The sequence below is a fragment of the Gilvibacter sp. genome (assembly GCF_965601605.1).
Classification (GTDB): Bacteria; Bacteroidota; Bacteroidia; order Flavobacteriales; family Flavobacteriaceae; genus Gilvibacter.
On the sequence record NZ_CBFCWJ010000025.1, the window covers coordinates 1 to 103,678 of the forward strand.

Consider the following 103,678-nt stretch of genomic DNA (forward strand, 5'->3'; position numbering starts at 1 on the left):
AAAACACCTTTTGGCCCATGATTGTGGCCACAACAGGAGTAGTAGTAAACATCATTTTAGATTTTGCCTTGGTCTATGGTGTGGAAGGATTTATTGAACCTATGAACATTAAAGGCGCTGCTTGGGCCAGTTTAATTGCTCAGGCGGTTATGGCCATTTTGGTCACCGTGCTGCTCAAAACCAAAACTAAGGTTTCGCTTCGCTTTAAAAAGACGCTTCACCCAGAAGTTAAACGCCTAGTCAATATGTGGCTGAATTTGGTGGTGCGCTCTTTAGCGCTGAACGCGGCTTTGATCTTGGCCGTTAGAGAGGCAACCTCTTTAGGAGATAATGAAATTGCTGGCTATACCATTGCCATTAACCTCTGGCTTTTCGCGGCCTTTTTCTTAGACGGATACGGTGCAGCTGGGAATATACTCGGAGGACGATTGCTGGGAGGACACGACTATAAAGGTCTTTGGTCACTTACCAAAAAGGTCTGCGGTTACAATTTGGTGGTCAGTGCAATTCTCATCACGGTTGGACTCATTTTCTACACGCCATTGGGCATATTATTCAACAAAGAACCCGAAGTATTGGCGGTATACAACGATATCTTTTGGTATGTTTTAGTGTCGATGCCGATTAGCGCCATGGCCTTTACCTTGGACGCCGTATTTAAAGGACTAGGAGAGATGAAATACTTGCGCAACGTATTGCTCGGCTCCACCATTTTGGGCTTTATTCCAACACTATTTATCAGTAAGTATTTTGATCTGCAGATGGATGGAATCTGGTACGCACTACTGGTTTGGATCCTTTATCGCGCCTTGGCCTTGATTGTCAAGTACAAGAATAAGTACTACGTTTTGGCCAAAAAATAAAGCCCCGATCCAAAGACCGAGGCTTATAACATTGAAGAGCTACTCTTCTATCACAACTTCCTGTGTTGTTTCCGCAAGTACATTGCCTTCCACATCAAAGGCAAGGATCTTAACCGGATAAGGAAATCCTACCGGGGCAGCTTCAAAAAGTATGTCGCCACGACCGTAGGTGGGTAAATCGCCATCTATCCCCATAAAAGACAATTCTACCTCTGTTTCTAGAGGGGTCGGCCCTTCAAAAGGTTCTTCAAAGGTCACTGTCATACGCTCAATTGGGTTCGCATCAGCGTCTCCAACGGTTAGCGCAGTAATACTCATTTCATAGGCATCGCCTCCAGCCATGCTTCGAATACTAAGACTTCCAAAAGTCACTGGGTCAGTTGGTGTCGGCCCGGTTACGTTGAATTCTGCTTCTAGAATTGCGATAACCTCTCCGCCTTCATTGAAAACGCTAAGTGGAACTTGGTAAAAATCACCAATACTCACATTCTCTATGGGTTGAGGATCAGATACGAATTCAAAATCCAATTCGCCATTTTCATCCAGTCGCACACGACCTCCACCATCTAGTTCTGGCCATTCTACATAGCTGGCTTGTTCCACGTCAGTACCTTCTAGCTTCACACGAATCACGCTATTGCCGTTAGTGCGAATTCTGTGCTTGGTGTTTTTGACTTGAATACCTTCTGGAGCTGTATTTTCAATATTGACCACAAAAAGGTCGTCATCCATGATTTGTCCAAGCTCGTTTCTAATTTCCAGAACTACTCCAATTTGGCCGTTAGGGTTGATCATAGAACTTATTGACCTTCTGTAGGAAATATCCGCTATTTCATAGTCTTCTAACTTACAGGTTCCTCTTCTTCGACGACGTTTTAGATATGTCGCACCATCTAGCGGCTCCTCTGAGGTCTCTTTGGAAAGAGTTCCGTCATCATTCACCGGAACAAAATAAAAACGCGTGGTCGCCGCATCCGTGCTGTCGGCGGCACAAACAGTCGTTTTTAGAGTGATCTTACCCAAAGGCCCCGCTTGTTTAACACGCATTGAGTTGATGTCTACGCCATCCTCATCTTGAGGAGTCAACCAAAGGTCTTGTGGAGTGCCAACTTGTTGATCTTCTATATCATAAAAGCTGATCTTTTGCTTGATTGGCCAGCCGTTTGGGCTGCCATTTTCAAAGTCTAGACCATTGAAGACAAACTTTTTGTCTTCTCCATCAAAGGCAGTCGCCTCTGCAGAATAAATGTCAATTGTTGGGATAAATTCATTGGTGCTAAATACCTCTCCATCAATGCGCTGTACAAGATCATTGATGTCTGCAACAACGGTTACAACTTTATAGCCTACGCGGGGGCGTTGCTTGAGTCTTCCATTACGAATAAAGGCATCAGCGGCTTTTCCGCGTACTGTTGTAGCGGTTTCTTCAGAAGATACTTCTTCTTGTAATAGTTCTTGCTCACATCCTACCACAAAAAAGCTGATGGCAAAAAGAAGCATTAAGTTTTTGATTAGTTTCATCGTGTGACGGTTTAATTATGGAAGCTAAGCTAGCCCTTATCAACCCTTTAAGCAGTTGCGAATTGCTGAAACGTCAATTTGAATTGCTGAATCTCATCAGCCTAAAGAAACCTACAGATTACTGATAAAGGCAAAGAATTCATCTCGCTTATCCCTGCTTATAGAAACCTGTTGATCATTGTCCATAACAATGTAGCCGCCATCACTTTTCACGTACTGTTTGATGTACTTAAGATTGATCAAATACGAACGATGCGGACGGTAGAAATTGCTTTTCTCCTGCAGGGTTGGCACAAAGTTCTTGAGCGGTTTGCTCACCACTAACTCACCGGCTTGAGTGTAGAACGTGGTATACATGCCTTCAGCCTTTAAAAGGATGATCTCATCAATAGGCACAAATTGAACCCCATCACTCACCGGCAAAGCGATCTTATTGAACTCTCCTTTAAGTAAACTGCTTCTCAAAGACTCCAACTTCTCATTGATCTGAGATTTACCCAAAAGATTCACGGCTTTGTCAACCGCTTGTCTAACCTGAGCAGGCCTTACGGGTTTGAGTAAATAATCTACAGCGGCCAATTGGAAGGCTTCAATAGCGTATTCGCTGTAAGCTGTGGTGAAAATGATCTCAAAATTGACCACATCTTTCTCTATGAATTCCAGGATCTCCAAACCGGAATGTTCGGGCATTTCAATATCCAGAAAGACAATACTGGGCTCCTGTTCTTTGATTATCTCAACACCAGACAACAAGTCTCCTGCCTCCAAAATCGCAGTAATCTTGGGGCAATTCTCTTCAACAAGAATTCGCAACAGGCGTCGCGCTTTTGGTTCGTCATCAATGATGATACACTTCATCACAGTTCTTTTTTAATGGGAATGGACAATACAACTCGTGTTCCGCACGCGAGTCCATCTTTATCAAAAAGGTCAATGGTCTCCACTCCGATCTTTTGAGATTTTTGATAATTGAGCAGTTCCAATCGAGACTGCGTTGCCTTGGTGGCAAAGCCTTTTCGCTTGTTCTGGGTTTGCTGTTGGATTTCTTTTACCCGAGCTCTTCCCACGCCATTGTCTTCAATGATACATCGCACGGTTTTCGCATCTTCCATGGCAAAGTCAACCTTGAGCTGACGGTCTTGCTTTTTGTGCAACAAACCGTGCTTAATGGCATTCTCGACATAGGGCTGGATGAGCATAGTTGGGATCTTTACAAATTCATCCGGAAGCTCCGGGTCTATTTCAATATTGTAGCTCAACGAATCCTCAAAACGAATGGCTTCCAATTCCAAATACATCGCTAAAGTATCCACTTCTTCTTGTAAACTGATAAAGCCCGCGTCGCTGTAGTTGAGATACTTGCGCATCAAATCGGCAAACTTGCCCAGATAATCTCCAGCCAACTCCTTCTCATTGAGAATGATGTATTCTTGAATAGAATTGAGCGCGTTAAAGATAAAATGCGGATTCATCTGTGCTTTCAAAGCCTTTAGCTCAGAGTCTCGATACTGTTTTTCTAGAGCCAAGCGCTTTTGCGTCTCCCCGAGTTCCAGAGCGATAAGTTCTGCCTTTTTTTGAGCCCGACTGCGCCCAATATAAAAGATCCCAGAGCTCAATAAAAGCAAAGACATGATACCCAAACCAATTAGATAGTAGCGATTGCGTTGACTCTCTATCTCTGCCTTTTCTTTGGCTGATTGGATGCGCTCAGTCTCAAACTTGGTTTCCGCCTCGGCGATAAGTTGTCGCTTCTCCATTCCAAAAATACTGTCTTTAATCTTCACAAACTCCCGATTCTCCGTCATGGCCTGTTGCTGATTGCCCAGAATAGAATAGGCCACAAAAAGATGTTGATGGATCTTCATGAGAAAAAATAGATTCTCAGATTTTTGATAGCTCTTTAAGGCAGCTTTGTAAAATGGGATTGAACTCTCATGAAGTCCCATTATGGATGCTGCGGTGGCTTTAGTGTATTCTGCGTAAGCGATATTGGCACTCTGAGATAGTGGCTCATAATAATTCATGGCTTCATCCGACAGATTCAAAACAATATTGTAAACCCCTTCGCGATCCTTGGCAGCATTGGATTTAGAAAAAAGCGTGTTTTTGAAATAGCGCGCGCGCTTGACGGCTACCAGTCCTAATCCTGTTTGCGACTTTGCAATGGAAAAGAACTTTTCTGCCTCATTCAGGTGCTGCTCGGCCTTTATGTATCGAGGATCTTCATAAAGGTTGGTGTAAATATTTGCGAATTGCATATTCGCCCATCCCATTAAAAAGGGATGACGCTCTGGGTCTAAAACCGCTAAGGCACGCTCCATTTGCTCAAGAGCCTTTTCATAGATCTTTTGTTCTCTTAAAACCTCGGTTCGAGCTATCTGCAAATGGACAAAATCTTCTGTGTTTGGATGATCTTCCAGCATTTCTAAAGCCTCCAAAAGCTTGATCATCGCGTTTTTATAATCCCCTGCTAAGGTCAATTGCTCCCCTTGATTGATCAATAGTTTGATCCGATATTCAGGGAGTGCTATTTGCTCAGTGATCTGCTCAGCTTCTTCCAAAAGTGCTGCATTGGCTTGGATGTTGCGCATATTGTTATACTGAATCATGCTGTAAATGAGCTTGAGTCGCACAGTGTCTTGCTCGGTATAACTTTCGACTTGTTCGGGGGCCTTGTCCCAATAATTTAGATCGCTAGAGATGGCCTGCAACGGAAGCCATAACAGCAAGGCAAAGAGTCTAATGTGAGGAGGAATTTTGATCGGATTGTATTTTGAAGCCTCAATATCTTTATTTCTTCAGAAATTCACCAAGTCTTTCTGCTGAAATGTCTTTCTCAGCTTCTAAAAAGAATATTTCACTGTTCTTTACTACTTTTGCCATTGCTTAGTGCATATGATATATGAGTAATATTAGAATTACAAAAAAGTTCTCTTTTGAAGCCGGTCATGCCCTCCATGGATATGACGGTAAATGCCGCAATTTGCACGGACATAGTTATCACCTGTTTGTAACGGTTATTGGACAGCCTAATACCGACGCAAGTCATCCTAAACACGGAATGGTCATTGACTTTGGCGATCTTAAAAGAATTGTCAATGATGAGATCGTTTCCGTTTTTGATCACTCCATGGTATTTAATAAAAATACGCCGCATCTTGAGTTGGCCAATGACCTCAAATCCCGAGGACACAACATCATCTTGGTAGACTATCAGCCTACCACAGAAATGATGATTGTTGATTTCGCAGCGAAAATATCCAATCGTCTCCCAGAAGGCATCAAACTACACTCTTTAAAACTTCAAGAGACTGCGACCAGCTTCGCGGAATGGTTTGCTTCTGAGAACTAGAGGCGCATTTACTATCTTTAACCCATGCAAATTCCTGCAGGAAAGAAAATCTACTTCGCCAGTGACAATCATTTAGGTGCTCCAACACCTGATCAAAGTCTGCCACGGGAGAAGAAATTTGTCCGTTGGTTGGACGAGGTAAAACAAGACGCTGCTGCCATCTTTCTGCTTGGCGATCTCTTTGATTTCTGGTTCGAATATAAAACTGTTGTTCCAAAAGGCTTTGTACGCGTTCTGGGCAAGTTGGCAGAAATTCGCGACAGCGGTATTCCAATCTACTTCTTTGTGGGCAATCACGACCTTTGGATGAAATCCTATTTTGAGGACGAACTAAGCATTCCAACCTACAGAGACATTCAGGAATTTGAATTCAATGGCAAGCAATTTCTCCTAGGCCATGGAGACGGAAAAGGCCCTGGTGACAAGGGCTACAAACGCATGAAGAAAGTATTCACCAATCCGTTTTTCAACTGGTTGTTTAGATGGCTGCATCCCGACATTGGCATGCGGATTGCTCAGTATTTATCTGTGAAAAACAAACTTATTTCTGGAGATGAAGACAAAAAGTTTCTGGGAGAAGACGGAGAATGGCTGGTGCAATACTGCAAGCGCAAACTGGAAACCAAACATTACGATTACCTGATTTTTGGTCACAGGCACCTACCTATGGAAATTCAGGTAGGCGATCAATCAAAGTATATCAATCTGGGAGACTGGATCAGTCACTACACTTATGGTGAATTTGATGGCGACTCTTTTTCCTTAAAGACTTTTGAGGCTGGTTCTTAGTTGGCCAACAATGCGTAAGCGGTGATCGGATCCATACGCCCATCGGCATAAAATCCATTTTTGGTTTCATAGGCTTCTACAGCACTCGATGTTGCAACTCTAAAAATGCCATCGTGCTCCATCTCATAGCCCATTTTGATCAAAATACCCTGCAGCTCATATACCAATGGACCCTGTTCACCCATACCAAAATCAAAGTCATTCGGGCTTTGACTCAACCAATCTAAAAGCATCTGATTTTTAGTTTTTTGATCTTCAGTGGACTTGGGCTCGTTCTGACCAAGTGACTTTATCTGCATATTTGTGAGACCTTGTTCTTTAAGGGAAGCAGATTCTTCCAGCTTAGCTTCCAAGGCTTTTACCGAGGCCATAAGCTCCTGATATTTGACTAAAGCCTCTTTAGTCGCCGCATTATCTTTTTTGGAGCTCTTACATCGATACCGTGAAAGCTCCACATTTGTGCCGCATAACCGTTTAGTCGAGCCACAGCATGATGATAATCCTCCACCACGTTAGGATCAAAGTAATTGAGATCGATGGGTTTATTGGCTTGATATTCAGACCCGGGCGGGTTGAACCTCTTGTATTTACTGTAAGCATTGTAGCCCATAATTCCCACTATAATGAGCAACAAAAAAATGATGATCTGTTTCATCCCACTAAAAATTGCGTTAGTTGCAACGATACCGAGTATCGCATCCAAGAATAAAAGTACACAATTCTAGCAGACCGCCTTATAAATTGGAACTTTTAAGGTCCTTTGCGCGAAGCTGTAGGCTCACTTTACCGTTCCAATGATTCTCATCTATTGCATAAACCAAGTCAAAGGACTGTTTGTCTTGAATCAAATCGAGTCTTTTTCCTAAGCCAAATCCAATACCGTCAAAGCTATTTTGACCATCAGTAGCCTTGAACTTTAAATGAGACTGATCTGAGCCGACCTGTTTGGCCCAACCCGAATCTTTTAAATCACGGCTAACAAAAACTGGAGTTCTGTTCCCGGGACCAAAAGGAGCAAACTGTTTGATCAAACGGTAAAACTTTGGGGTGATGTCTTCTAGCTTCAACTCCAAGTCAACACTGAGTTGAGGGGTCTTTAAAGATTCGTCCAACGTTTGGGCAACCACCTTTTCAAAGGCCTCTTTAAATACAGGATATTGGGCCTCCTCTAAAGTAAAACCAGCAGCGTATTTATGTCCTCCAAATTGAATCATGTGTTCTTTGCAAGCGTCCAAAGCTTGGTACACATCAAAGCCGCTTACGGAGCGGGCAGAACCCGCAAGCTGTTCCCCAGATTTGGTAATGACCAAGGTGGGGCGGTAGTAGTTTTCTATAAGTCGAGAAGCTACGATCCCGATCACCCCTTTGTGCCAATGCGGCTCATAGACCACTGTAGTGGCGCGATCTTCTTCTTTTTGATCCAGAATCTTGGCCAGGGCTTCTGCTGTGATCTGTTCATCCGTGGAGCGTCTTGAAGTATTGAAAGCTTCGATCTCTTGGGCAAATTCCAAGCAGGAATCCACGGATTCTGCCATAAGCAAGGCTACTGCATAGTCTCCATGCTTCATTCTTCCCGCTGCATTGATCCTTGGGGCAACCACAAAAACCAGATCACTAATGTCAAAAGTGGTTTTATCCCGCTGTGCCAAAAGCGCCTTTATTCCAGCCCGAGGGGCTTGATTGACTACTTGCAAACCGTGCGCAGCCAGCACCCGATTCTCTCCTGTCATGGGTACAATATCTGCGGCGATGGCTGTGGCAACTAAATCCAAATAGGGCAAAAGGGAGTCAATCCCTAAATTACGTTGAGCCGCTAATGCTTGTATCAACTTAAAACCTACCCCGCATCCGCAGAGTTCCTTATACGGATAATCACAATCCGATCGCTTGGGATCCAATACTGCAACGGCATCAGGAAGTTGATCGCCAGGTAAGTGGTGATCGCAAATGATAAAATCCACACCCTTTTCTTTGGCATAGGCTACTTGATCAATAGCTTTTACTCCACAATCTAGCGCAATGATAAGTCCAACTCCATTATCACTGGCAAAATCAATGCCTTGCAAGGACACGCCATAACCTTCTGCATAACGGTCTGGAATATAGGTGGAAACTCTGTCGTAATAGCTCAGCAAAAAGGAAGCCATTAAAGCTACGCTACAGGTGCCGTCAACATCGTAATCGCCATAAACCATGATCAATTCCTCATTGGCAATTGCGGCTTCAATACGAGCTACCGCCTTGTTCATATCCCGCATGGACATAGGATCGTGCAAGGCGTCTAAAGAGGGTCTGTAAAAATCCTTAGCAGCATCAAAAGTAGTGATCCCGCGCTGGACCAAAAGTGTCGCGACAACCTCAGGAATACCTAAGGCATCCTTAAGTTGCTCAACGCTTTGTTGTGGAGGTATTTCTTTAAGATTCCATTGCATGGGATACGATTGATTAAGGAAGATCTGACTACAGGAGTAAAGGTAGCCAAATTGCGGTTTTTTATGTAAGGTTTCCCGCTTTTCAACGCCTTAAATTCGTAAATTCACAACATAAAAAATTGAACCCATGCCTTTAGTGACTCCACTTTCTCCGGACCACGATCCGGAAACTGCCGAACTGGCCAAATTTTTCAACGAGACCCTTGGCTTTTGCCCAAATAGTGTGCTGACCATGCAGCGCAGACCTGCCATTAGCAAAGCGTTTATCAACCTCAACAAAGCGGTTATGGCCAATGAAGGGCGAGTGACTTCTGCCCTGAAGAGAATGATCGCTTGGGTAAGCAGCAACAGTACGGGATGTCGTTATTGCCAAGCGCATGCCATTCGCGCTGCAGAACGATACGGAGCAGAACAAGAGCAATTGGACAATATTTGGGAATACCGAACCCACCCTGCTTTTAGTGAAGCAGAACGCGCTGCCCTTGACTTTTCACTTGCGGCTTCCTTGGTTCCTAATCAAGTAGACGAAGAGATCAAAGAGCGTCTTTACCAGCATTGGGATGAAGGCGAGATCGTAGAAATGTTAGGAGTGATCTCTTTGTTTGGATACTTGAACCGTTGGAACGACTCTATGGGAACTTCTATTGAGGAGGGCGCCGTAGAAAGCGGTAATCAGTATTTAGGAAAACACGGTTGGAATAAAGGCAAGCACCTTTAAGAAGCTCCGGCTACTACCAATACAAATTCACCTTTAGGCGCTTTGGTTTCAAAGTGCCTTTTTATTTCGCTTAAACTGCCGCGGACGATCTCTTCATGGAGTTTGGTCAATTCACGCGCAGCGGCGGCTTTTCGGTCTCCACCAAACAGCTCCTCAAACTGAGTAAGAGTCTTCAATAGTTTGTGCGGAGATTCATAAAATACCATGGTTCTGGATTCTTCTTTGAGACTTTCCAAACGCGTGGTACGTCCTTTTTTAACGGGTAAAAATCCCTCGAAAACAAAACGTTCGCAAGGCAGTCCACTAGCAGCTAATGCTGGAATCAAAGCAGTTGCACCAGGAAGGCATTCCACCTGTAAACCCGCAGCCAAGGCTTCTCGAACCAACAAAAACCCAGGATCACTAATTCCCGGAGTTCCCGCATCTGAGATCATAGCTACAGTCTGCCCAGCCTGCATTTGAGCAACAATAGCAGCCGTAGCCTTGTGCTCATTGTGCATATGATAGGAGCGCATAGGCGTGGCAATCTCATAATGCTTGAGCAATTTCCCGCTGGTACGCGTATCTTCCGCCAAGATCAAGCCAGCCTCTTGAAGCACTTCTAAAGCGCGCAAGGTGATGTCTTTTAGATTACCAATAGGTGTGGGAACTAAATAAAGCGAAGCGTTCATCGATAGTATTTACCAAAAAAGTACGAAGTCAGTAAAGCAATAGCTGCCAACAGTACAAAGGTAACCGAATCTCCCAAACGTTCGTGGGCAAAGAAGGCAAGGATCAGATCAAAGAAAAGACCAGCATAAGCCCATTCAGTAACCCAAGGTATCTTACGCCATAAGATCATGATCACTGCCAGTATCTTGGCAACGGCCAAAGGAATAACCAAATAGTCTGGGTAATTGAAGCGTCTAAAGAAGCCTTCAACCATTTCTGTATTGGAAAAATACATGCCTGCAGAATAGCACATGATCAAACAAATGGCCACTGTGCTGGACCAATAAATGAGTTTTCCGGGATTCATCGGCTTAGAATCGGCGCTCAATGATACCCATAAAACGCTCTGCAACCTCTTGTTTATCCAACCAGTAATTGTATTCTGGTTTTACTTGTAATTGGATAAAGTCTTGAGCTTGCTCAAAAGAATCGCAAGTGTCCAATTGAGACATAACCCGTGCGTAATCCTCTGGTTTATTATCAAAAAGATGTTTTATAAAAGCAATGCGGTCATTGAGTCCTATTTGAGCCCCTGCAGCTGACGCATCATTTAAAGAACGCGGCTTGTCAACAGCGTTGTTATTGGTCTCTGCAACTTCTTGCGCTGGAGGCTCTGGAGTCTCTATCGCGGTAGGTGGAGCCTCTTGTTTGCGCTCAAACACAGGCGTGTGCTTATAATCTGCAGCAAGGTCTTCCAAATCATTTTTAATGTATTTGGGCTTAGGTAGAATATCTTCTAAAAGCGCATCGACTTTTTGTGATTCCTCTGGCATTTGAGCCACGATGTCTTTGATCTTTTCAATGAGTGGCTCTACGAGTTCATCATCGTGAGCTGGTTTTTCAACTGGTTTAGGTTCTGTGAACCAATTTTGCTCTCTGTAACTCTTGGAATCCAAAGATTCACTATCAGGAACTGGAGTTGTCAATGGATCTACTCCAACTTGAGCCTCCAAATGACTCAAAATGATGAGTTTTTCATACAGTCTTTGGGCTTTGCCCTTGAGGTCAGCGGCACTAAGCACCTTGGGTCCGTCTAGTATTTCCTGTGCCAACTCGCGCAATTCGGCATGGATAGTCTTGTTCATTTTTCTCACTTTACTGAAGTTTTGGAATTGAATAAATCACACGATCGCTCTTGTTAGTCTGATTACGATCTAAAAATGTAATGTTCAACCCATAACTTATCAAATTAGCTCCTTTTTATTTGGACGTTTTGTTACCTTTACGCCACCCGTTAATCCTAACGGAAATATGTCTTTTTTCGTGTAGTAAATTACAAAATGTTTCTCGAAAACACCGTAAATCAACAAGAACAGTTTGGATGGATAGAAGTCATCTGTGGCTCTATGTTCTCTGGTAAAACAGAGGAACTGATCCGCAGACTCAAGCGCGCTCAATTTGCAAAACAGCGCGTGGAGATCTTCAAACCAGCCGTTGATCGTCGATATGATGAGGAAATGGTAGTTTCTCACGACAGCAATGAAATTCTCTCAACTCCGGTTCCTGCTGCGGCGAATATTCCAATCCTTGCAGACAATTGTGATGTGGTTGGAATTGATGAGGCACAGTTTTTTGATGATGAGATCGTCAAGGTCTGTAATGACTTGGCCAATCGAGGTATTCGCGTGATCGTGGCTGGATTGGATATGGATTACAAAGGCAACCCATTTGGACCCATGCCTGCACTGATGGCCACTGCAGAATACGTCACCAAAGTACATGCTGTGTGTACCCGTACGGGAAATCTGGCGCAGTATTCTTATCGTAAATCCGCCAATGATAATTTGGTTCTTCTGGGAGAAACTGACGAATACGAACCCTTGAGTCGTGCCGCCTTTTACAAGGCAAACCTGCGTGAAAAGCTCTCCAAGATGGAAGTTAAAGATCCCGAGCAAATCTCGCCTAAACAGAAAAAAGCATGAGTTCAGTTTCAGAAACCGTATTGGAACTGGACCTGGGTGCCCTGCATCATAATTACCAATTCTTAAGATCAAAACTCAAACCCGATTGCAAAATGCTCGCGGTGGTCAAAGCCAACGGCTATGGCGGAGACGCTACTACAGTGGCCCTGGAATTGCAAGAACTGGGCGTTGATTATTTGGCCGTAGCTTATGTGAATGAAGGATTGTTCCTAAGAGACGCTGGAGTGACTTTGCCCATTCTGGTTTTGCATCCGCAACCGGTCAATTTTGAGTTAATGGTCGCAAAGTGCTTGGAGCCTAGTATTTATTCGGAGCGACTATTGGAAGCCTTTAGCACGTTTGCCAGCGAGCAGAAATTAGTGGCCTATCCTGTTCACCTTAAAGTAAATACCGGACTTAACAGGCTCGGATTTGCTCCGCAGCAAGCAATAACTGCCGCAGAACTCGTTAATAAGAGCGAGTCTTTATCCTTACGATCTGCTTTTACTCATTTAGCCGCCAGTGAAGATGCCGCAGAACGCGACTTCACTTTGAGTCAACTTGCCGCCTTTGACGAAGTTCTTCCAAAATTACGGGCACTAGGAGATCAAAAGTTCTTCGCGCATGCCACCAATACTTCTGGGATTCTCAATTATCCGCAGGCGCATTATGATCTGGTTCGCACGGGAATAGGCCTTTACGGATATGCGAATGCTCCAGAATTAGATCGAGAACTCAAGGCTGTTATGCGACTAAAAACGGTAATCAGCCAAATCCATAGCTTGCAGCCTGGAGATAGTATTGGCTACAACCGTGGTTATGTAGTTACATCGCCTATGAAAATGGCAACACTTCCCATTGGACATGCTGATGGCTTGCCAAGAGCTCTTGGAAAAGGTGTTGGGGTAGTAATCATCAACGGCAAACAAGCGCCTATTGTCGGCAATGTTTGTATGGATATGATCATGGTGGATGTGAGCCAAATTGATTGCCAAGAAGGTGATGAAGTAGAGGTATTTGGTTCGACTCAATCCGCAGAAGATTTGGCTAAAAAAGCCAACACGATTTCCTATGAATTATTGACTGCTGTTGGTGGTCGAATAAAACGTGTCGTTCTTCGATAAGTGTGTTAAAAACTTAGCTGCAGCTTTTAACATTCCGCCTTAGTTTTTAGTACTTTGTAGTCAATTAACTAATACATCAATATTCCATGTTAAAAGAATTTAGAGATTTTATCATGACGGGTAACGTCATTGATCTAGCAGTAGCGGTAATCCTGGCTGGTGCTATTGGTCTTGTAGTTAGCGGTTTTGTTGGCGACATCATGATGCCAATAGTAGGACACTTTGCCGGCGGTTTGGACTTCGCTGATATGAAAGTTGTTCTCGATGAAGCTGTTGTTGCTGCAGACGGAACTGTTACTAAACCAGAGAATGCCATTTTGTACGGAAAATGGGTTAACGCGATCATCAACTTGATCACCGTAGGTTTTGTACTCTTTATGATTGTTAAGGCGTACAACAAAACCAAGAAGAAAGAAGAGCCGGCTCCAGAAGCTCCGGCAGGACCAACGCAAGAAGATTTACTTGCAGAGATCAGAGACCTACTTAAAAAATAATCTCTTTTAAGATTAGATAGCTTTAAGCCGCCTTCCCCCAAGGCGGCTTTTTTATGCTTCTTTTTTGATTTCATTTTATCGGCTTGCTGTACTTTTGCATTTTAAATTTTAAATCATGTATAAAGTAGCAGTTGTTGGTGCCACCGGAATGGTTGGCCAAGTCATGCTCCGCGTATTAGAAGAACGCAATTTTCCTATTGAAGAACTCATCCCAGTTGCCTCAGCGCGATCGGTTGGAAAACCTGTAGCCTATAAGGGCAAAGAGTTTAAGGTGGTGAGTATGGAAACTGCACTTGAAATGAAACCGCAGTTGGCACTTTTCTCCGCTGGAGGAGACACTTCCAAAGCATGGGCGCCAAAATTCGCTGAAGCTGGTTGTACCGTAGTAGACAATTCCTCTGCATGGCGCATGGAACAGGATATCAATCTGGTGGTTCCAGAGATCAATGCCTTTAACCTGACTGCATCAGACAAAATCATTGCCAACCCAAATTGTTCTACCATTCAACTAGTAATGGTGCTTAAACCTTTGCACGACAAGTACAAAATCAAACGTATTGTGATCTCTACCTATCAGTCTGTTTCTGGTACGGGTAGCAAAGCCGTGCAGCAAATGAACAACGAGGTAAGTGGTGTTAAAGGGGAAATGGCCTATCCCTATCCAATTTACCGCAATGCGCTGCCGCATTGTGACGTATTTGAATCCAACGGATATACCAAGGAAGAATTTAAACTAGTCCGCGAGACTCAAAAGATCCTAGACGACAGAAGTATTGCCTTAACGGCTACAGCGGTGCGTATTCCAACTGAAGGAGGCCACTCTGAATCTGTGAACATTGAATTTGAAAACGATTTTGAGCTCAATGAGGTTCGCAATTTGCTTGCAGGAACTCAAGGCGTGGTGGTACAGGACAATCCCGACACCAATACGTATCCTATGCCCATCTACGCGCATCACAAAGACGATGTATTTGTAGGGCGTATTAGACGAGACTTGAGTCAACCAAACAGTTTGAACCTTTGGATCGTTAGCGATAACCTGAGAAAAGGTGCTGCGACTAATGCAGTTCAGATTGCTCAGCATTTGGATCGGGAAAATCTTTTGTAAGCTGTTTGGGGAGGCTTCGTCTAAGACCTCATAATCAACCCAAAACAGTTAAAATGAAATATTTAAATCTTATTATACGCGTTGGACTAGGACTGATGTTGTTGCTCTTTGGATTCAACAAATTCTTCTGGTTTCTTCAAGACTTTGACTTTTCTGGTTACCCACAAGCTGAATATCTATTTACCGCTTTACGTTACTCTGACGCCACAGATGTTGGCAAAGGTTACTTAATGGGGCTTGTTGGCCTTACTGAGGTAGTCGTTGGATTGCTGTTGGTCATTAGAAAATGGGTGCCACTAGCCTTAGTAATGCTAGTTCCTATTTCAATCAATATTGTCTTGTTCCACGCCTTTTTGAATTTACCAAATATTGGCCCTGCCATCTTGGTGGCATTGCTTAACGGATATTTGATGTACAAACATTGGGACGCATACAAACCCATGTTCTCTTAATAGCCATATCAGAAATGATAGATTAACAACCATCCTCGCGGATGGTTGTTTTTTTTGCAATACTTTTGTTAAATGCTTGGGAAGTAGGGTTTTTTGTCCCTTTCTTGTTTAATAGATACACTAATGTGCCAACTATGATCAACCTTCTTCAAAGGATAGGAGTACTCTGCCTTGCCTTTTTGGCTTTGGTAGCATGTAATTCTGATGATAACGGCTACACGCCCTTGACCTACGTTGCAGTAGATGATACGGCCGTTGTTGCACAAAATGCAACCATTTCTATAAATGTATTTGCCAACGATGAAAATGTACCTCAAACAGGTTCCCTAAGTGTTTCTGCGGCAACTTCTGGCAGTTTAAATGTCCTGGATCCTAACAACACTCCCGACGATCCAAGCGATGATCTTATTGAGTACACTGCGGACGGATTTACCGTTGGAGAGGTGACTTTCACTTACAATATTTGTGAGGGTGGAACCGACAATTGCGTTGGGGCAACCTTGAGAATCAATATTACGCCTGTTAGTCCTGTGAATTTTAATCTGGAGCAATTTCCATACGAGAATCTGTCAGACTACAATTTCTTTGATGGCGCTATGGCAGATCAACTTCCGGTTTATGGAGTACTTCCGTACAAACCCATCAGCACCTTATTTACAGATTACGCCCTTAAAAAGCGTTTCATTTGGATGCCTGATGGAGCACAAGCCAATTTTACAGAGTCTTACGAACTCTTGGACATGCCTGTTGGAACGATTTTGATTAAGACGTTCTACTACGATAATGTGATGCCTGCTGGAAATACAAGAATCATTGAAACGCGTCTAATCTACCGTAAAGCTTCAGGCTGGGAGTTCGCAGAATACATCTGGAACGACGAGCAAACAGAGGCCAGCTTGAATCTCGACGGAGATTTCACAGAGGTCACTTGGCTGCAAGAAGGCGTGGAACGCACTATTAATTATCGTATCCCATCGGAAGCGGAATGCTTCACCTGCCACAAAACACAATTGGACCCGATCCCTATCGGACTCAAACCACAACACATCAACAGTGATTACGCCTACAGTGACGGTGTGAGTAATCAGCTGCAAAAAATGGTAGCCATGGGCTATCTGGCAGATAACCTTCCTGCCGATATTCAAACAGTAATTGACTGGAGAGACACCTCGCAGCCCATCAGCCTGCGAATGCGCTCTTATGTAGATGTAAATTGTGCGCATTGCCACTCAGACGATCGTCATTGTGACTATCGTCCGGTGCGCTTTGCCTTTAATGAAACTGCGGACAACGTGAATTTGGGCGTTTGTGTGGATCCGGAAACTCCGATACCTCCCAACACTCAGATCGTAGTCCCTGGCGATATTGACACTTCTGTCTTGTACTTTAGAGTGAACTCAGAAGCAGAAGAATACCGCATGCCTCTATTGGGCAGAACTATACGCGATGACCAAGCGGTTGCCATGGTGGAAGCCTGGATCAATTCACTAACTGGAACTTGCGACTAAACGACGTTAAACACTTAACTAAAAAATGACATGAAAAAAATTATGCTAAGCATCCTTGCCTTGACCACGGTGGGTGCTGTTTTTGCTCAGGATTCTGCCGGTAGTGTGGATCCGGTTAGCTTCAGTTTTTCTTCTGTATCTACCTCTGGTTCTAACCGAGCTGTTGTGGATATGAACGGAGATTTTCTGGACGATATCGTATCGATCAGCTCTACCAATGTGAACATCTTAGAACAACAACCCGACGGAACTTTTGTAACCCGTAATATTTCTACAACTTCTGCAAACTATACGCCTTCTTGGAGTTTAGCTGCCGCCGATTACAACCGCGATGGTTACACCGACCTGCTTTACGGAGGGGGAAGTGGAGTTACATTCATGCGCTCTGATGGAACAGGAAGCGGTTTCGTTGAAGTCTCTGGGCCTGAATTCGTATTCTCTCAGCGTTCCAACTTCGTAGACATCGACAATGATGGAAACATGGATGCTTTTGTATGTCACGATGTTGCTCCTAACGTATACTACATCAACGACGGAACTGGAGCTTTGACCTTTAACCAAGGTGGTTTGGGGGATTACCCTTCTGGGGGTAACTACGGATCGGTTTGGATCGATTATGACAACGACGGTCTTTTAGACATGTTTATCGCTAAGTGTGGTGGAGAAGTTGCTCGTAGAACCAACCAAATGCACAGAAATAACGGAGATGGCACTTTTACAGAAAACGGAGTTTCCATTGGCTTAGCAGACCCTATGCAAACATGGTCTTCTGCTTGGGGAGATTTTGACAATGACGGAGATATGGACGTCTTTGTTGGAGCAAGTTCTGGAGCGCACAAGTTGATGCGTAATAACGGTCCTGGATCAGGATATACTTTTACGGACGTAACGACTGCATCCGGAGTATTGGCTGTAACCGCTACTGGAATTGAGAACGCTACACACGATTTCAACAACGACGGTTTCTTGGATATCGCCTCTAACGGAAACATCCTTTACGGTAACGGAGATCTAACCTTTACTACGATTTCCTTTGGAGCGATCAGTGGAAGCAACGGAGCTTTTGGAGATTTGAACAACGACGGTTTTGTAGACGCTTTCAACTCAGGCTTCATCCGTTACAATGATGGGAACGCCAACCACTGGTTGACCATCAACACGGTGGGTGACCCGAGTAACGTTAATGGTATTGGAGCTCGTATTGAGTTGACTACGGATGCTGGAACGCAGATCCGCGACGTGCGTAACGGAGAAGGATTCCGTTTCTTGAGTACGCTCAATACACACTTCGGATTGGGAACTGCGACAAACATCAACACTTTAGTTGTTAAATGGCCATCCGGCACTGTTGACACTTTTGAAGACGTTGCTGTAGATCAGGTATTGACTATTTATGAAGGTCAACCGTTGAGCGTTGAGGAGCAAACAAACGAAGTTGCTTTAACTGTTTTCCCTAATCCTGCTACAGAGTTGTTGCAATTGGATTACAGAACGCCGCTTAACGATGCTCAGTACAACATCTACAATTTAAACGGAGCTTTAGTACAGTCTGGAACCGTTGGTAACAAAACCATCAATGTTGCAGCGCTAGCTACTGGTGCATATGTTTTAAAGATTGAAACTAACGGAGCTGTGATCAACAAACAGTTCTTGAAAAAATAAGAGGATCTCACTTCTCTAAACGAGCCCTGTGGTCACCAGATCACAGGGTTTTTTATTTTTACTATCTTTAGTAATGCGCTCAGGTGCAGCTCACTAACTAACCACATCCCTATGAATTCCACCTTTTCTAAAATTTTAAAGTGGCTTTTAGGCCTTGCCCTATTGGTCTTTGGAGCCAACAAATTCTTTGAGTTTTTAACCCCACCAGAATTCCCACCTCGCGCCGCAGAATTTATGACCTCACTAGATGCCACAGGCTACGTGCTCTATATTGTTGGGGCCTTAGAGATTCTGGTTGGCTTGATGCTTTTATTGAATAAATGGGTTCCTTTTGCGCTGATCTTGCTAGCGCCAATTTCCTTAAACATTGTATTGTTTCACATCTTTTTGGACTTGCCAGACATTGGTATCGCCTTAGTTGTAGCTGGACTCAATGTGGTCCTGATTTATAAATACTGGAAAGCTTATACCCCGCTATTCAATTAGCATAAGCTCTTAAGTTGCTGTTAAACTGATTATTGCAGCAACGCAGCAACGCTACTTTTTCTTACCTTTAGCTGCCTTAAAATTCAGCTGAGATTAGGCTGCATATTGGGCCCGTAAAACTAAATTTAGATGAAGAGATTATTTGGAGCAGCCTTATTGGCTGTAGTGGCAATGAGTTGCCAAGAAAATACCCCAGAACCCGTACCCACTGTGGAATATCATCAGACCAAAAAAGTAGACACCGTAGACACCTACTTCGGTGTTAATGTAGCCGATCCCTACCGTTGGCTAGAAGACGACAGAAGTGAAGAAACTGAAGCTTGGGTAGATGCCCAAAATGAGGTGACCAATGGATTTTTAGATACCATTCCGTTTCGTGAAGAACTCAAAGCGCGTTTGGAATCTATCTGGAATTACGAAAAAGTTACTGCGCCATTCAAAGAAGGAGACTACACCTACTTTAGAAAGAACGATGGTTTACAAAACCAGTATGTGGTTTACCGCTATAAAACTGGTGATGACCCGAGTACTGCAGAGGTTTTCTTAGATCCAAATACCTTTAAAGAGGACGGTACTATCTCCCTTTCTGGCCTTAGTTTTTCTGAGGATGGAGGCCTGGCCGCTTATAGTATTTCTGAAGGAGGAAGCGACTGGCGTAAGATCCTGATCATGGATGTTGCTTCAAAAGCAATCATTGAAGATACCTTACGCGACGTGAAATTTAGTGGAATCTCTTGGTATAAGAATGAAGGTTTCTATTACTCGAGTTATGACAAACCAGAAGGTAGCGAGCTTTCTGCAAAGACCGATCAGCATAAACTGTATTACCACAAACTCGGAACCGATCAAGCAGACGACCCTGTTGTCTTTGGTGGCACAGAAGCTGAAAAGCACCGCTATGTTGGTGGAGGCGTCTCTGAAGACAATAAATGGTTAGCCATTTCTGCTTCAGTATCAACCTCCGGAAACAAAATGTTCTTAAAAGACCTAGAGAACCCAGATCGCCCATTGATCACCGTAATTGACAATGTAGATAGCGATACATATATGTTGGATAACGATGGAGACACCCTTTATTTGGTAACCAACCTAAACGCTCCTAATCAGCGTATCGTTAAAACCTCTGCGACAGATCCTAATCCAGCAAATTGGGTAGATGTGATCCCAGAAACAGAGAACGTATTGAGCCCTTCTACGGGAGCTGGATACATCTTTGCTGAATACTCAGTTGATGCAATCTCAAAGGTGATGCAGTACAACTATAATGGTTCTTTGGTACGTGAGGTTGAGTTACCGGGAATCGGCTCTGCCGGCGGATTCTTTTCCAAAAAAGAAGAGAATGAGATCTACTTCAGTTTTACCAATTACTACACCCCAGGTAGCATTTATACCTACCAAGCAGATAGCGGAGAGGTTTCACTATATCGCAAATCAGCCATAGACTTCAACCCAGACAATTACGAGAGCACTCAAGTTTTCTATACTTCTAAGGACGGGACAAAAGTTCCTATGATCATTACTCATAAGAAAGGTTTGGAGCTCAATGGTAAAAACCCAACTATTCTATATGGTTACGGTGGATTCAACATCTCTTTGAATCCTGGTTTCAGTATTGCAAATGCCGTTTGGATGGAACAAGGCGGAGTTTATGCCGTGCCTAACCTACGCGGTGGTGGTGAATACGGAAAAGCGTGGCACGATGCCGGTACGCAAATGCAAAAGCAAAATGTATTTGACGACTTTATTGCGGCGGGAGAATACTTGATTGAAAACAAATACACCTCTTCGGAATACCTCGCGATCCGCGGTGGATCTAACGGAGGTCTTTTAGTTGGAGCCGTAATGACTCAGCGTCCAGACTTGATGAAGGTAGCCTTACCTGCAGTTGGAGTTTTGGATATGCTGCGCTATCACACTTTTACTGCTGGAGCTGGATGGGCCTATGATTACGGAACCTCTGAAGATTCTAAAGAGATGTTCGACTATCTTTTAGGATACAGCCCGGTACACAATGTGGAACAAGGGGTGAGCTACCCAGCCACTTTGGTGACCACTGCAGATCATGACGATCGTGTAGTACCTGCACACAGTTTTAAGTTTGCTGCAGAGCTACAAGCTAAAAATGGTGGGGCCAACCCAACTTTGATCCGCATTGAAAAAGATGCTGGACACGGCGCTGGAACTCCGGTTAGCAAAACCATTGAACTCTATGCAGACCTCTTTGGATTTACCCTCTACAATATGGGTTACCGCGTACTGCCAGAAGATGTCAGTTCAAAAGTGAAAGGATAAAAAATAAACGCCCTTGCCAACAAGCAAGGGCTTTTTTCTATGCTCGAAGTCTCCATTGAACAATTCAGCTATGACCAACAGGAACATCTGTTGGGTCCTCTTAAATTCCATTTGGAAGCTGGGGAACATTTAGCCATTTTAGGAGAAAGTGGCAGCGGTAAATCTACTCTGCTGCATTTGATCTACGGTCTAATGGATCTAGAATCTGGCCATATTAAATGGAAGGGAAATCCTGTTCTAGGGCCCAAAGATCAACTGGTTCCCGGCGCTCCATTCATGAAGCTGGTAGCTCAAGAGGCCAATGTGATGCCCTATACCACTGTTAGAGAGAATATTCAAGAGCACTTTTCCAGACGCAATCCGGAGCAAGAAGCAGCAAGAACCGAGCAGCTACTCGAGCTTTTAGATCTGGTGCCTTTTGCCAAACAGAAGGTGAAATCACTTAGTGGCGGTCAAAAGCAACGCGTGGCCATAGCTAAAGCCTTGGCCTTGGTTCCTGAAATCCTGCTTTTGGATGAGCCCTTTGCACATATTGATGAGTTTAGACGCTCTCGCCTAAGACGGCTTTTATACAATTATTTGAAGCAAGAAGGAATCACCTGCATCACCGCCACACACGACGCCAATGAGGCCTTGAGCTTTGCAGATAAGGTTCTGATTTTAGAGGCAGGAAGTGTTTCTTTTTACGGAGCTCCACAAGAATTGTATAAAAATGTATCCAGCGCCTATCAAGCGGGATTCTTTGGAGAAATCAACGCACTAAAAGACGGACGCTATCTGTTCCCGCATCAACTTGTGTCAGTTTCTGAATCCGCCGATTTCTCTGCCACAGTTCGCGCCAGTTATTTCAAAGGAAGTCACTATCTTATTCATGCTAAAAACGGGACTCAAGAGTATTTCTTCAATTCTTCCGACGCTTTAGAACCGGGTACACAAGTCCAACTAAAAATTCAAGATTAATGCGCTTTTTAAACCCTATTCCACCAGTTAAAGTGGTCTTCTCTATTGCTGTGGTTCTCCTAGGAGCCTATTTGCTCACTCAAGGCACCATGTTTGGTCTGATCTTAATGGGAGTTGCAGCGCGTTTGTCCTTGAGAGAGGGAGCGGAGGTAAACGTCTTTGAAAAGAAATACCGCCACTTGTATTCGGTTTGGGGAGTGACTATTGGCAGTTGGAAACCTTTGCCAGAGATTGAATATGTTTCTGTCTTTAAGACGGTAAAAAACTACCGCGCTCGTGTTTGGGTTGCCGAGGCCGCTATGGGAAAGACCGTGTACCGCATCAACCTATTTTATCAAAGAAACAAACACATTACTGTATACGAAGGGGATACTAAAGAGGACGCCATGGATAAGGCCGATGGCATTGCTGCATCATTGAACATTGAAGTCTATGACGCTACGCGTGATAACGATTAATAAATTGCTTTGATCTCTTGGCTCTTGCCGTTCCAAGAAAATGAATCACCGGCCGCTTTTCCTAACAACAGTTGTCCAATAGGACTCTGGGGCGCGATTGCCCAGTAAGTTTGATCTTTTAAGACTAATGCTCCCGCAGGAATCGACAAGAAATACCATTGCTGATCTGTTTCAACTAAGCTGCCTAAATGGACTCTTCCCGTCACGGAATCCGTTACAATTTTTGAAAGCACCAAGCGCTGCTGATCCAAGACCTTGAACTGCTGCCCCAACTTCTCAGTCTGCAGTTGTAAATGGGCGCGCTCCGTGTTGTGTTTGTCTCCAGCACTGCTCTTTACGGCTCCAGACATAGATTCATCCACGGCTGCTTGAGCTTGCTTCAGGCCTTGCAAACGTTTGTCTAATGAAGCATGACAAAGCTGTAATAAGTCTTCTTTATTTGGCGCCAATGTCTTTGGGTGTTTCTGATTCAAATTCCAAGGGTCCAAAGTTAATCATCTGCTTGCTGATCCAACGCTTTCTCTTTGAAATATACCCCGATGGATTCACCGGGCGGTAGCTTCTTGGATTGGGTAAAATCGCTGCTAGGGCGGTGGCTTGATCCTTGGAGAGATCTGCAGCCTCTTTGTCAAACCAATGCTGAGCTGCAGCATGGGCACCGTATACATTCGGGCCAAATTCAATGCTGTTCAAATAGACTTCCAAAATCCGCTCTTTGCTCCAATAGGTCTCGATTAGAAAAGTAAAATACGCTTCAAATCCTTTCCGAACCCAGGAACGCTGCGGCCATAAAAAGACATTCTTTGCCGTTTGTTGACTGATGGTGCTCGCCCCGCGTAAGGCCTTGCCTTCTTTATTGCTAGCCTGGGCTTTTTTAATGGCTGCAACATCAAATCCATTGTGGTTTAAAAACTGTTGATCCTCCGCACAAATCACTGCTTTTTGTAATTCAGGACTGATCTGCTCCAAGGCGATCCACTCGTGTTGGACTGGCGCAGGCTCCTCCTGTTGAAAATATCGAATGGCCATTAGTGGAGTTGCGGGAACAGGCAAGTAACGATACGCCAAAACCCAGAGGTTGGACAAAACCAGAAACCAAAAGAAGCTCTTGAATAAAAAACGAATGAATTTGCGCATTAATCGATAAGATTGGCCAACGCTTGGCCGGTATCCGCACCAATAGCAACCCCCATTCCTCCAAGACGAATTCCGCAGAAAACACGGTTAGAAAGCTGCTTGACAATGGGCGCTTTTTTACTACCCACTCCCATAATACCGCTCCAGCGCTGTTCAATTTTAACGTCTTTCCCGGGTAAAATCGTATGGCGTAACAGTAAATCTAAAGCATTTTGTATGCGCTCTGTGGTCTCCATGGCGGTGGTGGTCTCTCCTTCCACATCCAAATTGCGTCCGCCGCCAAAGAGAATTCTGTTGTCAATATTGCGGAAGTAATAATAACCGCGATCTAAATGAAAGGTGCCGTTAAAATGCAGCTCTGGAATAGGTTCTGTGATCAATACTTGAGCCCGAGCTGGTTTGAGATCTTCTTGTAAAAGACTTCCTGCCAAACCATTGGTGGCTATCAAACAGCGACCAACAGTGATCTCAGTCGCATCATTGAGTTGTAGTTTCACACCAGAAACATCGTCAGATATAGCACTGACTGCCGCACCATTGATGATCTGAATATTATGAGCCTCTGCCTTTTGGATCAAAGCCTGCATCATGGCTCCGGTGTCTATCTTTCCTTCAAACTGATTGAAGATGAGCTTGGATTGAAGCTGATTGAATCCGAAGCTATTATCCACAGCGCTAAAGACAGGAGCCTTAAAAATTGGATCGAGTAAAGTGTTCATGCTTGCTACAGCGGCCAAACTTGCTTCATACAGCTCCGCATCTTCTTGGGTAAAGAGCTCATAACCGCCACAAGGATCATAGGCCAAGGCGGTGTTGCCTAATAGCGATTTTAAGCTTTCCAGCCCGTTCACGCGCTTTTTAACCAACTCTAACACTTCTTGCTCGCTGTGCGAAGAAAGATCGTCTAAGAGCTCAGAAACGCTTCCGAAACAGGCAAAGCCCGCATTCTTGGTGCTGGCTCCAGAAGGCAGCATTCCCCGCTCCAAAACGGTGATCTTTGCCTCACTGTATCTCTGGCGCAAAGCTAAAGCGGCAGAAAGGCCTACGATACCGCTACCAATTATGGCAAAATCAATATCCTTAAACCAGGTTTTATGTTCCCAATAGGAAAGCGTCATTTCTTAGCCTTTTAGCAATGATGATAAATATGAGCATAAACAGCGGAATGGAGAGCGCAAAATAAATACCCAAAGTCTTGAGGCCGATCATTACCACAATAACTGAGGTCACTACAAAAGCAATATGTTTAAAATAGCCCTCTCGCATGGACTAAAAATAAAAAAATCCGAAGCCAAAAGACTCCGGATTTCTCAATATCTCTAAAAGAAGATTTACTCTTCTTCTGGTTCGCGCATTTCAAAGTCGTTCATGAATGCCGTGGTATAGTTTCCTTCTACGTAGGCGTCTTCTTCCATGAGTTGACGGTGGAACGGAATGGTCGTTTTGATTCCCTCAATCACAAACTCATCCAAAGCGCGCTTCATTTTGGCGATCGCCTCCTCACGCGTTTGCGCAGTAACGATCAATTTAGCGATCATGGAATCGTAGTTTGGTGGAATCATGTATCCAGCATATACGTGAGTATCTAAACGAACTCCGTGTCCTCCTGGTGCATGCAAAACGGTGATGCGACCTGGTGAAGGTCTAAAGTCATTATAAGGATCCTCTGCATTGATACGACACTCAATAGAGTGCAATTGCGGATAGTAGTTCTTTCCAGATATCTTTACACCAGCAGCTACTTTAATCTGCTCGCGGATCAAATCGTGATCAACAACCTCTTCGGTAATCGGGTGTTCCACCTGAATACGCGTGTTCATTTCCATGAAGTAGAAGTTGCGGTGCTTATCTACTAAGAATTCTACCGTTCCTGCTCCTTCGTAGTTGATGTATTCTGCTGCTTTTACTGCGGCTTTACCCATGGCATCACGCAACTCATCAGTCATGAATGGAGAAGGAGTTTCTTCCGTTAATTTTTGGTGACGACGCTGTACAGAACAGTCACGCTCACTGAGGTGACAGGCTTTTCCTGTAGAATCTCCAACTACTTGGATCTCGATATGGCGCGGCTCTTCAATGAGTTTTTCCATGTACATATCGTCGTTTCCAAAGGCAGCCTTACTCTCTTGGCGAGCAGACTCCCAAGCAGCTTGAAGGTCTTCTTCTTTCCATACGGCGCGCATTCCTTTTCCTCCTCCACCGGCACTAGCTTTAAGCATAACAGGGTATCCTGTTTCTACTGCGAGCTTTTTGCAGGTTTCAAAGTCTGGAATTACACCGTCTGAACCAGGAACACAAGGTACTCCAGCAGCTTTCATTGTAGCTTTTGCAGAAGCTTTGTCTCCCATACGGTCAATCATTTCTGCGGAGGCACCGATGAATTTGATCTCGTGCTCTTCACAGATCTTGGAGAACTTGGCATTCTCAGATAAGAACCCGTATCCCGGGTGAATCGCATCAGCATTGGTGATCTCTGCTGCAGCGATGATGTTCGATATTTTTAGATAGGATTCTGAACTCGCTGGCGGTCCAATACATACAGCCTCGTCAGCAAAACGCACGTGAAGGCTATCGGCATCGGCAGTAGAATATACAGCTACCGTCTTAATCCCCATCTCTTTACAGGTTCGGATAACGCGCAAGGCGATCTCTCCCCGATTGGCAATCAGTATTTTTTTAAACATAACACTGTGATTTTTTGCATCAGTCCGGAAGGACTAACGCACTATATAATCCGATTTGACTATGATGGGTCGATTAAGAATAGTGGCTGATCAAATTCAACTGGAGAAGAATCCTCAACTAGGATCTTCACAATTTTACCAGACACTTCTGATTCGATCTCGTTAAACAACTTCATGGCTTCGATAACACAAAGCACATCGCCGTTTCCTATACTGTCTCCTACCTCAACAAACATTGGTTTGTCTGGCGCCGGACGGCGGTAGAAAGTTCCAATAATAGGGGATTTGATCGTAACGTATTTTGAATCGTCACTAGCAGGTGCAGCTTCTGCAGCAGGTGCGGCGGCTTCAGCAGCCGGAGCCGGTGCAGCAGCAACAGGTGCAGCGGCAACAGGAGCGGCAGCAGGGATCTGCTGAATGTAAGTGGCCTCAGGACCTTTGCTCTCCATCCCAGTGCGGATGGTGATCTTAAACTCGTCCGTCTCCAATTTTACCTCGTTTGCGCCAGACTTGGCTACAAACTTGATCAGATTCTGAATATCCTTAATTTCCATCGGATTTTGTTTTTTTAGTTTATTAGGTTGTGGTTTTTATGAATCGTATGCCCAGGTCAAATAAATAGATCCCCAGGTAAATCCGCCTCCAAAAGAAGCAAAGATCAATTTGTCTCCTTTTTTAAGCTGTTTTTCGTAATCGTATAAACATAGCGGAAGGGTTGCCGAAGTGGTGTTCCCGTAACGCTCAATGTTCATCATCACCTTGTTGTCATCCAACCCCATACGGCGGGCCGTTGCATCAATGATGCGTTTGTTGGCTTGATGAGGAACCAGCCAGGCAACATCATCACCGGTCAGTTCATTGCGTTCTAAGATCTTCGCAGCTCCGTCTGCCATATTGGATACAGCAAATTTGAACACGGTTTTTCCGTCTTGGAACACATAGTGCTTTTTGGCGTCTACGGTTTCGTGAGATGCCGGCAGGATTGATCCCCCTGCATCGATCTTCAAATGCTCACGGCCAATCCCGTCGCTTCTGAGGACCTCATCTTGCAATCCGTAGCCTTCTTCATTAGGCTCAAAAAGCACAGCGCCACCTCCATCACCAAAGATGATACAAGTGGCACGATCTTCATAATCAATAATTGAAGACATCTTGTCCGCTCCAATGAGCAGTACTTTTTTATAGCGACCCGATTCAATGTAGCGGGCTGCTGTGGACATTCCGTATAGGAAACTCGAGCAAGCCGCAACTAAATCATATGAAAAAGCGTTTACGGCTCCTATCTGAGAGGCTACGTAAACGCCTGTTGCTGCTACCGGCATATCCGGAGTCGCTGTGGCCATAATGACCATGTCAATATCTTTTGGGTCGGTGCCGCTTTTCTCAAGGACATCTTGTGCGGCTTTGATAGCCAAATAAGAAGTTCCTTTGTTGCTGTCCTTTAATAGGCGGCGTTCTTTGATTCCGGTACGGGTGGTAATCCATTCGTCGTTCGTATCAACCATAGTTTCCAGAATCTGGTTGGTCAGTACGTAATCTGGCAGGTAGCCCCCGACAGCGGTAATAGCTGCTGTGATCTTACTCATTTTACAGAATTCAGTACACAAAAAAAGGCATTATTGCCTTAAAAGGAAGTGAAAATAACGAATTTTAGACAAAAACAAGCCAAAATTGGCTCATTTATGACATTTTTGGCTACTTGTAATAAAAAACTCTCGCGAATCAAAAATTTTGACCGCGAGAGTAATATTTTACAAAACAGGTACTACTATGCTTCTGCAGACTCGGTATCGTCAATAAGAACCTGTCCACGGTAGTATAGCTTTCCTTCGTGCCAGTGCGCTCTGTGATATAAGTGCGTCTCTCCTGTAGTAGGATCAGTGGCCAATTGAGGTGCAGTAGCTTTATAGTGCGTTCTGCGCTTATCTCTTCTGGTTTTAGAGATTTTTCTCTTAGGATGTGCCATTACTTATTTATTTATCCGTTAATAATTTCTTTAAATCGTCCCAACGCGGATCAGTTTGATCATCGTCAGTTTGTTCTGCCTGATTATTCAGGCTGAGTTCTTCTAACTTCTCTAGAGCTTCTGATTTTAAGGTGCCGTCTGCAACTCCGGGATGAACCCTTTTTGCTGGAACAGCTAGCACAAGACTCTCATATATATATTGTGCTATTTCAACCTCGTAACTGCCGTGAGGCAAAATCAAAAGATCTTCTTCTTCATCATTGTACTCTTGTCCAAACTTAACTACCAAATCAAAATTACCAGAAATTGGCTGATCATAAGGCTCATTGGTCAAGTCACAATTGATGTTGACAGTTCCTTCAAACTGAAAATGCAAGTCCAAAAGGGTGCTTTTCTTTTCCAGTTCTAGGTCAACTTTTACGTCGGCCTGATGGAACTCATCATACTCAAAGTGCTCAAAGAACGCGTTGTCTATCTGATAGTCAAACTGATGGGCGCCTATTTTGAGGCCCACAAACGGGATAGTATATGCTTTCAATTCCTTCACAATCAACTCGTTTACGATCCCGTCTCTATCAAAGACGGCTGCAAAGATAATAATTTATTTAGAAGTTATTAGAACTTTTCACATCAGCGCGAAAAATTCGAATCACTTCTACTGGAGTATTGCTGGCCTATCTTTTCTTCGCTAAAACCTTACGGGCTCTTTTCTGCAAAGGATTAGCGCTCAACTCTAAATATTCTTGTCGGGTCTTATAGATCTGAATAGCACTGAACACAGCTTCTTTAAATGAACTGTAATCGGCCTCGCCTTTTCCGGCCTTGTCATAGGCTGTACCGTGGTCTGGAGAGGTGCGTATTTTATGAAGCCCCGCCGTATAGTTCACTCCCTGTCCAAAGGAAAGGGTTTTGAAGGGCACTAAGCCTTGGTCGTGATAGGCGGCAATGATGGCGTCAAAGTGCAAATGATTTTTGGTCCCAAAGAAGCTGTCTGCCGCATACGGGCCGTATACCAAGGTACCCTCTTCATTGAGTTTGGCCAAAGTTGGTCGAACCACCTCATCGTCCTCTTTACCAATAACTCCGTTATCCCCAGTATGTGGGTTGATCCCCAAGACGGCCACTTTTGGTGTAATGATACCAAAGTCTTGTTTTAATGTCTGAGTCACCGTTTTGATTTTGGTCTCAATGAGCTCCGGAGTAATGGCTGCGGAAACGTCTTTGACCGGTAAGTGGTCTGTCAAAAGGCCAACACGCAAAGATTCACTGATCATGAACATCATGCTATTGCCTTCCAGTTCCTGGTTGAGATAATCTGTATGACCAGGAAACTTAAAGTCTTCTGCTTGAATATTGTGTTTGTGAATAGGCGCAGTGACCAAAACATCAATTTTGTCTTCCTTAAGAGCGCGGACTGCAGACTTGAAACTCTTTATAGCATAAGCACCAGCTTCTGGGTGTTCTTCTCCAAACTGAACGTTCACGCCTTCTTTCCAAACATTAAAGACGTTGATCTTCTTGTGAGCGATCTGATCCAACTTGTGAATGCCGTGCAGATTCATCTGCAAACCAAAATGCTTTTTGTAAAAGGACATCAGCTTTACTGAAGCAAAGATCACGGGAGTGCAGAACTCCAACATGCGGGAATCCAAAAAGGTTTTAAGAATGATCTCCCCACCAATTCCGTTGAGATCTCCTATGGAAATTCCTACTGTGATCTGTTCTTTTTTACTCAAAGCTTTTGGGTCTTAAACCGCCTTTAGTTCTGCAACAGCAGCTGGGCGATTATTCGTATTTTTGTACTACAAAGTTAACAACAATATTAAGATGTTTACAGGGATCATTGAAGAAGTAGCAGAAGTAGTAAAAATTGAGCGCGATGGTGGAAATATTCACATCAGCATGCAAGCGCAAATGACGCCGGAGTTGCAGATCGATCAAAGTGTGGCGCATAACGGTGTTTGCCTGACCGTAGTTGCCATTAATGGTAACCAATATACGGTTACGGCTATTGATGAAACCCTTCAAAAATCCAATCTTGGAGAACTGGCTGTGGGCAGTGGTGTAAACTTAGAACGTGCCATGAAAATGGGGGCGCGTTTGGATGGGCACATTGTTCAAGGGCATGTAGATCAAACAGCGACCTGTATCGCAACAGAAACTTTGGACGGCTCTTGGACCTATAGATTTAGACATGATCTGATCCCAGGAAACCTGACGATAGAAAAAGGGTCAATTACTGTAAATGGTGTGAGTCTTACGGTGGTAGACAGCACGGATACCGAATTTAGTGTGGCAATCATTCCCTACACGCATAAACATACAAATTTCCACGCGCTAAAAGCAGGCGATACGGTCAATCTAGAATTTGATGTTGTGGGAAAATACGTTCAGAAATTGCTAGGACAATCTAGCTAAGACGTTTTCTTCGGTAAGCAATAAAGACACCTAGCGCGACGCCAAAAATAAGCAATACAAAACTTGATGCATCTATGGGAAGCCCCGGTGGCGGGGGGCCCGTAGGCGGTGGTGGACTCTGGGCAGCTATTGTTTGGGGCAACAGCAAACACAGTCCTAAGACTGTTATTTTTACGATTTGGGGTCGCATAATCGGGTTCTAATGTACTAATTTTTTTAAAATCGCAAAGGAAAAGCTTCTTTCCAAGCGAATTAGTAACAGTTATTTTACAATCTAGTGGACCCAGAAGGGCTCGAACCTTCGACCCCCTGATTATGAGTCAGGTGCTCTAACCAGCTGAGCTATGGGTCCTGAATTAGTGTGCAAATGTAAAATTAGTTAATTGATCCGCAAACTATTTAATTCAATTTCTCTCCTGACACAACTCTACCAGAACACCATTACTGGATTTTGGATGTAAAAACGCAATGATTTTATTGTCAGCCCCTTGCTTAGGGGTTTCATTCAAAACGCGGAAGCCTTCTTTTTTGAGCCGATCGATCTCGGCTTCTATATCATCTACAGCAAAAGCAATATGATGGATCCCTTCTCCCCTTTTCTCAATAAACTTCGCAATTGGGCTTTCAGGATTGGTCGCGGCCAAAAGTTCGATTTTAGACTCTCCACACTGAAAAAATGAGGTATCTACCCCTTCTGATTCTACCGATTCGACTTTATAATGGGGTTTGCCCAAAAGTGCGGCATACACTTTGTTTGCAGATTCCAGATCCTTCACAGCAATTCCTATGTGTTCAATTTTTGTCATTAACCTTAATTTCAATTGTGCTAGAATAATGTATTCAATAAGTAAATATGCTACTTTTGTCCTATGAACGAAAGCAATCGGCAGAAAAAAATAGCAGGAATCCTGCAAAGCGATATCGCAAACTTGATCCAAAAGATGTTACGTGAGGCTGGGCAGGCCCAAGTTGTCGTGTCTGTCACTAAAGTGAATGTGACTGTTGATCTGTCTATTGCCAAAGTTTACCTGAGCATTTTTCCGGCCCAACACGCTAAGGGGATGATGGAAGAGATCAAAACGGTGACTCCAAACATCAAACATCAGTTGGCACAACTTACCCGAGACCAATTGCGAAAAATGCCCGATCTGATCTTTTATCTGGACGATTCACTAGAGTATATTGAATCTATAGACAAAGCCCTTGAAGGGGAACACGACCCTGTTAAAAATCCGGACCTGCTGGGGAGAAGAAAAAAATCCTGAGTTGAATACGCCCTTCTACATTGCAAGGCGTTACCTCTGGAGCAAAAGCAACAACAACGCCATTAACAAGATCACGCGGATTGCCGCTGTGGGAGTTATTGTTGCAACTGCAGCTCTTTACATTGTGCTTTCTGGCTTTGCTGGTTTGCGCGATTTTTCATTGAGTTTTACCAACGTATTTGATGCTGATCTAAAGGTTTATCCGCAGACGGGTAAAACGATCCGAACTGATGGCAACTTGAGACAAGCCATCTTACAGACCGATGGCGTCCTGGCCTTAACGCAAATAGTGGAAGAGCGCGTTTATCTGAACTTTAAAGGCAAGAATCATATCGCTACTATAAAAGGTGTGGATGATCGCTTTGAAGCTGTTGTGCCGGTAGACAGCATGCTTTTTATCAATGATTGGTTCCGCAGCGGTGAGAATGAAGCGGTTATTGGGCTTACAACTTCAGTAAAATTATCTCTAGGAACTTATGACTACAGTGAACTTTTGGAGATCTATGCGCCTAAACCTGGAACGGGTCAAATTCTAGATCCACAGCAAGCCTTTAGAAAAGAACGCGTAGTGGTCACCGGAGTCTACAATGTGAATGAAGACGTTGATGACACCTATATATTTGCGGACATCAATTTAGCCCGAAGGCTATTGGATTATGACGAAAACACAGTTTCTGGCTTTGAGATCAAACTAGATCCTGGTGCCGATCCAGAAGCAGTCAAAACAGCCTTAACACAGCACTTTGGAAATCCTGTAGATATCAAAACTCGCCTCCAACAAAACGATGCGCTTTACAAAATGCTCAACACAGAGAATGTCGCGGTATATTTAATCTTCACCTTGGTTTTAATTATCGCTTTATTCAATGTTATCGGCGCTATCATCATGATGATTCTGGACAAGAAAGGAAACTTAAAGACCCTGCAAAATCTTGGATTGCTAGGGTCTGAGATTAGAAAAATCTTTTATTATCAAGGCATACTGCTTACTGCTGTAAGTGGTGTTATTGGGCTTGCGCTAGGCTTTATTATTGTCTGGTGCCAGTTGCAATTTGGTTGGGTCGCCATAACAGCAACTCTTGCTTATCCTGTAAAGCCCACTGTATTAAACGCCATAGTAGTTTTAGCCACAATGTTAGTGCTAGGCGTTATTGCTGCCAATATTGCCTCCAGAAACGTCAATGAAAAGATGTTGTCTAAAATCTAGGCAAACTGAAAATCCGCAAAGCGTTCCAAAACCTCATCAAAAGTGGCGAAGACATCAGCAGAATGATCGCTGGTCACCATTTTGGTTCGGTACTCTTTAAAATGAGGAATCCCTTTAAAGTAATTGGTGTAATGACGGCGGGTTTCAAAAACTCCCAGCTTTTCACCCTTCCAGTCAATAGACATTTGTAAATGACGTTTTGCAGCTTCCACTCGCTCTTGCAGTGTTGGTGGAGCAAGGTGTTCTCCGGTTTCAAAGTAATGCTTGACTTCTCTAAAGAACCAAGGATATCCAATACTGGCACGTCCAATCATTGCTCCGTCTAATCCGTAGTCGTCACGCATCTCCACGGCGCGTTCGGGAGAGTTCACATCTCCATTTCCAAAAACAGGAATGTGCATGCGCGGATTGTTCTTTACCTCAGCGATAGGGCGCCAATCGGCATTACCCTTATACATCTGGGCTCGAGTTCTGCCGTGAATCGAAATGGCCTTACAGCCAACATCTTGGAGTCGTTCTGCAACCTCAACGATCTTAATGCTGTCGTGGTCCCAACCCAAGCGCGTCTTTACCGTTACAGGCAAGTGCGTGCGTTCTACCATGGCCTTAGTGAGTTTCACCATAAGGTCAATGTCTTTTAAGATCCCGGCTCCGGCTCCTTTTGAAACCACTTTCTTTACCGGACACCCAAAGTTGATGTCAATAATATCTGGTTTGGAAGCAGTAACGATATCTACGGATTGCAACATGGAGTCCATATTGGCTCCAAAGATCTGAATCCCTACAGGGCGTTCCTTTTCGTAAATATCCAATTTGATGACGCTTTTGGCGGCATCGCGGATGAGTCCTTCTGAAGAAATAAACTCAGTGTACACTACATCTGCGCCTTGTTCCTTGCACAGGGCGCGGAACGGCGGATCACTTACATCTTCCATCGGTGCGAGCAATAAAGGGAACTCGCCTACATCTATGTCTCCTATCTTGGCCATTGGCTGCAAAATTACGTAAAATCAGATTCTTACAAAATGCTACTAAAAGCCGCGCTTTTGCACTATCTTTGCGCAAAATCGCCCCAAAGGCAAGTATATGAAGCACTTTCGCAACTTTTGCATCATCGCGCATATCGACCACGGAAAATCTACCTTGGCCGACAGACTTTTGGAATATACGGGTTCGGTAACTGAACGTGAGAGTCAAAACCAACTCTTAGACAATATGGATCTCGAACGTGAACGCGGGATAACTATTAAAAGTCACGCGATTCAAATGGAGTACGTTTATGAAGGAGAGACTTATGTCCTGAACTTGATTGATACTCCGGGTCACGTTGATTTTAGCTATGAGGTTTCAAGATCTATTGCAGCCTGTGAAGGAGCACTATTGGTTGTTGACGCTGCTCAGAGCATTCAGGCGCAGACCATCTCTAACCTCTATTTGGCTTTGGAGAATGACTTGGAGATCATTCCAGTACTTAACAAAGTGGATCTTCCGAGTGCGAATCCAGAAGAAGTGACTGATGATATTGTTGATCTTTTGGGTTGCGATGCTGAAGAAGTAATTCCTGCCAGTGCCAAGACGGGTATTGGTATTGAAGATATTTTAAACGCCATTATTGAGCGCATTCCTGCTCCTCAAGGTGATCCTGCAGCACCGCTGCAAGCGCTGATCTTTGATTCTGTTTACAATCCTTTCCGCGGAGTAGAGACCTACTTTCGAGTGATTGACGGCGAGATCCGCAAAGGGCAACAGATCAAATTCATGGCAACGGGCAAGACCTATTTTGCCGATGAAGTTGGAACCCTCAAGCTCAAACAAGCTCCGAAGCAAAAAGTAGGCGCGGGAGATGTAGGTTACCTCATCACAGGGATCAAAGATGCTCGTGATGTAAAAGTGGGTGATACTATTACTGACGCTAAGCAGCCTACAACCAAAATGATTGAAGGTTTTGAAGATGTAAAACCGATGGTATTCGCCGGAATCTATCCTGTAGATACTGAAGATTATGAAGAACTGAGAAACTCCATGGAAAAACTGCAGCTCAATGATGCTTCTTTGGTTTTCCAGCCGGAGAGTTCTGCAGCGCTTGGTTTTGGATTCCGTTGTGGATTCTTGGGGATGCTTCACTTGGAGATCATTCAAGAGCGATTGGAGCGCGAATTCAATATGACCGTAATCACTACGGTACCTAACGTATCCTATCACGCCTACACCAACAAAGAACCGGATGAGGTCATTTTAGTGAATAACCCTTCTGATCTTCCTGAGCCGTCCACAATGAACCGTGTGGAAGAGCCATTCATTAAGGCGAGTATCATTACCAAGTCGGATTTTGTTGGGCCGGTAATGAGCTTGTGTATCGAAAAGCGCGGACAGATCACGAATCAAAATTACTTGACGCCAGAACGTGTAGAACTTTCTTTTGATATGCCTTTGGCGGAAATTGTATTTGATTTCTACGATCGACTCAAAACGGTATCTAAAGGATACGCCTCCTTTGACTACGCACCTATTGGAATGCGTACTTCTAATTTGGTAAAAGTAGACGTGCTACTCAACGGGAACACCGTAGATGCCCTTTCTGCACTCTTGCACAAGGACAATGCTTATGACATTGGGAAAAAGATGTGTGAGAAGCTTAAGGAGCTTATTCCACGACAGCAGTTTGACATTCCAATTCAGGCGGCTATTGGAGCTAAGATCATTGCACGTGAGACTGTAAAAGCACTGAGAAAAGACGTTACTGCCAAATGTTATGGTGGTGATATTTCCCGTAAGAGAAAGCTACTGGAAAAGCAGAAAAAAGGGAAGAAGCGTATGCGTCAGGTAGGTAATGTGGAAATCCCACAGGAAGCTTTTATGGCCGTTCTAAAACTCAACGACTAATTACAGCTCGTACCTTGTTCCGTTAGATTGGAAAGGTATACGTCATAGTCGGTATCGGTATCTTCACCGTTAACCGAGGCATCGCCATTGGCTTCTCGGCAGAGTGTAAAGGTTTGTGTCAACTCATTGCTGCAGCTTACACAAGAAACATCATCGTCTTTACAAGAAGTAAAACAAGCAAGAATAACAAGGCTCAGAACGACAACTCTTTTCATAAGGGATGGCTTTGTGAATGGGAACGTTAGAATTCCTGGTTTATTTTTTAAAACAGTCCTTCGGATTTAGCTAGGCACATTTTTCAGAACACTTTCTACATCAATGGTCTTGCCCAGGTAAGCCAACTGAGAGCCTTCTACGACTTCCATTTGTGAAGGATTGGTAATAAAACTGAGTTCGCCACTAGGCGCTTTCAAGAACAGGGCCACCATGTCTTTGTGGTCAAGAATATAGTCCAACATACGCTGAAAGACCACCTCGGAATCAATATCGATCTCTTGAATGGAAGGGTACTCATTCGCTACTCGAGTTAGGTCTGCATAGTCATGAGTGGTAGAGAGTACTTCATCCGGAGCGCTTCCGTTCTGTAAGCCCTTTTTGCGTTCCTCATCACTCATAAGGCGGAAGGATCCGTTCTCTCCTAAAGAGGCTCTGTATTTGGTCAAGGCGTATTTATTAATCTCATCATTACCGGTCATGGCAATAAGGAAACCAACGTCATTGAATTCAATATTGTCAGTCAGATCTCCTTCATAAATATTCGCATTCATGGAATCCAATCCGAGTTCACGCGCTAGACTGATATTACTCGCATTGGTGTCGATCAAAACCACATCGCGCTTGTTCTTTTTGAGATAGCTCCCTATAACTCGTGAGGGTTTAGAAGCACCCACAATGATTATAGCTTCTGATGAGGTCAAAAACACCCCAACTAAACGGGCAAAAAGTCTGGCTGTTGCGGCATTGAGTAAAACCGTGGCCAACACTACTGCAAAGACCAAGGGCGTAATGTATTCTGCGCCTCGCACGCCTTGCTCCACCAATTTGGTTCCAAAAAGTGAGGCAATACCTGCGGCCACAATACCGCGCGGACCCACCCATGAGATAAAGAGTTTTTCGTTGGTTTTTAAACTGCTGCCAATGGTAGATAGGAAGACTCCGATCGGTCTGAGTACAAAAACAATTACCGCCAAAAGCGCTGCGGTCTCCCAGGTGTAAATCAGCAATAAGTCCTCCAAAGAGATGTTAGCGGCCAATAAAATGAACAGTATAGAGATCAAAAGTACACTTAAAGACTCTTTAAAGTAAAGCAACTCCTTAAGGTTGGGAAGGTCGCTATTTCCTAAAAACATCCCCATCACAACCACAGCCAAAAGGCCTGACTCATGAGCAAAAATATCGCTTTCAACAAAGATCAAAAGCACTACAGAAAGTGCCACAACATTCAGTAGATAGTGTGGAATGAACTTCTTTTTTATGGCGTAATAAAGTGCGTATCCGCCAGAAATACCAAAGGCAAATCCTATCAGTACAATTTTACCAAACTCCACCAAAGCTTGTTTGGTGTAGCCCGCATCTCCTCCAACGCTAATAAACTCAAAGACCAATACGGCAACCAAAGCACCTATTGGATCGATCAAAATACCTTCCCATTTCAAAACGGCAGAGACATCCTTTTTAAGCGGAATATTTCTGAGAATAGGCGTGATTACCGTCGGACCGGTAACGATGATCAAAGAAGAAAATAAAAAGCTGATGCGCCAGTCAAGGCCAAAAATATAATGGGCGGCTAATCCGGCTCCCGCGAAGGTCACCACAGAGCCCAAACTGATCAACTTCCCGATCACAGGACCAATTTTAGAAACCTCTCCGCGCTTCAAGGTCAAACCGCCTTCAAAGAGAATGATACCAATCGCTAAGGATACAAAATTGAATAAATGCTGGTTGGGAAAAAGCCCTTTGTCTCCGTTAAAAATAGGTTGGATCCACTGGGCTCCATCCTCAGAGATTAAGGTAGAAATTGGACCCACGAACAAACCGATCAAAATCAGCGGTAAAATGGCAGGAATCTTAAATTTCCAGGCCACCCATTGGGCCAAAATTCCTAAAACAATTATCCCTGCTAATTCAATCATGTGCTGCGGTTTGGTTGTCTAAAAATAACAAGAATTGGCGGCAATGAACCAAATAGTGCTAAAATTGTTAAAATACTGCGTTAACAATCCCAAAAATCTGAGGCTTAATCGGGGAAGAGTCTTTGTCTTTTAGTAATTTGCGTAACTTTTGTTAAAGAGAATGACCCTCTACCCTATTGAATCCGGAAATTTCAAGTTAGACGGAGGAGCCATGTTTGGTGTGGTTCCCAAATCACTTTGGACACGAACCAATCCGGCAGATGCTAACAATATGATCGATATGGCAGCACGCTGCCTGCTCATAGAAGATGGCGATCGATTGATCTTGATCGATACGGGAATGGGTAATAAGCAATCCGAAAAATTCTTCGGCTACTATTACCTTTGGGGAGATTACAATTTAGAAGGTTCTTTGGCAAAGCACGGATTTCATCCGGATGATATCACCGACGTCTTTATGACCCATTTGCATTTTGATCACTGCGGAGGTTCTGTAGTTTGGAACGCAGACAAAAGTGGATACCGTCCCGCGTTTAAAAACGCTAAATACTGGACCAACAAATCTCACTGGGATTGGGCCGTAAATCCGAATGCGCGTGAAAAGGCCTCTTTTTTGAAAGAGAACATCATGCCGCTAGAAGAAAGCGGACAATTGCATTTTGTGGATCCACAAGGTTTGCCTTATGCGGAGTCAAGCGAATTGGGCTTTGGAATACTTTTTGCCGATGGACACACGGAAAAACAAATGATCCCGCACATCAAATACAAAGGGAAGACCTTAGTTTTTATGGCAGATCTGCTCCCAACAGCTGGACATGTTCCGCTTCCCTATGTGATGGGATATGATACGCGCCCATTGTTGACCTTGGATGAAAAAGCTGCTTTTTTGGATCGGGCAGCGAACGAGGATTTGTACTTGTTTTTAGAACACGATCCGCATCATGAAATTATTACGGTCAAGCACACCGAGAAAGGCGTGCGATTTGACCAAGCACATACATTTAACAACTTATTTAATTAATGATACCTATGAATATGAAGAAGATGATCATTCCTGCGTTAGGTTTATCGCTGTTTATGGTTTCCTGTGGAGGTCCTGCTCCATTGGTTTCAACTCCTATCGGAAATATTGATTCAGTACCCTTAAAGGTTGCGCCACTTACAGAGGCTCAAACCAAAAGCTGGGGGGCTGCGGACTTAGTAATGGACACCATTCCAGGAATGAGTGTGGACAAAGCCTATGCAGAACTGCTCAACAAAAAGAAAGGGGAAACTGTGATCGTTGCAGTAATTGATAGCGGTACCGACATTGAGCATGAAGATCTAGACGATGTGATCTGGGTGAACAAAGGAGAGGTTCCAAATAACGGGAAAGACGACGACAACAACGGTTATATTGACGATATCCATGGTTGGAATTTCTTAGGCGATGTAGTGGCTGAGAACATGGAGTATGTTCGTTATATGCGCAAACTAGGGCCTAAATTTGACGGTAAATCAGAGTCGGCGATTAGCGCTGCAGACCGTGAAGATTATGCTATGTATCAAAAGGCGAAAGCTGAATACGAAAAAGAAGTTGCTGACGTACAGGGAACTTTAAACCAATACAATGCTATCCTGGCCCAAGTTAAGCCAGCTCACGAAGCCATGGCTAAGAAACTCGGGAAGGAAGACTATACTGCAAAAGATTTGCAAGGAATTGCTAATCCTGATGCTACTACACAGCAGCAAATCGGGATGTTGACTCAGATGCTTACATACGGAGATACAGTGCCGGATGTTTTGGATCAGCTTCAAGAAGGGATCGATTACTTCGGTGGGCGTATGGACTCACACTTCAACATGACAGCAGACTTTAGAGGAGTTCTAGGAGACAATCCTGACGACTGGAACGACAAGACTTACGGAAACAACGACGTTGACGGACCAACTGCTGACAAAGAAGACGTTTCTCACGGAACTCACGTGGCCGGTATCATTGCTGCAGAACGCAACAATGGTATTGGAATGAATGGTGTAGCCAACAACGTTGAGATCATGGTATTGCGCGCAGTGCCAGACGGTGACGAGTATGATAAAGACATCGCTTTAGCAATTCGTTACGCAGCAGATAACGGTGCAAAAGTGATCAATACAAGTTTTGGAAAATACTATTCTCCACACCCAGAATGGGTTTGGGACGCTATCAAATACGCGGCTAGCAAAGACGTACTCATTGTAAACGCAGCAGGTAATGAAGCCTTGGACTTGGACGGTATTCAAGTATATCCAAACGATCAAGAATTAGACGGTGCTGAAATTGCAGATAACTTTATTACCATTGGTGCAATGCACCACGATTACGGTAGTGAAATGATAGCAAACTTCTCCAACTACGGAAATACTTCTGTTGACGTGTTTGCTCCTGGAACTAAGATTTGGTCTACTATGCCAAACAACACCTATGAATACCAGCAAGGTACTTCTATGGCGGCTCCAGCGGCTGCGGGTGTAGCAGCAGTTATTCGTTCCTACTATCCTAATTTAACTGCAGCTCAAGTAAAAGACATCTTGATGAAGAGTGGATTGGATTCTTCTCAGAATGTTGTTTTAGGTGGAGATCCAGCTAACGCACAGGCCTTTGGTCAGATTTCTGTTTCTGGAAAAATGGTCAATATGTACAACGCCATCTTGATGGCCGATAAAATGTCACGATAATGAGAACTTACATTTTACTGCTTGTAGGTTGCTTGACCTTGAGCAGCTTTGCACAGAACAACACTTCCTACTGGCAACAAAAAGCCGACTATACTATGGACATCGACTTTGATGTTGAAAGCCATCAGTATAAAGGAAAACAAACCATAGAATACACCAATAATTCACCAGATACTTTGAATCGTGTATTCTATCATTTGTATTTCAACGCTTTTCAGCCTGGCAGTGAAATGGACGTTCGTTCTAGAACCATCGCTGATGCAGATCCGCGGGTAAAAGACAGAATCTCCAAATTGAGTCCGAACGAAATCGGATTTATTAAACCGATGAAACTCACTCAAAACGGTGTAGATCTCAACTACAATATTGAAGGTACCGTTTTGGAGGTTGATTTGGCGCAGCCGATCTTACCTGGAGCCAGCACAACATTCTATATGGAATGGGACGCTCAAGTTCCTGTACAGATCCGTAGAAGCGGACGTTACAACGCAGAAGGCGTAGCTTACTCCATGACCCAATGGTTTCCGAAGTTAGCAGAATACGACTTCCAAGGTTGGCATGCACACCCTTATATTGGACGTGAGTTCCACGGTGTTTGGGGAGATTGGAAAGTTACCCTGAGTATTGATAAGGATTTTGTTGTTGGAGGAACTGGATATTTGGTGGGTGAGCCTACAACCAAGCGTGGAAAGACGACCTATGTTTTTGATGCGCCTATGGTTCACGATTTTACTTGGGCAGCTGATCCTGACTTTGTTCACGACGTTTATGAAGGTGCCAATGGAGTGACGCTCAACTTCTACTACAAAAAGACGATGAGCGAAACAAACCTGAAGAACTGGAAAGAGTTACAGCCTAAAACAGCTGCACTATTGGAGTTCTTCAACAAGCACATCGGTGATTATCCGTACAAGCAATACTCTGTGATCCAAGGTGGTGATGGAGGTATGGAATACGCCATGTGTACCTTGATCACTGGAGAGCGTAAATTCGGTTCTCTTGTGGGAGTGACGGCTCACGAAATGGCACACAGCTGGTTCCAATTTCTATTGGCGACTAATGAGTCGATCCACGAGTGGATGGATGAAGGTTTCACCTCGTATATTTCAAATGCCGCCATGAATGAGATCATGGGAGAGAACTCAGACAACCCTCACAGAGGAAGTTATCGCAGTTATATCTATCTGGCAAACAGCGGGAAAGAACAGCCTTTAACCACCCATGCGGATCGTTACGACATCAACATGGCTTATGGTATTGCTGCTTATAGCAAAGGGGCGGTGTTTATGGCTCAATTGGGTTATGTGATTGGACAAGAGAACTTGGCCAAGACCATCAAGCGATACTACGATGAATTTGCCTTCAAACACCCAACGCCGAATGATTTTATTCGAGTAGCGGAGAAGGTTTCTGGGCTAGAATTGGATTGGTACTTGCAAGATTTTGGGCAAACCACCAACACTATCGACTACGGAATTGAGAACGTAGTGGCCTCAGAGGGCGGTACGCAAGTTAGCTTGAAGCGCAATGGACTCATGCCTATGCCTCTTGACCTTATGGTTACATATGCTGACGGATCCAAAGAGTCGTTTTATATTCCTTTACGCATGATGCGTGGCGGAAAAGACAATCCTTATGACGGTGTTAAGCGTACCGTACTGGATGATTGGGCTTGGGCCTATCCAACCTATGATTTTGAGATCCCATCCAACGGAAAAACCATTCAGAGCATTCAAATTGACCCATCCAATTTAATGGCAGATGCCAAGCCAGATGACAATATGAAAAAGATGTAATTCTATGCATCATACATGATCAAAAGTCCTGCATTTGCAGGACTTTTTTATTTTTAGCAGGAGTTTTAGAAATAATTGGGAATTGCCAATGCCTTAATTGGTTACATTTAACCTATGTTAAAGTTTCCAGCTTCCCAGCGACTTAAGAGCAGCAAACAGATCGAAGCCCTATTTGCTCAAGGCAAAACGGCTAAGGCCTTTCCTTTGCTGATGCGTTTTATGCCTGCTGATGTGCCTGCACACAAAGCCGCTTTTGCCGTCTCGAAGCGAAATTTTAAAAAAGCTGTAGACCGCAACCGTGTCAAACGCCTGATGCGAGAAGCGTATCGATTGGAGAAAAATACAGTCGATTCAACTTCTGCACGGTATTTGATGCTATTCATTTACACGGGTAAAAATCTTCCAACTTTAATTGAATTACGCCTGTCAATGGCAAAACTTTTAAAACAATTGGAATGATGAAAACCTTATTTATCGCCCTTTTTGGGACTTTTTTAGCTTGTTCTGACTCAGGATCAAGCACTTTGGGAATTGTAGATTCAGACGGTTGGGTCGCAAATGTAGACGGCAACTCCTATCTAAACACAGAACCCACTGCGGAATACAGCGAAACGGATAACAAAGACGCTAAGATCATTAAGACCGCGGAGATTGAATTTCAAACCCGCGATATGGATTGCACTTATGCTCGCATTCGTAAAGCAATTGCTGCTCAGGGTGGAAATTTACAAGACGACAATACCGGAAAATCGTACAATCAAGTTTATAGAAACCTCGTGATTCGTGTTCCGTCTGCGAATTTTGGACCTCTAGTAGATTCTATTGGTCAAGGGGTTGATTACTTTGACACCAAACGAATTTCGCGTCGTGACGTCGGCGAAGAATTCGTGGATCTGGAAGCTAGACTCAAGGCCAAACGCACACTGGAGGATCGTTATTTGGAACTTCTCGGAAAGGCGAAAAATGTCAAAGAAATGCTGGAAATAGAAAGAGAACTAGCAAGTATTCGAGAAGAAATTGAAGCCAAACAAGGCCGTTTGAATTACCTCCAGAGCCAAGTAAGCATGAGTACTATCTCTTTACGATTCTACAAAGAGACTGTAGAAACCCAAGTTCAAGCTTCTTTTGGCAGTAAAATTGCCAATGCCTTTAAAGGTGGGTGGAGTGGACTGTTAACCTTCTTTATTGGAGTGCTCTATCTCTGGCCTTTTGTACTGCTTATAGGGGTGGTATTCTTTTTTGTTCGACGGTATTTAAAACGATCAGCTAGATCGGCAAACTCATAAAATTAAAGCTATGCTCAAGCGCGTAAAACGTATAGGAATTCCCGTAGTATTAGGACTGATCTTGTTCGGGACTACGGCTTTTAAAAACGATTTTTTTGAAATCGCTAAACAGGTAGAGATCTTCACCACCTTGTTCAAGGAACTCAATATGAATTATGTGGACGAGACCACTCCTGCAGAACTGATGGACAAGGCCATTACCGGCATGTTGGACGATCTGGACCCTTATACGGTTTACTGGAATGAGCAAGAAGTAGAGGACGCCAGAATTAATAATTCCGGAGAATATACGGGAATCGGCGCCTCGGCAAGAACATTGAAAGGGAAGATACTAGTGATGGAACCCTTTAAAGGATATCCTGCTGACAAAGCAGGCTTAAAAGCAGGCGATGAGATCATCAAGATTGACAACATCGCCTTAAGCGACTTTACTGATGATGCCGGAGACCTTTTAAAAGGGGCTCCTGGCACCACGGTGAGCCTCACGTATATGCGACAAGGCAAAGAGTATACAACCCAGCTTACTCGTGAAGCGGTGGGCATTAAAGCCGTTCCTTTTTCAAAGCTGATCAACGGCGATACGGGTTATATTGTTTTGAGTAAGTTCAATGCAAAGACAACTATTGAAACCCGAAAAGCTTTGGAAGACCTCAAAGAAGAGGGTGCAACCAAGATCATTTTGGATTTACGCGGTAATCCTGGTGGGCTACTTAATGAGGCGATCAACGTAGTGAATCTATTTGTCAACAAAGGCGAAGTAATTACTACTACTAAATCGGTTATTAAAAAATACAACCGCAGTTATATGACCCAACAAGATCCTGTGGATACAGAAATTCCTCTGGTGGTATTGGTTAACGGACGCTCTGCTTCTGCAAGCGAGATCGTTTCTGGAGCCATTCAAGATTTGGATCGCGGGGTGGTTATTGGTGCGCGAAGTTTTGGTAAAGGGCTTGTTCAAAGGCCCAAGAACTTGACTTACGGAACCCAACTCAAGATTACCATCTCTAGATATTACACCCCAAGCGGACGTTGTATTCAAGCCTTGGATTATTGGAATCGTGATGAAAACGGAGATCCTGTGCGCGCCGAACCTAGTGAATACAATGCCTTTAAAACGCGCGGTGGAAGAACCGTATATGACGGCGGTGGAATCTTACCAGATATTGAATTGGAGTCTTCTAAATACAGTCCAATTACTACGGCACTGTTAAGAGATAATGCCATTTTCAACTACGCCACGGAATACTATTACAAGAAAAATTTAGACTCTTGGGAGAACTTCTCTTTCTCTGATTCTGACTTTGACGCTTTTGTGAAATACCTGAACAAAAACGGTTTTGAGTACGAAACAGAAACCGAGAAAGCCTTTGATGCGGCCTTTAATAAGGCTAAAAGTGACGAGCTCCAAGATCAGATCAAAAAGGCCTACACTACTTTGCGCTCCGAGATTGATGCTGTAAAGCAGAATGAACTTCGCGACAAGAAAGTAGAAATCAAGTCGCTTTTGGAGCAAGAGATCTTAAAGCGTTATTTCTACAGAGAAGGACTTTATGAGTACCAAGTGGTAAACAATCCGGAGATCCTGGAAGCATTAGCGGTCTTGAATGATCCCCAGCGCTATGCAAAAATCTTGAAATAGACTAAAGGACTTTTGTAAAACAGAAGCTTTCCTCAAGGCCTTTGTAGGGCCCGTAGTTTTCTTCCATGCGTATAAATCCTGTGGATTCATAAAGGGCAATAGCAGCATGCTGACGTATGCCAGTTTCTAGTACCAACTGTTGAAATCCTTCTAGTTTGGCCCAAATTTCAAGCTCTTGAAGCACCGCTTTTGCAATCCCTTTTCCTCGAGCTTCAGGCGTTGTATACATGCGTTTGATTTCCGCCGTGGTTTTATTTAAAGCTTTAAAACCGCCGCAGGCGGTCGCGCGATTTTCTGTAAATACGAGAAACAAATGTTGAATATCATCAAGGCCGTTGTACTGATTGTAAAAGGCGTGATCTTCTCCGTCAGTAACTTTTAGCTCAGCATCTAATTGACGGACCAAAGCCAAAAGATCGGAATCTGTATTGGAGACTCTTTGGAAACGCATGGCTTAACTTTTAATCATAGCAATATGGGGGATTCCATCTTCTAAATAGGAATCGCCTGTTGTTTGAAAACCATGACTGTTGTAAAAATCTATGAGATAGGTCTGGGCAGATAGTTTAATGACGCTGGTATTGTAAGTATCTGTTATAGCCTCAATGGACGCTTGCATGATCTGATGTCCATAACCGTCCTTGCGGTGTTTTTCCTCGACCACTACCCTACCAATAGCAGCTTCTGGAAAATAATCTCCTGGTTTAAAACAGCGCGTATAGGCCACAATCTTATCATTACGTGTTCCGATTATGTGCAGCGCTTTTTGATCTTTGCCGTCTAAATCTTGGTATACACAATCTTGCTCCACCACAAACACCTCGCAGCGTAATTGTAAAAGCTCGTAGAGTTCGCGAATATTGAGCTGCTCAAAGGTCTTTACTTCTATTTTTAGATCAGTCTTGGACAATGACATCTTTAGCGTCGTTTTTATTGAATTCCGGTTGGATATTTACGTGATTGATTCCAAATTCTTTATGAAGATACGCTTCTATTTGCAGTAAAAGGGCGTCAAATTCAGAGATCTTTATATCGTCTTGTAAATCCAAATGCGCTTCTAAATGTGTTTCGTGTTCATTGGCCTGCCATACATGGACATGGTGCATGGCCTTTACATTCGGATATTGATTAACTGTTTCAATGATCTTATCAATATGGATCCCCTCCGGAGTAAATAACATAAGCACCTTAAGCGATTGTTTGAACAGCTCGTATCCCATATATATCAAATACAGAGCAATGGCTAAAGTTAAGAGGCTATCCACCCACCACAGTTGGTAGTATTTCATTAATAATCCACCAATCAAAACAGCTACCGATGCAGACATATCGGTCAATAAATGCAGATAAGCCGAACGCATATTCATATTGGTTTCAGCTTCCTTGCGCAGCAATAAAACACTCAATCCATTAGCCACAATTGCAATGGCAGAAAGCCAGATCACCAAATTGCTTTCAATTTCCTGAGGGCTGATAAACCGTTCAATAGATTCAATGATCAAGATCACCGCCACGATGAGCAGTGTACTGGAATTGATAAAAGCCGCAATAATCTCTGCCCGTTTATACCCAAAGGTCTTTGAGGTAGAAGCAGATCGTTTAGAAAGTCGTTCCGCAATATAACTGATCAGTAAAGAAAGGACATCACTAAAGTTGTGAAGTGCATCAGAAAGTAAGGCAAGACTACCCGAAATAACACCTCCAATAACCTGGGAGGCTGTAATGATCACATTGAGCAGGATGGACACCACAAGTTTGGTGCCCTTAGTATCGTTTTGATGATGGTTCCCGCCCATGATATTTGATTTACATACAGGCGATCTTATTTACGCGATTGGCGTGACGTCCACCTTCAAATTCAGTAGCCAAAAACACATCCACCATAGCAATGGCTTGTGGTAATGAGGTGAAACGCGCAGGGATGCTCAAAACGTTCGCATCGTTGTGCTGTCTGGCTAGCTCAGTGATCTCTTTAGTCCAACAAAGCGCAGCGCGCACTTGTTGATGTTTATTAGCCGTCATGGCAGCTCCATTTCCGCTCCCACAAATAATGATCCCTAAATCTACACTACCGTTTTCAACATCAGTGGCCACAGGGTGGATAAAGTCAGGATAATCAACACTAGAACTATCATCTGTTCCATGGTTGTTTACTTGATGTCCCTGCCCTTCTAAATGTGCAACTATGGCAGCTTTGTATTCCGTTCCGGCGTGATCATTTCCAATGGCGATTTTCATAATTGCGAAGTATTTAAAAGTTAGATAGTTGTCAATTTAGCTAATAGGCTGAGGTTCAAGGGATGTTGAAAAAGCAGTCTTATGTAAATTAAATGTTTATAAAATGTTACCGCTTACCGATAAAAAAATTTGGAAGTCTGACCTGAAATGTCCCTTATAAAAATCAAATCGGAAACCAATTTTTCTTATTCCATCTTTTAATGAACTTATTACAAAAATACAGCAACTTTCTAACAGCTGTTCACAGATCTACTTATTAAAAATTCACTTTTTATTGGAGTTATTCACAGTTGTGAATTAGAATCTCCAAATCTTTTAAAATCAAGCAGTCAGATTTCTAATATCTTGTTGAGAACTCGTAGATAAACTCATTAATTAGCAGAATCAAAATAAGTGTACAAGAAGTTTTACCAGTTTTCAACACCCTATAATAAGCACCACTAAAATCAATTTAAAAAAAAGAAAAAAAGAGAATAATATAAATAGTGTTAAAAACTGTTTTAGACAATCTTTAAGCTTCCTGAGGATTTTAGATCTTCGATGATTTGAATGGCAGTGTCTTTGTCTTCTGGGTGGACTTTGAGACGAATGCCGCCTATGGCGTTAGAATGAAAGGGAAGAACGGAGATCATGGTTTCATTCTGAAAAACGTAGCGAATACTCTGCTGCTGAAGCAGGTGCTCTAGAACGGTATATTCTGAGGGATAGGTGAATATGGCTATGGTTTCAAAACGTTCCATTGATCTAATTTACCAAATCTTTTAAGCTTAAAAAATGCATTCTCGCTTTATTGGTCTACTTTTGTCGCTTAAAGTTTCCAATGGGAAAGAAAAAAAGAAAGAAAAAGGGAGTTACTAAGATTCAGCACCTTAGCCGAAGCATACTCAGTATCCTAAAAAAAGATCCTTCCAGGAGTTTTAACTACAAACAGATCGCTGCCAAATTGCAAGTCACAGATCCTAGTGGACGCAACCAGATCATTAAAAAGCTCCGACAATTACAGACCAAAGGTCAAGTTGAAGAAATTGATAGAGGTAAGTTCAAAATTGTAGCGAAGTCCTTTTATCACGAAGGTATCATTGACGTGACCAGTAGAGGACAAGGTTATGTCATTGTAGAAGGCATGCAAGAAGATGTCTTTATAAAACAAGGCAATCTCAATAGAGCCCTAAATGGTGATACCGTTGAAGTCTATATTTTCAAGCGCAGAAAAGGTGGTAAGCGAGAAGGAGAAATCACAAGAGTGATTCAGCGCAAACGCACTGAGTTTGTGGGAACCATTCAGATTCAAAAGAATTTTGCCTTTGTAGATACTTCTGCTTCTAAACTATCCGTAGATATTTTTGTTCCTAAAGGAAAGATCGGGAAGGCACAAGATGGAGATAAAGTGTTGGTTAAATTAGAGGACTGGCCAGAGTCTGCAGACTCTCCATTTGGAAGTATTATTAAAACCTTTGGTCCTGAAGGTGAGCACAATACAGAGATCCATGCTATTTTAGCGCAATACGGTTTACCATATGAATTTCCGCCTGAGGTTCAAGCTTTTGCAGATGGTTTAGATACCTCGATCACGCAAAAAGAGATTGATAAAAGACGGGATATGCGTAAGGTTCTAACCTTTACCATTGACCCAAAAGACGCTAAAGATTTTGATGATGCGCTATCATTTCAAGTCTTAGAAAACGGCAATTTTGAGATTGGAATTCATATTGCAGACGTATCGCATTATTTGCAAGAAGGCACCATTTTAGATGAAGAGGCTTTTGAACGAGCTACTTCTGTTTACCTGGTGGATCGGGTAGTACCTATGTTGCCTGAAGTACTTTCAAACAACGCGTGTTCCTTGCGTCCAAATGAAGAGAAATACACCTTCTCTGCAGTTTTTGAGATTGATAAAAATGCTCAGATCCAATCCCAATGGTTTGGGCGTACAGTTACTTATTCTGATGCGCGTTATGCTTATGAAGAAGCTCAAGTGGTCATAGAAGCGAAGCAGCAAGCGCCGTTTTCTGAGGTAGAAATTCCAGAAGATATTTCGATTCGTGATGGAGCTTATAAGGTACCAGCTCCTTTAGTTGAAGCTATTTCAACACTTGATTTTCTCGCTAAGATCATGCGTAAAAAACGTATGCAGGCTGGAGCCATTTCTTTTGATAAAGTAGAAACTAAATTCCACTTAGATAAAGACAACAATCCAGAAGGGATCTTCTTTAAAACTTCCAAAGATGCTAATAAACTCATTGAAGAGTTTATGCTTTTAGCCAATAGACGAGTGGCTGAATTTATCGGGAAACAAGATCCTCCAAAGACCTTTGTGTATCGTATCCACGATGAACCAGACGATGAAAAGCTGGCTCAACTTGGAAACATTGCTTATCAGTTTGGACATCGTTTTTCTGTAAAAGACAGAAAATCAACTACTGCAGCTTTGAATCAACTTTTAAAAGATGTTCAAGGCGCTAAAGAGCAAAATCTGGTAGATACTTTAGCCATCCGATCCATGAGTAAGGCTATTTACAGTACTGATAATATTGGTCATTACGGATTGGCTTTTGATTATTACTCGCACTTTACTTCACCGATTCGTCGTTATCCGGATGTGATGGTGCACCGTTTGTTGCAGCATTATTTAGACGGAGGAAAAAGTGCAGATAAAGATCAATTTGAACGGGATTGTGGTCACTGCAGCGATATGGAGTATACAGCCTCAAGTGCAGAACGCGACAGTATCAAGTATATGCAGGTCAAATACATGAGTCAGTATAAAGACGAAGTATTCTTAGGGGTGATTTCTGGGGTGACCGAATGGGGAATCTATGTGGAGATCATGAGTAACCGCTGTGAAGGAATGGTTTCTTTGCGTGATTTAAAAGAAGATCATTTTGATTTTGACCGAGATCAAATGGCTGTTGTAGGTGCATCTACTAAAATGATGTATCAACTTGGAGATGAAGTATTTATTACTTTAAAGCATGCCGATTTGGTTAAAAAACAGCTGGATTATAATATGATCGGGCATCGAGAAGAACACGATTATCCCAATGCACTGTAACATTTAAGGCCCTGCCCTATCCTTAGTGTAGAAATCTAAAGAAAAATGAAGCAGATAATTACACTTATAGCCCTGGTATTTACCAGCCAGATCTTTGCTCAAGAGATCAATAAGGAAGTCGGAGATTTTAATACCATTAAAGTTTTTGATCTAATAGAAGTCAATATGATCCCTGCGGATGAGAATCGCGTGGTGGTTAAAGGACGTGATATTGACTATGTCAAGATCATCAATGACAACGGAAAATTGAAGATCCGTATGGAAATTGACAGACGTTTTGATGGTAATGACACTTTTGTAGAGGTGTATTTTAAAAGCATTGAAACTATTGACGCCAATGAAGGATCGTATATCACAGTGAATGAAACTTTAATTCAGGATGATCTGGAGTTACGTGCTCAAGAAGGAGGAACCATTAAGGTTGGTTTGGATGTAAAGCGTTTAAAAGCACGCGCTGTTACCGGTGGTATTTTAGAGACCTCAGGTAAGACGGAGTGGCAAGAAGTAACTTTGAATACCGGAGGAATTTATGAAGGCCAAGAACTCATTACTTCTTACACCAAAGTAACCATAGCTGCTGGAGGTGAAGCTGAGATTCACGCTAAAGACAAGGCAGAATTAAAAGTAACCGCTGGTGGAGACATCTATGTCTACGGAGAACCAGCTGAATTGAAAAAGAGAACATTTGCTGGAGGCCGCATTGAGCGCATGTATTAGCAACAAAACAAATTCAAAATTGAAGCTCATAATTCCTTGCGATTATGAGCTTTTTTTATGTCATAATTCTAAGGAATAAGGTTTCTAAACATTTGACTTTTTACCCCTGTAAATATTCGTACTTTTATGGAGTATGACAGAGGGCTTATTATATGCGGCAGTTTATGGTTTTGTTCTGGCTTTTGCGCTAGGCCCTGTTTTTTTTACACTGATAGAAACCGCTATATCTAAAGGTTTTAAAGCTGCACTATTCTTCAATATTGGGGCTTTCACTGCAGACATTCTCTTTATTGTCTTTGTTTATTTCAGCACAGAAAAGATCTTAGAAAAGCTTCAAAATGATCCCAACCTGATCATTTTTGGAGGAGCTATACTGGTGATCTACGGGATAATCTCCTACATCCGGATCTCAAAATCATTTATTAAAATTGTTCGGGAACACTATTCAGTCAGCGTTAAAAAGAACTTGCCCGGACTGTTTTTAAAAGGATTCCTTTTGAACTTTGTGAACTTCGGAGTTCTTGCCGGATGGATAGGAACTATGATCATGGCCAATGCCTTAACCGCTTCCAAACAAGGAGTGATCTTATTTTTAGCAACGGTATTGATTGTTTTTTTCTCTACGGATCTTGTCAAGATCACCCTGGCAAAAAAGTTGCGTTCTAAACTCACACCGCGCTTTATATTTAGAACTAAACGCTGGGTGAGTATTTTAATCATTGGTTTTGGGATGATGCTACTTTATCAAGGATTTTTCCCGAATCAGTCTATAAAACAAGGCATACAAGATTTCCAGACGGAACAATCAGAAACTACAGAATAAAAAAACCCGCTAAATCTAGCGGGTTTTCTTTTGTTGAGGCATCGAGCGGATTCGAACCGCTGTACAAGCTTTTGCAGAGCTGTGCCTAGCCACTCGGCCACGATGCCATTGTGGAGGGCAAATGTAAAAAAATTCGTTGTAAATCGGGAAGTTTCCCGTGATTTTAGCGTTGGTCTTCCAAACAAACTTCAACAGAGGCCACATCACCACCAATTGGTGGATTAATCTTAGCCACGCAAACTTTGGTTTTGCTCACCATAGGAAGTTCTTTTAAGATGCGGGTGTTGATCTTTTTAGCAACAACTTCAAGGAGTTTACTCGGTACAGCCATCTCCTCTTTGATGATTGCGTTAAGGTGTACATAATCTACAGTATCGTTGAGATCATCGGTTGCGGCAGCCTTTTGCAGATCGGCTTCCACTTCCAATTGCACCAAATAATCAGAACCAATTATGGTTTCTTCTTTCAAACAGCCGTGTGAGGCGTATACTCTAACGTTGTGTAAGCGAATGATTCCCACTTAAAATTCTTTTAGGCAAAGATAGATTATTCTTGGGTTTTGGTATCTTTGTCAGTCATTAATAACAAAGGCTGTGAGCGACGATAAATCCTTGAATTTCATAGAGCGAATCATTGAAGACGATCTTTCAAAATCGTATTCCAATGAGCAACTTCGTTTTAGATTCCCACCAGAACCCAACGGTTATTTGCACTTGGGGCACGCTTCTGCCATTTGTTTAAATTTTGGTTTGGGCGAGCGTTATAATGCGCCAGTAAACTTGCGCTTTGACGACACCAATCCCGCTAAGGAAGAGCAAGAGTTTGTAGACGCCATTAAGCGTGATATTGAGTGGTTGGGATATACTTGGGATACCGAGTGCTATGCCTCTGATTACTTCCAAGAACTTTATGATTGGACGGTAGAACTGATCAAAGCAGGCAAGGCCTATGTAGATTCTCAAAGTTCAGAAGCCATTGCAGAACAGAAAGGAACCCCTAACGAACCTGGTGTGGCTAGTCCTTACCGTGATCGTTCTGTAGAAGAGAATTTGGAACTCTTTGCTAAGATGAAAGCAGGAGAGATGCCAGAAGGACAGCACGTAGTGCGTGCCAAAATAGACATGAGTTCTCCAAATATGCTTATGCGTGACCCCGTGATGTATCGCGTTTTACACAAGCACCACCACAGAACAGGCACCGATTGGAGTATCTTCCCAATGTATGATTGGGCGCATGGAGAGAGTGACTACGTAGAGCAAATTTCGCACTCTTTGTGTACACTAGAATTCCTACCACACCGAGAATTGTATGATTGGTTTTTAGATCAGATCCACGACCCGGCAAAACTGCGACCAAAACAGCGTGAATTTGCGCGTAGAAACATATCTCATACCGTAGTTAGCAAGCGTAAACTGGCCCAATTGGTGGCAGAAGGTGTAGTCTCGGGTTGGGATGATCCACGTATGCCAACGGTTTCTGGAATGCGTCGTAGAGGTTATACTCCGGATTCCATAAAGAATTTTGCAGACAGTGTGGGGATTGCCAAGCGCGAGAACTTGGTTGATGTATCTCACTTAGAATACTGTGTTCGTGAGGACTTGAACAAAGTGGCTAACCGTGTGATGGCTGTTTTGAATCCTGTGAAGTTGGTAATTACCAATTATCCGGAAGGAAAAGAAGAGTGGCTAGAAACTGAGAACAACCCTGAAGATCCGAATGCGGGTAACAGAGAAATTCCTTTTTCAGGCACGCTTTATATTGAACAAGAAGATTTTAAAGAAGAGGCTGGACGCAAATTCTTTAGGCTGACCTTAGGCGGAGAAGTCCGTTTAAAGAGCGCTTATATCATCAAGGCAGAATCTGTAGAGAAAGACGCTGAGGGTAATATCACGCAGATCAATTGTAGTTATGATCCAGACAGTTTGAGCGGTAGCGGAACCGAGGCGAGTTTGCGCAAAGTAAAGGGAACCTTGCATTGGGTTTCTGCAGGCCATGCCATAGAAGCAGAAGTGCGTGAATACGATCGTTTGTTCTTGGACGAGTCTCCAGACACCCACAAAGACAAGAGCTTTATGGAATTTGTCAATCCAGATTCTCTAAAGATCCGTAAGGCGATGTTAGAGCCTTCTCTGGCAGATGCCAAAGTTTTGGAACACTTCCAGTTTCAGCGTTTGGGTTATTTCAATGTGGATCCAGACAGCACACCTGGCAACTTGATCTTTAACAAAACTGTAGGCTTGCGTGACACTTGGGCAAAACAAAAACCCCAAGCTCCGCAGCAAAACAAACCTAAACAACAGGCTCCAGAGCGCGCTGCAATAGACGTAATTAAACAACTTGGTAAAAAGTATACCAATCTACCAGAGGAGAAGCGAAACGCCACCAGAGGCCGTATAATTGAGTTGGCAGATAAAGTGAGCTATGAAGAACTAGAACCTTTGTTCGCTACAGCTGCAAAGAAGGCTGGAACGCGTATTGCGGCAATGTTAGTTTTGGGTGTACTGCTTAAAAATGGACAGGAGAAAACGCCTGAAGCAACAGAATTTATTAGCAAGGCTTTAGAAGACCGCAACGACCTGCTGGTCCAAGAAGCACAAGACTTGTCATAAAAAAAGCCCCGTAATTCGGGGCTTTTCTTTTTTAGTTATCTATCATGGTGCGTTCATCCGGAGGGATGTTCAACGATGTTTTGAGATCGGGCAGGATCATTCCAATCAACGCTTGATTGTTTACCTGAGCTCCTTCAATGAAATACCATTGGTTGAGGTCTGCATTGTAAACTCCAAACATATGAGAAATGGATTGTGTGGATTGCTCCGGACTCATTTTTACCACTACCTTGTTTTTGATCACGCAGCGATACTGGTCTTGTTCATAGGCAAAACCTGTCATTTCAATAACCTCGCTACTGGTAATGCTAACCCCTTGACTTTCCATGCTTTTCATGGTTTCTGCCATCATACCTAAGGCGCTTTCACGTCCGCCCATCAGCTCTAAAACTTCCGGCATGGTGTAATCAAAAAGGGTCTCATAATCAGAATTCTCTGTAGCTTCACAGGCAATTTTAGCTTGTGCTAGAGCCAAGGCCTTGAGTTCATCTTCTGTCTGAGCTGTGGCAGTTAAACCAAAACTCACTAACAGAATTACTAGGACAGAACGAATCATATTTATTCAGATTTGTTTTTCCCTAAACCACGTGCGGCGTTTTGCTTCTTCATCTCTTCACCGATTTGGTTACTCGCAGTGAAAGAGGCGATCATATTGTTGAGCATATCGCTTCCCGCTTGCGGAGAGTTAGGCAAAAGGATCAAGTTGGTATTGGTTTCTTCACCAATGGATTGTAGGGTGTCGTAATGCTGAGTCACTACAATAAGTGCAGAGGCTTCCTGAGAGTTGATCCCCACATTGTTTAAAACATCTACAGACTCTTCCAAACCACGTGCAATCTCACGACGCTGGTCTGCAATACCTTGACCCTGTAAACGCTTGCTTTCTGCTTCTGCACGCGCTTTAGCCACAATCTTGATACGGTCCGCTTCTGCTTCGTATTCCGCAGCTACTTTTTCACGCTCTGCAGCGTTGATTCGGTTCATGGCAGCTTTTACCTGTACGTCTGGATCAATATCGGTCACTAGGGTTTTGATGATGTCGTACCCATAATTTACCATCGCTTCGTTAAGCTCGCGTTTAACTGCGATCGCAATATCGTCTTTACGCTCAAAAACGTAATCGAGTTTCATTTTTGGCACCTCAGCACGTACTACGTCAAATACAAAACTGGTAATCTGATCGTGTGGATTGTCTAGTTTATAGAAGGCTTCATAAACCTTGTCTTTGATCACTTGGTACTGAACAGAGATTTTTAGACGCACAAATACGTCGTCTTTGGTTTTGGTCTCTACAATGACATCCAACTGTTGAATTTTCAGGTTGATTCTGCCCGCAATTCGATCCACTAATGGAATCTTAAGTTGTATTCCAGAGTTTCTAATACCCGTAAAACGACCAAAGCGCTCCACAACAGCAGCAGTTTGTTGTTTCACAATAAAAAAAGCAGACACTAGGATCAATAAACTGAACAAGAGTGCTGGACCAATAAGAATATACTCCATGGGTTGATTTTTAAGTTATTAAATGACTAAGAGAAGATAAGAAAAATGCAATACATTTGCAGCTTTCAGCTATACTATGAGGCACATATTCCCCCTATTTGTTACAATCCTACTATTAAATTTTTCAGCATCGGCACAAGGCTATGACAGAAACTACAATAAAATTGGTGTTTCTGGAGGTTACTTGTTCTCTGATATAGACACCGACGATCTACCATTGAGCAGCTCTAACGGTTTCACTTTAGGCCTTGAAACTCGCGGCTCTTACAGCCGTACTATGGATTTCATCTACGCGGTTACTTTTTACAACCAACAAGTTGATTTGCAAACCGTTGGTATTAATGGAGACGAACTTGTGAGCATGAGTCAGCAGTCGGTACAACTCCAGTTTTTGGCCAGTTACAATATTTTTAGACATCACTTAAGTGTTGAGGCCGGTCCGGCTATTGCTGTACAAGGAAAATTCAAACCGGGTGAAGACAGTCAAGAAAACAATTTGGTGGCGGGTTATACCCTAACGCGCGTGGAGGATCTTAGAAACTTATCGACTATAGACTTTCGATTGGTGGGCGGATTGACCTTTGGGATTGAACCTTTTAGAATCAGTTTGCTTTATATGCGCGGACTCACCAACACACTAAATGCGTTAAACGGCACCAACCCAGAATTGGACGATCTAAAAGGAAACAACAACCTTGTAGCCTTGAGAGGAATTATCTATTTCTAAGACATATGCGCAATCGCATTTTCAATGCGACGCACAGACTCTACCTTTCCAAGGATTTCCATAATATCAAAAACATCGGGTCCTTGTAGGGATCCAACCAGGCTTAATCGCAGTGGCATCATGACTTTCCCAAAGCCCAATTCCAGGCTTTGAATCCATGTTTTAATTGCTTTTGAAGCATTCTCAGCAGTAAAATCATCAACCCCGTTAAGTAGCTCTACAACTTTGTTCATCAGCTCAGGAGAGTCTTCTTTAAAGGCTTTTTTGGCGGCTTTAGCATCATAAGAATCCGGAGCCACAAAAAAGTAGTGCCCTAAGTCCCACAGATCTTCAGTAAAGGTGATGCGTTCTTTTAATGCGCCTACTATGGCTGGCATATTCAAACGGCTGCTGATGTTTTTGGCTGCCAAAAGATGTCCAAATTCGGCTGCGAGCTCAGCATCACTTCTTTGTTGGATATAATGCGTTTGAAACCATTTTGTTTTCTCCGGATCGAATTTAGCTCCTGCCTTATTCACTCTCGAGAGATCAAAAGCTTCTACTAATTCTTCAAGAGAAAAGATCTCTTGTTCCGTTCCAGGATTCCATCCTAAGAAAGCCAACATGTTCACTACAGCCTCAGGCAAATATCCGTCTTCGCGATATCCGGCAGAAGAGTCTCCTTCTTCTGGATTCCATTGCAGCGGGAATACCGGGAAGCCCATTTTATCGCCATCGCGCTTGGAGAGTTTTCCTTTGCCAACTGGCTTCATGATGAGCGGTAAGTGTGCAAATTCCGGCGCGTCCCAACCCATAGATCGGTACAACAAATAGTGCAGCGCCAAGGAAGGCAACCACTCTTCTCCGCGAATCACATGGGTGATCTCCATCAGATGGTCGTCAACAATATTCGCTAGGTGATAGGTTGGCATACCGTCACTTTTAAAGAGCACTTTGTCGTCAAGGGTAGAGGTGTGCACTTTTACTTCTCCGCGGATGATGTCTTGCAAAGTGAGGGTTTCGTCAGCAGGGGTTTTAAAGCGGATCACATAAGGTATTCCTGAATCTAATCGTGCTTTTAAATCTTCATCAGACATATTTAAGCTATTGTCCAATCCATCTCGATTGGCCCAGCCGTATGAAAAGGTTTCTTTATTAGCTTCAGCTTTTGAACGAAGTTCGCTTAGTGCCTCTGGAGTATCAAAAGCGTAATACGCGTGTCCTGCCTGGATCAATTGATCTGCGTACTGTTTGTAGCTGGCTTTGCGTTCGCTCTGTCTGTATGGTCCAAAACCACCGTCTTTTCCTGGCCCTTCATCAAAAGGAATGTTGAGCCAGTTTAAAGCTTCTATGATGTAATCTTCGGCCCCAGGAACATAGCGGGTTTGGTCTGTATCTTCTATTCGAAGCACAAAAGTACCGCCTTGTTTTTTGGCAAAAAGGTAGTTGAATAGTGCTGTGCGAACCCCTCCAATATGAAGTGGCCCAGTTGGGCTTGGTGCAAAACGTACGCGTACGGAACGACTCATAACTCTCAATTTAAGTGGCAAATTTAAGCTTAATTGAGAGAAACTCTAAAGGTCTGGGAACTAAAAATAGTGGTTTAAGCAGCAGCTTGCAGCGCCACCATTTCCTTAGGCACGCGCTTATTCATAATGGCAAACCAAAGCGGAGGTACCATAGCCAAAACCATGGAAGTAGGGTAGCCGTAGGGTAGTTGAGGACTTACTTCGTGATACTCCAAAACCTGATATTTTTTACTCGCTTTATAGTGGTGATCGCTGTGACGGGTGAGTTCATAAAGGATCACTCGGCCCAAGACGTGGTTAGAATTCCAGGAATGAATCTCAGATACACGCTCATAACGACCGCTTTTGGTCTTGGCGCGACGCAAACCGTAGTGCTCAATATAGTTGATGCTTTCCAAAAGCAGTATGCCAACAAGCGCTATGGCAGCGGCAAGCAAGAGTCCCATCGGTCCAAAAAACATAAAGCACAAACCAAAATAAGCCAGCTGCAAAACCAAATACCAGAACATATCATTTTTGAGGCTAAAGAAGCTCAAGTTGTCTGCCTTAAGCAGGCGTCTTTGAATTTGCCAAGCATTGCTGTATTGCCTGGTCGTTGAGGTAAACCAAAAAGAGTACACCGTTTGGTTATACGCCGCAGAAGCTGGGTCCTTCTCTGTAGCAGCATGTAAATGATGACCAAAATTGTGTTCGATATAAAAGTGCATATACTGCGCAGGCAAGAGGAGTATTTTGCTTAAAGTTCGTTCCCAAGCTGTTTTTCTGTGTCCCAACTCATGAGCCACATTGATACCGTTGGCACCCAAAACGATCCCAACAGAGAAGGTATAACCCACAATAGCAGCAGTGCTGTAGTTTGCCCAAGACAGGCTCCAAAGGAAATATCCAATGATTCCGTAAACGATGGGAAGATTCAAATAAAGCAATACATCGAAGAATCGATTTTTGAGCTTGGAATCTAGCTCTTCATTGTCAAGGTTCTCTGTATTTACAGGCAATAGCAGCTCCATAATTGGAATCAGCACAAAGGCAAAAATTGGCGTGAAATATGCCCAACTTTCTCCCATCCAAAAGGAGAAAATAGCAACTGCGGGTATTGAAAATGCGGAGAGGTATTTAAGATCTTGTAACATAAGTTGAGGGTTTGTATGGCTTTCTGCGGAATGGGTACGGTCTTTGCTGCTTCCTTAAACGACTGTTAAATCAGACAGAACTGGGAAATAAAGTTGTAATTTAGAAGTTTACAAGCGCGTAAAGGCCCTATATGAGCACTTTTGGAATCATCCAGCAAAAGCTGGAACAATTTATTAAAAAATACTACACCAATGCCTTGATCAAGGGTAGTTTGTTGTTTTTGGCAACAGGTTTACTCTATTTATTGATCACGCTTTTGGTGGAGCATTTCTTGTGGTTGGATTCTACTGGTCGCGCTATTTTATTCTGGACTTTTGTTGCTGTTGAGGTACTGCTCTTTGTTCGATTCATTGCCTTGCCGCTGACCAAATTGTTTCAATTGCAAAAGGGAATTACCCATGAAGAGGCCTCGCGGCTAATTGGAAACCACTTTCCCGAGGTCAGTGATAAGCTGCTCAATGTCATTCAGCTGAATCAGAATCAGAGAGAATCTGAGTTACTCGCCGCAAGCATTGACCAGAAAGCCGCGGAACTGGAACCCATCCCTTTTAAACGCGCCATAAATTATGCAGGGAACTTACCGTATCTAAAGTATGTGGCCATTCCTGTTTTGCTCTTTGTGGTTATTAGCATTTTGGGTGGGAAAGAGCTGTTCACAGACTCTTACAAAAGGGTTGTGAATTACGACACGGCCTATGAACCACCTGCTCCTTTTGCCTTCTTTTTAGAGAACGAGTCTTTAGATGCTATCCAACACCAATCGTTTACGCTGCGCGTAGCGACTTCCGGAGATATCATTCCAGAATCGGCCTATTTGACTTATGAAGGCCAACGGTTTTTAATGAAACCTGTTGGACCCGGTTTGTTTCAATATGACTTTAAACGACCGAATACAAACCTGGATTTTCGCCTTACAGCCAATGGTGTAACCTCTATTCCGTATACCTTAAATGTGATTGAAGTGCCGAGTTTGGTAGCTATGGAAATGCAGTTGGATTATCCGGGGTATACAGGAAAGACCGATGAGGTTTTGACCAATTCGGGGAATGCGACTGTTCCTGAGGGCACGCAGATTACTTGGAAGTTACAGACTGTTCAAACACAACAAGCGTTGCTAAAAACAAAAGACAGCGTCTACAGTTTTTCCGATGACGCCGGTGCATTTGTAAAGGATCTGAGGCTTTTCAATGACCTGGATTATGCCATTACAACTTCCAATGAGAACTTAAAGGAATATGAGAATTTGAACTTTGCCATTAATGTGGTTAAGGACGAATATCCCAACATTCAACTCAACAGTCAGCGGGACAGTATAGATGATCAGATCACCTATTTCTTAGGTCGAATTTCTGATGATTACGGCTTGCGTAAATTAGATCTGGTTTACTATCCAAGCGGAGAAGAAGCCAAGGCTGTTCGGGAGGATCTACCCATCAACGGAGGCACTTTTGATCAATTTGTCGCTACTTTTCCAGGTCAATTGAACCTTGAAAAGGGCGTGGCCTATGAATATTATTTTGAGGTCTTTGACAACGATGGTTTGCGCGGAGGAAAGAGCAGTAAAAGTGGAATTTACTCCTACAGAGAGTTGACCGATTCAGAAACCGAGGACAAACAACTCGAACAGCAAGAAGAGACCATTGACAATTTGGACGAGACGCTCCAAGAGATGAAAGAGCGAGAAGCCTTGCTTAAAGAGCTTTCAAAGACTCAGAAAGAAAAGGCCAATCTGAATTGGAATGATAAGAAGAAGCTCGAGAATTACTTTAAACGACAAGAGCAACAAGATGCCTTAATGAAGAAGTTTTCCAAGCAGTTGGAGAACAATTTGGACAAATTCCAACAAGATGAGGAGGATCCGTTTAAGGAGCAATTACAAGAGCGTTTGAAGGAGAATGAGGAGCTCCTCAAAGAGAATGAAGAGCTACTCAAGGAGCTTCAAGAAGTTCAGGATAAGATCAACAAGGAAGAGTTGTCTCAAAAGTTGGATCGACTCGCCAAGAATAATAAGAATCAGGAGAAGAATTTAGAGCAACTTTTGGAACTGACTAAGCGCTATTATGTATCGCAAAAAGCGCAGAAAATTGCTAATGATCTTCAAGAGCTTGGAAAGAAGCAGGAGGAGTTGAGCAATGCTCCAGCAAATGAAAATACTACAGAAGCTCAAGAAGAACTCAATGAAGCTTTTGAAGAGCTTAAGAAAGAGTTGGACGAACTCAGAAAAGATAATGAAGACCTAAAGGAGCCTATGTCCATTCCTCAGGACAAAACCGGAGAGAATCAAGTCACAGAAGATCAACAAGACGCTACAGATGATCTAAAAAATAACGATCAACAACAGGCCAGTCCTAAGCAACAAAAGGCAGGTGAAAAGATGCAGGAAATGGGTCAGCAAATGCAACAAGCAATGGCTGGAGCCTCCATGGAGGGCATGGAAGAAGACATTGATATGCTGCGTCAGATCTTAGACAATCTTGTAGTATTCTCCTTTGAACAAGAAGCCTTGATGGAAGACTTTAAGCGCATTGATTACAACAGTGCAGTCTTCTCCACAAAACTAAAAGCTCAAAATAATCTCAAACAGCACTTTGAGCATATTGACGATTCCATTTTTGCCTTAGCACTGCGTCAGCCTATGATAGGCAATAGTATCAATGAGCTCATAACAGATGTATCATTCAATATAGAGAAGTCCTTAGAGCGCTTGGCTGAAAACCGAGTAATGATGGGTGTAAGCAGCCAACAATACACAGTGACGGGCGCGAACGATCTCGCTGTTCTGTTGAGTGGTGTTTTGAGCAGTATGCAGAATCAAATGATGATGGGCGCTGGTGCTGGTAGTGGTAGTCAAGGCCGTGGATTCCAATTACCAGACATAATTCAAAGTCAAGAGAGTTTGAATGAACAAATGAAGAAGGGTACAAAACAAGGCCAGCAAGGAGAAGGCCAAGGTCAGGGTCAAGGCGAAGGAGAAGGTGAAGGTGAAGGTCAGGGCCAAGGTGAGGGTGAAGGAGAAGGCGAAGGCGAGGGCCAAGGAAACAGTAACGGCAATCGAGAAAGTAACGGCGGTTCAGATGAAGATATGAACGGAGAGTTGTTCCGCATCTATCAAGAACAGCAAATGTTGAGGAAGCAGCTTGAAGACAAGATGGGAGAAGAAGGTCTAAAAGGAGCAGGAGGTGATATTCTCAAAAAGATGGAGGAGATAGAAGAGGAGCTTTTGGAGAAAGGTTTTAATGAGCGAACTTTGCAAAAAATGACGGAGCTGAAGTATGAAATGCTCAAGTTGGATGAAGCTACTTTTGAACAAGGGAAGGAACAAAGAAGAGAAGCTACAACCAATCAAAAAGATTATACCAATCCGCTTTTGCCATCGAGTTTGGAGGTTAAGAAATATTTCAACACGACAGAGATTTTGAATCGTCAAGCCTTACCGATGAAACAGGATTATAAGAAACGCGTACAAGATTATTTTAAAGGACAGGATGGATAACATCAACTTTGAAAACAGGACAGACCGTTCCATTTTGGAGTGGGAACGCGTTCAGAAATGGCTTAGTGATTTATGTGCCAATCACGGTTTCAATGCAGGAGATATTTCTTATTTGTTTTGTGATGACGATCACTTGTTGAAGGTCAATAAGCAATACTTAGATCACGATACGCTTACTGATATTATCACCTTCGATTATACTTTTGGAAAGACCGTATCGGCAGATATTTTGATATCACTAGAGCGAGTAGCGGATAATGCGGCTGACTTTAAAGTGACTTATGATCAGGAGTTGGCACGAGTTATGGCTCACGGCGTCTTACATTGCATGGGTTTCAAGGATAAAGACGATGCGGATCAGGTTTTGATGCGTGAAGCAGAAGAAAAAGCGATTCAACTGTTTGAAAATCAGTAAAATAAGGCTGATTTGGCCACTTTTTTCATATATTATTTAGTACTATCTTTGCAGGGTTGAATTTTAATGTTCCACGTGGAACAATAAGAGCTTATGTTTGCTGAATCTTATGATGTTATTGTAGTTGGAGCTGGGCACGCCGGATCAGAGGCTGCTGCCGCTGCTGCCAATATGGGTTCAAAGACACTGTTGATCACAATGAATCTGCAGAACATTGCCCAAATGAGTTGTAATCCCGCTATGGGTGGAATTGCAAAGGGCCAGATTGTTCGAGAGATTGATGCCCTTGGAGGCTACAGTGGAATAGTGAGTGACAAGACGGCCATACAGTTTAAGATGCTCAACAAATCAAAAGGGCCTGCTATGTGGAGTCCGAGAGTGCAGAGTGATCGTATGCTTTTTGCTGCGGAGTGGAGAGCGCTTTTGGAGCAAACACCCAACCTGGACTTCTATCAAGAAATGGTCTCGGGCTTGATTATAGAAGGTGATAGAATTGCTGGGGTAAAAACAAGCTTAGGAATTGAAGTGCGCGCCAAGGCGGTAGTGCTCACCAATGGAACTTTTCTTAATGGGTTAATCCATATTGGAGAGAAACAATTTGGAGGAGGTCGAGCAGGAGAAAGAGCGGCAACTGGTATTACCAAAGAGCTCGTTGATTTAGGTTTCGATGCGGGTAGAATGAAAACCGGAACACCACCCCGAGTGGATGGAAGATCTCTGGATTTTTCAAAAATGTCGGAACAACCTGGAGATATCAACCCGGCAAAATTCTCCTATTTACCAGAGATAAAACCTTTGACCGAGCAACGCTCTTGCCACATGACGTACACTAGTAATTTGGTGCATGATTTGTTGCGAGAAGGCTTTGATCGCTCACCCATGTTTAATGGGAGAATAAAAAGTATAGGCCCTAGATATTGTCCTTCAATTGAAGACAAAATTCATCGCTTTGCAGATAAGGATCGCCATCAACTTTTTGTGGAACCAGAAGGATGGCATACGGTTGAATATTATGTAAACGGCTTCTCTACATCCTTACCAGAAGAGGTCCAATTTAAAGCGCTTAGATCTGTAGCTGGTTTTGAGAACGTGAAGTTTTTTAGACCGGGTTATGCTATAGAGTATGATTACTTTCCGCCGACACAATTGAAACACACTTTAGAAACAAAACTGGTTTCTGGATTGTTCTTTGCGGGTCAGATCAACGGAACTACAGGATATGAAGAGGCAGGCTCTCAAGGTCTAATGGCGGGAATAAATGCACACCTTAAAGTGCATGAAAAAGATCCTTTCATTCTAAAACGCAGTGAGGCTTATATCGGTGTTTTGATTGATGATCTTATTACCAAAGGAACGGAAGAGCCTTATCGAATGTTCACTTCTCGAGCAGAGTATCGCACCCTGCTTAGACAAGACAATGCAGACTTTAGATTAACCCCAAGATCGTATAAAATTGGTTTAGCGTCTAAAGAGCGTTTGCAAAATATGGAGCAGAAACAAGAGGCTTCAGACAACTTTATTCACTTCTTTAAATCTACTAGTGTGAGCCCGGAATTGGCCAATCCAATTCTAGAATCTAAGGACAGTGCAGTAGTAAAACAGAGCGATAAAATGGTTCGGATGTTCTCCCGTCCTGGTATTACCATGGAGGACATGAAAAAGATCCCAGCGGTCTTTGATTATATCCATGACCATAAGCTCACCGAGGAGGTGTTGGAGCAAACGGAGATTCAGGTAAAATATGCGGGCTATATTGAGAAAGAAAAGAACAACGCAGACAAACTGAACAGACTTGAAGGGATTTCAATTCCAGAGAATTTTGATTACTCTAAACTGAAATCACTTTCCTTTGAGGCGAAAGAAAAACTTTCTAGCATACGTCCTGCGACCATTTCTCAGGCGTCTCGAATCAGCGGAGTTTCCCCCAATGATATCTCGGTGCTTTTAGTGTATATGGGCCGATAATATTTTAAATGTTCCACGTGGAACATCTCCTAATGAACAACAACAGATCTCAACTTAAATCGCGTTTAAAAGTCAAAGACAATTTTCTGAGTGGGGAAGAATTTCACCTGCTTTTCGATTCGGATCTCAACATGATGTACACCGATCCAATTCCAAAGGATCTTGCCAAATATTACGACAGCCAGGAATATATTTCTCATACCGATTCTAAGAAAGGATTGACCGCCACCTTATATCAATGGGTCAAATCTTGGGCGCTCCGTTCCAAGATCAATTTGGTCGAATCACATGTAGTAGGAGAGCGGGTACTTTTAGATATCGGAGCGGGCACAGGAGACTTTTTGTTGCAAGCCCAAAAACGCAATTGGAAAGTTTCAGGAATTGAAACGAGTGATCAAGCTCGTGAGTTAGCTGCCGGCAAAAATTTGGATTTAATGGCAGAGCGTCCTGGCGGATTAATCCCAAGACCGTCTGCAGTAACCTTATGGCATGTGCTAGAACATTTACCAGATCCCAAAGAGTATTTAAAATGGATCCATACTCAATTAAAGGATGAAGGGATTTTAATTATTGCTGTTCCTAATTTTGAAAGCTGGGATGCCAAACATTACGGAGCAGATTGGGCAGCTTTGGATGTGCCGAGACACCTCTGGCATTTTTCAAGATCTAGCATTGAGAAGTTGACTCAAGATGATTTTGTTTTGGAAGCTGTCAGACCTATGGTTTTTGATTCCTTCTATGTCAGTTTGCTTTCAGAAAAATACAAACACGGAAAGTCCAATTTGTTCCGTGCATTTTTCAATGGATTTCGTTCCAATATGAGCGCTTGGGGCACGGGAGCATATTCTTCCTTGATTTATGTCCTTCGGAAGCGCTAATTCTTGCATAGAACGGCCTGTATAATTCTTTACGGCCTAAAACAACAGAATGCCTTAGGGATTTTTAAAACGCGCTTAAATCGCCTTATTTGAAGCCTGTTTCAATAGATGACGTTTATGAATATTCAAAAAATCAATAATTTTTACTTATGAAGCCTTTTTGTGGATCAAACGGGTGAGTGAAATGGCTAAATCAGAGAAAATGATTTTTGGATTTCCATTGCGTTCCACATGATATAAAGCAGAAGAAATATTGGCAATTATTTCTTGAATGTTTCCTTCGTGAATGAAGGGAGCGAATTTCGTCAGATCAAAATCTGGACTCTCGGGAGTGTAGTATACGATCTCTGAAGCTCCATAATTGATCAATAGGGCATCTCTAAAAAACTCTGTGCAGAATGCCAGAAATTGTTTTTGAGTTTCCCGACCGCTTCCGGCTACTTCTTCACTCCAAGCCAAAAGATCATTAATAGCCATTTTATTGCCTTTGGCTTTAAAGGCAGTTCTAACCCAATAGAGGAACCAACGCTCAAAAAGAACATTATCTCCGTCATGCAGGTGCAGGTGAACTGCTTTATTGAAATCTCCTTCTGCGCGTTTGGCCAAACCTTGAGCTGTGGCCACATCCATGTCAAACTTTTGCTGCAAACCAGAAGCAATGGCTTCTTGGGCCAAAAGCGGGAAATTGAGTTTTTGACAACGTGAACGAATAGTTCCTATAATTTGCTCTTCGTTTTCTGCGATCAAGATCAAAACAGAATCAGCAGGCGGCTCTTCCACTAATTTCAAGATCTTATTGGCGCATTCGGTGTTCATTTTATCAGCCATCCAAACAATCATCACCTTGTAGCCTCCTTGATGTGATTTTAGCGAAAGCTTTTTGACCATATCCTGGGCCTCATCCACGCCAATGCGTCCCTGCTTGTTTTCAATACCGATGTGTTGATACCATTCAAACAAACTGCCATAAGGTTTTTCTGCCACAAAACTTCTCCAAGAATCTAGGAACAGATCAGAGACAGGGTGTCTTTTTACCTCCGTGGTGGTGGCTACTGGAAATACAAAATGTAAGTCGGGATGTTGCAATTGTCGAACACGCTGGACGACTGCCGATTGATTGTCTAAATTATTGATAGACAACAATTTAGCTGCGTATTCGATAGCAATTGGCAAGACTCCAACTCCGCTGGGACCCACAAAAAGCTGCGCATGAGGCACTCTTCCTTCATCCGCAGAGACCTGCAGATGCGTAACCAGGTGTTTGTGACCCAAAACAGTATTGAAAAGCATGGGCTAAAGATAAACGTTTTGGCAGGATATAAACACCCTAAAATCTGCTATCTTTACAGCCCTAGAATTGTACCGGAGAAGACCGGTCAATGAGCACGCAAAACAGATTATTAACCTTAAGAACAGCCACTTTTGAAAACTCTTGCCGATATTAATTTTGAAGACAAAAAGGCGGTGATCCGCGTGGATTTCAACGTACCGCTAAATGACGAATTTCAGGTTACAGATACCACGAGAATAGAAGCTGCTAAACCCACGATCATTCATATTCTAGAAGCAGGAGGAAGCTGTATTCTCATGTCGCACTTAGGTCGACCAAGCGGCCCTCAAGATGAATTTTCCTTGCGTCACATTGTAGATACGGCAAGTGACATCTTAGGAGTAAGTGTCAAATTTGTGAGCGACTGTGTTGGCGCTGAGGCAGAAGCTGCAGCGGAAAATCTAAAACCAGGAGAGATCCTACTGCTTGAAAACTTAAGGTTCCATCCAGAAGAGAAATCCGGAGATGCGGACTTTGCAAAAGCTCTGGCGGGATTGGGAGATGTTTATGTGAACGATGCATTTGGAACTGCTCACCGAGCACATGCATCAACAGCGGTAATTGCTCAGTTTTTCCCAGAGTTTAAGTGCTTCGGAAACTTATTGGCCAAAGAAATTGAAAGCGTTGACAAGGTGCTTAACAACAGCGAAAAACCTGTTACTGCCATTTTGGGAGGAGCAAAAGTGTCTTCTAAGATCACCATTATTGAAAACATTTTAGATAAGGTTGACCACTTGATCATCGGTGGTGGTATGACCTTTACTTTTATAAAAGCCCAGGGCGGATCTATTGGAGAATCCTTAGTGGAGGATGACAAAATGGAGCTGGCTTTAGAAATTTTAAAGCAGGCCGATGCTAAAGGCGTGGCTGTTCATTTACCATCAGATGTTTTGGCCGCAGATGGCTTTGCCAATGATGCCCAAACCCAAATATGTCCAATCAATGCTATTCCAGATCAGTGGATGGGACTAGATGCTGGCCCAGCAACACGTGAGTCTTTTGCAAAAGTTATTGCCGAGTCTAAAACCATCTTGTGGAATGGTCCCGTAGGTGTCTTTGAAATGGAAAGCTTTGCCAACGGAACAATTTCCCTAGGAAATGCCATTGTTGATGCCACAGAGAATGGAGCATTTTCTCTAGTTGGAGGGGGAGATTCTGTAGCCGCAGCCAAGCAATTTGGTCTTGCAAAAGGCATGAGCTATGTTTCTACCGGAGGCGGCGCCATGTTGGAGATGTTGGAAGGCAAAACACTTCCTGGGGTCGCATCAATTTTAGATTAACTATTATTTAAGTCTTTTAAGCAACCTTTTTAATATCTTGAGACTAGTTAGTATTAACAAAACTTGAGATATTATGAAGAAAACACTACTCTTCTTAGCTGCGTTGGCAGCTGTAAACCTTTCAACAGCACAAGTTGAATTAATCAGTAACGGTAGCTTTGAAGATGGGGCTTTGGGTCCTTGGACCGTAGCTGCAGTTGGATCCACAGATGGAGGCCCAACCAGTTGTACTGAGAATTGGCGCGTACAGTCCAATTCCTTTGATGTTTGCGGATTTGTTGACGATATAGATCCTACAGACGGTTCTTTTGCGGCCTATACTTCCTTTGATGGAAACACAGAAAACACGGAGTGGATTCTAGAGCAAATGATCTCGATTCCTGCAACCATTGTTGCAGCCGATTTCTCCTTTGATTTTGCGGCTAATTTTGACTTCACCTTAGGGGCAGATATCACTATCCCGCGTCAGTTGCGAATTGATTTGTACCGTATGGACGGTACTCCGTTCTCCAATTTTTGGATCGATGACTTTATTGATCCTACAGGATTAAGTGTCAGCTATTCAGAAACTGTTGACGTGAGCGGATTGCTCTCTGGAATTGAAGGACAAAACGCATTCATTCGTATCACAGCGTCGATTCCAGAAGCGGCTACTGGACCTTCTAAGGCGATGCTAGACAATGTTTCTTTTATTGTTGATGACGGCCTGAGTGTAGACGAGTTTAGCTTGGGAACTACCCTAAGTGTAAGTCCAAACCCATCCAACGGGGCCTTTACCTTAACCAACAACGGTCGCGATCTAATCCAGGGAGTATCACTATACGATATTACCGGAAAGCGCCTTAAGGATTGGAGCTTTAACCAGGGAGGAAAAACGCACACCTTGAACGCTGATCTTCCTAGTGGAGTTTATCTGCTGAAGGTCTTCTCAGAGTCCAGCGCAGCCACCAAGAAATTGATCATTCAATAATTCACAAACCCGCCAATCGGCGGGTTTTGTACTTTAATAGGGCAAAGAAACGTTAAACAATTGTGTTTGCCAGTGCGAATACTTAATTTGCAAAACCTTATGAGAGCCCTTTCTGTTTGCTTTTTATTGCTATTCTTCGGTCAGAGTACCCTGCTTTTTGGCCAAGAGAATGACGACCCCAGAACCGACCTTCCTAGAGATACCATTCAGGTGGTTGATACCTTAATGACTACCGTAAATCAAGGAGATTTTAGTTCCGTGGAGCTTTCCACAACAACTAAAGATTCTGTGGTCTTTGCATTGAAGGACGACCCAATGGCGAGCAGAATGGACAGTCTTTGGCTGAGTGAACTCTCCAATAATGACCTCTATCAAGAGCTTTACACTACGGTTACCGATCTGGATTACAAACCTGTTGAATATGAGGAGCTTCCCACGGAAGTCTTAAAAGAACGTCTAGAAGCTATTGATGCCAAAACGCCATTCAATGTGGAATATAATCCGCAGTTGGAAAGTGTGATTAAATACTATTTAAAAAATCGACGCCGATCTATGGGAAGGCTAATGGCCCGTGCCAATTACTACTTCCCCATGTTTGAAGAGGCTTTGAATCGACATGAGATCCCGCTAGAATTAAAGTATCTGGCCATTGTGGAATCGGCCTTGGATCCAACTGCAAAATCACGTGTTGGAGCAACCGGGTTATGGCAATTCATGTTCACTACAGGAAAGATCTATGATTTGGATGTGAGTTCTTATGTGGACGAGCGCTCAGATCCGCTTATGGCCACTGAGGCTGCTTGTAAATATTTAAAGACGCTTTATAATTCCTTTGAAGATTGGGATTTGGCATTAGCTGCGTATAATTCCGGTCCTGGAAATGTTTCTAAGGCCATTAGACGCTCTGGAGGCTATACCAACTACTGGAATATTCGTGGGAATCTGCCGCGTGAGACCGCTGGTTATTTGCCGTCTTTTCTAGCTACGATGTATCTCTTTGAATATGCAGAAGAGCACGGTTTTAAACCCACAGAAGAGAGCACTTCTTACATTGCCACAGATACGGTAAAGGTAAAGCAGCTCATCACTTTGGAGCAGGTCTCCAGATATACCAATGTTCCCGTGGAACAATTACAGTTTTTAAATCCGAGTTACTTTTTAGGAATCATTCCGGTGGTTAAGGATGAAGATTATGTGCTGCGTTTGCCGATCCAAGCCATTGGTCCCTTTGTAGCCAATGAGGATGCTATTTACGGACTTGCTACGGAGGAGATTGCGCAACGCGAAAAGCCCTTGCCTGAGTTTGTTGCTCAAGATGCAAAGATCCGATACCGCGTACGCAGCGGAGATTATTTAGGAAAAATAGCCAATAAATACGGGGTCAGAGTATCCCAAATAAGGCGCTGGAATAACCTGAGAAGTGACAATTTGAGGGTAGGTCAACGCCTGACCATTTATCCCAGGAACCCAGGCAGAGCGCGGACCAGCTCCGCAGCTACCACAACCACCAACAGTCAAGGAGCAAAGGTCTATACGGTGAAGCAAGGAGACTCGCTTTGGAGCATCGCTCAAAAATTTCCTGGAGTTAGTGTGGAGAATATTAAATCTTGGAACGATATTAGTGGTACTGCTTTGAAACCCGGAATGAAACTCAAGGTCTCAAAGGGGTAAAAAAAATCAAACAATGAGAATACGATACTTTTTAGCATTGCTAGGCGTGCTTGTTTTAGCCGCTTGTACTAATTCCGAAAAAGAACCGGCCCGTATCTACGCCGAATCCAACGGAAACATCAACAACTTGCAAATTGTAATGAGCAATGATCTTTGGGAAGGTCGTGTGGGAGAGGCTGTGAGGTCTGTATTTGCTGCACCCGTGGACGGTTTACCACAAGATGAGCCAATGTATAACATGAATCAGATTCCGCCATCAGCATTCTCTGGTTTTGCCAAGTACAACCGCACCTTTGTTCAGTTCTCACAATCAGACAGTACTTATGTGCGCTATGCGAATAATCCTTATGCAAAGCCACAATTAGGGGTATTTGTAGGTGCTCCAGATAAGGAAGGACTCATCAATACGCTCAATGAAAAATCTGAAGATATTTTAGCAGCCATTAAGGCTACAGAAATTGCAGAAAAGCAACGTCGTATCAACAAATCCTTGATGAGTACGGCCCCACTTCAAGAGAAGATGGGCGTAAATATGATGATTCCTACGGCCTATCGTGTGGCTAAAGAGGAGGACAACTTCCTGTGGATCCGTAAAGACATTCGTACTGGGAGTTTGAACATTATTGTTTATGAGGTAGGATTAGACGCTATAGATCCGAATGGAGAGGTGATCAACAATATCATCAAACTGCGCGACTCTATTGGTGGAGATAATGTCACTGTTGATGAAGGCGGACGTTTTATTACAGAAGAGGCTTACGCTCCCTTTATTTTTGAATCGGAGATCGATGGCAAATTTGCCTATGAAACCAAAGGTACCTGGGAAGTCCGCGACAAATGGATGGCTGGGCCGTTTGTGAACTATGCCATTAGAGATGAGGCCAACAATCGCTACTTAATCGTGGAAGGCTTTACATTTGCACCGTCCATAGATAAACGGGATTATCAATTTGAACTGGAGGCGATCTTAAAGTCACTCAAGTTTGAGAACAAGTCATAAAAAAAGCCGCTCTAAGAAGCGGCTTTTTTAATATATCTAACTCGGGATTATTCTTCGATCTTTTTGTTGGAATCGTCCTCTTTAGAGGCGTCTTTAAACTCTTTGATTCCGCTTCCTAATCCACGCATAAGTTCTGGGATCTTGCGGCCACCAAAAAGAAGCAGTACAACTACTGCGATCAAAACAATTTGAGGCCAACCGATTGCCAAAGGAATGATAAGTGCGTTCATAGTCATTGAATTATTAAACAAATGTAACAAGAATTCGTTAGAAAAAGCGTTTTTATACCAACTTTAGCACCGAGTAGCACCGTTTAATTATCTTTGCCTCTAAGGTCTTGTTTCATGAACAACAAAGAATCCAAAAGACAGCGAATATCCCGCAAGTTGTTGCACAAATACCGATTGGTTGTGCTCAACGACGACACCTTTGAAGAACGCTTTTCTTTCAAACTGAATCGCTTGAACGTCTTTGTATTCTCAGCCTTTTTTGCCTTGTTTCTCATAGGCATTACGACACTGATCATTGCCTTTACTCCTTTGAGGGAATACATTCCTGGTTACTCATCCACGGCTTTAAAGAACAAGGCCACAGATCTGGCCTATACTACAGACTCCTTGCAACAGGTTGTGGCCATGAATGAGCAGTATATCGCTTCTATTAGACGCGTTTTAAGTGGAGATGTGAGTACGGTGAATTTCAATCGAGACTCTATTTTGGAGGCTGCAAAAGTGGATATTTCTGAAGTAGACCTCAATCCATCCAAGGCAGATTCGCTTTTGCGCGATCAAGTGGAACAGGAGGATAAGTACAATATTTTTGAGTCAGACAATCAAAAGAACTTCGTTTTGTTCCCGCCGGTAAACGGCACTTTGACAGATGCCTATGATCCCAATAACAAACACTTCGCTGTAGACATAGTTGCGGCTAAGGACGCTCCGGTCAAAGCCGTGGCAGATGGAACGGTGATCTTTGCTAGTTGGACTACGGATACGGGTTATGTGATGATCATTGATCACGGAAACAACCTTATATCAGCCTATAAACACAACTCATCTTTGAGTAAGGAACAAGGAGATCTGGTCTCTTCTGGAGAAGTGATCGCCATTGTGGGCAATACTGGAGAGCTCTCTACAGGGCCTCACTTGCATTTTGAACTCTGGAGCGATGGTTACCCTATTGATCCTTCTCAATTCATTGATTTTGACTAAGGCCTTATGTCGTTAAAATCCTTTGCAGCGAAAATATTGGCCAAACGCGTAAAACGCGGGATAGAGCGCTGGGCGAATGCACCTAAACAAACGCAATTAGCAGTACTACAAAACCTAGTTCAAACGGCAAAAGACACTCGCTTTGGAAAGGATCATAATTTTGTGGCTATTCAAACCCCCGAAGAATTTGCGGCTCGGGTTCCAATCCGGGATTACGAAGCGCTGCGCCCTTATGTGGATGAGGTTGTAGCTGGAAAACCCGATATCCTTTGGCCAGGCAAGCCCCTTTATTTTGCCAAGACTTCTGGAACCACCTCCGGAGCTAAATACATTCCGCTTACCAAGCAGTCCATGCCAGAACACATCAAGGCAGCGCGCAATGCCATTCTCAGTTATATCGCAGAGACGGGGAATGCAGATTTTGTAGATGGAAAAATGATCTTTTTGCAGGGCAGCCCTGAGATGGATGAGAAGAACGGCATTAAAACCGGACGCCTCTCTGGGATCGTTGCCCATTATGTGCCGAGCTACTTGCAAAAGAACAGAATGCCGAGTTGGCAAACCAATTGCATAGAAGATTGGGAAACCAAGGTTGATGCCATCGTAGAAGAGACCATTAGGGAGGATATGCGCGTTATTAGCGGGATTCCTTCTTGGGTTCAGATGTATTTTGAACGTTTGATTGAGCAGGGAGCTAAACCGGTTGGAGAGCTCTTTCCTAATTTTAATTTATTTATTTACGGCGGAGTCAATTTTGCGCCTTACAAAGCGCGTTTTGAGCAGCTCATAGGAAGGTCTGTCCCAAGTATTGAGCTTTTTCCTGCTTCTGAAGGATTCTTTGCTTTTCAAGACAGTCAAAGCGAGAAAGGAATGCTGCTTTTGCTCGATGCAGGTATTTATTACGAGTTTGTCAAAGCCGAGGAATTTTTTGAGGACAATCCCAAGCGCCTTCCGGTTTGGGAAGTGGAACTTGGGGTGAATTACGTCATGCTCATTTCAACCACAGCCGGGATGTGGGGATACAATTTGGGAGATACCGTTCAGTTTACCAGTTTGGCTCCTTATCGCGTGATTGTTTCGGGCCGAATAAAGCACTTTATTTCTGCCTTTGGTGAGCACGTCATCGGTAAAGAAGTGGAGCAGGCCATGAAGAGTGCTATTGATAAGTTTGGATTGCAGATTAACGAATTCACGGTAGCTCCGCAGATCACTCCAGAATCTGGATTGCCTTATCACGAGTGGTTAGTAGAGACAGAATCCTTGCCGGATGACCTATCAGAGATCGCGGCTTGGATCGACCGAGAAATGCAAGCCCAAAACACTTATTACCTGGATCTGATTAAAGGATCAATTCTAAGAACCCTAGTTATAAGCCCATTAAAACCAGGCAGTTTTAAGGCCCATATGAAGAGCAAAGGCAAGCTGGGTGGGCAAAACAAGATTCCTAGACTGTCCAACGATCGTAAAATAGCGGACGCCCTTTTGAGCCTGCAAGGCTAATTTCTGTATCTTTGAGACCAAAATCGGTATGGCAGTTAATTCAACGCTAGAACGAACCAGAGCCCAAGAAAGTACCGCGGCCATTGAGCGCATGTACATCACAATGCGTCATTTATTCAACCGCGGCTTCTACAAACCCATGGGAGTTTCTGGGGAAACACTTCGAGATTCATTATTAACCCTTCAACCTGAGATCTACGGCTCAATAGCTGACGAGAAGATAGAGCTCAATGGTCTGCTGTATGTCATGGACCGCCTTCCTTATGGAATAGAGGAATGCAGTTATATCAATTTGACCAGTAATGAAGGTTATGCCAACTCGCACTTTAAACCGATTGTTCCTGCCAAGCGCCGTAGAAACTGTTACCGCATAGACAAAGAGCAAATGAATATTGAGGTCACACGTGGCCGCTCTGAGATCTATGATATCCTTACGCACTTGACCTTTCTCTATATTGAATCACACAAGATCATGGAGCGCGTTTTGATCGATGATGAAGGAGAATACATCCGCGATTGGAAGAAGGTAGAAGAGGCCGTGGCTAAGAATTCCAAGCTCAGTCAGGTAGACAAGGAGATCGCTATTACGCACATTGCGAACATTCTTGGACGCACTTTTGAAGAGGTGAGCAGCGTTTATTCCAGCTTTAGCTGTAAAGAAAACCCGAACAGATTCATCAGTATTATCTACCATTTGGGCAAATTGGCCTTGGATGAACACCTCAATAACACCAAGCGTTTAATCACCTTCTCTCCAGTATTGCGTGAACGCCTCGGTCACCACATCCACGGAGAGCGTTGGGCAGATAACATCAAAAAAGAACTCTTCAATAAAGATTGGTTGGACCGCCCAATCCACATCATCAGTGCTAATATGCATTCGGTGATGAATACCCTGTACGCCAAACGTGCGCTACCTGCAGAATTCACTAAAAAATCTCCGCTTGAAGTATACCAAACCTTAAGCAAGGAAGAGAATAAAACACTTAGAGCTAAGGTCTTTAAGCAAGCGCAAAAGGAGGGGATGATCTACTTAAAGGACAGTAGCGGGACCAATATTGACGTTCAGATCTTTGACACCGAAGCGCATCCGGACTATAAGAAAACCGACTCAGACGCAACCTCAGCGGCAAATGAGCATCCAATTATCGTGGTTATGGATTACGCCTTTGGCGAGCAGGCCTACGAAACCATGGATGAATTGCTCAAACCTTATCAATGTGATAAGGGCAAAAAGCACTTTTTGAACGTGGAGTCCGTTTCCATTATGGGGAAGGCTGGAATCCTAGAAGGGGATAAGGGAGATATTATGATCCCGAATGCTCATATTTTTGAAGGAACAGCCGACAATTATCCTTTTAAGAACAGGCTGAAAAAGGCTATGTTTGCCGATGATGATGTGAACGTTTGCACAGGAGCCATGATCACAGTTTTGGGAACCTCCTTGCAGAATAAAGATATTTTGCAGTTCTTTCACGAATCAACCTGGAATGTGATCGGTCTAGAAATGGAAGGAGCGCATTACCAAAAGGCCATTCAATCGGCTTCGAGAATTCGGGGAAGTATTGCCAAAAAGGTTCGTGTGAATTATGCGTATTACGCGTCTGATAACCCCTTAAAAACGGGTAGCACACTGGCCTCAGGAGGGTTAGGAACAACCGGAGTAAAACCCACATATCTGATCACAGAAAAGATATTGGAACAAATATTAAGCTAACTAACAATGAGTGATTCTAAGAATAAACCTGCAGAAGAATTAGATCTATTTTTCTTTTTTAGCGAGATCAAAAAAGTATTCAGGTCTTGGGTGAGAGCTTTTTTCAAAGGCTTTGATTTTGCCCGCAAACGCTGGTTGATCATTTTGATTTTGATCCTTGTAGGGGTTGGAGCGGGTTATTTTTTAGAGCAGAATAGTTTCTCTGGAAATAAAGCCAAGATCTTGTTGAAAGTCAATTTTGACATGGGGAACTATTTATACAACACCGTAGATGTTGTTGATAAGAAGCTCAAAGCTGGTGATACTGAATTTTATCAGACCCTTGGATTGAATCCAAACAATCCTACAATCAAAGGCGTTGAACTCGTGCCGGTAATAAACGTTCACGACATCACGGATGATTTTGAGGACACCAACAGAAACCTCGATGCACTACTGCGTTATGTGGAGTTCAATATGGAAGAGGAAGAGCTGTATCAAACCTTTACCACCAATTACAACTATCATTATTTAACGGTTTCTCTCACGGGTCAAGGCACCAATGATGACCTTGAGCGATTGATGAATTATATCAACGCCAATCCAATCTTAAAAGAGTTTCGTGATACTTCTGTGAAGACAATCAATGAAAAACTGGTAGCTAACAAGCAAACCATTGAGCAAATTGAGCTTTTTATGCAAAAGTATTTGGAACAGGAATCCGATCAGCGCGCTTTGGGAACTCAGTTTTATGTAGAGCGTGAAACACGCCCAGATCTGCTGTTAGAGACTAAGAATGAATTGCTAACGGAGAATCAAGAGCTGAACGATGCGCTCGTGTTTTATAAGCAACCTATTTTGGCTTTAGGCGGTATGCAGGTTTATCCAAAAGAGCCAAGTCTATTGGATAAGAAGATGATCCTGCTTCCTATAATGCTGGTTTTTATCTTCTTATTTCTAGCTTACCTGCGTTATATGTATTATTACCTAAGACGCATTGCAGATGCCCCAGAAGAATAGATCCATACTGGTTACCGGCGGAGCTGGTTTTATCGGCTCCAACTATATAAAAATGCTCTTAGAAGAGACCGATCACCAGGTGGTCAATCTTGACAAGCTCACTTATGCCGGAGATCTCAGAAACCTTGAGTTCGCTCAGGGAAATCCAAACTATCACTTTGTAGAAGGGGATATTTGTGATTCCGAATTGATCCATCGATTGTTTGAAGAGCACCGGTTTGATTCCGTCGTTCATTTTGCTGCGGAATCTCATGTAGATAATTCCATCACCAATCCCGATGCCTTTGTGCAAACCAATGTAGTGGGAACGCACCGATTGCTTCACGCGGCCTATACACACTGGATGGAAGGTCCAAATCAGCTAAAAGAAAACTCTGCCAACGCGCGATTTTTACATGTTTCTACCGATGAGGTTTACGGAACTTTAGGAGATAAAGGCCTTTTTACAGAAGAAACACCCTATGCTCCCAACAGTCCGTATAGCGCTTCCAAAGCAGCTTCTGATATGTTGGTGCGCAGCTATTTTCACACTTATGGCTTCCCTGCGGTAACCACTAATTGTTCCAACAATTACGGACCCCATCAGCATAGTGAAAAGCTCATACCTACTATAATTAGATCTGCCATTTCTGGCAAGAACATTCCTATTTACGGGGACGGACAAAACATTAGAGATTGGCTCTATGTAGCCGATCATTGCCGCGGCGTGCACAAAGCATTGCTTACCGGAAAGCTCGGCGAAACTTACAATATTGGCGGAAAGAACGAGCGTAATAACCTCTACATTGCCAACTTCATCTGTGAGTTATTGGATCAAAAAGCACCACGAGAAGACGGGCAATCTTATAAAGAACAGATCAGTTTTGTAACTGACAGACCGGGTCATGATTTTAGATATGCCATAGACGCTTCCAAAATATCCACGGAGTTGGGTTGGGAAGCGCAAGAGCATTTTGAATCGGGCATGGATAAAACTTTGAACTGGTATTTAAGTAATAAAAACCGCCTAGAAGCATGAAAGGAATCATATTAGCCGGAGGCTCAGGAACAAGATTACATCCGCTTACCATTGCCGTGAGCAAACAGCTCATGCCGGTTTATGATAAGCCCATGATTTACTATCCGCTAAGCACTTTGATGTATGCTGGGATTCGTGAGATTTTGATCATTTCCACTCCAAAAGACCTTCCGCTTTTCAAAACTCTTTTGGGAGATGGAAGCCAGTTGGGATGCTCGTTCAGCTATGCGACCCAAGCAGAACCCAAAGGTTTGGCAGAGGCTTTTATCATAGGCGAGGAGTTTATTGGCGACGATAAAGTGGCTTTGATCTTAGGAGACAACATCTTTTACGGAAGCGGTCTTAAAGAACTTCTCCAAGCAAATAACGACCCAGACGGAGGTATTATTTATGCCTATCATGTGAACGATCCGCAACGTTATGGCGTTGTTGATTTTGATGCCGACGGCAAAGCCGTGAGCATTGAAGAGAAGCCAGAACATCCTAAGTCCAACTATGCCGTTCCTGGAATTTACTTCTACGACAATCGTGTGGTTGAAATTGCCAAAAACATTCAGCCGAGTGCGCGGGGTGAATTGGAAATCACCGATGTAAACAACGTGTATTTGCAACAAGGCGATCTGCAAGTTGCCGTTTTAGACAAAGGAACCGCTTGGTTAGATACGGGAACCTTTGAATCCCTTATGCAAGCCAGTCAGTTTGTTGAAGTCATTGAACAGCGACAAGGATTAAAGATCGGCGCTATAGAGGAAGCGGCATATGCCATGGGTTATATCGATAAGTCTCAACTCCAAAAGCTCGCAGCACCTTTGGTTAAAAGCGGCTACGGCAGCTATCTCATGCAATTGGATTAAATGAAAGTTACTCCGACACCCATACAAGATTGTTTTTTGATCACTCCGGATGTGTTCCAGGATGAGCGCGGCTACTTCTGTGAAACCTTCCACAAAGAAAAGTTTGAAGCCTTAACGGGGATTGCTACGGACTTTGTTCAGGACAATCAATCCCGATCTAAAAAAGGCGTGGTTCGCGGGCTGCACTTTCAAAAGGCTCCGCATCAGCAGGCCAAACTGGTTCGTGTGATCAGTGGTCAAGTTTTGGACGTGGTTGTTGATCTGCGCAAAGACTCTCCCAGCTTTGGACAGCATTATTCTGTTGTACTCGATGAGGAAAATAAAAATCAACTCTATATCCCACGCGGATGTGCCCACGGTTTTGCTACGCTTTCCGAGCATTCCGTCTTTGCGTATAAATGTGATGCGTTTTACAATCGGGAATCTGATTCGGGAATTCGCTTGGACGACGCAACCTTCGGGATCGATTGGCGTCTACCCAAAGATCAAATGATTGTTTCTGAGAAAGATCAGAACTTGCCATTGTTTGATCCAACTAACTTCTAACCATCATGGGCAACAAGCGCATACTTATTACCGGAGCCTCTGGTCAACTCGGCCAATGCTTAAAAGCGACCGTTCCGGAGTCTCTTGCCGATGATGTACTTTGGGCAGCTCGTAAGGAGTTAGATTTGACCGACACCAATGCAGTTGAAACGCTGTTTGAAACTCATCAATTTGACTATTGCATCAATACAGCAGCCTACACGGCTGTAGATCAAGCAGAATCTGATCGCGATGCCGCCTTTGCGCTTAACGCGGAAGCCGTGGGCCACTTGGCAGTGTGCTGTGAAAAGCACAATACGGTTTTGATCCACCCTTCCACAGATTACGTTTTTGGCGGAATGGCCAATGAACCTTATTCTGAGCAGTATCCCACAGCACCAATTAATGTTTATGGAGCCTCAAAAGAAGCCGGTGAAGTGGCCATAAGAGAAGCATTGGAAGCTCATTTCATTGTGCGCACCTCTTGGCTGTACAGCCCTTATGGGCATAACTTTTACAGATCCATTCGGAAGAAATTAGAAGAAGGAGCGGAATTGACCATCACTACGGATCAAACAGGTACGCCAACCAACGGATTGGATCTGGCTGAATTTTTCTGGATGCTCATCTCGGAAAAGACTTCCGATTACGGCACCTATCATTATAGCAATGAAGGTCAAGCGACTTGGTATGACTTTGCTATGGCGATTGCCTCTGGATTGTCAAAAAAGCGGGAGAATCAAGTTGCCTCAACGGAGCATTATGCTACATTTGCAGCACGTCCTGCCTACAGCGTTTTGAGTAAAGAAAAAATCAAGGAGGTATTTGGCGTGAATCCCCCGAATTGGAAAACCAGTTTGCATCAACTAATCAACCATGACTAAAAGCCGTCATTTAATTGTTTTTGGTACTCGTCCGGAGGCTATAAAAATGGCTCCCTTGGTACACCACGCCTTGCAGCAATCCAATTGGGAGGTTAAGGTTTGTGTCACCGGGCAGCATAGAGAAATGCTGGATCAGGTTTTGGAGTTTTTCAAGATCCAACCGGATTATGACCTCGCGCTTATGCGTCCGAATCAAAACCTTTACACTTTAACGGCAGATATCATTACGAACCTCAAGCCGGTTTTGGAGGAATTCAATCCAGACTATGTATACGTCCATGGAGATACGACTACCTCAACGGCTACTGGAATTGCAGCTTTTTACAGCGGCGCTAAAGTCTGCCATGTAGAAGCTGGACTCAGAACCTTCAACAGACAGTATCCGTTCCCAGAGGAGTTCAACAGAACCTTAACGGGAAAGATCGCGGATTATCATTTTGCGCCTACCCCAACATCCGCAGCCAATTTAAAGCGAGAAAACACTGCCGAAGAAAATATTTGCATCACCGGAAATACGGTGATCGATGCACTGTTCAAAGGTTTAGAGATCGTGGAACAGCCTGATTATTCCAATACGGAGATTGCTAGTTTAGAGCAAATCGTAGACCCGAACAAACGCTTAATTCTCATTACGGGACACCGCCGTGAAAACCATGGAGACGGCTTAGAAGCTATTTGTCGTGCACTGAGTACCATCGCGCAAACCTATCCCGACGCGGAACTCGTCTATCCGGTACATTTGAATCCGAATGTAAAAGGGCCCGTGAATGAATACTTGCAAGGTATTTCTAATATCCACTTGGTAGATCCTTTGGCATATCCGGCTTTTATTTGGCTGATGAAGCGCGCCTATTTGATCATCACCGATAGCGGTGGAATTCAAGAAGAGGCTCCGAGTTTAGGAAAGCCAGTTTTGGTAACGCGTACAACTACCGAGCGACCAGAAGCCGTTGAGGCCGGGACTGTTTTATTAGTGGGTACCGATGTTGACTTGATCGTCAATGAAACCAAGCGTTTGATGGACGATCCGGCACAATATGAAAAGCTGAGCCAGTTGCACAACCCCTATGGTGATGGCAAAGCTTGTGAAAGAATTGTTAGTTTTATGAACCAATTGTAAAGATGGCACATAAACCAAAAGTAGTAATGATGGGACTGGGCTACATTGGCCTGCCCACTGCAGCACTGATCGCCAGTCGTGGACTGGAAGTGATTGGTGTGGATATACATCAGCACGTGGTAGATACCATTAACCGCGGGCAGATACACATTGTAGAACCCGATCTGGACGGTTTGGTACATCACGTAGTGCATAAAGGGCATTTACGCGCAACAACGCAACCTGAAGAAGCCGACGTGTATTTAATTGCCGTTCCTACGCCATTTAAAGGCGATCACGTGCCCGATCTCAGTTTTGTGACCGCCGCTACTGAAAAGATCATTCCAACGCTTAAAAAGGGCGCTCTGGTGATTTTAGAGTCTACTTCACCGGTTGGAACTACAGAAAAAATGCGCGCCTTGATTCACGAGCAACGTCCGGAACTCAATGGCGATGTCTACATGGCCTATTGTCCCGAGCGTGTTTTGCCGGGAAACGTGTTGCACGAACTCAAGCATAACGACCGCGCTATTGGCGGGATTGACGAACAATCCACCCAAAAAGCTATTGCTTTTTACAAACACTTTGTGGTTGGAGACCTGCACCCAACCAATGCCAAGACGGCTGAGATGGTCAAATTGGTAGAAAATGCATCCCGTGATAACCAGATCGCCTTTGCCAATGAGCTTTCCATGATCTGCGATAAGGCAGGGATTGATGTTTGGGAGATGATCGCCTTGGCCAATAAACACCCTAGGGTAAATATTTTACGCCCGGGAACAGGAGTAGGAGGCCATTGTATTGCGGTTGATCCGTGGTTTATCGTCTCTGAATTCCCAGAGGAGAGTAAGATCATTCGCAAATCCCGTGAGGTGAATAATTTCAAGACTGAATGGGTGATTGAAAAAATAAAGAACAAAGCCCTCGCCTTTAAAATTGAGCATAAGCGCGAGCCAGTCATTGCCTGTATGGGCTTGGCTTTTAAGCCAGATATAGACGATTTACGGGAATCTCCGGCACTTTACGTCACCGAGACCTTGATTGAAGAAGGACATCAAGTTTTGCAAGTAGAACCCAACTTGCAAAATGGCCACGGACGTGAGCTCACTGAGCCTACAGATGCTGTAAAGAAAGCCGATATCATAGTGTTTCTTGTGGGGCACAAAGGCTTCCGATCTTTGCAGATTGGAGATAAAAAACAGAAATTAGACTTTGTAGGTATGCTCTAAAAACCAAAAGCACCCGTGTTATTCAATTCATTAGACTTCGCAATTTTCTTTCCAGTATTCTTTGTGCTATACTGGATAGTCGCTAAAAAATTAACGCTTAGAAATGTTTTGATACTCGGAGCCAGTTATCTCTTTTACGGCTGGTGGGATTGGCGCTTTTTGTTCTTGATCATCTTTAGTTCTTTCGTGGACTTCTTTGTGGGTAAAGCTCTTGGTGAAACCGAGAAAAAATCCAAACGGAAAACACTGCTCTTAGTAAGTCTGATCTCCAACTTGGGGCTTTTGGTTTACTTCAAATACGCGAATTTCTTCATTGATTCCTTTGTTCAAAGCTTTCGCTTTTTTGGAGGGGAAATTGAAGCGACTACTTTAGATATTATTTTGCCCGTAGGGATCAGTTTCTACACTTTTCAGACCCTGAGTTATACCATAGATATCTACTACGGGAAGATCAAGCCCACCAAGAATATGCTGGCTTTTTTCTCCTTTGTTGCCTTCTTTCCACAGTTGGTGGCAGGGCCTATTGAACGCGCAAAACACCTTTTGCCGCAGTTCTTTGTAACGCACAAATTCAACTACAAATTTGCGCGTACGGGTTTACTGCTGATGGCTTTTGGGTTGTTTAAAAAAATGGTCATCGCAGATCGTTTAGGCATTTTGGTGAATCAAGTTTACAATGATCCCGAGAGCTATGGTGGAGGCGCATTGGTTGTGGCCACCATTGCCTTTGCGTTTCAGATCTACTGTGATTTTTCTGGCTATAGCGATATTGCAATTGGAGCTGCAAGAACACTTGGTTTTGACCTGATGAAAAACTTTGACGCTCCTTATTTTTCTAAGTCCATTACGGAATTCTGGAGGCGTTGGCACATATCTTTATCGACTTGGTTTAGAGATTATGTATACATCCCGCTTGGAGGAAGCAGAAAGAAAGAACTGCGCGTTTACACCAACTTGTTTATCGTGTTTTTGGTCAGTGGACTTTGGCACGGCGCCGCCATTACTTTTGTGATCTGGGGAGCCATTCACGGTTTGTTCATTGTGGTTGAAAAAGCAATGAGCAATCACGGTCTAAAAGTTTCAAGAAAAGGCCTTTTAGGAACGCTTGTGTTCATTCCTTTGACGTTTGTTATAGCTTCATTCGCTTGGATCTTTTTTAGAGCTAATAGCACGGCGGATGCTCTTTACGTAGCTGGAGGGATTTTTGACTGGTCTGAGCAGACCGATTATTTTGCCTTGGGATTGATACAACCTGAGTTCTACGCGGGACTCATCGCAATTTTATTGCTGCTTGTTTTTGATGCGCTCCACCGCAGATTCAACGCGGTGAAAATCTTGGACAAGATTCCATTTTTCATCAGACCAATACTTTATGTGGTCATCATATTTACGATCTTGATCTTCGGTATTTACGGAGAAGACGGTGTTTCTGAGTTTATTTATTTCCAGTTCTAATGAAGCGCAAAACCGGCATAGGTTTAGCATTTTTCTGCCTCCTAATATTTAGTGGGTGGAGTTATTTGGACCTGGTTTTTGCCAGTGATCATCAGTTTAAGAATACAGCCAACGGATTTTATGAACTGGCAGAGCAAACCAATATTGATGTGCTCTTTTTGGGCAGCTCTCACATCTATACCGCTGTGAATCCGCATATAATAAACAAACACGCGAACACCATTAGTTACAATCTCGGAACCGATGGTATGCGCTTGGAGTTTTCAAATTTGATCCTAAAAGAAGCCTTGAAATACACCGAGCCAAAGTTGGTGGTTATTGAGGTTTTTAGAGGATCTTTGGAACCTGTAATCACGGATGAATCCAAAGGGTTTCAACTCCGCGCACTAGACTTTGCAAGTAATTGGAGTGCGACCAAGTGGCAGCTCACAAAAAACAATTACAACTTCAATGAAATTGCTGGTGTTTATTCACCCTTAGTTCGAAATCACAAAAACTGGCATACAGAATCGTATTTTGATTTAGAAAATGAACAGGATTTTAGCCAGCAGACGGCCTTGTTTTATGACGGTTATTACGGTGCGCGAAAGACTATTTCTGATGGGGACTCAAAGGAATTTGCAGATTTTAGAGTTAAAGAGCGCTCGGTAGATTTATCTCAAAGATTTTTATCAAAAACACATAAGGAAGCTTTGCTGGAGCTGGTAGCACTATCCGAGCGTTATGGTTTTAGTTTGATGATGCAGACTTCCCCAGATCTCAAGGCAGCGAGTGTAAACAATGCATTATACCAGGAACTCGCAGATTTCTGTGAGCAACATGATATTCCCTATTTTGATATGAACAGCGCTGAGGTTTATGCGGCTCTGGATCTAAAGGTAACAGACTTTAAAGATGCATCGCATTTGAACATCCGCGGCAGTGAAAAGACCTCGGCTATGGTGGCTAAATTCATCAAAGAGAATTTTGAGATTTTGGACCGATCTGGAGAAAAGATTTACTTAGACAAAGCCAAAGAATTCTCCGCCAACTTTAGAGGCGACGAGGTATTTGTCTTGGAACAACCTTTTGAAATAAAGGAAGCTCTTACAATTGATTCCCTTGTTATCAAAAGAGCGAAACATGTCTTGAACTTTAAGATCACCTTTAAGGATTCTAGCACTAATTCGGAACGATATAAACTGGGCATTCATTTGTACCCAAAAGAAGGAAAAGAGAACCAATTGCATGAAGAAAGTAAAGCAAAGGGGCGCAATTTTGATATTGGAACTGGCCTTTTAGAGGATACAGGTGCCGCGCTAGAGGTGATGGTTTTTTCTACTATTGATGATTTAGACCGCATTCGTGTTTTCCTCTACGATAGGTCTGGTTACAAAGGCGTGGTGGGTCAGCCTTTAATTTTAAGAGACGTTTTTTGAGTTTTAAACGCTACATACAGGGTTTTGTTTTTCTAGCTGCGTTTGGTGTGTTCTGGGGCTATTTTAATGATGTTTTTAAACAACCGCATCATTTTATCAATACCAATAACGGGTTTAATAATTTGATCTCAGAAGGGGATCCAGACATACTTTTATTTGGCAGTTCTCATGTTTATACGGTTTACAATCCTTTAATCATCAATCAAAAAATCGGTGCGGTAAGCTATAATTTAGGCTCAGCCTCATTGAAACTTTCTGTCAGTAATCTGCTGCTTAAGGAGGTTCTAAGCAAAACCCAGCCCAAGCTAGTAATTCTGGAGTATTGTGATAGCGATATAAAACGTCTTAAGGACAACTCAGAAAAAATTGCTGGTCTGCAACTGCGCGTATTGGATGAATTACCCACATTTTCATGGCCTCGAGGTAACTATTTGTTCAATCATTATAAGGCAGAAGCTTTTTTGGGTGCAATCTCACCAATGTATCGAAATCACGGTCTTTGGCATGAACTAGACTATCTAGATCTTAACAGAAGACGCTATATTGAAGAGGACCGCTTTTATTTTGCGGAAGGTTTTCTAGGGGTGAAGGCAAACGTCACTGAAGAAAAGTACTTAAAGAAATATGCAGATTTTCCCAATAAACAACCAGAGGTGAAATCCACTGAGACCATACTTAAAACAGACAATAAACAGCTGATAATTGACTTTGTAGAAGAAGCCCGTTCGCATGATGTGCAGGTTTTAATCGTTTCTTCGCCTGAACTTAGAGCACCTTATCGGGATTATAAAATTTATCAGGAGTTGGAAGCATTTACAGATAGTTTAGGAGTGGATTATTTGAACCTGAATGATTTTAACAAACAGATGGGCTTGACCATTGACGATTACTATGATGAACAGCATGTTAATATTGGTGGTAGCATTAAGGTCTCCAATTTTTTAGGGGAGTATTTGAACACCAATTTTAATTTTGATGATCGGCGTTCTGATTTGGTCTGGCAACAGCGCGACACCATGTTTAACTATTTCAATTGGGACTACATGGATAAACGAGATCGTCTGTTTAAAACTAAACTCAATGAAACCTTTCTTGAAAACGTGGCTTTAGACTCTGTTCAACTCAAACAGCTAGGGTCTAAAGTTGATTTTTTTATGAAGTTTAATACTGAAATCACAGATCCCCAAGAGCTTCAGAAATACAATATGCTTGTTCGCATTTATCCGGTGGCGGGGCAAGAGGATCTTGTTGCTGAAAGGTTTATAGAGCGGGGTTGGAAATTTGACAAAACAGATGTTAAATTGGAGACTACTACCGATACGATAAGTTTTTCACTGCCAACTAAAATAAGAGGAATAGAAAAGATTGAAATGCTGCTCTATAACAAAGAAAAATATCAGGGAACCGTTGGAAAGCGAATTTTCATTCACGATATAAAATTTGAGTATTAGAACAGCTTTATGCTCATGGTAAAGAAGACCATTTCCATATTGATTTTTTTGACTGCCCTTATTGTGGCATTCAAATTCTTGGATGCTTCGTTTGCCACGAAAAACTACTTCAATAATACTATTGCAGACTTTAACGAACAGATTAATGCTCAACCCCAAGATGTATTAATTTTTGGAAGCTCCCATGCTTTTACCGCCTTCAATCCGGCCGTAATTGATAAACTGAGCAAGACGCATTCTTTTAACCTAGGGTCTGACGGACTAACCTTGCCGTTTACTAAGATGGTAATGCAAAAGGCCTTGAAACAAATGAACCCTTCTTTGGTGATCATTGAGGTATATCCGTCTGCATTAAAGGGACCAATGAACGATCAAAGCCGGGGATATCAACTTCGCGTCTTAGACAAGACATCAAATCTCTCTTTAGAAAAGTTCACCAAAGTGTTGAAATATTATGATTCCAATGAGATTCCTGGAGTGTATTCCACTATGATTAGAAACCATGCAAAGTGGCATGAAATGGATCTTACCGATCTTGAGAATTTAGAAACCATAGAGACGCGCAGCACCTATTACTACAAAGGCTACAGAGGTAGGACCTTGGTAATAGATACTGTTGCAAAACCTTTTTTCAATGACTTTAGAAGTCGCGAAGATTATCTAAAATCAGAGGCGCAAATAGTAGATGAAAAAGCCAATAATGAGCTTATAGATTTAATTCGCTTGGCGAAGTCCAAAGCTCAATATGTATTATTAATCTCAGCTCCGGATCTCAGAGCGAAGTATCATTGGGACAAGAGTTTTTCAGACGCACTTGAGGCAATTGCAGAGCACCATGAGATTAACTATTTGGATTTGAACACCAAGTATGATGAAATGGATCTGAGGGTTGCAGATTTCCGGGATCAGTCGCATTTAAACGTCAAAGGAGCATTCAAAGCTAGTAAGTTCTTGTCAAACTATATCAATGAGAATTATTCATTGAACCCGATAGAATTTGAAGCACATGAAGAGGCGATATACACCAGTTTTTTGGATGATTATATTGAACTCCGAGAGCGATTTTTTAAGACTGCAGTGGATGGAGAATTAACTCAAAATATTGTGCCGGTCTCTTTGGAGGCCATTAAAAAAGGGAAAACAATACATTTTACTTTAGCATTTGATCAAGAGAAAATTGCGCAATCTAAGGCCTTGGATTATAAATTATTGGTTAAATTAATTCCTGTAGAAGCAGAAGAATCTTTGGTTGACCCTAGCTTTTCTAAGCGCGGGTGGAACTATGATAAAGCAGACATTGCGATAACCGAATTAAAAGAACTCAATTTTAGTATCTCGACTAACATTGAAAACTTTGAGCGGATAGAGTTATCGTTGTACAACAAAGAAAAGTATCAAGGAGTAGTCGGAAAACGAATTAAGATCAATGAAATTACATTTGAATAAAATACCAGGTGCATTGGCTGTATTACTGCTGTTAATGATCTGCTCAGCTTGTCAACAAGAAGAAAAATTAATTGCGAGTTATTCGGATAATTTTGACACCAATGACCCTATGTGGAATACCAAACAGATTAGTGACTCGGCACGATTTGTTGTGGTTGATGATCCTAAAGATCCGAACAATAAATGTCTCAAGTTTGGCTTGTTGCCAGAAGATTTCAATGCAGGGAAACGCCGCAATGAACTTGTTTTAAGAGCGGAAGATACCATTGGCTATACGGTGAGTTACTCGTTTAGATTTATGCTGCCCAAAGAATTTTTTAAAGACCGGGCTCAAGACGATTGGATCATGCTCCAGCAATGGCATGATGAGCCGCCAAGAGGCAAAACATGGGCAGAATATGCCGCCAAATCCAAACCTCCCGTCTCTTTGTTCTTAACCGTTGGTCCAGACCAGAAGTGTGTTATGCAGTATACCTACGGACTCAAGGATAAGTATAAGAATGAGAAGAAGTTCATTAAACTCAATCAGGACTTGTTGCCGGACACCTGGTATACGTTCTCCAATGAGATCTACTGGAGTATGGATAGTACGGGCTATTCTATTCCAAAGTTGAACGACAAATACTTAGCACATTACAACAATGCCAAGGCCGATCCGAAGCTAAAAGGACGCAATATGTATAACGACGTCCCGAATTATTATAAAATGGGGCTTTATGGTAATCAACTGACCAACGATACCATTCACGTCTATTATGACGAGTTCAATTACGTTATAGAAAACCGCTAAAGCTTAATATAATTCCAGATTCCGCAGGCCTTCACCAAATTTTCTGAAACCGAACCAAAGTCGTTCAAACAGATGCGCGGCAATTTATAATCGTCGGATTGTGTAGTTACCTGCCCATGCTCAACGGTTACAGCATAGTCGTAATTAGCTGCTTTTACATAGTCGATTTCCCGTTGTGAGTAGTCTCCGTTAGGATAGGCAAATCCACTGATGGTTTTGTCCAAAAGCGTTTCGAGATGTTTCTTAGAATCCGCAATCTCAGCGGCCGACTCCTCGTCCGGTAATTGGGTCAAGATCGGGTGGAAGCAGGTGTGGGATTCAAAACTGATGAGTCCGGTTTGCTCCATGTCTTGCATTTCTGCTAAGGTCAAAGCTTGTCGCTCCGGATAGTTTTTCTGTTTATCATAGCCTACAGCCGCCAATTTTTCAAGCATCTCTGCATTTGGAAGACTCTTGATGGCTTCCATTTGGGGCTTGGGCAAAGGGTAATTGCTCCAAAAATGCCGTTGGGTGTTGACAATATCACTGCAGGCATAAATGGTTGTTGGGGCTTGAAGCTCCACTATACTATCAACGAGGTCAAAATTTTGCTTGTGGCCGTCGTCAAAGGTAATTACCGCTGCATATTTGGGTAGCTTATGCAATTTTCCGCCCTTCTTAGCGCGAATTACCTCTTCCATGCCTACAAAGTTGTAACGAACATTTAACGCGTGTAAAAAGGCGTTAAAATCGCTTGGCGCAGGGTCGTGAAAAATAAAAATGGTCACGGAGTTGCGCTGTTTGAGATAACGCCGCAAGCGTACGATTCCACTCAGCAGTAAAAACTGAACAATGATATTTTTACCAATACGCTTCAAAGTCAATGTATTTTTTGAGTTCAGCTTTGTCAGCTTCGAGTTGTTTCAAGTAATGCACATCCAAATCATTCGCTGTATTTACGGCAGCCGATTTGGTGTTCGAATCTTTTATAAAACGGACAATTTTTAAACGGAGCGCTGGAGGAACCAAAGCCTTTACAACAGCTCTAAAACCTTTGTTTTTCTCTTTGTCAAAAAGAACCTTGTTCACACTTTTAAATCGGGCATTGGCCGTTGGATTAGCCACGAATGTTTCAATAGGATGTCCTTGCTCTATGTTTAAGAATGAAAACAACTCCTCAAGCACAGCATCAGGTTCTTTGGCCAAACGCTCAAAGACGATCAATTTGATATTCTCCTTAGGGAAAATACTGTAGAGTTTTGCCACCTTTTCAGCATACAAGCTGCGGTCCATATATTCAGCATCTTTGGACAGCGCCTCGTTGATATCCGCGGAGTCCTCCTTAGCCAATTGTGACAAGAATTTGTAAGCCGACTGAATCCGCGATACCGGTTCACGCAACAGCAGAATCATTTTAGCCTCTGGATTGTATTCGGCAATGCGTTTTAAGGCGTCAGGATTTTCTATATAGTCTACACATCCGCTTATTCGAATAGGTTCATTAGAACAATTAAAACGCTGTTCCAAAATCGCTGGCCCTTGCTGGAACAACTCCGCTTCAATGAAAAAAGGATAATCCTTGAGAAAGATCTCACCACATACCTGCGGATGCTGGATCAACCATTCGTAGATAGAAGTGGTTCCGGCTTTTTGAACCCCGATAACAAAAGCATTTACCTTCATTTTTTAAACAAACTCAGCGGATTGAAAACTAAGACTATCTTGAAGTATTTCCAAACCAGATAGGCTCCGGCGAAATTCCAAAAGGCCATTCCTGCAATACTACTAATTGCCGCTCCGTAATATCCTAAAGGTTTGATCAGAATAAAATTCAAGGCCAGATTGATCAAAAATGCCACAAAAACCAAGTTTTGAAACACCTTTTGTTTTCCTGTCATTTGGAATACTACCCCTACAGGTCCGCAAAAGGAGTTAGAGAATTGACCGATACAGAGAATCATTAATAATGTAGTTCCCGCTATGAACTCCTCGCCAAATAGGCCTAGAATGAATTCCCTCAATATCACTAATCCGGCCACAATGATCACTGATGATATAAAGTTGATCTTAATGGTCATTTGGATCAATTTGTCAAAAACCGCCATGTTTTTTTCTTTGTAACTCAAGGCAATTTTGGGCGCGAGAATACTGTTCAAGGCATGCAGGGTAAAACTCACTAAAGCCGCCAAGGTAAAAGCCACGTTGTAAATACCAACCTCTTCAGAAGTTCTGTAAACCCCCAAAAAGATGGTGTCGGTCCAACTCAGCAATAAAATTGTAGCTAAAGAAAACATTAACGGATAGGATTCTATTAGATAAGTCTTGGTTTTTATTTCTGATGCAGCAGCAACTCCGTTAAAGGATTGGAACAGGCTAAAAAAGGAATATACCATTAATACTCCAAGGCCAGCTGTATGAGCAATAATGGGCATGTAAGGATCCTTAAACCCAAGCAGGTAATAGCAGATTAGTAAACCCAAAAAGGCAAAAATGAAACGACCGCCACTAGTCAAAAAACTGAACTGCTTGATTTTTTTAAGTCCTCTAAGCGCTCCTGCGTTGAGGTGAATAAGAGTCCAAAGCGGTAGGGCTATGAATCCGTAGATCACGTACTTAGGCTCTTCAATATTTAACCAATCCGCTACGGTGTCTTTGAGTAATATTCCCAACAAGCAAAGTGATATTGAAACTATTGCAGACAAGGATACCACCTTCAGATAGATGTGTTTGGCCACTTCAATCCGATGTGAAGCAAAGGTCTTGACCAAGTTGATATCAAAACCAAAACGCGGAAGCAAGGATCCAATAATAAAGACAGAAAAGCTTAGCGCAACAAAGCCATTCACCACGGCACCGTAGGTGTTAGAGATAAAAAGTGTAAACCCGTATCCTGCTAATAGTCCAATAGCACGAATTAAGAAAAAGGAGCTGCCTTTACGCACCAATTCAATGATATCGCCGTCTTTAGAGAAACCCTGTAAAAGCTTTGAGAACACTCCTGACCTGTTTAGTTAGTTGGATGGTTTTTTACCGCGATGGTTGCGCGGAAATTTGTCAAAAGTACTCAAATTTGTCGCAGCAATGATTTGCCTGGCTATTTTAGAAATCCTGAGGCAAATGACTACATTTGGGCAGACAAAGCTAAAATGTTGTGTGCGGAAAACAACCTTTCGCTAAAAACTGCATCTAGTAAGCAATTAAGCAGCTACTCGAGACAAATTTGAACCAGTTGATCACCTTTTACAATCGCTTTTTGAACGATACTGTATTGCAGTGGTTGCTCTTGGGCTCTATGGCCTCTCTGCCGTTGAACTTATTTGTCAATAATTTATTATTCACCATTTTCTTCATCGCCTTTGTATTGAAGATCTTATTGAACGATCCCAAAGGTCTCTTGCGCACTTTAAGGCAACATTGGGTCCCAATACTGCTGCTAATGAGTCCGTTGCTCGTTGCGTCCGTAGGATGTATCTATACTTCAGATTTACAGGGAGGATTGAAAGATCTTGGCCGTTTAGTACCGCTAGCATTGATCATTCCAGCAGTTTTTCATAGTCCAGAATTTTATAAGAACTCGACCAGAAAATTGGGGTATGCGCTCGCTTTAGGGTCGCTTATGGCAGCTTTGCTTTGCTGGGGATTGTCTATCGGTCCAGTATTAGCTGATGGTAATGGACTCGCAGATCTATTCAGCCAAAAATACGCCTACCACGAACTCTCCGGGCGTATTGATATACACACCCCTTATTTGGGCATGTTCACAGCTATTTCCATTTTCTTTTTGCTCAGAGAATCTTTTAAGATCAACACTTTAAGAAAACGATTTGTTTATAGCCTATGGATGGCTGTATTGTTGATTTTCTTATTCAACTTGCTCGCTCGAACAGCTATTTTAACCTTGGTAATTGGAAGCTTCTTTTTCCTGCTACACCAAAGAAAATATCTATTGATAGTCTTAGGTGTTTTGATTCTGAGTGGCGCCGGAACACTTGCCTATTGGCAAGATCACAATTTCCTAAGGGATCGGCTCTTTAATAGTTTGAACGTATTTGAACAGACCACGATATTTAGCAAAAAAGACGATCGATTCACACGCTGGGAAGCTTCTGTATCGGTATTCAAACAATTCCCCATATTGGGACCAGGAACTGCTGCGGAAGACAGCTATCGCAAGGCCGCCTATTACGAGAATTTAGACAGCAAAGCCTACAATGATAACTACAATGCGCACAACCAGTTTTTGGAGTACTTAAGCACCTATGGTCTGTTGGGTGGAATCTGTTTTGTTTTATTGCTGATATTCCTCCTTAGAGCAGCTTTGGGAGATCCCTTTAGGGTCTATCTCGTCTTTGCTTTTATCCTTGCTGGTCTCACTGAATCCATATTGGAGCGGTCATGGGGGGTATCCTTATATTTACTCATTATCATGATTGTGTGTTCCCATAAATTCCTTGCTCATGAGAGGCCTTAGCATAATATTGTTGGCCTTAGTTGTAGGCTGCACCGGAATTCGCAAACAACGCCAAGTCGTGGCGGTTGAGGCTCCATTGTATGCTTTTGATTTAACTTCCGAAGTTGTCGGTTCACAACAATCAGTGAGCTTCAATACTGATGGAGCAAGCTTTGGGTTGGAAAATACGCCATCATATCTAGTTCTGGATTCGCTTCCGACTGTTCAAGAGGATTTCAACCTGTCTTTTTGGTTGCGCTCCACCTCAGAAAAAGGTGATTACACCCAAACCTATCTCCGAGCGTACAATTCAGAGGATAGGCAAGTAAATATAAATCTGGGTATTGGTGGTTTCCGATTAACTGGAAACTTGAATTCAAATACTTTCAGCGCAAAGAATTTTGCTCAAGGTAATGCAGCATCCCGCCAGTACTATGATTTGCCACGTTTAGAAGTGGGTAAGTTCTATTTTGTTTCCGTGAATAAGACAGGGGGTACAGTTGAGATCTATGTTAATGCCGAACGCTACCAAGATTTTGATTTCGATTCCGATACGAAACTTCAATTCGATCGGATTTTGCTCGGAGTCCTAAATACCTCCGGAGATTATGTAAATCAATTTACTGGAAACATCAGGAATTTGCAGGTGTTTGCAAAGACCTTGTCGCCTGATGAGATCTATTCTTTGAGTGTTAAGACCTATCCAGAAATAAAGGCTTTTAACGATGCTTTTGAATTGAGTAAATTTAACCTCGACAATTGAGCAAGAAAATAGACATATACACCAAACTTTTTGGGCTGATTTTAACCCTAATGGCCCTTAAATTCTTGTTTTCATACTTGAACGTAGAATTGGGGTGGTGGTTGCGAAACTTATTCCCTAACTATCTAAAATTCAACCCACTGGGGCTGCCTAAAAACACCTCAGAGATGATTGAATTTGCTCTTTTGCCAGCCATGGTTTCCTATCTGGCTTTGAGCTACCGTTCTTTAGGGGTTCTGCGCCTTCCCTTGCTTTTGATCGGGGTGATGTTGGGACTCAACCTCATCACTATGTTCACCACAGAACAAGACTTTTTAGGATCCATTAAGTATACACTAAAGATCGCAGCGCCTATCTTCTTTTTCTGTGTTTTAGTGGTGCATTATAAACGAACGGGAAATAGCATGGAAGGCTTACTCAAAAAGGCCCTAGTGTTTTTTAGCGTGCTGATTGTCATTGCTTTATTGATCTTTAATGAGAGTTTTAATCGCGGTGCCTACCGATTGCCGGTTTATTTTTCTGGTTTGCACACCCACAGTTATGTCTTGACTATTTGCTTTGTGGTAGCCTCTTATTTTTTACGTAAAAATATCTTTGTTCTTATAGGGTTCTTCGGATTGAGTTTTGCTTTCCTGGCCTTAGGTTATGGCGTTAGAACCATTATGGTTTTTTACCTGCTGTATATTGCCGTTGCTCTTTATTTAAGGGACGATTTTATCAAGAACGCCTATGTTAGGCTGGTGGTCTTGGCACCGGTATTGGCCTTAGTGGTCATACCGAGTCTTCAAGGTTTCGATTTTGACCGATTCTCATCAGGTCGCCTCACGATGTACACCAAGAAGTTCGAAATTTTAAAAGATTACACCTTTACGGAATACCTCTTTGGACGGGGCCGGGGAGCGGATTACGTGAGAACTACAGAATGGTGGTATGACACCAAAGGATCACACAATGATTATCTGACCTTTTTTGTAGAAAATGGAGCGATCTATCTGCTGGTATTTATTCTGCTGATTCTCTCGTTTTTGTTTTTAGTAAGACGCAGTCACATCATATTCGTGGTGCTCATTGTGGGCTATCTACTGACCTCAGCCATCAGCAATGGCTTTGCGGTACGAGCTTTGGCTAGCTATTGGCTCTTCACCTTTTTAGCGTTCATTTATGTTCAACACCTAAAAGGCAAGTTCTCCTTTGGCTAAAAAGATCGCTTTTATAGGACCTCTACCGCCGCCAGTTGGTGGTGTAGCCTTGGCCAATATACGAGCACAAGAGATCGTGCAGCGTCTGGCACCAAAGCATGAAATCATTACTTTGGACAACTCCAAGAAAAGCATCAACGCAGATCTCTACAAACGCAAAGGTCTGAGCGAGATGGGCCACTTTATTAAGAACATTGGGAAGTTTCTCGGATTCATTTTTAAGAATCGAATCGCCGTTGCTAATGTTTTTGTAGTGCCTAATATTTCCTTTGTACGTGAAGCGGTTTATATCTTACTGCTCAAATTAAAACCCGGGCAGTTGGTGGTGCATTTGCATGCCAAGACCAGTGGAGATTTGTTTTTAAGCGGTTTTAAACTCAAGCTTTTTACTAAGATCGTGGGCTTGGGAGATGTTGTTTTTGTACTGTCAGAGAAACATCACCGTCAGTTTTATGCAAAGTATATAAAGCCAGAAAAACTGGTGGTTCTCGAAAATTTTGTCACCTACAGTGATTTTGACAATCAGATCAGTCAAAAAGAGCACAAGTTCCTTTACGTAGGGCGACTGTCTGAAAAAAAGGGCTTTAAAACTCTTGTAGAGGCAGTAGCTTTAGCAAAAGACGAGCTCAGTGGCTTGACCATTGAGGTACTTGGCGCCTTTGAGAATGCGGCATTTGAACAAGAGATGAATCAAATGATTCAGGATCATCAACTGTCACAATTTCGATTTCACGGCCCCCAGATGGGACAGGAGAAATTTGAGCAATTTAAGCGTTGTTCGGTGTTTGTGTTCCCTTCGTATTTTGAAAACTCTCCTATCGTACTAAAAGAAGCGATCGCAGCTAAAATGGCTATCTTGTCTTCAGACATCCAAGAGAATCAGAATTTATTGGAAGACTTTGACAATAAGGTCTTATTTAAGGCTCAAGACGCTGAAGACCTGTCGAAAAAACTCATCCATTGCTTCAAGGATAAGGCGAGTATTAATGCCATGATGCAGGCTTCAGAAAAAATCAAAAACTACGACGTAACTGAGGCAGAAAGAATTATCGCCAACAGCTTGAACCTGGATTCCTAAGCCAGACGATTTCGTTTATGGAAAAGACCAACAACAAAACAAATACAGCTGCTACAGTGCTAAAGCGCTGGGCGCCAGTTGTTGTAATGTTGAGTTTTTTGGCGGTGGAATTCTATTCCAAATTCTTGCGGTATTCCGCTGCATCAAGTGACCTACAAAAAGGCTTTAAAGGCATTGTTTTGATTGCCATGCTACTCGGTTTATTGCTGAATTTTAAATCCAACAAACGCCTTATTTTGTTGCTCTGCGCACTATTTGGAATCTTTTTAGCGGGTCAGTTCACTTTGGACCCCGCTTTCTCTTATGCCAATTGGTTAACTCTTGGCCGTTTTGTGTTGCCTTTAGTGTTCTTCGGATTTTTTGCCAGTTACCCGACAGATAAGGACGGCTTGCATAGCTTTTTCAAACTCTTTGAGTGGTTCTTTGTGCTGAATTTGCTGTTTGTTTTAGTCGGAATGGCTGCTGATTGGTATGTAGTTCATACCTATATGGGAGACCGTTTTGGATACAATGGTTTTTTAGTGACTTCTTCAACAGCTTCTTATGCCTTTTTTGCCGCCCTTGGATACTATTATTTTCATTATGGAATAGCGGCGCTGAGGCAATGGCGTTTTTGGATAGTTGTGGTGGGAAGCGCCTTAGCCGGTACAAAAAGTCTATACCTTGGAATGGTTCTTTTTGGGCTTTTGATATTATTTGATCATTACAAGAAGTATTGGAAATTCCTATTGCCAGTCGGTTTACTTTGCTTGATTGGAGCCCTGTATATTTTACTCTATCAGGTTCCAGAGTTTGCTCAGATCAGAGAACAAGAAGGCTTTTGGTCTGCCTTACTTTCCTATCGCGATCAGTTATTGGTCACTCAAACCTTGCCTTATGTCACGGACAATTGGCAGTGGAGCAACTACCTTTTTGGAGGTGTTTCGGATTTCTCCCTGCGTTCGCAACTCGATTTAATCGACCTTTTCTTTTTCTGGGGAATCTTTGGCGGGCTGATCTATCTTTTTACGTATTTGAAGACTTATTTTGATTTCAAGCTCACTTGGCCCCAGTTGGCCTATTTTTTAATCCTCGGGCTTATGGTTCTATTTGCGGGGAACTTTTTTATCTACACCAGTGTGCCGCTGTTTTTGTTGTCGATCAAATTAGCCATCAAACAAGCTCAAGGGTAAAAATTCCATAATTGGCTTATTTAAAATTCTTTACTAACTTGAAGGGACTAATCCTTCAAGAGTGCAAGTATGGCCAAACGAATCACACTAGTTGACCTTAACAACTTCTCCTATTACCCAACTATTTCTATGGGTTTGGTGGCTCGATACATTCGTGACGCTGGTTTTGATCTGGAGTTTATAAGTCCTTTGAGCAACGGCATTAAATATCGCGAAAGGGAAAAAGTTGAAACTAAGTTTGACTACTATAAAACCCGTTTGATTTTTAGTCAGCGCAAGTCAGTTCGATGGGCGATTGAACTTGCTCAGAAGTTGCCTTATATCAGAGAGCGATTTATGAACAAAAGCCGCTTGTCCAACTTTGTCATTGAGCGTTTGGATCCAAACACAGACTTGCTGCTAATCTCAACGTATACAGAGAACTTCAGCATTTGTGAAAAGGTGGTTAAAGAAGCTACAAGGCAAGGGATTCCAGTGATTGTCGGGGGCCCTGCCTTTAATTTACAGTCTCATGTAGATCAGTTTTTAAGCATAGATGGCGTGGAGTTTGTCGTCGGTAGTGAGATAGATGATTATCTGGGCAAACTACTTCATGATTATTTTCAAGGAGAGGACATCTACAAATATCCCGGGGTGTATTCCCGAGAAAAATCCGCAGTAAGCAACGCATATATCTTCAAACATCTGGAACAATTACCAGTTCCCGATTACCATGATTTTCCTTGGGACAAATACCCAAACAGAATCATACCCTATATGACCGGTCGCGGTTGCAGTTGGGGCAAATGCAACTTTTGCAGCGATGTGGTTTTGGTCAACGGGCGTTCCTATCGCTCGCAATCTTCACAGAAGGTTTTGGCAGATCTCAAGGCTCTTAGTGAGCAGGTCAACACCAATATCTTTGCCTTTACAGATCTAAAAATGAACTCCAATGTAGAGGTTTGGAATAGTGTGATTGATGGACTTCCTCAAATTGTAGATGATCCGATCTGGTTCTGTTCTGTTCACGTTGATAACAGGAAGCGCAATGGCTTGGACGGAGCTACTTTAATGAAGGCCAAAAAGGCCGGTTTGACTCGAATTTCCTTTGGTTTGGAAACGGCCTCACAGCGGCTGTTAGACGATATGCAAAAAGGAACCACTGTAGCGCGACTGGATCAGTTTGTCAATGATGTGCACGCAGCGGGGATCAGTCTAAGGGCAACCATGTTTATCGGTTATCGAGACGAGAAGGCCTCAGACTTAAAGCAAACCCTAGAATTTCTGGAGAAGAATGCACACTGCTTTGAGCGGATCAAATTGTGTCGCTTCCAAATGTATGATCAGACGCCAATTATTGATGAACTTACGGCTGAGGAGCGCAAGCAAGTCTATGCTCGACAGATCAATCATCTATACCGTTCGCGCGCTTATTTGAAATACAAGAAAGGGATCATCAAGGTCGTGCACCAGATCAATTCCAAGAAGCTTAATGAAGATGCTCGAGCCTTTGATGGCGTGATGTAAATAAACGCTTCAAAACCCTAGTTTGAGTAGGGTTTTACCTGCAGTTTTTAGAAGGCATAGAACTCCTCGAAATTTATGCCTGCCAGCTGGTGCTGATTTCGTATTTTTGCCGGCGAGCCCTCAATTGAACTGCATGACTGCCAGAAAAATCCACATGCTAAATACCCAGATTCACAATCTGGACATGGAGCAGACCCTTGCCCTAGTGGATCAGGCCATTGCAGATCGCAAGCAAATACATCACGTTGCCGTTAACGCCGGAAAGATCGTCAAGATGCAGTCCGACCCTGAGCTGCGTGAGAGTGTTAATAATTCCGATTTGATCAACGCAGATGGCCAGGCCGTGATCTGGGCGTCTAAATTCCTAAAGCAGCCTTTAAAAGAGCGCGTAGCAGGGATTGATCTTATGGGGAAACTTGTGGAGCTCGCCCATCAGAAGAACTACAAGATCTATCTCTTTGGAGCTAAAGAGGAGGTGGTGAGTAAAGTGGTGTCTATTTACAAAGAGAAATACGGCGAGGATCTGGTTGCCGGATACCGAAACGGCTATTTCTCTAAGCAAGACGAGCCGCAAATTGCCGCGGATATCGCTGCCAGTGGAGCGCAGATTTTGTTTGTAGCTATTACATCTCCCATCAAGGAGAACTTCCTGTATCAGAACCGTGAAGCCCTAGCTGCGGTGAATATGATCATGGGCGTTGGTGGTAGTTTTGACGTAGTTGCTGGAGTGACCAAACGCGCACCGTTGTGGATGCAGAATTCTGGCCTGGAATGGTTCTACAGATTCTTGCAAGAACCCGGCCGTATGTGGAAACGTTATTTGGTGGGCAATTTTAAGTTTATTGTATTAGTTTTGACCGAGAAATTCAGGGGAAAACCCGAAAAAAAATAAAAGAGCAAATGAAGATAGCTGTAATTGGAACAGGATACGTTGGATTGGTGACCGGAACCTGCTTGGCAGAGACTGGCAACGACGTTTTTTGCGTGGATATCGATGTGGATAAAGTAAATCGTATGCGCAACGGAGAAGTTCCTATCTACGAACCGCATTTGGATGTAATTTTTGACAGAAATATTAAAGCCGGACGTCTGCGTTTCACTACTGAACTCAGTGAAGGTCTAGACCACGCAGATATAGTGTTCTTGGCATTGCCAACACCAGAAGATGAAGATGGTTCTGCAGACCTTTCTTATGTGCTCCGCGTGGCAGAAGACATTGGAAAGCAACTAAAAACCTATAAGATCATTGTAGATAAGAGTACAGTACCTGTGGGAACGGCTGATTTAGTAGAACAGACCATCTCTGCCCAAACAGATGTTCCATTTGCCGTGGTTTCTAACCCGGAATTCTTACGCGAAGGTTTCGCTGTAGATGATTTCATGAAGCCAGAACGTATCGTTATTGGTGCTACCGATGAAAAAGCGATCAAAGAGATGCAACGCTTGTACGCGCCATTTGTTCGATCCGGCAATCCGATCATTGTAATGGATGAAAAATCCGCAGAGCTTACTAAATACGCTGCAAACTCATTCTTAGCTACTAAGATCACCTTTATGAACGAGGTAGCAAATTACTGCGAGCTTGTAGGTGCTGATGTAGATAAGGTGCGTGCCGGAATGGGATCTGACTCTCGTATCGGAAACCGCTTTTTATTCCCTGGAATCGGGTACGGAGGATCTTGCTTTCCTAAGGACGTAAAGGCCCTACATAAGGCTGGGAAGGATGCTGGATACAACTTTGAGATCTTGGATGCCGTAATTGGAGTGAACGACGCTCAAAAGGTGTCTATGGTGCCTAAGATTAAAAGATACTTCAAAGATCAAGTTGCTGGAAAGCATTTTGCTTTTTGGGGATTGGCTTTCAAACCAGAAACGGACGATATCCGAGAAGCACCGTCACTTTATATGATCGATGCGCTTTTGGAATTGGGAGCAACCATTACCGCCTTTGACCCAGAGGCTATGCCAAATGTGAAGGCTAAGGTGGGAGATAAGATCAAATTTGCAAACTCTATGTACGAGGCTACTGAGAATGCGGATGCTTTGATCATCAACACCGAATGGAGCATTTTTAGAACTCCAAACCTCAATACACTTAAAGATAATCTGAATCACCCTGTAATCTTTGACGGGCGTAATTTGTATGACGTGAATGAAATGGCTATTGAAGGATTTCACTATATTTCGGTGGGCCGAAAAGAAATCAGTTAATGACCAAACGCGTATTAATCACTGGTGCCGCCGGATTTTTAGGTTCTCACCTGTGTGATCGCTTTATAGCAGAAGGCTTTAGAGTGGTTGCCATGGATAACTTAATCACGGGCGATCTCAAAAACATCGAGCACCTTTTTGGAAAGGAGCGCTTTGAGTTTTACCACCACGATGTGACCACTTTTGTACATGTGGCGGGCCGCTTGGATTATATACTGCACTTTGCCTCTCCGGCCAGTCCAATCGACTATTTAAAGATCCCTATCCAGACCTTAAAAGTAGGTTCTTTGGGCACGCACAATTTGCTCGGATTGGCTAAGGAGAAAAAGGCTCGAATCCTCATTGCTTCTACCAGTGAGGTTTATGGCGATCCTTTGGTGCATCCGCAGAGTGAAGATTACTACGGAAATGTAAATACCATTGGGCCAAGAGGGGTTTATGACGAGGCCAAACGCTTTCAGGAGTCC

The 103,678-nt window shown here is 43.0% G+C and carries 100 protein-coding genes and 2 tRNA genes; 62 read left to right on the forward strand and 40 right to left on the reverse strand.

Features of this window, described 5'->3' with window-relative positions; all coding sequences use genetic code 11:
- Positions 1-863 (forward strand): MATE family efflux transporter (locus ACSLP7_RS06515; RefSeq protein WP_435578557.1); only part of this gene is annotated, 863 nt, incomplete at its 5' end.
- Positions 864-902: 39 nt separating this feature from the next.
- On the opposite strand, the gene ACSLP7_RS06520 is transcribed toward ACSLP7_RS06515, so the two are convergent.
- The 3 genes from ACSLP7_RS06520 to ACSLP7_RS06530 all read right to left on the reverse strand — a co-directional run bounded on the left by ACSLP7_RS06520 (position 903) and on the right by ACSLP7_RS06530 (position 5,113).
- A complete protein-coding gene (locus tag ACSLP7_RS06520) occupies positions 903-2,384 on the reverse strand; it encodes a hypothetical protein (protein WP_435578558.1) in 1,482 nt (493 codons plus the stop codon).
- 111 nt (positions 2,385-2,495) lie between these two features.
- Complete coding sequence (locus tag ACSLP7_RS06525; protein WP_435578559.1) at positions 2,496-3,242, reverse strand: LytR/AlgR family response regulator transcription factor; 747 nt, start codon at positions 3,240-3,242, stop codon at positions 2,496-2,498.
- Positions 3,242-5,113, reverse strand: coding sequence for a histidine kinase (locus ACSLP7_RS06530; protein WP_435578560.1), 1,872 nt, complete (start codon positions 5,111-5,113; stop codon positions 3,242-3,244). The genes ACSLP7_RS06525 and ACSLP7_RS06530 overlap by 1 nt, the downstream gene beginning before the upstream one ends.
- A 173-nt stretch (positions 5,114-5,286) precedes the next feature.
- On the opposite strand from ACSLP7_RS06530, the gene ACSLP7_RS06535 reads away from it, so the two are divergent.
- Both ACSLP7_RS06535 and ACSLP7_RS06540 read left to right on the forward strand, forming a co-directional pair.
- Entirely contained in the window at positions 5,287-5,736 is a 450-nt protein-coding gene (locus tag ACSLP7_RS06535) for a 6-pyruvoyl trahydropterin synthase family protein (RefSeq protein ID WP_291182627.1), read from the forward strand.
- A 24-nt stretch (positions 5,737-5,760) separates the two neighbouring features.
- Complete coding sequence (locus ACSLP7_RS06540) at positions 5,761-6,525, forward strand: UDP-2,3-diacylglucosamine diphosphatase (RefSeq protein ID WP_435578561.1); 765 nt, start codon at positions 5,761-5,763, stop codon at positions 6,523-6,525.
- On the opposite strand, the gene ACSLP7_RS06545 is transcribed toward ACSLP7_RS06540, so the two are convergent.
- From ACSLP7_RS06545 to recJ, 3 genes are all read right to left on the reverse strand, one after another.
- A complete protein-coding gene (locus tag ACSLP7_RS06545) occupies positions 6,522-6,896 on the reverse strand; it encodes a peptidoglycan-binding domain-containing protein (protein WP_435578562.1) in 375 nt (124 codons plus the stop codon). The two genes, ACSLP7_RS06540 and ACSLP7_RS06545, sit on opposite strands and share 4 nt — an antisense overlap.
- A 17-nt stretch (positions 6,897-6,913) precedes the next feature.
- A complete protein-coding gene (locus ACSLP7_RS06550; protein ID WP_435578563.1) occupies positions 6,914-7,180 on the reverse strand; it encodes a hypothetical protein in 267 nt (88 codons plus the stop codon).
- 79 nt (positions 7,181-7,259) lie between these two features.
- A complete protein-coding gene (recJ, locus tag ACSLP7_RS06555) occupies positions 7,260-8,957 on the reverse strand; it encodes a single-stranded-DNA-specific exonuclease RecJ (RefSeq protein ID WP_435578564.1) in 1,698 nt (565 codons plus the stop codon).
- Between the two features lie 127 nt (positions 8,958-9,084).
- Here recJ and ACSLP7_RS06560 point away from each other — a divergent pair, with 127 nt between their 5' ends.
- The gene (locus ACSLP7_RS06560) at positions 9,085-9,675 is read left to right on the forward strand and encodes a carboxymuconolactone decarboxylase family protein (RefSeq protein WP_435578565.1); all 591 of its coding nucleotides are present in this window, start codon (positions 9,085-9,087) and stop codon (positions 9,673-9,675) included.
- Here the strand turns inward: ACSLP7_RS06560 and rsmI are convergent.
- From rsmI to ACSLP7_RS06575, 3 genes are read right to left on the reverse strand one after another with little or no spacing between them, the layout of a single operon-like run.
- The gene (gene rsmI / locus ACSLP7_RS06565) at positions 9,672-10,346 is read right to left on the reverse strand and encodes a 16S rRNA (cytidine(1402)-2'-O)-methyltransferase (protein ID WP_435578566.1); all 675 of its coding nucleotides are present in this window, start codon (positions 10,344-10,346) and stop codon (positions 9,672-9,674) included. The two genes, ACSLP7_RS06560 and rsmI, sit on opposite strands and share 4 nt — an antisense overlap.
- The gene (locus ACSLP7_RS06570; RefSeq protein WP_291182615.1) at positions 10,343-10,693 is read right to left on the reverse strand and encodes a DoxX family protein; all 351 of its coding nucleotides are present in this window, start codon (positions 10,691-10,693) and stop codon (positions 10,343-10,345) included. The genes rsmI and ACSLP7_RS06570 overlap by 4 nt, the downstream gene beginning before the upstream one ends.
- A gap of 4 nt (positions 10,694-10,697) precedes the next feature.
- Positions 10,698-11,471, reverse strand: a complete 774-nt coding sequence (locus ACSLP7_RS06575; protein WP_435578567.1) for a hypothetical protein — start codon at positions 11,469-11,471, stop codon at positions 10,698-10,700.
- Between the two features lie 195 nt (positions 11,472-11,666).
- Here ACSLP7_RS06575 and ACSLP7_RS06580 point away from each other — a divergent pair, with 195 nt between their 5' ends.
- The 11 genes from ACSLP7_RS06580 (at position 11,667) to ACSLP7_RS06630 (ending at position 22,831) form a co-directional block, all read left to right on the forward strand.
- Positions 11,667-12,308, forward strand: coding sequence for a thymidine kinase (locus ACSLP7_RS06580; RefSeq protein ID WP_272830948.1), 642 nt, complete (start codon positions 11,667-11,669; stop codon positions 12,306-12,308).
- Positions 12,305-13,411, forward strand: coding sequence for an alanine racemase (gene alr / locus ACSLP7_RS06585; RefSeq protein WP_435578568.1), 1,107 nt, complete (start codon positions 12,305-12,307; stop codon positions 13,409-13,411). Before ACSLP7_RS06580 ends, alr begins: the two co-directional genes overlap by 4 nt.
- Positions 13,412-13,497: 86 nt before the next feature.
- On the forward strand, positions 13,498-13,905 hold the full coding sequence (gene mscL, locus ACSLP7_RS06590) for a large conductance mechanosensitive channel protein MscL (RefSeq protein ID WP_435578569.1): 408 nt from the start codon (positions 13,498-13,500) through the stop codon (positions 13,903-13,905).
- A gap of 115 nt (positions 13,906-14,020) precedes the next feature.
- Entirely contained in the window at positions 14,021-15,013 is a 993-nt protein-coding gene (locus tag ACSLP7_RS06595; RefSeq protein WP_435578570.1) for an aspartate-semialdehyde dehydrogenase, read from the forward strand.
- Positions 15,014-15,066: 53 nt separating this feature from the next.
- Positions 15,067-15,465: a DoxX family membrane protein gene (locus tag ACSLP7_RS06600; RefSeq protein ID WP_435578571.1), complete on the forward strand. Its 399-nt coding sequence runs from the start codon at positions 15,067-15,069 to the stop codon at positions 15,463-15,465.
- Positions 15,466-15,599: 134 nt separating this feature from the next.
- Entirely contained in the window at positions 15,600-16,973 is a 1,374-nt protein-coding gene (locus ACSLP7_RS06605; RefSeq protein ID WP_435578572.1) for an Ig-like domain-containing protein, read from the forward strand.
- A gap of 30 nt (positions 16,974-17,003) precedes the next feature.
- Positions 17,004-18,635 carry an FG-GAP-like repeat-containing protein gene (locus ACSLP7_RS06610; RefSeq protein WP_435578573.1) on the forward strand — a complete coding sequence of 544 codons (1,632 nt, stop codon included), beginning with the start codon at positions 17,004-17,006 and terminating at the stop codon, positions 18,633-18,635.
- A gap of 111 nt (positions 18,636-18,746) precedes the next feature.
- The gene (locus tag ACSLP7_RS06615; RefSeq protein ID WP_435578574.1) at positions 18,747-19,121 is read left to right on the forward strand and encodes a DoxX family membrane protein; all 375 of its coding nucleotides are present in this window, start codon (positions 18,747-18,749) and stop codon (positions 19,119-19,121) included.
- 129 nt (positions 19,122-19,250) lie between these two features.
- The gene (locus ACSLP7_RS06620) at positions 19,251-21,413 is read left to right on the forward strand and encodes a prolyl oligopeptidase family serine peptidase (RefSeq protein WP_435578575.1); all 2,163 of its coding nucleotides are present in this window, start codon (positions 19,251-19,253) and stop codon (positions 21,411-21,413) included.
- A gap of 39 nt (positions 21,414-21,452) precedes the next feature.
- Positions 21,453-22,373: an ABC transporter ATP-binding protein gene (locus ACSLP7_RS06625; protein WP_435578576.1), complete on the forward strand. Its 921-nt coding sequence runs from the start codon at positions 21,453-21,455 to the stop codon at positions 22,371-22,373.
- Complete coding sequence (locus ACSLP7_RS06630) at positions 22,373-22,831, forward strand: hypothetical protein (RefSeq protein ID WP_435578577.1); 459 nt, start codon at positions 22,373-22,375, stop codon at positions 22,829-22,831. The genes ACSLP7_RS06625 and ACSLP7_RS06630 overlap by 1 nt, the downstream gene beginning before the upstream one ends.
- Here the strand turns inward: ACSLP7_RS06630 and ACSLP7_RS06635 are convergent.
- From ACSLP7_RS06635 to pdxA, 10 genes are all read right to left on the reverse strand, one after another.
- Positions 22,828-23,280, reverse strand: coding sequence for a 3-oxoacyl-ACP synthase (locus ACSLP7_RS06635; protein WP_435578578.1), 453 nt, complete (start codon positions 23,278-23,280; stop codon positions 22,828-22,830). The genes ACSLP7_RS06630 and ACSLP7_RS06635 overlap by 4 nt on opposite strands.
- Complete coding sequence (gene mtgA / locus ACSLP7_RS06640) at positions 23,267-23,968, reverse strand: monofunctional biosynthetic peptidoglycan transglycosylase (RefSeq protein WP_435578579.1); 702 nt, start codon at positions 23,966-23,968, stop codon at positions 23,267-23,269. The genes ACSLP7_RS06635 and mtgA overlap by 14 nt, the downstream gene beginning before the upstream one ends.
- Positions 23,968-25,086, reverse strand: coding sequence for an NAD(P)/FAD-dependent oxidoreductase (locus tag ACSLP7_RS06645; protein WP_435578580.1), 1,119 nt, complete (start codon positions 25,084-25,086; stop codon positions 23,968-23,970). Before ACSLP7_RS06645 ends, mtgA begins: the two co-directional genes overlap by 1 nt.
- Complete coding sequence (locus tag ACSLP7_RS06650) at positions 25,061-25,234, reverse strand: hypothetical protein (protein ID WP_435578581.1); 174 nt, start codon at positions 25,232-25,234, stop codon at positions 25,061-25,063. Before ACSLP7_RS06650 ends, ACSLP7_RS06645 begins: the two co-directional genes overlap by 26 nt.
- 65 nt (positions 25,235-25,299) lie before the next feature.
- Positions 25,300-26,652: an acetyl-CoA carboxylase biotin carboxylase subunit gene (gene accC, locus ACSLP7_RS06655; RefSeq protein ID WP_272830925.1), complete on the reverse strand. Its 1,353-nt coding sequence runs from the start codon at positions 26,650-26,652 to the stop codon at positions 25,300-25,302.
- Between the two features lie 59 nt (positions 26,653-26,711).
- Complete coding sequence (gene accB / locus ACSLP7_RS06660; protein ID WP_272830923.1) at positions 26,712-27,206, reverse strand: acetyl-CoA carboxylase biotin carboxyl carrier protein; 495 nt, start codon at positions 27,204-27,206, stop codon at positions 26,712-26,714.
- 36 nt (positions 27,207-27,242) lie between these two features.
- Positions 27,243-28,238, reverse strand: a complete 996-nt coding sequence (locus tag ACSLP7_RS06665) for a beta-ketoacyl-ACP synthase III (protein WP_272830920.1) — start codon at positions 28,236-28,238, stop codon at positions 27,243-27,245.
- A 182-nt stretch (positions 28,239-28,420) separates the two neighbouring features.
- Positions 28,421-28,618: a 50S ribosomal protein L32 gene (gene rpmF / locus ACSLP7_RS06670; protein ID WP_272830918.1), complete on the reverse strand. Its 198-nt coding sequence runs from the start codon at positions 28,616-28,618 to the stop codon at positions 28,421-28,423.
- 7 nt (positions 28,619-28,625) lie between these two features.
- Complete coding sequence (locus tag ACSLP7_RS06675; protein ID WP_435578582.1) at positions 28,626-29,165, reverse strand: YceD family protein; 540 nt, start codon at positions 29,163-29,165, stop codon at positions 28,626-28,628.
- Positions 29,166-29,292: 127 nt separating this feature from the next.
- Positions 29,293-30,354: a 4-hydroxythreonine-4-phosphate dehydrogenase PdxA gene (gene pdxA / locus ACSLP7_RS06680; RefSeq protein WP_435578583.1), complete on the reverse strand. Its 1,062-nt coding sequence runs from the start codon at positions 30,352-30,354 to the stop codon at positions 29,293-29,295.
- 91 nt (positions 30,355-30,445) lie between these two features.
- Here pdxA and ACSLP7_RS06685 point away from each other — a divergent pair, with 91 nt between their 5' ends.
- Positions 30,446-31,036 (forward strand): riboflavin synthase, encoded by a 591-nt coding sequence (locus ACSLP7_RS06685; RefSeq protein ID WP_435578642.1) that lies wholly within the window; start codon positions 30,446-30,448, stop codon positions 31,034-31,036.
- 278 nt (positions 31,037-31,314) lie between these two features.
- Here the strand turns inward: ACSLP7_RS06685 and ACSLP7_RS06690 are convergent.
- Both ACSLP7_RS06690 and mce read right to left on the reverse strand, forming a co-directional pair.
- A tRNA-Ile gene (locus ACSLP7_RS06690) sits at positions 31,315-31,388 on the reverse strand.
- Positions 31,389-31,440: 52 nt separating this feature from the next.
- Positions 31,441-31,842, reverse strand: a complete 402-nt coding sequence (mce, locus tag ACSLP7_RS06695) for a methylmalonyl-CoA epimerase (protein WP_435578584.1) — start codon at positions 31,840-31,842, stop codon at positions 31,441-31,443.
- Between the two features lie 63 nt (positions 31,843-31,905).
- Here mce and rbfA point away from each other — a divergent pair, with 63 nt between their 5' ends.
- Complete coding sequence (rbfA, locus tag ACSLP7_RS06700) at positions 31,906-32,301, forward strand: 30S ribosome-binding factor RbfA (protein ID WP_435578585.1); 396 nt, start codon at positions 31,906-31,908, stop codon at positions 32,299-32,301.
- Between the two features lies 1 nt (position 32,302).
- Complete coding sequence (locus ACSLP7_RS06705; protein WP_435578586.1) at positions 32,303-33,508, forward strand: ABC transporter permease; 1,206 nt, start codon at positions 32,303-32,305, stop codon at positions 33,506-33,508.
- On the opposite strand, the gene dusB is transcribed toward ACSLP7_RS06705, so the two are convergent.
- Positions 33,505-34,497 carry a tRNA dihydrouridine synthase DusB gene (gene dusB, locus ACSLP7_RS06710; protein ID WP_291182564.1) on the reverse strand — a complete coding sequence of 331 codons (993 nt, stop codon included), beginning with the start codon at positions 34,495-34,497 and terminating at the stop codon, positions 33,505-33,507. The genes ACSLP7_RS06705 and dusB overlap by 4 nt on opposite strands.
- A 97-nt stretch (positions 34,498-34,594) precedes the next feature.
- Between dusB and lepA the strand changes: the two genes are divergently transcribed.
- Positions 34,595-36,391, forward strand: a complete 1,797-nt coding sequence (gene lepA / locus ACSLP7_RS06715; RefSeq protein ID WP_272830902.1) for a translation elongation factor 4 — start codon at positions 34,595-34,597, stop codon at positions 36,389-36,391.
- On the opposite strand, the gene ACSLP7_RS06720 is transcribed toward lepA, so the two are convergent.
- Together ACSLP7_RS06720 and ACSLP7_RS06725 are read right to left on the reverse strand one after the other, a co-directional pair.
- Entirely contained in the window at positions 36,388-36,606 is a 219-nt protein-coding gene (locus tag ACSLP7_RS06720; protein WP_291182560.1) for a hypothetical protein, read from the reverse strand. The two genes, lepA and ACSLP7_RS06720, sit on opposite strands and share 4 nt — an antisense overlap.
- A 66-nt stretch (positions 36,607-36,672) precedes the next feature.
- Positions 36,673-38,523: a cation:proton antiporter gene (locus ACSLP7_RS06725; RefSeq protein WP_435578587.1), complete on the reverse strand. Its 1,851-nt coding sequence runs from the start codon at positions 38,521-38,523 to the stop codon at positions 36,673-36,675.
- A gap of 160 nt (positions 38,524-38,683) precedes the next feature.
- On the opposite strand from ACSLP7_RS06725, the gene ACSLP7_RS06730 reads away from it, so the two are divergent.
- From ACSLP7_RS06730 to ACSLP7_RS06755, 6 genes are all read left to right on the forward strand, one after another.
- Positions 38,684-39,544 carry an MBL fold metallo-hydrolase gene (locus tag ACSLP7_RS06730; RefSeq protein ID WP_435578588.1) on the forward strand — a complete coding sequence of 287 codons (861 nt, stop codon included), beginning with the start codon at positions 38,684-38,686 and terminating at the stop codon, positions 39,542-39,544.
- Between the two features lie 8 nt (positions 39,545-39,552).
- A complete protein-coding gene (locus tag ACSLP7_RS06735) occupies positions 39,553-41,220 on the forward strand; it encodes a S8 family peptidase (protein WP_435578589.1) in 1,668 nt (555 codons plus the stop codon).
- Positions 41,220-43,016, forward strand: a complete 1,797-nt coding sequence (locus ACSLP7_RS06740; RefSeq protein WP_435578590.1) for a M1 family metallopeptidase — start codon at positions 41,220-41,222, stop codon at positions 43,014-43,016. Before ACSLP7_RS06735 ends, ACSLP7_RS06740 begins: the two co-directional genes overlap by 1 nt.
- Before the next feature lie 114 nt (positions 43,017-43,130).
- On the forward strand, positions 43,131-43,475 hold the full coding sequence (gene rnpA / locus ACSLP7_RS06745; protein ID WP_435578591.1) for a ribonuclease P protein component: 345 nt from the start codon (positions 43,131-43,133) through the stop codon (positions 43,473-43,475).
- Positions 43,472-44,302, forward strand: coding sequence for a DUF4349 domain-containing protein (locus ACSLP7_RS06750; protein WP_435578592.1), 831 nt, complete (start codon positions 43,472-43,474; stop codon positions 44,300-44,302). Before rnpA ends, ACSLP7_RS06750 begins: the two co-directional genes overlap by 4 nt.
- Before the next feature lie 10 nt (positions 44,303-44,312).
- Complete coding sequence (locus ACSLP7_RS06755) at positions 44,313-45,944, forward strand: S41 family peptidase (protein ID WP_435578593.1); 1,632 nt, start codon at positions 44,313-44,315, stop codon at positions 45,942-45,944.
- A gap of 1 nt (position 45,945) precedes the next feature.
- On the opposite strand, the gene ACSLP7_RS06760 is transcribed toward ACSLP7_RS06755, so the two are convergent.
- The 5 genes from ACSLP7_RS06760 to ACSLP7_RS06780 form a co-directional block, all read right to left on the reverse strand.
- On the reverse strand, positions 45,946-46,395 hold the full coding sequence (locus ACSLP7_RS06760) for a GNAT family N-acetyltransferase (RefSeq protein ID WP_435578594.1): 450 nt from the start codon (positions 46,393-46,395) through the stop codon (positions 45,946-45,948).
- Between the two features lie 3 nt (positions 46,396-46,398).
- The gene (locus ACSLP7_RS06765) at positions 46,399-46,860 is read right to left on the reverse strand and encodes a GNAT family N-acetyltransferase (RefSeq protein WP_435578595.1); all 462 of its coding nucleotides are present in this window, start codon (positions 46,858-46,860) and stop codon (positions 46,399-46,401) included.
- On the reverse strand, positions 46,841-47,740 hold the full coding sequence (locus ACSLP7_RS06770) for a cation diffusion facilitator family transporter (protein ID WP_435578596.1): 900 nt from the start codon (positions 47,738-47,740) through the stop codon (positions 46,841-46,843). Before ACSLP7_RS06770 ends, ACSLP7_RS06765 begins: the two co-directional genes overlap by 20 nt.
- 10 nt (positions 47,741-47,750) lie before the next feature.
- On the reverse strand, positions 47,751-48,182 hold the full coding sequence (gene rpiB, locus ACSLP7_RS06775) for a ribose 5-phosphate isomerase B (protein WP_291182537.1): 432 nt from the start codon (positions 48,180-48,182) through the stop codon (positions 47,751-47,753).
- 500 nt (positions 48,183-48,682) lie between these two features.
- Complete coding sequence (locus ACSLP7_RS06780) at positions 48,683-48,922, reverse strand: DUF2007 domain-containing protein (RefSeq protein ID WP_291182535.1); 240 nt, start codon at positions 48,920-48,922, stop codon at positions 48,683-48,685.
- A gap of 80 nt (positions 48,923-49,002) precedes the next feature.
- Between ACSLP7_RS06780 and rnr the strand changes: the two genes are divergently transcribed.
- From rnr to ACSLP7_RS06795, 3 genes are all read left to right on the forward strand, one after another.
- Complete coding sequence (rnr, locus tag ACSLP7_RS06785; protein ID WP_435578597.1) at positions 49,003-51,234, forward strand: ribonuclease R; 2,232 nt, start codon at positions 49,003-49,005, stop codon at positions 51,232-51,234.
- Positions 51,235-51,279: 45 nt separating this feature from the next.
- On the forward strand, positions 51,280-51,951 hold the full coding sequence (locus ACSLP7_RS06790; RefSeq protein WP_435578598.1) for a head GIN domain-containing protein: 672 nt from the start codon (positions 51,280-51,282) through the stop codon (positions 51,949-51,951).
- Positions 51,952-52,084: 133 nt separating this feature from the next.
- Complete coding sequence (locus ACSLP7_RS06795; protein WP_291182529.1) at positions 52,085-52,774, forward strand: LysE family translocator; 690 nt, start codon at positions 52,085-52,087, stop codon at positions 52,772-52,774.
- 36 nt (positions 52,775-52,810) lie between these two features.
- Here ACSLP7_RS06795 and ACSLP7_RS06800 read toward each other — a convergent pair.
- Together ACSLP7_RS06800 and folB are read right to left on the reverse strand one after the other, a co-directional pair.
- Positions 52,811-52,881 (reverse strand) — tRNA-Cys (locus ACSLP7_RS06800).
- A gap of 56 nt (positions 52,882-52,937) precedes the next feature.
- On the reverse strand, positions 52,938-53,294 hold the full coding sequence (gene folB, locus ACSLP7_RS06805; protein WP_435578599.1) for a dihydroneopterin aldolase: 357 nt from the start codon (positions 53,292-53,294) through the stop codon (positions 52,938-52,940).
- Positions 53,295-53,367: 73 nt separating this feature from the next.
- Between folB and ACSLP7_RS06810 the strand changes: the two genes are divergently transcribed.
- Complete coding sequence (locus tag ACSLP7_RS06810) at positions 53,368-55,383, forward strand: glutamine--tRNA ligase/YqeY domain fusion protein (protein WP_435578600.1); 2,016 nt, start codon at positions 53,368-53,370, stop codon at positions 55,381-55,383.
- A 31-nt stretch (positions 55,384-55,414) separates the two neighbouring features.
- Here ACSLP7_RS06810 and ACSLP7_RS06815 read toward each other — a convergent pair whose 3' ends face one another.
- Both ACSLP7_RS06815 and ACSLP7_RS06820 read right to left on the reverse strand, forming a co-directional pair.
- Complete coding sequence (locus ACSLP7_RS06815; RefSeq protein ID WP_435578601.1) at positions 55,415-55,939, reverse strand: hypothetical protein; 525 nt, start codon at positions 55,937-55,939, stop codon at positions 55,415-55,417.
- A 2-nt stretch (positions 55,940-55,941) separates the two neighbouring features.
- Entirely contained in the window at positions 55,942-56,886 is a 945-nt protein-coding gene (locus tag ACSLP7_RS06820) for an SPFH domain-containing protein (RefSeq protein ID WP_435578602.1), read from the reverse strand.
- A gap of 76 nt (positions 56,887-56,962) precedes the next feature.
- Between ACSLP7_RS06820 and ACSLP7_RS06825 the strand changes: the two genes are divergently transcribed.
- Positions 56,963-57,613 (forward strand): hypothetical protein, encoded by a 651-nt coding sequence (locus tag ACSLP7_RS06825; protein WP_435578603.1) that lies wholly within the window; start codon positions 56,963-56,965, stop codon positions 57,611-57,613.
- Here ACSLP7_RS06825 and gltX read toward each other — a convergent pair.
- Together gltX and ACSLP7_RS06835 are read right to left on the reverse strand one after the other, a co-directional pair.
- Positions 57,610-59,121, reverse strand: coding sequence for a glutamate--tRNA ligase (gene gltX / locus ACSLP7_RS06830; protein ID WP_435578604.1), 1,512 nt, complete (start codon positions 59,119-59,121; stop codon positions 57,610-57,612). The genes ACSLP7_RS06825 and gltX overlap by 4 nt on opposite strands.
- A 74-nt stretch (positions 59,122-59,195) precedes the next feature.
- The gene (locus ACSLP7_RS06835; protein WP_435578605.1) at positions 59,196-60,254 is read right to left on the reverse strand and encodes an alkane 1-monooxygenase; all 1,059 of its coding nucleotides are present in this window, start codon (positions 60,252-60,254) and stop codon (positions 59,196-59,198) included.
- Positions 60,255-60,385: 131 nt separating this feature from the next.
- On the opposite strand from ACSLP7_RS06835, the gene ACSLP7_RS06840 reads away from it, so the two are divergent.
- The 4 genes from ACSLP7_RS06840 to ACSLP7_RS06855 all read left to right on the forward strand — a co-directional run bounded on the left by ACSLP7_RS06840 (position 60,386) and on the right by ACSLP7_RS06855 (position 67,006).
- Positions 60,386-63,748: a DUF4175 family protein gene (locus ACSLP7_RS06840; RefSeq protein WP_435578606.1), complete on the forward strand. Its 3,363-nt coding sequence runs from the start codon at positions 60,386-60,388 to the stop codon at positions 63,746-63,748.
- The gene (gene ybeY, locus ACSLP7_RS06845) at positions 63,741-64,163 is read left to right on the forward strand and encodes an rRNA maturation RNase YbeY (RefSeq protein WP_435578607.1); all 423 of its coding nucleotides are present in this window, start codon (positions 63,741-63,743) and stop codon (positions 64,161-64,163) included. Before ACSLP7_RS06840 ends, ybeY begins: the two co-directional genes overlap by 8 nt.
- A 93-nt stretch (positions 64,164-64,256) precedes the next feature.
- On the forward strand, positions 64,257-66,128 hold the full coding sequence (mnmG, locus tag ACSLP7_RS06850) for a tRNA uridine-5-carboxymethylaminomethyl(34) synthesis enzyme MnmG (RefSeq protein ID WP_435578608.1): 1,872 nt from the start codon (positions 64,257-64,259) through the stop codon (positions 66,126-66,128).
- Positions 66,129-66,145: 17 nt separating this feature from the next.
- The gene (locus ACSLP7_RS06855) at positions 66,146-67,006 is read left to right on the forward strand and encodes a class I SAM-dependent methyltransferase (protein ID WP_435578609.1); all 861 of its coding nucleotides are present in this window, start codon (positions 66,146-66,148) and stop codon (positions 67,004-67,006) included.
- A 147-nt stretch (positions 67,007-67,153) separates the two neighbouring features.
- Here the strand turns inward: ACSLP7_RS06855 and ACSLP7_RS06860 are convergent, their stop codons facing one another.
- Complete coding sequence (locus ACSLP7_RS06860) at positions 67,154-68,296, reverse strand: ATP-binding protein (RefSeq protein ID WP_435578610.1); 1,143 nt, start codon at positions 68,294-68,296, stop codon at positions 67,154-67,156.
- 132 nt (positions 68,297-68,428) lie between these two features.
- Between ACSLP7_RS06860 and ACSLP7_RS06865 the strand changes: the two genes are divergently transcribed.
- The 4 genes from ACSLP7_RS06865 (at position 68,429) to ACSLP7_RS06880 (ending at position 73,257) form a co-directional block, all read left to right on the forward strand.
- Positions 68,429-69,616: a phosphoglycerate kinase gene (locus tag ACSLP7_RS06865; RefSeq protein ID WP_435578611.1), complete on the forward strand. Its 1,188-nt coding sequence runs from the start codon at positions 68,429-68,431 to the stop codon at positions 69,614-69,616.
- Between the two features lie 73 nt (positions 69,617-69,689).
- Positions 69,690-70,586 (forward strand): T9SS type A sorting domain-containing protein, encoded by an 897-nt coding sequence (locus ACSLP7_RS06870; protein WP_435578612.1) that lies wholly within the window; start codon positions 69,690-69,692, stop codon positions 70,584-70,586.
- Between the two features lie 99 nt (positions 70,587-70,685).
- Positions 70,686-72,257, forward strand: coding sequence for a LysM peptidoglycan-binding domain-containing protein (locus ACSLP7_RS06875; RefSeq protein WP_435578613.1), 1,572 nt, complete (start codon positions 70,686-70,688; stop codon positions 72,255-72,257).
- Positions 72,258-72,270: 13 nt separating this feature from the next.
- Complete coding sequence (locus tag ACSLP7_RS06880; protein ID WP_435578614.1) at positions 72,271-73,257, forward strand: DUF4837 family protein; 987 nt, start codon at positions 72,271-72,273, stop codon at positions 73,255-73,257.
- Between the two features lie 47 nt (positions 73,258-73,304).
- Here ACSLP7_RS06880 and tatA read toward each other — a convergent pair whose 3' ends face one another.
- Entirely contained in the window at positions 73,305-73,487 is a 183-nt protein-coding gene (tatA, locus tag ACSLP7_RS06885) for a twin-arginine translocase TatA/TatE family subunit (protein WP_291187230.1), read from the reverse strand.
- Between the two features lie 114 nt (positions 73,488-73,601).
- Here tatA and ACSLP7_RS06890 point away from each other — a divergent pair, with 114 nt between their 5' ends.
- Genes ACSLP7_RS06890 through ACSLP7_RS06960 form a run of 15 tightly spaced genes read left to right on the forward strand, consistent with a single transcriptional unit; the run spans position 73,602 to position 90,853 of the window.
- Entirely contained in the window at positions 73,602-74,468 is an 867-nt protein-coding gene (locus ACSLP7_RS06890; protein ID WP_435578615.1) for a M23 family metallopeptidase, read from the forward strand.
- A 6-nt stretch (positions 74,469-74,474) separates the two neighbouring features.
- Positions 74,475-75,968, forward strand: a complete 1,494-nt coding sequence (locus ACSLP7_RS06895; RefSeq protein ID WP_435578616.1) for a GH3 auxin-responsive promoter family protein — start codon at positions 74,475-74,477, stop codon at positions 75,966-75,968.
- Positions 75,969-75,996: 28 nt separating this feature from the next.
- The gene (locus ACSLP7_RS06900; RefSeq protein WP_435578617.1) at positions 75,997-77,685 is read left to right on the forward strand and encodes a DUF6909 family protein; all 1,689 of its coding nucleotides are present in this window, start codon (positions 75,997-75,999) and stop codon (positions 77,683-77,685) included.
- A gap of 6 nt (positions 77,686-77,691) precedes the next feature.
- A complete protein-coding gene (locus ACSLP7_RS06905) occupies positions 77,692-78,684 on the forward strand; it encodes a hypothetical protein (RefSeq protein ID WP_435578618.1) in 993 nt (330 codons plus the stop codon).
- A complete protein-coding gene (gene rfbB, locus ACSLP7_RS06910) occupies positions 78,668-79,702 on the forward strand; it encodes a dTDP-glucose 4,6-dehydratase (RefSeq protein ID WP_435578619.1) in 1,035 nt (344 codons plus the stop codon). The genes ACSLP7_RS06905 and rfbB overlap by 17 nt, the downstream gene beginning before the upstream one ends.
- Positions 79,699-80,556, forward strand: coding sequence for a glucose-1-phosphate thymidylyltransferase RfbA (gene rfbA / locus ACSLP7_RS06915; protein ID WP_435578620.1), 858 nt, complete (start codon positions 79,699-79,701; stop codon positions 80,554-80,556). The genes rfbB and rfbA overlap by 4 nt, the downstream gene beginning before the upstream one ends.
- Entirely contained in the window at positions 80,557-81,102 is a 546-nt protein-coding gene (rfbC, locus tag ACSLP7_RS06920; RefSeq protein ID WP_435578621.1) for a dTDP-4-dehydrorhamnose 3,5-epimerase, read from the forward strand. It abuts the gene before it with no gap.
- Between the two features lie 5 nt (positions 81,103-81,107).
- On the forward strand, positions 81,108-81,965 hold the full coding sequence (gene rfbD / locus ACSLP7_RS06925; RefSeq protein WP_435578622.1) for a dTDP-4-dehydrorhamnose reductase: 858 nt from the start codon (positions 81,108-81,110) through the stop codon (positions 81,963-81,965).
- Positions 81,958-83,085, forward strand: a complete 1,128-nt coding sequence (wecB, locus tag ACSLP7_RS06930; RefSeq protein ID WP_435578623.1) for a non-hydrolyzing UDP-N-acetylglucosamine 2-epimerase — start codon at positions 81,958-81,960, stop codon at positions 83,083-83,085. Before rfbD ends, wecB begins: the two co-directional genes overlap by 8 nt.
- Positions 83,086-83,087: 2 nt before the next feature.
- Positions 83,088-84,293 (forward strand): UDP-N-acetyl-D-mannosamine dehydrogenase, encoded by a 1,206-nt coding sequence (gene wecC, locus ACSLP7_RS06935; RefSeq protein WP_435578624.1) that lies wholly within the window; start codon positions 83,088-83,090, stop codon positions 84,291-84,293.
- Positions 84,294-84,308: 15 nt separating this feature from the next.
- Complete coding sequence (locus ACSLP7_RS06940; protein ID WP_435578625.1) at positions 84,309-85,748, forward strand: MBOAT family O-acyltransferase; 1,440 nt, start codon at positions 84,309-84,311, stop codon at positions 85,746-85,748.
- The gene (locus ACSLP7_RS06945) at positions 85,748-87,166 is read left to right on the forward strand and encodes a hypothetical protein (protein WP_435578626.1); all 1,419 of its coding nucleotides are present in this window, start codon (positions 85,748-85,750) and stop codon (positions 87,164-87,166) included. The genes ACSLP7_RS06940 and ACSLP7_RS06945 overlap by 1 nt, the downstream gene beginning before the upstream one ends.
- Positions 87,163-88,617, forward strand: coding sequence for a hypothetical protein (locus tag ACSLP7_RS06950; protein ID WP_435578627.1), 1,455 nt, complete (start codon positions 87,163-87,165; stop codon positions 88,615-88,617). Before ACSLP7_RS06945 ends, ACSLP7_RS06950 begins: the two co-directional genes overlap by 4 nt.
- A 9-nt stretch (positions 88,618-88,626) precedes the next feature.
- Positions 88,627-90,063, forward strand: a complete 1,437-nt coding sequence (locus ACSLP7_RS06955) for a hypothetical protein (RefSeq protein ID WP_435578628.1) — start codon at positions 88,627-88,629, stop codon at positions 90,061-90,063.
- Between the two features lie 13 nt (positions 90,064-90,076).
- Positions 90,077-90,853 (forward strand): heparin lyase I family protein, encoded by a 777-nt coding sequence (locus ACSLP7_RS06960; protein WP_435578629.1) that lies wholly within the window; start codon positions 90,077-90,079, stop codon positions 90,851-90,853.
- On the opposite strand, the gene ACSLP7_RS06965 is transcribed toward ACSLP7_RS06960, so the two are convergent.
- From ACSLP7_RS06965 to ACSLP7_RS06975, 3 genes are read right to left on the reverse strand one after another with little or no spacing between them, the layout of a single operon-like run.
- Entirely contained in the window at positions 90,850-91,710 is an 861-nt protein-coding gene (locus ACSLP7_RS06965; protein WP_435578630.1) for a polysaccharide deacetylase family protein, read from the reverse strand. The genes ACSLP7_RS06960 and ACSLP7_RS06965 overlap by 4 nt on opposite strands.
- Positions 91,694-92,515, reverse strand: a complete 822-nt coding sequence (locus ACSLP7_RS06970) for a sulfotransferase family protein (RefSeq protein ID WP_435578631.1) — start codon at positions 92,513-92,515, stop codon at positions 91,694-91,696. The genes ACSLP7_RS06965 and ACSLP7_RS06970 overlap by 17 nt, the downstream gene beginning before the upstream one ends.
- Positions 92,512-93,828 carry an MATE family efflux transporter gene (locus ACSLP7_RS06975; RefSeq protein WP_435578632.1) on the reverse strand — a complete coding sequence of 439 codons (1,317 nt, stop codon included), beginning with the start codon at positions 93,826-93,828 and terminating at the stop codon, positions 92,512-92,514. The genes ACSLP7_RS06970 and ACSLP7_RS06975 overlap by 4 nt, the downstream gene beginning before the upstream one ends.
- Positions 93,829-94,061: 233 nt before the next feature.
- Here ACSLP7_RS06975 and ACSLP7_RS06980 point away from each other — a divergent pair, with 233 nt between their 5' ends.
- The 9 genes from ACSLP7_RS06980 to ACSLP7_RS07020 all read left to right on the forward strand — a co-directional run.
- The gene (locus ACSLP7_RS06980) at positions 94,062-95,303 is read left to right on the forward strand and encodes an O-antigen ligase family protein (RefSeq protein WP_435578633.1); all 1,242 of its coding nucleotides are present in this window, start codon (positions 94,062-94,064) and stop codon (positions 95,301-95,303) included.
- Positions 95,304-95,313: 10 nt separating this feature from the next.
- On the forward strand, positions 95,314-96,045 hold the full coding sequence (locus tag ACSLP7_RS06985; protein ID WP_435578634.1) for a LamG-like jellyroll fold domain-containing protein: 732 nt from the start codon (positions 95,314-95,316) through the stop codon (positions 96,043-96,045).
- Entirely contained in the window at positions 96,042-97,244 is a 1,203-nt protein-coding gene (locus tag ACSLP7_RS06990; RefSeq protein WP_435578635.1) for a hypothetical protein, read from the forward strand. The genes ACSLP7_RS06985 and ACSLP7_RS06990 overlap by 4 nt, the downstream gene beginning before the upstream one ends.
- Positions 97,237-98,322 carry a glycosyltransferase family 4 protein gene (locus ACSLP7_RS06995; RefSeq protein ID WP_435578636.1) on the forward strand — a complete coding sequence of 362 codons (1,086 nt, stop codon included), beginning with the start codon at positions 97,237-97,239 and terminating at the stop codon, positions 98,320-98,322. Before ACSLP7_RS06990 ends, ACSLP7_RS06995 begins: the two co-directional genes overlap by 8 nt.
- 17 nt (positions 98,323-98,339) lie before the next feature.
- A complete protein-coding gene (locus ACSLP7_RS07000; protein ID WP_435578637.1) occupies positions 98,340-99,494 on the forward strand; it encodes a hypothetical protein in 1,155 nt (384 codons plus the stop codon).
- Positions 99,495-99,563: 69 nt separating this feature from the next.
- Complete coding sequence (locus ACSLP7_RS07005; protein ID WP_435578638.1) at positions 99,564-101,000, forward strand: B12-binding domain-containing radical SAM protein; 1,437 nt, start codon at positions 99,564-99,566, stop codon at positions 100,998-101,000.
- Between the two features lie 133 nt (positions 101,001-101,133).
- On the forward strand, positions 101,134-101,892 hold the full coding sequence (locus ACSLP7_RS07010) for a WecB/TagA/CpsF family glycosyltransferase (protein WP_435578639.1): 759 nt from the start codon (positions 101,134-101,136) through the stop codon (positions 101,890-101,892).
- 8 nt (positions 101,893-101,900) lie between these two features.
- Entirely contained in the window at positions 101,901-103,211 is a 1,311-nt protein-coding gene (locus ACSLP7_RS07015) for a UDP-glucose dehydrogenase family protein (protein WP_435578640.1), read from the forward strand.
- The coding region (locus ACSLP7_RS07020; protein ID WP_435578641.1) for a GDP-mannose 4,6-dehydratase at positions 103,211-103,678 on the forward strand (468 nt) is incomplete at its 3' end. The genes ACSLP7_RS07015 and ACSLP7_RS07020, both read left to right, overlap by 1 nt.

Excerpts from the sequence above, each read along its gene's own strand:
- ACSLP7_RS06520 (WP_435578558.1), bottom strand. The coding sequence starts at position 2,384 with ATGAAACTAATCAAAAACTTAATGCTTCTTTTTGCCATCAGCTTTTTT.
- ACSLP7_RS06525 (WP_435578559.1), bottom strand. The coding sequence starts at position 3,242 with ATGAAGTGTATCATCATTGATGACGAACCAAAAGCGCGACGCCTGTTG.
- ACSLP7_RS06535 (WP_291182627.1), top strand. The coding sequence starts at position 5,287 with ATGAGTAATATTAGAATTACAAAAAAGTTCTCTTTTGAAGCCGGTCAT.
- ACSLP7_RS06540 (WP_435578561.1), top strand. The coding sequence starts at position 5,761 with ATGCAAATTCCTGCAGGAAAGAAAATCTACTTCGCCAGTGACAATCAT.
- ACSLP7_RS06545 (WP_435578562.1), bottom strand. The coding sequence starts at position 6,896 with ATGGCCTCGGTAAAAGCCTTGGAAGCTAAGCTGGAAGAATCTGCTTCC.
- ACSLP7_RS06550 (WP_435578563.1), bottom strand. The coding sequence starts at position 7,180 with ATGAAACAGATCATCATTTTTTTGTTGCTCATTATAGTGGGAATTATG.
- recJ (WP_435578564.1), bottom strand. The coding sequence starts at position 8,957 with ATGCAATGGAATCTTAAAGAAATACCTCCACAACAAAGCGTTGAGCAA.
- ACSLP7_RS06560 (WP_435578565.1), top strand. The coding sequence starts at position 9,085 with ATGCCTTTAGTGACTCCACTTTCTCCGGACCACGATCCGGAAACTGCC.
- rsmI (WP_435578566.1), bottom strand. The coding sequence starts at position 10,346 with ATGAACGCTTCGCTTTATTTAGTTCCCACACCTATTGGTAATCTAAAA.
- ACSLP7_RS06570 (WP_291182615.1), bottom strand. The coding sequence starts at position 10,693 with ATGAATCCCGGAAAACTCATTTATTGGTCCAGCACAGTGGCCATTTGT.
- ACSLP7_RS06575 (WP_435578567.1), bottom strand. The coding sequence starts at position 11,471 with ATGAACAAGACTATCCATGCCGAATTGCGCGAGTTGGCACAGGAAATA.
- ACSLP7_RS06580 (WP_272830948.1), top strand. The coding sequence starts at position 11,667 with ATGTTTCTCGAAAACACCGTAAATCAACAAGAACAGTTTGGATGGATA.
- alr (WP_435578568.1), top strand. The coding sequence starts at position 12,305 with ATGAGTTCAGTTTCAGAAACCGTATTGGAACTGGACCTGGGTGCCCTG.
- mscL (WP_435578569.1), top strand. The coding sequence starts at position 13,498 with ATGTTAAAAGAATTTAGAGATTTTATCATGACGGGTAACGTCATTGAT.
- ACSLP7_RS06595 (WP_435578570.1), top strand. The coding sequence starts at position 14,021 with ATGTATAAAGTAGCAGTTGTTGGTGCCACCGGAATGGTTGGCCAAGTC.
- ACSLP7_RS06600 (WP_435578571.1), top strand. The coding sequence starts at position 15,067 with ATGAAATATTTAAATCTTATTATACGCGTTGGACTAGGACTGATGTTG.
- ACSLP7_RS06605 (WP_435578572.1), top strand. The coding sequence starts at position 15,600 with ATGATCAACCTTCTTCAAAGGATAGGAGTACTCTGCCTTGCCTTTTTG.
- ACSLP7_RS06610 (WP_435578573.1), top strand. The coding sequence starts at position 17,004 with ATGAAAAAAATTATGCTAAGCATCCTTGCCTTGACCACGGTGGGTGCT.
- ACSLP7_RS06615 (WP_435578574.1), top strand. The coding sequence starts at position 18,747 with ATGAATTCCACCTTTTCTAAAATTTTAAAGTGGCTTTTAGGCCTTGCC.
- ACSLP7_RS06620 (WP_435578575.1), top strand. The coding sequence starts at position 19,251 with ATGAAGAGATTATTTGGAGCAGCCTTATTGGCTGTAGTGGCAATGAGT.
- ACSLP7_RS06625 (WP_435578576.1), top strand. The coding sequence starts at position 21,453 with ATGCTCGAAGTCTCCATTGAACAATTCAGCTATGACCAACAGGAACAT.
- ACSLP7_RS06630 (WP_435578577.1), top strand. The coding sequence starts at position 22,373 with ATGCGCTTTTTAAACCCTATTCCACCAGTTAAAGTGGTCTTCTCTATT.
- mtgA (WP_435578579.1), bottom strand. The coding sequence starts at position 23,968 with ATGCGCAAATTCATTCGTTTTTTATTCAAGAGCTTCTTTTGGTTTCTG.
- ACSLP7_RS06645 (WP_435578580.1), bottom strand. The coding sequence starts at position 25,086 with ATGACGCTTTCCTATTGGGAACATAAAACCTGGTTTAAGGATATTGAT.
- ACSLP7_RS06650 (WP_435578581.1), bottom strand. The coding sequence starts at position 25,234 with ATGCGAGAGGGCTATTTTAAACATATTGCTTTTGTAGTGACCTCAGTT.
- accC (WP_272830925.1), bottom strand. The coding sequence starts at position 26,652 with ATGTTTAAAAAAATACTGATTGCCAATCGGGGAGAGATCGCCTTGCGC.
- accB (WP_272830923.1), bottom strand. The coding sequence starts at position 27,206 with ATGGAAATTAAGGATATTCAGAATCTGATCAAGTTTGTAGCCAAGTCT.
- ACSLP7_RS06665 (WP_272830920.1), bottom strand. The coding sequence starts at position 28,238 with ATGAGTAAGATCACAGCAGCTATTACCGCTGTCGGGGGCTACCTGCCA.
- rpmF (WP_272830918.1), bottom strand. The coding sequence starts at position 28,618 with ATGGCACATCCTAAGAGAAAAATCTCTAAAACCAGAAGAGATAAGCGC.
- ACSLP7_RS06685 (WP_435578642.1), top strand. The coding sequence starts at position 30,446 with ATGTTTACAGGGATCATTGAAGAAGTAGCAGAAGTAGTAAAAATTGAG.
- mce (WP_435578584.1), bottom strand. The coding sequence starts at position 31,842 with ATGACAAAAATTGAACACATAGGAATTGCTGTGAAGGATCTGGAATCT.
- rbfA (WP_435578585.1), top strand. The coding sequence starts at position 31,906 with ATGAACGAAAGCAATCGGCAGAAAAAAATAGCAGGAATCCTGCAAAGC.
- dusB (WP_291182564.1), bottom strand. The coding sequence starts at position 34,497 with ATGGCCAAGATAGGAGACATAGATGTAGGCGAGTTCCCTTTATTGCTC.
- lepA (WP_272830902.1), top strand. The coding sequence starts at position 34,595 with ATGAAGCACTTTCGCAACTTTTGCATCATCGCGCATATCGACCACGGA.
- ACSLP7_RS06720 (WP_291182560.1), bottom strand. The coding sequence starts at position 36,606 with ATGAAAAGAGTTGTCGTTCTGAGCCTTGTTATTCTTGCTTGTTTTACT.
- ACSLP7_RS06725 (WP_435578587.1), bottom strand. The coding sequence starts at position 38,523 with ATGATTGAATTAGCAGGGATAATTGTTTTAGGAATTTTGGCCCAATGG.
- ACSLP7_RS06730 (WP_435578588.1), top strand. The coding sequence starts at position 38,684 with ATGACCCTCTACCCTATTGAATCCGGAAATTTCAAGTTAGACGGAGGA.
- ACSLP7_RS06735 (WP_435578589.1), top strand. The coding sequence starts at position 39,553 with ATGAATATGAAGAAGATGATCATTCCTGCGTTAGGTTTATCGCTGTTT.
- ACSLP7_RS06740 (WP_435578590.1), top strand. The coding sequence starts at position 41,220 with ATGAGAACTTACATTTTACTGCTTGTAGGTTGCTTGACCTTGAGCAGC.
- rnpA (WP_435578591.1), top strand. The coding sequence starts at position 43,131 with ATGTTAAAGTTTCCAGCTTCCCAGCGACTTAAGAGCAGCAAACAGATC.
- ACSLP7_RS06750 (WP_435578592.1), top strand. The coding sequence starts at position 43,472 with ATGATGAAAACCTTATTTATCGCCCTTTTTGGGACTTTTTTAGCTTGT.
- ACSLP7_RS06755 (WP_435578593.1), top strand. The coding sequence starts at position 44,313 with ATGCTCAAGCGCGTAAAACGTATAGGAATTCCCGTAGTATTAGGACTG.
- ACSLP7_RS06760 (WP_435578594.1), bottom strand. The coding sequence starts at position 46,395 with ATGCGTTTCCAAAGAGTCTCCAATACAGATTCCGATCTTTTGGCTTTG.
- ACSLP7_RS06765 (WP_435578595.1), bottom strand. The coding sequence starts at position 46,860 with ATGTCATTGTCCAAGACTGATCTAAAAATAGAAGTAAAGACCTTTGAG.
- ACSLP7_RS06770 (WP_435578596.1), bottom strand. The coding sequence starts at position 47,740 with ATGGGCGGGAACCATCATCAAAACGATACTAAGGGCACCAAACTTGTG.
- rpiB (WP_291182537.1), bottom strand. The coding sequence starts at position 48,182 with ATGAAAATCGCCATTGGAAATGATCACGCCGGAACGGAATACAAAGCT.
- ACSLP7_RS06780 (WP_291182535.1), bottom strand. The coding sequence starts at position 48,922 with ATGGAACGTTTTGAAACCATAGCCATATTCACCTATCCCTCAGAATAT.
- rnr (WP_435578597.1), top strand. The coding sequence starts at position 49,003 with ATGGGAAAGAAAAAAAGAAAGAAAAAGGGAGTTACTAAGATTCAGCAC.
- ACSLP7_RS06790 (WP_435578598.1), top strand. The coding sequence starts at position 51,280 with ATGAAGCAGATAATTACACTTATAGCCCTGGTATTTACCAGCCAGATC.
- ACSLP7_RS06795 (WP_291182529.1), top strand. The coding sequence starts at position 52,085 with ATGACAGAGGGCTTATTATATGCGGCAGTTTATGGTTTTGTTCTGGCT.
- ACSLP7_RS06815 (WP_435578601.1), bottom strand. The coding sequence starts at position 55,939 with ATGATTCGTTCTGTCCTAGTAATTCTGTTAGTGAGTTTTGGTTTAACT.
- ACSLP7_RS06820 (WP_435578602.1), bottom strand. The coding sequence starts at position 56,886 with ATGGAGTATATTCTTATTGGTCCAGCACTCTTGTTCAGTTTATTGATC.
- ACSLP7_RS06825 (WP_435578603.1), top strand. The coding sequence starts at position 56,963 with ATGAGGCACATATTCCCCCTATTTGTTACAATCCTACTATTAAATTTT.
- gltX (WP_435578604.1), bottom strand. The coding sequence starts at position 59,121 with ATGAGTCGTTCCGTACGCGTACGTTTTGCACCAAGCCCAACTGGGCCA.
- ACSLP7_RS06835 (WP_435578605.1), bottom strand. The coding sequence starts at position 60,254 with ATGTTACAAGATCTTAAATACCTCTCCGCATTTTCAATACCCGCAGTT.
- ACSLP7_RS06840 (WP_435578606.1), top strand. The coding sequence starts at position 60,386 with ATGAGCACTTTTGGAATCATCCAGCAAAAGCTGGAACAATTTATTAAA.
- ybeY (WP_435578607.1), top strand. The coding sequence starts at position 63,741 with ATGGATAACATCAACTTTGAAAACAGGACAGACCGTTCCATTTTGGAG.
- mnmG (WP_435578608.1), top strand. The coding sequence starts at position 64,257 with ATGTTTGCTGAATCTTATGATGTTATTGTAGTTGGAGCTGGGCACGCC.
- ACSLP7_RS06860 (WP_435578610.1), bottom strand. The coding sequence starts at position 68,296 with ATGCTTTTCAATACTGTTTTGGGTCACAAACACCTGGTTACGCATCTG.
- ACSLP7_RS06870 (WP_435578612.1), top strand. The coding sequence starts at position 69,690 with ATGAAGAAAACACTACTCTTCTTAGCTGCGTTGGCAGCTGTAAACCTT.
- ACSLP7_RS06875 (WP_435578613.1), top strand. The coding sequence starts at position 70,686 with ATGAGAGCCCTTTCTGTTTGCTTTTTATTGCTATTCTTCGGTCAGAGT.
- ACSLP7_RS06880 (WP_435578614.1), top strand. The coding sequence starts at position 72,271 with ATGAGAATACGATACTTTTTAGCATTGCTAGGCGTGCTTGTTTTAGCC.
- tatA (WP_291187230.1), bottom strand. The coding sequence starts at position 73,487 with ATGAACGCACTTATCATTCCTTTGGCAATCGGTTGGCCTCAAATTGTT.
- ACSLP7_RS06890 (WP_435578615.1), top strand. The coding sequence starts at position 73,602 with ATGAACAACAAAGAATCCAAAAGACAGCGAATATCCCGCAAGTTGTTG.
- ACSLP7_RS06895 (WP_435578616.1), top strand. The coding sequence starts at position 74,475 with ATGTCGTTAAAATCCTTTGCAGCGAAAATATTGGCCAAACGCGTAAAA.
- ACSLP7_RS06900 (WP_435578617.1), top strand. The coding sequence starts at position 75,997 with ATGGCAGTTAATTCAACGCTAGAACGAACCAGAGCCCAAGAAAGTACC.
- ACSLP7_RS06905 (WP_435578618.1), top strand. The coding sequence starts at position 77,692 with ATGAGTGATTCTAAGAATAAACCTGCAGAAGAATTAGATCTATTTTTC.
- rfbB (WP_435578619.1), top strand. The coding sequence starts at position 78,668 with ATGCCCCAGAAGAATAGATCCATACTGGTTACCGGCGGAGCTGGTTTT.
- rfbA (WP_435578620.1), top strand. The coding sequence starts at position 79,699 with ATGAAAGGAATCATATTAGCCGGAGGCTCAGGAACAAGATTACATCCG.
- rfbC (WP_435578621.1), top strand. The coding sequence starts at position 80,557 with ATGAAAGTTACTCCGACACCCATACAAGATTGTTTTTTGATCACTCCG.
- rfbD (WP_435578622.1), top strand. The coding sequence starts at position 81,108 with ATGGGCAACAAGCGCATACTTATTACCGGAGCCTCTGGTCAACTCGGC.
- wecB (WP_435578623.1), top strand. The coding sequence starts at position 81,958 with ATGACTAAAAGCCGTCATTTAATTGTTTTTGGTACTCGTCCGGAGGCT.
- wecC (WP_435578624.1), top strand. The coding sequence starts at position 83,088 with ATGGCACATAAACCAAAAGTAGTAATGATGGGACTGGGCTACATTGGC.
- ACSLP7_RS06945 (WP_435578626.1), top strand. The coding sequence starts at position 85,748 with ATGAAGCGCAAAACCGGCATAGGTTTAGCATTTTTCTGCCTCCTAATA.
- ACSLP7_RS06955 (WP_435578628.1), top strand. The coding sequence starts at position 88,627 with ATGCTCATGGTAAAGAAGACCATTTCCATATTGATTTTTTTGACTGCC.
- ACSLP7_RS06970 (WP_435578631.1), bottom strand. The coding sequence starts at position 92,515 with ATGAAGGTAAATGCTTTTGTTATCGGGGTTCAAAAAGCCGGAACCACT.
- ACSLP7_RS07000 (WP_435578637.1), top strand. The coding sequence starts at position 98,340 with ATGGAAAAGACCAACAACAAAACAAATACAGCTGCTACAGTGCTAAAG.
- ACSLP7_RS07005 (WP_435578638.1), top strand. The coding sequence starts at position 99,564 with ATGGCCAAACGAATCACACTAGTTGACCTTAACAACTTCTCCTATTAC.
- ACSLP7_RS07010 (WP_435578639.1), top strand. The coding sequence starts at position 101,134 with ATGACTGCCAGAAAAATCCACATGCTAAATACCCAGATTCACAATCTG.
- ACSLP7_RS07015 (WP_435578640.1), top strand. The coding sequence starts at position 101,901 with ATGAAGATAGCTGTAATTGGAACAGGATACGTTGGATTGGTGACCGGA.